Source organism: Bradyrhizobium sp. SZCCHNR1002, assembly GCF_032381435.1.
GTDB lineage: Bacteria > Pseudomonadota > Alphaproteobacteria > Rhizobiales > Xanthobacteraceae > Bradyrhizobium > Bradyrhizobium aeschynomenes.
The window spans coordinates 230,687-346,029 of sequence record NZ_JAUHIS010000005.1; the positions used below are offsets into that span (position 1 = coordinate 230,687).

At 63.2% G+C, this 115,343-nt stretch carries 94 protein-coding genes, 1 tRNA gene, 2 pseudogenes and 3 CRISPR repeat arrays (2 of these 100 running past the window's edge); of the genes and pseudogenes, 81 read left to right on the forward strand and 16 right to left on the reverse strand.

The genetic code is table 11. The features are described from left to right. The 6 genes from QX108_RS23690 to QX108_RS23715 all read left to right on the forward strand — a co-directional run. A protein-coding gene (locus QX108_RS23690; RefSeq protein ID WP_015663966.1) for a UPF0262 family protein crosses the window boundary here: on the forward strand, positions 1-366 show its 3' portion. The gene continues 141 nt to the left of window position 1, outside the view; the window shows 366 of its 507 coding nt (coding positions 142-507); its start codon lies beyond the left edge, outside the window; its stop codon occupies positions 364-366. A 54-nt stretch (positions 367-420) separates the two neighbouring features. Continuing rightward, the gene (locus QX108_RS23695) at positions 421-891 is read left to right on the forward strand and encodes a low molecular weight phosphatase family protein (RefSeq protein WP_172110186.1); all 471 of its coding nucleotides are present in this window, start codon (positions 421-423) and stop codon (positions 889-891) included. Positions 892-1,072: 181 nt separating this feature from the next. After that, positions 1,073-1,702, forward strand: coding sequence for a Maf-like protein (locus QX108_RS23700; RefSeq protein ID WP_008962300.1), 630 nt, complete (start codon positions 1,073-1,075; stop codon positions 1,700-1,702). Positions 1,703-1,753: 51 nt separating this feature from the next. Further along, the gene (gene yacG, locus QX108_RS23705; RefSeq protein WP_315783195.1) at positions 1,754-1,951 is read left to right on the forward strand and encodes a DNA gyrase inhibitor YacG; all 198 of its coding nucleotides are present in this window, start codon (positions 1,754-1,756) and stop codon (positions 1,949-1,951) included. A gap of 174 nt (positions 1,952-2,125) precedes the next feature. After that, positions 2,126-2,201: transfer RNA gene (locus QX108_RS23710), tRNA-Phe, on the forward strand. A 202-nt stretch (positions 2,202-2,403) separates the two neighbouring features. Beyond that, positions 2,404-3,693: a tyrosine-type recombinase/integrase gene (locus QX108_RS23715; protein ID WP_315783197.1), complete on the forward strand. Its 1,290-nt coding sequence runs from the start codon at positions 2,404-2,406 to the stop codon at positions 3,691-3,693. Here the strand turns inward: QX108_RS23715 and QX108_RS23720 are convergent. Beyond that, the gene (locus QX108_RS23720; RefSeq protein WP_315783199.1) at positions 3,690-3,908 is read right to left on the reverse strand and encodes a hypothetical protein; all 219 of its coding nucleotides are present in this window, start codon (positions 3,906-3,908) and stop codon (positions 3,690-3,692) included. The genes QX108_RS23715 and QX108_RS23720 overlap by 4 nt on opposite strands. 315 nt (positions 3,909-4,223) lie before the next feature. Here QX108_RS23720 and QX108_RS23725 point away from each other — a divergent pair, with 315 nt between their 5' ends. The 11 genes from QX108_RS23725 (at position 4,224) to QX108_RS23775 (ending at position 22,652) form a co-directional block, all read left to right on the forward strand. Next, positions 4,224-4,577, forward strand: coding sequence for a hypothetical protein (locus QX108_RS23725; RefSeq protein ID WP_315783201.1), 354 nt, complete (start codon positions 4,224-4,226; stop codon positions 4,575-4,577). A gap of 1,049 nt (positions 4,578-5,626) precedes the next feature. Further along, complete coding sequence (locus tag QX108_RS23730) at positions 5,627-5,803, forward strand: hypothetical protein (protein ID WP_315799608.1); 177 nt, start codon at positions 5,627-5,629, stop codon at positions 5,801-5,803. A 498-nt stretch (positions 5,804-6,301) separates the two neighbouring features. Next, a complete protein-coding gene (locus QX108_RS23735) occupies positions 6,302-9,133 on the forward strand; it encodes a DEAD/DEAH box helicase (protein ID WP_315783565.1) in 2,832 nt (943 codons plus the stop codon). A 248-nt stretch (positions 9,134-9,381) separates the two neighbouring features. Next, positions 9,382-9,582, forward strand: a complete 201-nt coding sequence (locus tag QX108_RS23740; protein WP_315783203.1) for a hypothetical protein — start codon at positions 9,382-9,384, stop codon at positions 9,580-9,582. 322 nt (positions 9,583-9,904) lie between these two features. After that, on the forward strand, positions 9,905-11,584 hold the full coding sequence (locus QX108_RS23745) for a recombinase family protein (protein WP_315783205.1): 1,680 nt from the start codon (positions 9,905-9,907) through the stop codon (positions 11,582-11,584). A 395-nt stretch (positions 11,585-11,979) separates the two neighbouring features. Beyond that, positions 11,980-12,936 carry an ArdC family protein gene (locus QX108_RS23750; RefSeq protein ID WP_315783207.1) on the forward strand — a complete coding sequence of 319 codons (957 nt, stop codon included), beginning with the start codon at positions 11,980-11,982 and terminating at the stop codon, positions 12,934-12,936. A gap of 110 nt (positions 12,937-13,046) precedes the next feature. Further along, positions 13,047-15,173: a ParB/RepB/Spo0J family partition protein gene (locus tag QX108_RS23755; RefSeq protein WP_315783208.1), complete on the forward strand. Its 2,127-nt coding sequence runs from the start codon at positions 13,047-13,049 to the stop codon at positions 15,171-15,173. A 206-nt stretch (positions 15,174-15,379) separates the two neighbouring features. Continuing rightward, a complete protein-coding gene (locus QX108_RS23760) occupies positions 15,380-19,693 on the forward strand; it encodes a strawberry notch family protein (RefSeq protein ID WP_315783209.1) in 4,314 nt (1,437 codons plus the stop codon). After that, entirely contained in the window at positions 19,690-20,745 is a 1,056-nt protein-coding gene (locus tag QX108_RS23765; RefSeq protein WP_315783210.1) for a toprim domain-containing protein, read from the forward strand. The genes QX108_RS23760 and QX108_RS23765 overlap by 4 nt, the downstream gene beginning before the upstream one ends. Before the next feature lie 336 nt (positions 20,746-21,081). Then, on the forward strand, positions 21,082-22,017 hold the full coding sequence (locus QX108_RS23770; RefSeq protein WP_315783211.1) for a DUF2493 domain-containing protein: 936 nt from the start codon (positions 21,082-21,084) through the stop codon (positions 22,015-22,017). A 170-nt stretch (positions 22,018-22,187) separates the two neighbouring features. Beyond that, on the forward strand, positions 22,188-22,652 hold the full coding sequence (locus QX108_RS23775; RefSeq protein WP_315783213.1) for a hypothetical protein: 465 nt from the start codon (positions 22,188-22,190) through the stop codon (positions 22,650-22,652). Positions 22,653-22,868: 216 nt separating this feature from the next. On the opposite strand, the gene QX108_RS23780 is transcribed toward QX108_RS23775, so the two are convergent. Continuing rightward, positions 22,869-23,828: a LysR substrate-binding domain-containing protein gene (locus QX108_RS23780; protein WP_315783215.1), complete on the reverse strand. Its 960-nt coding sequence runs from the start codon at positions 23,826-23,828 to the stop codon at positions 22,869-22,871. A gap of 194 nt (positions 23,829-24,022) precedes the next feature. Between QX108_RS23780 and QX108_RS23785 the strand changes: the two genes are divergently transcribed. The 9 genes from QX108_RS23785 (at position 24,023) to QX108_RS23825 (ending at position 33,670) form a co-directional block, all read left to right on the forward strand. Then, positions 24,023-25,387 (forward strand): aromatic ring-hydroxylating dioxygenase subunit alpha, encoded by a 1,365-nt coding sequence (locus tag QX108_RS23785; protein WP_315783217.1) that lies wholly within the window; start codon positions 24,023-24,025, stop codon positions 25,385-25,387. A 20-nt stretch (positions 25,388-25,407) separates the two neighbouring features. Further along, positions 25,408-26,022 (forward strand): hypothetical protein, encoded by a 615-nt coding sequence (locus tag QX108_RS23790; protein WP_315783218.1) that lies wholly within the window; start codon positions 25,408-25,410, stop codon positions 26,020-26,022. Between the two features lie 17 nt (positions 26,023-26,039). Beyond that, on the forward strand, positions 26,040-26,909 hold the full coding sequence (locus QX108_RS23795) for a branched-chain amino acid ABC transporter permease (protein ID WP_284417321.1): 870 nt from the start codon (positions 26,040-26,042) through the stop codon (positions 26,907-26,909). Further along, entirely contained in the window at positions 26,906-27,856 is a 951-nt protein-coding gene (locus QX108_RS23800) for a branched-chain amino acid ABC transporter permease (protein WP_315783221.1), read from the forward strand. The genes QX108_RS23795 and QX108_RS23800 overlap by 4 nt, the downstream gene beginning before the upstream one ends. Next, positions 27,853-29,469 carry an ATP-binding cassette domain-containing protein gene (locus QX108_RS23805; protein ID WP_315783222.1) on the forward strand — a complete coding sequence of 539 codons (1,617 nt, stop codon included), beginning with the start codon at positions 27,853-27,855 and terminating at the stop codon, positions 29,467-29,469. Before QX108_RS23800 ends, QX108_RS23805 begins: the two co-directional genes overlap by 4 nt. A gap of 1 nt (position 29,470) precedes the next feature. Beyond that, positions 29,471-30,688: a DUF1116 domain-containing protein gene (locus tag QX108_RS23810; protein WP_315783224.1), complete on the forward strand. Its 1,218-nt coding sequence runs from the start codon at positions 29,471-29,473 to the stop codon at positions 30,686-30,688. Between the two features lie 2 nt (positions 30,689-30,690). Further along, on the forward strand, positions 30,691-31,830 hold the full coding sequence (locus QX108_RS23815; RefSeq protein WP_315783226.1) for an ABC transporter substrate-binding protein: 1,140 nt from the start codon (positions 30,691-30,693) through the stop codon (positions 31,828-31,830). Positions 31,831-31,857: 27 nt separating this feature from the next. Then, positions 31,858-32,877 carry a 2Fe-2S iron-sulfur cluster binding domain-containing protein gene (locus QX108_RS23820; protein WP_315783228.1) on the forward strand — a complete coding sequence of 340 codons (1,020 nt, stop codon included), beginning with the start codon at positions 31,858-31,860 and terminating at the stop codon, positions 32,875-32,877. A 472-nt stretch (positions 32,878-33,349) separates the two neighbouring features. Then, positions 33,350-33,670, forward strand: a complete 321-nt coding sequence (locus QX108_RS23825) for a DUF736 domain-containing protein (protein ID WP_006611602.1) — start codon at positions 33,350-33,352, stop codon at positions 33,668-33,670. Positions 33,671-33,780: 110 nt separating this feature from the next. On the opposite strand, the gene QX108_RS23830 is transcribed toward QX108_RS23825, so the two are convergent. The 7 genes from QX108_RS23830 to badH all read right to left on the reverse strand — a co-directional run bounded on the left by QX108_RS23830 (position 33,781) and on the right by badH (position 41,645). Continuing rightward, positions 33,781-34,989 (reverse strand): ABC transporter substrate-binding protein, encoded by a 1,209-nt coding sequence (locus QX108_RS23830; protein ID WP_315783231.1) that lies wholly within the window; start codon positions 34,987-34,989, stop codon positions 33,781-33,783. A 56-nt stretch (positions 34,990-35,045) separates the two neighbouring features. Continuing rightward, entirely contained in the window at positions 35,046-36,227 is a 1,182-nt protein-coding gene (locus QX108_RS23835) for an acyl-CoA dehydrogenase (protein WP_409998553.1), read from the reverse strand. Positions 36,228-36,279: 52 nt separating this feature from the next. Continuing rightward, on the reverse strand, positions 36,280-37,056 hold the full coding sequence (locus QX108_RS23840) for an enoyl-CoA hydratase (protein WP_315783235.1): 777 nt from the start codon (positions 37,054-37,056) through the stop codon (positions 36,280-36,282). A gap of 83 nt (positions 37,057-37,139) precedes the next feature. Next, a complete protein-coding gene (aliA, locus tag QX108_RS23845) occupies positions 37,140-38,783 on the reverse strand; it encodes a cyclohexanecarboxylate-CoA ligase (protein WP_315783237.1) in 1,644 nt (547 codons plus the stop codon). 33 nt (positions 38,784-38,816) lie between these two features. Next, on the reverse strand, positions 38,817-39,968 hold the full coding sequence (gene aliB, locus QX108_RS23850; RefSeq protein WP_315783239.1) for a cyclohexanecarboxyl-CoA dehydrogenase: 1,152 nt from the start codon (positions 39,966-39,968) through the stop codon (positions 38,817-38,819). 102 nt (positions 39,969-40,070) lie between these two features. After that, positions 40,071-40,853 (reverse strand): 2-ketocyclohexanecarboxyl-CoA hydrolase, encoded by a 783-nt coding sequence (gene badI, locus QX108_RS23855; protein WP_315783241.1) that lies wholly within the window; start codon positions 40,851-40,853, stop codon positions 40,071-40,073. A 24-nt stretch (positions 40,854-40,877) separates the two neighbouring features. Continuing rightward, the gene (gene badH, locus QX108_RS23860; protein WP_315783243.1) at positions 40,878-41,645 is read right to left on the reverse strand and encodes a 2-hydroxycyclohexanecarboxyl-CoA dehydrogenase; all 768 of its coding nucleotides are present in this window, start codon (positions 41,643-41,645) and stop codon (positions 40,878-40,880) included. A 128-nt stretch (positions 41,646-41,773) separates the two neighbouring features. On the opposite strand from badH, the gene QX108_RS23865 reads away from it, so the two are divergent. Beyond that, positions 41,774-42,286 carry a MarR family transcriptional regulator gene (locus QX108_RS23865; protein ID WP_315783245.1) on the forward strand — a complete coding sequence of 171 codons (513 nt, stop codon included), beginning with the start codon at positions 41,774-41,776 and terminating at the stop codon, positions 42,284-42,286. A gap of 169 nt (positions 42,287-42,455) precedes the next feature. Here the strand turns inward: QX108_RS23865 and QX108_RS23870 are convergent, their stop codons facing one another. The 3 genes from QX108_RS23870 to QX108_RS23880 form a co-directional block, all read right to left on the reverse strand. Beyond that, positions 42,456-43,118 (reverse strand): SOS response-associated peptidase, encoded by a 663-nt coding sequence (locus QX108_RS23870; RefSeq protein ID WP_315783247.1) that lies wholly within the window; start codon positions 43,116-43,118, stop codon positions 42,456-42,458. Beyond that, positions 43,118-43,582 (reverse strand): hypothetical protein, encoded by a 465-nt coding sequence (locus QX108_RS23875; protein ID WP_315783249.1) that lies wholly within the window; start codon positions 43,580-43,582, stop codon positions 43,118-43,120. The genes QX108_RS23870 and QX108_RS23875 overlap by 1 nt, the downstream gene beginning before the upstream one ends. A 168-nt stretch (positions 43,583-43,750) precedes the next feature. Further along, positions 43,751-44,008: a helix-turn-helix transcriptional regulator gene (locus QX108_RS23880; RefSeq protein ID WP_315783251.1), complete on the reverse strand. Its 258-nt coding sequence runs from the start codon at positions 44,006-44,008 to the stop codon at positions 43,751-43,753. A gap of 171 nt (positions 44,009-44,179) precedes the next feature. Here QX108_RS23880 and QX108_RS23885 point away from each other — a divergent pair, with 171 nt between their 5' ends. From QX108_RS23885 to QX108_RS23995, 24 genes are all read left to right on the forward strand, one after another. Beyond that, on the forward strand, positions 44,180-44,458 hold the full coding sequence (locus QX108_RS23885) for a DNA -binding domain-containing protein (protein ID WP_315783253.1): 279 nt from the start codon (positions 44,180-44,182) through the stop codon (positions 44,456-44,458). 167 nt (positions 44,459-44,625) lie between these two features. Then, positions 44,626-44,814, forward strand: a complete 189-nt coding sequence (locus tag QX108_RS23890; protein WP_315783255.1) for a transcriptional regulator domain-containing protein — start codon at positions 44,626-44,628, stop codon at positions 44,812-44,814. A 61-nt stretch (positions 44,815-44,875) separates the two neighbouring features. Continuing rightward, the gene (locus tag QX108_RS23895; RefSeq protein WP_315783257.1) at positions 44,876-45,394 is read left to right on the forward strand and encodes a DUF2285 domain-containing protein; all 519 of its coding nucleotides are present in this window, start codon (positions 44,876-44,878) and stop codon (positions 45,392-45,394) included. A gap of 139 nt (positions 45,395-45,533) precedes the next feature. Beyond that, the gene (locus QX108_RS23900) at positions 45,534-45,836 is read left to right on the forward strand and encodes a helix-turn-helix domain-containing protein (protein ID WP_315783259.1); all 303 of its coding nucleotides are present in this window, start codon (positions 45,534-45,536) and stop codon (positions 45,834-45,836) included. Between the two features lie 2 nt (positions 45,837-45,838). Beyond that, positions 45,839-46,720, forward strand: a complete 882-nt coding sequence (locus QX108_RS23905; RefSeq protein ID WP_315783261.1) for a replication initiator protein A — start codon at positions 45,839-45,841, stop codon at positions 46,718-46,720. Between the two features lie 313 nt (positions 46,721-47,033). After that, on the forward strand, positions 47,034-47,498 hold the full coding sequence (locus tag QX108_RS23910; RefSeq protein WP_315783263.1) for a DUF2840 domain-containing protein: 465 nt from the start codon (positions 47,034-47,036) through the stop codon (positions 47,496-47,498). Next, positions 47,495-48,010, forward strand: a complete 516-nt coding sequence (locus QX108_RS23915; protein ID WP_315783265.1) for a S26 family signal peptidase — start codon at positions 47,495-47,497, stop codon at positions 48,008-48,010. Before QX108_RS23910 ends, QX108_RS23915 begins: the two co-directional genes overlap by 4 nt. Positions 48,011-48,012: 2 nt before the next feature. Then, a complete protein-coding gene (locus tag QX108_RS23920) occupies positions 48,013-48,831 on the forward strand; it encodes a lytic transglycosylase domain-containing protein (protein ID WP_315783267.1) in 819 nt (272 codons plus the stop codon). Positions 48,832-49,077: 246 nt separating this feature from the next. After that, a complete protein-coding gene (locus QX108_RS23925) occupies positions 49,078-50,829 on the forward strand; it encodes a relaxase/mobilization nuclease domain-containing protein (RefSeq protein WP_315783269.1) in 1,752 nt (583 codons plus the stop codon). Positions 50,830-51,005: 176 nt separating this feature from the next. Then, on the forward strand, positions 51,006-51,923 hold the full coding sequence (locus QX108_RS23930; RefSeq protein ID WP_315783271.1) for an alpha/beta hydrolase: 918 nt from the start codon (positions 51,006-51,008) through the stop codon (positions 51,921-51,923). 85 nt (positions 51,924-52,008) lie between these two features. Next, positions 52,009-53,820, forward strand: a complete 1,812-nt coding sequence (locus tag QX108_RS23935; RefSeq protein ID WP_315783273.1) for an MFS transporter — start codon at positions 52,009-52,011, stop codon at positions 53,818-53,820. A 157-nt stretch (positions 53,821-53,977) separates the two neighbouring features. Next, positions 53,978-55,978, forward strand: a complete 2,001-nt coding sequence (locus QX108_RS23940) for a conjugal transfer protein TraG (protein ID WP_315783275.1) — start codon at positions 53,978-53,980, stop codon at positions 55,976-55,978. 12 nt (positions 55,979-55,990) lie between these two features. After that, entirely contained in the window at positions 55,991-56,431 is a 441-nt protein-coding gene (locus QX108_RS23945; RefSeq protein WP_315783277.1) for a CopG family transcriptional regulator, read from the forward strand. A gap of 140 nt (positions 56,432-56,571) precedes the next feature. Then, positions 56,572-57,552: a P-type conjugative transfer ATPase TrbB gene (trbB, locus tag QX108_RS23950; RefSeq protein ID WP_315783279.1), complete on the forward strand. Its 981-nt coding sequence runs from the start codon at positions 56,572-56,574 to the stop codon at positions 57,550-57,552. After that, the gene (locus QX108_RS23955; protein ID WP_315783281.1) at positions 57,549-57,878 is read left to right on the forward strand and encodes a TrbC/VirB2 family protein; all 330 of its coding nucleotides are present in this window, start codon (positions 57,549-57,551) and stop codon (positions 57,876-57,878) included. The genes trbB and QX108_RS23955 overlap by 4 nt, the downstream gene beginning before the upstream one ends. Continuing rightward, positions 57,878-58,159: a VirB3 family type IV secretion system protein gene (locus QX108_RS23960; RefSeq protein WP_315783283.1), complete on the forward strand. Its 282-nt coding sequence runs from the start codon at positions 57,878-57,880 to the stop codon at positions 58,157-58,159. Before QX108_RS23955 ends, QX108_RS23960 begins: the two co-directional genes overlap by 1 nt. Positions 58,160-58,169: 10 nt before the next feature. After that, positions 58,170-60,614, forward strand: a complete 2,445-nt coding sequence (trbE, locus tag QX108_RS23965) for a conjugal transfer protein TrbE (RefSeq protein ID WP_315783285.1) — start codon at positions 58,170-58,172, stop codon at positions 60,612-60,614. After that, positions 60,611-61,348, forward strand: a complete 738-nt coding sequence (trbJ, locus tag QX108_RS23970; protein ID WP_315783287.1) for a P-type conjugative transfer protein TrbJ — start codon at positions 60,611-60,613, stop codon at positions 61,346-61,348. Before trbE ends, trbJ begins: the two co-directional genes overlap by 4 nt. A gap of 14 nt (positions 61,349-61,362) precedes the next feature. Then, the gene (gene trbK-alt / locus QX108_RS33530) at positions 61,363-61,662 is read left to right on the forward strand and encodes a putative entry exclusion protein TrbK-alt (RefSeq protein ID WP_409998549.1); all 300 of its coding nucleotides are present in this window, start codon (positions 61,363-61,365) and stop codon (positions 61,660-61,662) included. Next, the gene (gene trbL, locus QX108_RS23975) at positions 61,659-62,882 is read left to right on the forward strand and encodes a P-type conjugative transfer protein TrbL (protein WP_315783289.1); all 1,224 of its coding nucleotides are present in this window, start codon (positions 61,659-61,661) and stop codon (positions 62,880-62,882) included. Before trbK-alt ends, trbL begins: the two co-directional genes overlap by 4 nt. Positions 62,883-62,884: 2 nt before the next feature. Then, positions 62,885-63,568 carry a conjugal transfer protein TrbF gene (gene trbF / locus QX108_RS23980; RefSeq protein WP_315783567.1) on the forward strand — a complete coding sequence of 228 codons (684 nt, stop codon included), beginning with the start codon at positions 62,885-62,887 and terminating at the stop codon, positions 63,566-63,568. After that, positions 63,565-64,512: a P-type conjugative transfer protein TrbG gene (gene trbG, locus QX108_RS23985; protein WP_315783291.1), complete on the forward strand. Its 948-nt coding sequence runs from the start codon at positions 63,565-63,567 to the stop codon at positions 64,510-64,512. The genes trbF and trbG overlap by 4 nt, the downstream gene beginning before the upstream one ends. Next, entirely contained in the window at positions 64,509-65,711 is a 1,203-nt protein-coding gene (locus QX108_RS23990) for a TrbI/VirB10 family protein (protein ID WP_315783293.1), read from the forward strand. Before trbG ends, QX108_RS23990 begins: the two co-directional genes overlap by 4 nt. Before the next feature lie 4 nt (positions 65,712-65,715). Next, positions 65,716-65,937, forward strand: coding sequence for a DUF2274 domain-containing protein (locus QX108_RS23995; protein ID WP_315783295.1), 222 nt, complete (start codon positions 65,716-65,718; stop codon positions 65,935-65,937). 165 nt (positions 65,938-66,102) lie between these two features. On the opposite strand, the gene QX108_RS24000 is transcribed toward QX108_RS23995, so the two are convergent. Continuing rightward, a complete protein-coding gene (locus QX108_RS24000) occupies positions 66,103-66,531 on the reverse strand; it encodes a hypothetical protein (protein ID WP_315783297.1) in 429 nt (142 codons plus the stop codon). On the opposite strand from QX108_RS24000, the gene QX108_RS24005 reads away from it, so the two are divergent. The 17 genes from QX108_RS24005 (at position 66,494) to cas6 (ending at position 89,279) form a co-directional block, all read left to right on the forward strand. Beyond that, positions 66,494-67,285: a TM1812 family CRISPR-associated protein gene (locus QX108_RS24005; protein WP_315783299.1), complete on the forward strand. Its 792-nt coding sequence runs from the start codon at positions 66,494-66,496 to the stop codon at positions 67,283-67,285. The two genes, QX108_RS24000 and QX108_RS24005, sit on opposite strands and share 38 nt — an antisense overlap. A 148-nt stretch (positions 67,286-67,433) precedes the next feature. Beyond that, positions 67,434-67,815: a CRISPR direct-repeat array (repeat unit 37 nt; unit sequence GTCTTCGACAGAGCCCCGATCTCATGGGGAATGAAAC). A gap of 253 nt (positions 67,816-68,068) precedes the next feature. Next, a complete protein-coding gene (gene cas2, locus QX108_RS24010) occupies positions 68,069-68,353 on the forward strand; it encodes a CRISPR-associated endonuclease Cas2 (protein ID WP_315783301.1) in 285 nt (94 codons plus the stop codon). A gap of 5 nt (positions 68,354-68,358) precedes the next feature. Further along, a complete protein-coding gene (cas1, locus tag QX108_RS24015) occupies positions 68,359-69,372 on the forward strand; it encodes a CRISPR-associated endonuclease Cas1 (RefSeq protein WP_315783303.1) in 1,014 nt (337 codons plus the stop codon). Next, complete coding sequence (gene cas2, locus QX108_RS24020) at positions 69,369-69,698, forward strand: CRISPR-associated endonuclease Cas2 (protein WP_315783305.1); 330 nt, start codon at positions 69,369-69,371, stop codon at positions 69,696-69,698. Before cas1 ends, cas2 (QX108_RS24020) begins: the two co-directional genes overlap by 4 nt. Positions 69,699-69,813: 115 nt before the next feature. Then, positions 69,814-70,737: a CRISPR direct-repeat array (repeat unit 37 nt; unit sequence GTCTTGGACTGAGCCCCGATCTCATGGGGAATGAAAC). A gap of 667 nt (positions 70,738-71,404) precedes the next feature. Continuing rightward, on the forward strand, positions 71,405-71,572 hold the full coding sequence (locus tag QX108_RS24025) for a hypothetical protein (RefSeq protein WP_315783307.1): 168 nt from the start codon (positions 71,405-71,407) through the stop codon (positions 71,570-71,572). 614 nt (positions 71,573-72,186) lie between these two features. Next, positions 72,187-73,977, forward strand: coding sequence for an SIR2 family NAD-dependent protein deacylase (locus tag QX108_RS24030; protein ID WP_315783309.1), 1,791 nt, complete (start codon positions 72,187-72,189; stop codon positions 73,975-73,977). Continuing rightward, the gene (locus QX108_RS24035; RefSeq protein WP_315783310.1) at positions 73,974-74,681 is read left to right on the forward strand and encodes a hypothetical protein; all 708 of its coding nucleotides are present in this window, start codon (positions 73,974-73,976) and stop codon (positions 74,679-74,681) included. Before QX108_RS24030 ends, QX108_RS24035 begins: the two co-directional genes overlap by 4 nt. After that, positions 74,678-76,771 (forward strand): AAA family ATPase, encoded by a 2,094-nt coding sequence (locus tag QX108_RS24040; RefSeq protein WP_315783312.1) that lies wholly within the window; start codon positions 74,678-74,680, stop codon positions 76,769-76,771. Before QX108_RS24035 ends, QX108_RS24040 begins: the two co-directional genes overlap by 4 nt. Before the next feature lie 8 nt (positions 76,772-76,779). Continuing rightward, positions 76,780-77,973: an RAMP superfamily CRISPR-associated protein gene (locus QX108_RS24045; RefSeq protein ID WP_315783314.1), complete on the forward strand. Its 1,194-nt coding sequence runs from the start codon at positions 76,780-76,782 to the stop codon at positions 77,971-77,973. Between the two features lie 5 nt (positions 77,974-77,978). After that, positions 77,979-81,266, forward strand: coding sequence for a type III-B CRISPR-associated protein Cas10/Cmr2 (cas10, locus tag QX108_RS24050; RefSeq protein ID WP_315783316.1), 3,288 nt, complete (start codon positions 77,979-77,981; stop codon positions 81,264-81,266). Continuing rightward, a complete protein-coding gene (locus QX108_RS24055) occupies positions 81,263-82,480 on the forward strand; it encodes a type III-B CRISPR module-associated Cmr3 family protein (RefSeq protein ID WP_315783318.1) in 1,218 nt (405 codons plus the stop codon). Before cas10 ends, QX108_RS24055 begins: the two co-directional genes overlap by 4 nt. After that, positions 82,477-83,385 (forward strand): type III-B CRISPR module RAMP protein Cmr4, encoded by a 909-nt coding sequence (gene cmr4, locus QX108_RS24060; protein ID WP_315783320.1) that lies wholly within the window; start codon positions 82,477-82,479, stop codon positions 83,383-83,385. Before QX108_RS24055 ends, cmr4 begins: the two co-directional genes overlap by 4 nt. Then, positions 83,382-83,795 (forward strand): type III-B CRISPR module-associated protein Cmr5, encoded by a 414-nt coding sequence (locus tag QX108_RS24065; RefSeq protein WP_315783323.1) that lies wholly within the window; start codon positions 83,382-83,384, stop codon positions 83,793-83,795. The genes cmr4 and QX108_RS24065 overlap by 4 nt, the downstream gene beginning before the upstream one ends. Next, entirely contained in the window at positions 83,788-84,609 is an 822-nt protein-coding gene (cmr6, locus tag QX108_RS24070; RefSeq protein WP_315783325.1) for a type III-B CRISPR module RAMP protein Cmr6, read from the forward strand. Before QX108_RS24065 ends, cmr6 begins: the two co-directional genes overlap by 8 nt. Before the next feature lie 155 nt (positions 84,610-84,764). Continuing rightward, complete coding sequence (locus tag QX108_RS24075) at positions 84,765-86,234, forward strand: SAVED domain-containing protein (protein ID WP_315783327.1); 1,470 nt, start codon at positions 84,765-84,767, stop codon at positions 86,232-86,234. A 312-nt stretch (positions 86,235-86,546) separates the two neighbouring features. Then, positions 86,547-87,251 carry a hypothetical protein gene (locus QX108_RS24080; RefSeq protein WP_315783329.1) on the forward strand — a complete coding sequence of 235 codons (705 nt, stop codon included), beginning with the start codon at positions 86,547-86,549 and terminating at the stop codon, positions 87,249-87,251. 221 nt (positions 87,252-87,472) lie between these two features. Beyond that, a CRISPR array of direct repeats spans positions 87,473-88,134; the repeat unit is 37 nt; unit sequence GTCTTCGACTGAGCCCCGATCTCAAGGGGAATGAAAC. A 248-nt stretch (positions 88,135-88,382) separates the two neighbouring features. Further along, complete coding sequence (cas6, locus tag QX108_RS24085; RefSeq protein ID WP_315783331.1) at positions 88,383-89,279, forward strand: CRISPR system precrRNA processing endoribonuclease RAMP protein Cas6; 897 nt, start codon at positions 88,383-88,385, stop codon at positions 89,277-89,279. A 233-nt stretch (positions 89,280-89,512) separates the two neighbouring features. On the opposite strand, the gene QX108_RS24090 is transcribed toward cas6, so the two are convergent. Then, the gene (locus QX108_RS24090) at positions 89,513-94,906 is read right to left on the reverse strand and encodes a hypothetical protein (protein ID WP_315783333.1); all 5,394 of its coding nucleotides are present in this window, start codon (positions 94,904-94,906) and stop codon (positions 89,513-89,515) included. A 14-nt stretch (positions 94,907-94,920) separates the two neighbouring features. Beyond that, entirely contained in the window at positions 94,921-103,062 is an 8,142-nt protein-coding gene (locus QX108_RS24095) for a hypothetical protein (RefSeq protein WP_315783336.1), read from the reverse strand. 217 nt (positions 103,063-103,279) lie between these two features. Here QX108_RS24095 and QX108_RS24100 point away from each other — a divergent pair, with 217 nt between their 5' ends. The 12 genes and pseudogenes from QX108_RS24100 to QX108_RS24155 all read left to right on the forward strand — a co-directional run bounded on the left by QX108_RS24100 (position 103,280) and on the right by QX108_RS24155 (position 113,239). Beyond that, positions 103,280-103,738, forward strand: coding sequence for a thiosulfate oxidation carrier protein SoxY (locus QX108_RS24100; protein WP_315783338.1), 459 nt, complete (start codon positions 103,280-103,282; stop codon positions 103,736-103,738). A 3-nt stretch (positions 103,739-103,741) separates the two neighbouring features. After that, positions 103,742-104,044 carry a thiosulfate oxidation carrier complex protein SoxZ gene (locus QX108_RS24105; protein ID WP_315783340.1) on the forward strand — a complete coding sequence of 101 codons (303 nt, stop codon included), beginning with the start codon at positions 103,742-103,744 and terminating at the stop codon, positions 104,042-104,044. A 330-nt stretch (positions 104,045-104,374) separates the two neighbouring features. Continuing rightward, positions 104,375-105,493, forward strand: a complete 1,119-nt coding sequence (locus QX108_RS24110; RefSeq protein WP_315783342.1) for a hypothetical protein — start codon at positions 104,375-104,377, stop codon at positions 105,491-105,493. Between the two features lie 667 nt (positions 105,494-106,160). Continuing rightward, positions 106,161-106,340 (forward strand): transposase, encoded by a 180-nt coding sequence (locus tag QX108_RS24115; RefSeq protein WP_315783344.1) that lies wholly within the window; start codon positions 106,161-106,163, stop codon positions 106,338-106,340. Between the two features lie 251 nt (positions 106,341-106,591). Further along, entirely contained in the window at positions 106,592-106,912 is a 321-nt protein-coding gene (gene tnpB / locus QX108_RS24120) for an IS66 family insertion sequence element accessory protein TnpB (RefSeq protein WP_409998550.1), read from the forward strand. Positions 106,913-106,982: 70 nt separating this feature from the next. Then, a pseudogene (tnpC, locus tag QX108_RS24125) lies at positions 106,983-108,632 on the forward strand (IS66 family transposase). Next, complete coding sequence (locus tag QX108_RS24130; protein ID WP_315783348.1) at positions 108,593-108,880, forward strand: hypothetical protein; 288 nt, start codon at positions 108,593-108,595, stop codon at positions 108,878-108,880. The pseudogene tnpC and the gene QX108_RS24130 overlap by 40 nt, the downstream one beginning before the upstream one ends. Before the next feature lie 564 nt (positions 108,881-109,444). Then, entirely contained in the window at positions 109,445-110,005 is a 561-nt protein-coding gene (locus tag QX108_RS24135; RefSeq protein ID WP_315783350.1) for a tyrosine-type recombinase/integrase, read from the forward strand. 560 nt (positions 110,006-110,565) lie between these two features. After that, positions 110,566-110,646 carry a hypothetical protein gene (locus QX108_RS24140; RefSeq protein ID WP_315783569.1) on the forward strand — a complete coding sequence of 27 codons (81 nt, stop codon included), beginning with the start codon at positions 110,566-110,568 and terminating at the stop codon, positions 110,644-110,646. A 659-nt stretch (positions 110,647-111,305) separates the two neighbouring features. Then, on the forward strand, positions 111,306-111,458 hold the full coding sequence (locus QX108_RS24145; protein ID WP_315783352.1) for a hypothetical protein: 153 nt from the start codon (positions 111,306-111,308) through the stop codon (positions 111,456-111,458). A 231-nt stretch (positions 111,459-111,689) separates the two neighbouring features. Continuing rightward, positions 111,690-112,688: a hypothetical protein gene (locus tag QX108_RS24150; RefSeq protein WP_315783354.1), complete on the forward strand. Its 999-nt coding sequence runs from the start codon at positions 111,690-111,692 to the stop codon at positions 112,686-112,688. Between the two features lie 23 nt (positions 112,689-112,711). Further along, positions 112,712-113,239, forward strand: a complete 528-nt coding sequence (locus QX108_RS24155; protein WP_315783356.1) for a hypothetical protein — start codon at positions 112,712-112,714, stop codon at positions 113,237-113,239. A gap of 266 nt (positions 113,240-113,505) precedes the next feature. Here the strand turns inward: QX108_RS24155 and QX108_RS24160 are convergent, their stop codons facing one another. Further along, a complete protein-coding gene (locus tag QX108_RS24160) occupies positions 113,506-114,957 on the reverse strand; it encodes a tyrosine-type recombinase/integrase (RefSeq protein WP_315783358.1) in 1,452 nt (483 codons plus the stop codon). Between the two features lie 321 nt (positions 114,958-115,278). Here QX108_RS24160 and QX108_RS24165 point away from each other — a divergent pair. Next, positions 115,279-115,343, forward strand: a pseudogene (locus tag QX108_RS24165) (histidinol-phosphate transaminase); its annotated part runs 136 nt beyond the window's last position; the annotation flags it as partial.

A 115,343-nucleotide genomic window follows, 5' to 3' on the forward strand; every position in this document is an offset into this window, starting at 1 on the left:
TTCGCGCCCGAGGGCGCCGACGGCGCCGGTCCGTTCACCCTGCATCTCGGCATCACCGCCAACCGGCTGATGTTCGACATCCGCCGCGAGGACGGCACGCCGGTCGTGACGCACCTGCTGTCGCTGTCGCCGTTCCGGCGGATCGTGAAGGACTATTTCATGATCTGCGACAGCTACTACCAGGCGATCCGCACCGCCACGCCCGACAAGATCGAGGCGATCGACATGGGCCGCCGCGGCATCCATGACGAGGGCTCGCGCACGTTGCAGGAGCGGCTCAAGGGCAAGGTGCGGGTCGATTTCGAGACCTCGCGCCGGCTGTTCACCTTGATCACGGTGCTGCACTGGAAGGGCGAGGGCCAGTGACGCCGCGCGCCCGCCAGCGCGCGTCCCAGCTTCCGGCCAAGGGCGCCTAGCCGCATGGCCGAGGGGCCGCCGCGCGCGCGCCAGCCGCAGGCGGTGCTGTTCGCCTGCGGGCAGAACAGCGTGCGCTCGCCGATGGCCGAGAGTCTGCTGCGCCAGATGTTTCCGCATGCGCTCTACGTCCGCTCCGCCGGCGTCAAGAAGGGCGAGCTCGATCCCTTCGCCGTCTCGGTGATGGCCGAGCTCGGCCAGGACATCTCGCAGCACAAGCCCACCACCTTCGAGGAGCTCGAGGACTGGGAGGGCCTGAACTTCGACCTCATCATCACGCTGTCGCCGGAAGCGCATCACAAAGCCCTCGAGCTGACCCGCACCATCGCCGCCGACGTCGAATATTGGCCGACGCCTGACCCCACCAATACCGACGGCAATCGCGAGCAGAAGCTGTCGGCCTATCGCGAGGTCTGCGACGGCCTGTTCGCGCGGATCCGCAAGCGCTTCGCCAAGCCCGGGCCTGCAGGTCTGTAGTTCCAAGTTCCCCCGCGAGGTGTCATCGAACCGAAATACCAACGTCGTCCGCCGCTCAAACTGAGCCCGTAGAGCAGGCCTGCCGCAGCCTTGTCGCAGTCTCCGGGTTGTGGAATGGCACCCCTTCCGATAGGTTCCGCGCGCCCGCCTTACGCTTTCCGAATCCCCTAGCGAAATCAGCATGCTCGGCCGCCCCAAAATCGTTCTTGCATCCGGTTCGCCCCGGCGTCTGGCGCTGCTCAACCAGGCCGGCATCGAGCCCGACGCGCTGCGCCCCGCTGACGTCGACGAGACGCCGAAGCGCGGCGAGCTGCCGCGCGCCTGCGCCAATCGCCTGGCGCGCGCCAAGGCCGATGCGGCGCTGAAATCCGTCCAGCTCGATGACGAGCTGCGCGGCTCCTTCATCATCTCCGCCGACACCGTCGTCGCCGTCGGCCGCCGCATCCTGCCCAAGGCCAATCTGGTCGACGAGGCCTCGCAGTGCCTCCGGCTGCTGTCGGGTCGCAACCACCGCGTCTACACCGCGATCACCCTGGTCACGCCGAAGGAGGCGTTCCGCCAGCGCCTGGTCGAGACCCGCGTCCGCTTCAAGCGGCTCAGCGAGGACGACATCCAGGCCTATATCGGCTCCGGCGAATGGCGGGGGAAGGCCGGCGGCTACGCCGTCCAGGGCATCGCCGGCTCGTTCGTGGTGAAGATGGTCGGCTCCTACACCAACGTCGTCGGCCTGCCGCTGTACGAGACCACGACCCTGCTCGCCGGCGAGGGCTTTCCGATCCGCTTCGGCTGGCTGAACACCGTCGGCGTCTGACGCCGTCTCCGAGGGGGTGCATCACGCCCCCAGGGCGCCTAGATAGCGGCCATGTCGAACGAATCGCCCACCCCGCCCACCGCCGCCTCGCCCAAGCCCGCCGGCCGCTGTCCGATCTGCCGCCGGCCCGCGGCCGAGGCCGTGCGGCCATTCTGCTCGCCGCGCTGCCGCGACGTCGACCTGCACCGCTGGCTGAGCGGCACCTATGTCATCCCGGCCACCGAAGGTGACGAGGAGGATGTCGAATAAGGCCGTGTTTTCATGACCTTGCCGCAGCGGCGCAGGCCGTCTGGCGGCCGCCTCGGCGCCCTCCGAGCAACTGCAAAAGGAATGTGAAAACTTCGCGCCTGGGCGGTAGACAGCACCGCTTGGTCCCACTATAACCCGCCGGCTCGCCGGGCTTTTCTGTCCCGAACGAGACCTGCCCAGGTAGCTCAGTTGGTAGAGCATGCGACTGAAAATCGCAGTGTCGGTGGTTCGATCCCGCCCCTGGGCACCATCCCATTTCCGGCCTCGTTCTTTTTCGCCCGCGCTGGTTCGCTGGCCTTCGAAAATCGACATAAAATCAGCCTCTTCGTGATATAGTGACGTTCCAGACGGTTCGCGGCCGTTCGGGGGCATCCGGCGTTTTCGGGTACACTGTGGGTACACTGGAAAGGCCGGGTACACTGGCGTGTCGCCCGATCGTGAGGGGCGTGCCCATGGATGAGCTGAGCGACACGAAGATCCGCAATGCTGCTCCGGCGGAGAAGGAATACGCGCTTGCCGACGGCCAGGGCCTCAGCGTGGTGGTCCGGCCCAATGGAACCAAGCTCTGGCTCTACCGCTACCGCTACGCCGGTAGGCGCAAGAACATGTCGTTTGGGACCTTCCCCGGCGTCGGGCTGAAGGCCGCGCGCGACAAGCGCCACGAAGCCGAGAAGCTGCTTGACCAGGGGCAGGACCCAGTCGCTGTGCGAGAGGCGAGGCGCCGCGAAGACGACAAGCTCAAGCACACCTTTCGGGCGGTCGCCGAGGAATGGGCAACCACAAAGCTAGAGAAAGAGAACAAGGCCAAGGCGACGATCAAGCGCGAGCGATGGAATCTCGATCAGCTCAATTGCGAGATTGGCGAGCGGCCGCTCTGTGAGATTGGCCCGCCCGAGCTGCTGACCGCTTTGCGCCGCGTCGAAGCTCGCGGCCGGTTCTACACCGTCGGGCGCCTACGATCGACGGCCTCGCGGGTATTCCAGTTTGGAGTTGGCGCCGCCTATTGTGACAGCGACCCAACCCGCGACTTGAAACACGCTCTGACCAAGGCACCCAAAGGCAACCCGCGCCCCGCTCTGACCGATCCCGAAGACGTCGGCGATCTGATGCGCCGGATCGAGGTCTATGACGCCAAGAGCGGCGGACTCGTCCGCTACGCGCTCAAGCTGATTGCCTTGACCATGGTCCGCCCTGGCGAGCTGCGGCTGGCCGAGTGGGCAGAGTTCGACGAGAAGAATTGCATCTGGGTGATTCCCGCTGAAAAGATGAAGATGCGCGATGATCACGAAGTGCCGCTGTCCCGCCAGGCACTGGCCATTCTGGCCGAGTTGCGTCCTTTGACCGGCCGTGGGCGTTACTTGTTTTCGCACGACGATGATGTGCCAATGTCTGACAACACGATCAACAAGGCATTGCGGATCATGGGCTACGATACCGGCCCCGGTGGCGACCATTGCGCGCACGGCTTCCGCTCCAGCGCCTCAACCTTGCTCAATGAAGAAGGCGCATTCGACGGCGACGTGGTCGAAGCTCAACTCGCCCACGAAACAGATGAGAAGAAGAGGCGGCGCCGCGACGAGGTGGTGCGGCGCCAGCTTGCAAAGGGCGACAAGAACAAAATCCGCGGGATCTACAACCGGGCAGCCTATTGGAGCGAGCGCGTGCGCTTGATGCAGCATTGGGCTGATCGCCTCGACCACTTGCGCAAGAGAGCTACCCAGCCGCTGCGCAAGTCAGCCTAGATCGTTGCGCGCGATTCAACGCGGGGCAGCGAGGCATGATACTCATCGATGCTGTCGAGATCGATGAGTGTCTTGCCTCCCATCTTGTAGGCCCTGATCTGCTCCCTCGCGATCAGCTCATAGGCTTTTGTCTTGCCAAATTTGCCGTAGCGGCACCCGTCTTTGAAATGGACGAGGCGGCGCTGCCTGATATCATCGTTTTCAATCATGCTCATACAGGTGCTTCGATCGCCCGGCTGGCGGTTGGCGAAGGCGACCCTGCAAGCTCGGTTGCTCTGGACTCGCAGGAGGGGACCTTCGCTCAAGGCAGTTAGGATGCCGCAGCGTGTCGATGGAAGGGCTCCAGAGCCTCAGTGCGTGTTTCGGATACAGTTTCGTAGAAGCGAGTTTCAAGCGGACAGGTCGAAAACGGGCTGACTGCCAGATTGCGACGCGTGTTCACCTGTGCCTAGACGGACCAGCAGTTCGACACCTTTCGGACGGAAGGAAAACGCTTAAAAAATGTCGCTCTCTCACGATCGGCAATCAACATGATCGAAGCTGCGCCGGGGCAGACGGAGGCCAACCGACCGCTACCTGCCAGCCACCGGAAGCTCTCCTTCTCAATCGGCGCAGACGGGCCGCCCGCTGGTTTGGCGATCCAGGAAGATGCCATCTATCACCCCAAGGATCGTTCCATCCTACTCATCCAGAGCCATGACAGCGTGCAGATATTCACCCCGACCGCCTTGCGAGCGCAGCCCAGTCGTGTCCTGGATCGCCAGAACATGACGGCCCGGGCAACGTTCGGCCGTCCGTGCGGCTGCCTGCATCTCAGTGCTGCTGACCGCCTCTTTGCGCAGAAGCGGCGTCAGGCGACTCTTTCCAGCCCGCGTGCCGCCTAACCGGCGCACACGCAACCTCCGCCTCCCAAACGCAACGAGACGCTCAGAAGAAAGGCGCCCCTATTCCACGCGACGCTCGTCAAACCGTCCCAGCCGAACTCAATGCTATCCTGCTCCGCAACAAGACGCCACGGAATCAGACGCTTTTCCCTTCTTCAGCATCGATGTGTGAATACGGTAGCCTTCGCCGGTGAGGTGCACCAACAATGGGTGCTTCACAAAACTGCATTTTGGTGCGCCCCTTGGGATCGCGGCGATTACTCCCGCCCGGGAAAATCGGGATACGGGCAGCCCTTGTCGGAGCAGGTGTAGAGGCGCTCCATCGTGAGCACGGCGCCGCACCGCGGGCAGATCTCTCCGATGGTTTGGCGCCTAGGAGGGATATAGTCATCCGGCTTATCGTCGCTGCCGCTTACCCCCTGCTTACCGAAGCGATTTCTAGAGCACTCAATCGTGCACCAAGGTTGCGATATTTCCAGCGCGGTGAGCGCGCCGGGACTCGGAACTCAGGATTCCGCGAGAAAAAATCATGTGCTCAGCTGGATAAAGCATGTCCATGTCGAAACAACCGCGAGTCTGTGCAGATAACAAAAGCTACCTTTACGGTATGATTCGCGGTTTGTCAGTAGTGGTGTTGTGCGCGGGAAAGACGGGGCACCTAGCCGTGTAACGGACTTATGGGGGTCGATCGCCGGAGGCACTCGCGTTCGGGGCTGCCGCTTTCGCTGCACCGCTATCACTGCCCCAAACGCGGGTGCCTTGTTAACCGGTCTCACGACTGCACTCGGCCCCGGGGCCCACCGCTGACGCGATGGCCGCAATGCTGCCCCTCCTGCGGGTGCGTTCTCTGCCTTCGCTCCGCTGCGGTCTCATTGTTCACAACGTGCGAGCTGGCCAGTTATCAGTGAGCAAGGGTCGAACTTGCGCTAGCGGGGACATGATCGAGGGAAACCACGCGCCCTTACACTCAGCGCATCATTTTGCCGGTTAGGGATTGTCTCTGAATTTCTTGGGACGTCACGCAGATCTGGTCCGTCGCGGAGATGCGCTTGGTCGTCGGACCTGAAGCTGGGACAAAGGTCTCCTTTTTCGCCGACGCTGTTGAACAGTTCAGTCTCGTCGATCAGGTGTTCGACCACGATGTGGACGATTCGGCTGGCGGCGATTTATTCTGCAACTGCAGTAAATTGCAGATCTTGGGTGCCTTGTTGACCCGAATCCGCTAGGTGTCGTCAGATGGCTGGGCTCTTTTCCCGGCGCCCTCAGTGATACGCGAGCCGAAATCTTTGCCCTCAGTCCTTCGTATTTCCCGCAGCTCTGTGCAGCGGAAGACGACTGCACCAAAATCCACCACCGCACCAAAGAAGCCGTCTCCACGCAAGAAGATCTTGGGTGCGCCTAAAAAGGCATCGGCTGCGAGGCTTGCCGTATCCTCCGCATCGCCACTGGGACTTTTGGCACTGCACCTCGTAGAACGGTGGCAAGGGGCTGGTCGAAGCGGCCTCGTATATCTCGCCGAGAACGAGCGCAGAGCCGAGCGGTTAGCGTCCATCATTCTGGTTCTCGAGCCGGCGTGTGATGTGCTCGTTTATCCACGACTGAACACCTTGCCATTCGATCTGCTCGAGCCGTCGCGTGACATCGCCGGCAGACGAAGTTCCGTGTTGAGGCGTCTTGCGCGCGCAAAGAGGCCGATCCTGCTGATCACGACCGTGGAGGCGCTGATGGAGCGCCTTCCGCTGCCGGCGGACTGGTCGGGGATCGGCATGCTGCTGCGGGTCGGCGACGCCTATTCTGAGCGGCAGTTCGAATCGCGCTTTGGTGCGCTCGGATATGACCTGGATGACAGCCCGGACTATCCCGGCGGGGTGCTGTTTCACGGAAACACGTTCGAGATTTTTCCTGCCGGCGCGCGCGGCCCGTTCAGGGTCGAGCATTCCGGGGGCAGGATATGGCGGATTGCTGCCTTCAATCCGTTGAATCAGGAGGTGATCTCCGAGCTCAAGCAGCTTCAGATCGATCCGATGTCCGAGCGGCTTGCGTTCAAGGAACGAGCCCGGAACAAAGCCACTCTGTTCGATTACTGCGCGCGAGCCAAGTGGATTGCCGATGCGGAGGTCCCCAAGCACGCGGACACGTGGCTGAGCACGATCGAGGACGCGGCTTCCCGCGCTGAGCGTGATCGTGCGTATGTGAGCCGTCGCGAATGGGACCAAGCGGCGAAGAGGATCGCTCTGCTGTCGACGACAGCGCCATACCGAGCAACGCCGGAGTTCTTCAAGGAAGCCGCGCCCCGAAAGACGCTGCGCGCTTTTGTCGAGGAAGCCCAGCGTCGAGACGCGCGTCTCGTGTTTGCTGCTGCGGTCGAGGCGGATCTGCGGCTGATGGCCGCGATGAGCGGGGTCAAAGCCGAACGTGCCGCTGATTGGGCGCAGGCAACCGCCAGGGGCCGGAGAGAAGCCGCGTTGCTGGCCGGCTTCGACGCCGGCTTTGTCGTTCACGGGCGGAAACCAATTGTCGTCATCACCGCGTCCGACGTTTTCGGGAGCAGGGCGCATCAGCCGCAGCCCACGAATTGGGCCTGGACGCCTGGCTTCGAAGCCGTGGACCTGCCCGAGCTTGGGTCGGTGGTCGTTCATCTGCAACGTGGATTGGCCCGGCTTGGCGGATTGCGGTCGATGGGCAGTGCCGGAGTCTCTGCTCGTGAGATGGCTCGGCTGGTGTTTGCCGAGAACGATGCCATTCTGGTGCCTCTTGGGGAGTTGGCCTTGATCTGGCCCTACGCGGCTGAACTCGGCGACACCTCTCTCGACAAGGCCGATGGCAGCTCATGGCGGCCACGGCGCGCCGCGGCCGAGACCGAGATCCATGTCGTCGCCAAGGAGGTCGCAAAGCAGATGAGCCAGCGCCGGCGGCGGCCGGCCCCGAAGCTTGTGCCGCGGCCTGCGAGCTATGAGAAATTCGTCGCGCGGTTTCCGTATTTCACCACCCCGGACCAGGCCAAGGCCATCCGCGACGTTCTCAATGATCTCGCGTCGGGGCACCCGATGGACCGCATCGTCTGCGGCGATGTCGGCTTCGGCAAGACCGAGGTCGCGTTGCGCGCCGCTGCGGCTGCCGTCCTGGCGGGAAAGCAGGTTGCAATCGTCGTTCCGACCACGGTGTTGGCGCGACAGCATGTCGAGACGTTCCGCAAACGCTTTGCGACGCTCGGCATCGACGTCGGAAACCTGTCACGGATTGCGTCGACGGCCGAGGCGCGCAAGGTGCGCGAAGGATTGAAGAGCGGTGAGCTCAAAGTCGTCGTCGGAACACTGTCGCTGGCCGCCAAGGAGATCAAGTTTGCCGATCTTGGCCTGATCATCATCGACGAAGAGCAGCATTTCGGTGCGGCTGACAAGGCCATGCTGTCCGGTCTCAACAAGAACGGTCACAGGCTCTGGATGAGCGCGACGCCCATCCCACGCACGCTCGCCGCGGGCTTGACCGGCCTGCGGGATCTCAGCGTGATTGCGACGCCGCCGGTTCATCGTGTTCCGGTCGTGACCAAGGTGGCGCCGCTTTCCGACATTGGGATCGCCGCTGCCCTGGTGCGCGAGCAGCGACGCAACGGCCAGAGTTTCGTGATCTGCCCGAGAATTCAGGATCTGGATCCGATGCTGGCCCGGATCCACGCGTTGGCGCCCGAGCTTCGGATCATTGCGATTCACGGCAGGTTGCCTACAGACGAGATCGACGAAAGGCTGATGAAATTCGTCGAAGGCAGTGCGGACGTCTTGCTCGCGACCAATATCGTCGAAAGCGGTCTCGATATCCCGCGGGCCAACACCATCGTCGTATGCTGGCCTGAAAAATTTGGCTTGGCGCAGCTGCATCAGCTCCGCGGTCGGGTAGGGCGGGGCGGCATTCGCGCGTTCGCGCATTTCCTGACGGAGGGCGGTTCCGACCGGTCGGAGAAGCGGCTGTCCGTTATCGAGGAGCTGAACCGCCCAGGCGCCGGCTTTGCGATCAGCGCGCGTGATCTCGACCTGCGCGGCGGCGGCGACATGCTGTCGGATCGGCAGTCCGGCCACGTGCAGGTGTTCGGCCCGACTCTCTATGGCCATCTGCTGACCCTGGCGCTCGAGGGCGACCGCGAAGGGATGTCCGCTCTTTGGGTTCCGGAGCTGAACCTCCCCATCGCCGAGCTGCTTCCGTCGGATTATGTGCAGTCCGAGGCGCTCAGGCTCGAGATCTACGCGCGCGCCGCGCGGTGCCGAACGGATGACGAGCTCGAAGAACTCGAGGATGAAACGCAACGCCGCTTCGGCACTCTGCCACCGGCGGCCTGCGACTTTTTCGCTGTGGCCAGGCTCAGGGTGAATTGCAGGGAGCGCGGGATCATGCGTCTCGATGTCGGGCCGGAGGCGATTGCGGCCATGCTGCTTCCGGGGCGGATTCGAAAATCGTGCTCACGCCTGCTGCAGCGCGATGGCAATCGGCTCATCTATGCCGAGCGCGGCGGCGAGCCTCCCTTGAGAAGGATCGAACGGTTTCTGGACCTCCTGGACGAATAGCGGATGACACGCGAGTCCATTTGTGGCGTTACGTGATAGACTAGGCGCCCTGCGGATCGCAGGGAAGTGTTTGAATGGATGGCCAAGGGAGGCAAACGTCCCCTCGTCTTTGGACAGGAAAGGAGAATGGCTCGGTCTATCCGGTATTCAAACCGGGCGGGGTGCTGATCAATCCAACATAACTGTCGTCGGACGGAAAGCTATGGCTCCAATTTGGGGCCCTTGAGAACAAGCCGATATTCGGATCGATGGATGCTCGACGCAAGCTGCTGGAGCGGTTCAACGCAATCAAGGGGGCGGACCTTCGCGAAGCTGATCTGTCGAAATACCCGTCAATTTCATTGAGGAAGATCGCACAGGACCCTGCGGGCAGAGCCAGCTTGATAGCGGCCTTGAAATGGATGGAGGAACAAATCTACCCATCCAACGAGCTTGCCGAGCTGGGATGACAAGCCTCGCGCTTGGGCGCCGGCAAAGCCGACCTCGTGCTCGAGACGGCATGTCGAGGATGCATTCCGCCAACATGCGGAAGCGGCCTCCGTCGGTCCAGCTTATCATCAACCCAGCGATCCAGGTCTCGGTCTGATTGACCGAGACGAGCGATATCAGGGAGCAACTGCTGAGGAAGGACCGTGCACTCTTCGAGGTCACGGGACATGGCGACAACCGGCGGCCATACCGAGGGGCGCATTCTCACGACGGGCACGCAGACTTGTCAGCGGCCCGGAATTGGCGTCTGCTTGCTTGGACAACCCGTCGGAGGCGTGATCAGTGTCAAACGCACTCGTCGTCCGTGAGACCCATCTCCCCCGATCCCTCGATGGGCGCGCAGCGCAATATGTCCGCATGTCCACGGACTATCAGCGGTACTCAATCCAAAATCAGGCTGCAGCGATCGCGGCTTACGCGCATGCCCAGGGACTTGCGATCGTCAAGACCTATGCTGACCATGGTGAGAGCGGTCTCAAGATCAAGAACAGACCGGGACTTGCCAAGCTGATCGAGGATGTCAGCAATGGACGCGCCGAGTTCAACCACATCCTCGTCTATGACATTAGCCGGTGGGGGCGGTTCCAGGACGCCGACGAAGCTGCACACTACGAGTTTATCTGCAAGCAAGCCGGGATCAGTGTCAACTATTGCGCCGAGCAGTTCGACAACGATGGCAGCATGCTCTCTAACATCGTCAAGAACCTCAAAAGGGTCATGGCCGCCGAATACAGCCGTGAACTGTCGGTCAAGGTGCATACGGGTATTTGCCGCTTTGTTCGACTTGGATTCTTGCCCGGCGGGCCCATTGGCTACGGCCTTGAACGCGTTCTGGTCGACGAGCGCGTTCAGCCGAAGAGGGTCATGGGAAAGGGAGAACGGAAATATCTTCAGACCGATCATATTCGTCTGCGGCCTGGCGATGCACACGAGGTCGCCATTGTGAGGCGGATCTTCGCTCGCTTCCTTCAGGTGAAGTCCGAGAACGCCATCGCAAAGGAATTCAATCGCAACCGGGTATGGTGCCGAGGGAAGCCCTGGAGAGCCCCCACGATCAGCCGCATGCTGCGAAACGAAAGTTACGTCGGCAATCTGGTCTATAACCGGCAGTCAAGCAAGCTGGGCGGTGAGCGTATCAACAATCCCCCGAACCTATGGGTCCGTGCTGAACATTGCTTTGAACCTATCGTTTCGAATGACGTCTTTCTTGCTGTTCAGAAAATCATGAAAGAGAGGCGCGTCGACATCAGTGAAGAGGAGATGCTGCTCCGTCTGAAGAAGACATTGAAGAAGGAGGGGCGTCTCACCCCGACGATCATCAACGCAACGGCCGAGCTACCGTCCGCCCGAACCTTTGTTGATCATTTTGGGACTTTGCGAAACGCCTATAGGCTGATTGGATATCAGTCGCAGCGACGCTGTGAGTACATGGACATCCGTCAGGAGTGGGTTGAGCCACTCTCAGCTCTCGCCATACGCATTTGCCAAAGGATGGAAAAAGAAGGATGCGGCGCAAACCTTCACAGCGTGAAAAGCCGTTGGATCAACGTCGGTGTTCCTGAGCAGCATCTGATTGTTGACAAGAAGTGGCAGATCTATTTTCGGGTGGCTTACTGGACGGCTGGAGCGCGGCCGGGATTTTCTCCCTTTTGGACGGTCTCGTGTCGACGTCTACCGGTCGGGTGGATCGTAGCAATCCGGCTAGATGAACATAATAGGGCCATTCTCGACTACGTCCTGATGCCAACGGTTCCAAACGACAGCAACATGATCAGATTCCGTGAACATGGGCGTGCCGATCATGGCATCGCCTACTTCAAGACGGAAAGTGAACTTACCCGGGCGCTGGTCCGCCTGCTTACCAAGGACAGGCGTGTCGTGCGAACAATGCAGCGACAGCGGTCCCGATCAGTGAAAACATCCCGATCCGCCGGAAAGGGCGCTGGCGCACGGCTTCGATAGAGCGCAAGTAGAGATACGCTCCAAGGAACGGTCCGTAGTTGCGTCGGAAATCGCCGTTCATTTTGGAGATTTGAACAAGGTCGGATGCCGGATCTGATTGTTCGGCCATCACTGTCTCCCGAGTTGAGCCAGCACCTTATTAACCACTGATTTGCCCGACGGCGCAAGGCAAAATTCCGTTTAGGCGAAATTTGGTTCGACGGTTACGGCTGCCCAGGTGAGGCGATCTCCTCCGAACCCGCGCGGGCCGCCTCCTCCGGAGCAAAGCGAATGCGGACGGACCGGTAGACGGTTGGTGCGCTCATGGCCTCCTAGAGGAAGAGTGCAGGCCGAGTTGGCCGTGACGGGTTGGAAGCGGCGAGAGAGTTTTGCCGCGCCCGTCGCGGAGATCCGCGATGCAGGAACGGAGAGTTGGAGCGAGTGCCGGTGAGGGCCGGACGAGCCTCTATGAGGAGATTACGAGCAAGATCATCAGCGAGCTGGAGGCGGGCCGCGTGCCTTGGGTCCAGCCATGGGGGACGGAGGCGACGAAGGCTCAGTTGGCGTTGCCCAGGAATGCGAACACGGGGCGGCCGTACTCGGGAATCAACGTGCTGATCCTCTGGGGGGCCGTGATCGAGCGCGGGTTTACCGGCCAGAGCTGGCTGACGTTTCGGCAGGCGCTGTCGGTGGGGGGCCATGTGCGTAAGGGTGAGCGTGGTGTTACGGTCGTCTATGCCGATCGCTTTGTGCCGTCGGATGAGCGGCAGCGTGCCCGCGAGACCGGTGAAGACGTGCAGGCCATTCCGTTTCTGAAGCGGTTTACGGTCTTCAACACCGATCAATGCGATGGTCTACCAGAGGATATCGCGGCAGCGGCGCCGCTTTCACCGCGAGGAACCATCGAGCCTGTGGTCGAGTCCCTCATCACGACTACTGGCGTCGACTTCCGGATCGGGGGTGATCGTGCGTTTTATGCACCTACGGAAGATTTCGTGCAGGTGCCGCCACCGGCTGCGTTCTTCGAACCGATCAACTGGCACCGCACGGCTTTGCATGAGCTCGCCCATGCGAGTGGCCACCCGGCGCGACTGAACCGCGATCTCTCGGGCCGGTTCGGCAGCGGCAAATACGCCTTCGAAGAACTGATCGCGGAAATCGCAGCCGCCTTCAGCTGCGCTGCGCTCGGCATCGTGCCGACCGTGCGGCACGCCGATTATATCGGCGCCTGGCTCGATGTCCTGCGCGAGGACAATCGCGCCATCGTCCGGGCGGCAAGCCAGGCGAGTCGCGTGGCCGACTATCTCCTCGGCTTTGCGCCGGAGGGGGCTGGCCTCGCTCGGCCGGCCGCACCGGATTGCGTCGCAGCTTGAGCGCGATCGCTTGGACGAACGGAAGAGAGGAAGAGGGCGAGAGGTGCTCTGCGACGGGTTGCAGGCCTGAGAGAGAGGCTCCGGGCCGCCCGTCGCGGAGATACAGGAATATGACCAAGGCTGCTCAGAAGATCACGCTGTCGCCCTCTCGGGACATTCCCTTCAACAAGCTCGTGCTCAGCCAGTCCAACGTCCGTCGGATCAAGGGCGGCGTGTCGATCGAGCAGCTCGCAGAGAGCATCGCCGAGCGGACGCTGTTGCAGAGCCTGAACGTTCGCGCCGTCCTCGATGAGGAGGGCAAAGAAACGGGCATGTACGAGGTGCCGGCCGGAGGCAGGCGCTTTCGGGCGCTCGAGCTACTGGTGAAGCAGAGGCGGATGGCGAAAACGCAGGCTGTGCCTTGCGTGGTGCGCGATGCCGGCTCGGCGCTAGACGACTCGCTCGCTGAAAATGACCAGCGTGTTGGTCTGCATCCCCTGGATCAGTTCCGCGCGTTCCAGTCCCTGCGCGACAGCGGCCTCGGCGAGGAGGAGATCGCGGCGCGGCATTTCGTGACGGTCGCGGTCGTCAAGCAGCGGCTGCGGCTGGCCGCGGTCTCGCCCACGCTGCTCGACGTGTATGCGGCCGATGGCATGACCCTCGAGCAGTTGATGGCGTTTTCGGTGACGACGGATCATGCGCGCCAGCAGGAGGTCTGGGACAAGGTCAGCCGCTCCGGTGGCGATACGCCCTACCAGATCCGCCGGCAGCTCACCGAACAGACGGTGAGGGCGTTCGACCGCAGGGTTCAATTCATTGGGCTCGATGCTTACGAGGCCGCGGGCGGGGTCGTGCTGCGGGATCTGTTCGAGGCCGACGATGGCGGCTGGCTACAGGATGTCGCGCTGCTCGACCGGCTGGTGGCGGAAAAGCTCAAGACGGAAGCGGAACAGATTGGCGCCGAGGGCTGGAAGTGGATCGAGGCCGCGGTGGACTTTCTGTTCGGCCACACCCACGGCTTGCGCGAGCTCCGCGGAGAGCCGGCAGAGCTCACCGCTGACGAGCAGGCGGCTGTGGAAGCGCTGCAGGCGGAGCAGGCCAGACTGGAGGCCGAACACGGACAAGCTGACGAACTGCCCGAGGACGTCGATCGGCGTCTCGGTGAGATCGAGGCGGCGCTACAGTCCTTCGACGAGCGGCCCATGGTCTTCGACGCGGCTGAGATGGCGCGCGCCGGCGCGTTCGTCAGCATCGACTCCCAGGGCCAGTTGCGCGTCGGCCGCGGCTTCGTCCGTCCAGAGGATGAGGTCCCGGCGACCGGCGAGGGACCGGCCAGCGAAGCCGGTGTCGACGGTGATCATGGCGCGGGCAATCCAGATCTGGAGGCTAGGGCGGCGGCGCCGACAATCGTCGTCGGTCGCGGCGAGCACGAGGGCGCGGACGACGACACTGATGATGTCGAGCGGCCGCTACCCGACCGCCTCGTGGGCGAACTCTCGGCCTATCGCACGCTCGCCCTTCGTGAGGCGCTCGGTCGAGAGCCATCCATCGCATTCCAGGCGGTGCTGCACGGTTTCGTGCTCGCGACGTTCTATCCGTTTGGCTCAGCGCTCAACTGCCTGGAGATATCGCTGTGCACCCCGTGCTTCCCGGCGCAGCCGCCGGGCCTGGAGGACAGTGCGCCGGCAAAGGCGATCGCCGCCCGTCACGCGGCGTGGAAGGCGAGACTGCCAAACAGCGACAAGGAACTCTGGGCGGCTCTGACGGCAATGGACGGGACTGCCCAGGCCGAGCTGTTCGCACATTGCGCCGCGCAGGCAGTGAACGCGATTATCGAGCCGGCCAACCGAGTGCATCAAGGCCGCCTGTCAGCCCATGGCGTTCGTGGACGCCTCGATCAGGCCGATCGTCTGTCGCGTGCCGTCGGCCTGGATATGGTCCGCGCCGGCTGGAAGCCCTCGGTCGACAACTATCTCGGTCGTGTCACCAAGCACCGCATCCTGCAAGCGGTTCGCGAAGCGAAGGGCGAGGCTTCGGTGCAGCTGATCGAGCATCTCAAGAAGCCGGACATGGCGCGCGAAGCCGAGCGACTGCTCGAGGGCAGCCGTTGGTTGCCGGAGCCATTGCGCGGCTCGGAGGTCGAGATGACGCAGACGGTCGAGGGGGGCGATGCCGATAGCCTCCCCGCCTTCCTCAGCGAAGATGACGAGGCGACAGAAGGCGCTGACGAGGTCGAGGAGATCGTCGCTACTGAATAATCAGCCTTGCCGATACGGCTGAGCGCCAACCTGAAAAAACCCAAAATGAAGCCCGGCCAGATCGGCCGGGCTTTTGCATTGAGGGTGCCGTCTGGTCGACCGGGTCGAGAGGGAGAGAGGCGGAGCAGCGCGGGTGAGGCCGCCGGATCAGAGAGAGCGTTCGGCGGAACTCCTGCGCATTCCGCTCTCCTTGAAGGTTCCTCGACATGATCACCGAGACGAATTGCACTGCGGCGCCCTTTGCGTTGCTTGCGCGCTCAAAGGCCGTCCTTCGTGCAGCCGAGCTGCTGCTGCCAGGACTTGCCCGCGGCGAGCGTATCGATGCGAGATGCCTGCGTCGTGCCATGCAGACTGCGTTCGGCGGCAGCGATGCCGATGGCAGCTGGGATTGGAAGACAGCGTACGAGGCCTGTGAGATCGCCGCGGTCCTATTCTTGACCAAGTACGGTCCGGCGATGATCAAGGCCAGTAGCGGCATGCCCACCGCGATGCTGCCGATGGTCGCAAAGGTCGCGGCTCTTCTGCCGAGCCATACCAGGCGCTCGCTCGAGAGTCAGAGCTTTCAGCAGTTCTCGACACCGCTGCCATTGGCACTCGCGGCAGTCGCGGCAGCGCAGGTAACAGCGGCCGATCGTGTGCTGGAGCCCTCGGCAGGGACGGGGAGCCTGGCCGTCTTTGCGGAGCTTGCCGACGGTTCGCTCCTGCTCAATGAGCTCGCCGCAAGCCGCGCCGCTTTGCTCGATCTGGTGTTTACGGGTCTGACCGTCACCCGCTTCGATGCCGCACAGATCGATGATCATCTCGATGCGGCCATCGTTCCGAGCGTGGTCTTGATGAACCCGCCGTTCTCGGCGACCGCGAACGTGGATCGTCCCCAGGTCGATACGACGTTGCGCCATGTGTCCTCGGCGCTCGCACGGCTTGGAGAGGGTGGGCGACTGGTCGCGATCACCGCTGCCAGCTTTGCGCAGGACAATCCGACCTGGACGGATACCTTCGTGCATCTGCAGGAGCGCGGCTGTCTGGTGTTTTCAGCTGCGATCGATGGCGCCGTCTATGCGCGGCAGGGGACGACGACGGCCACACGGATGCTCGTGATCGACAAGCAGCGGGCGACGGACCCTCGGGTGTTTCCGCAGTCGGCCGGAATGGCACCTGACGTCAAAACCTTGCTTGGCTGGATCACGGCGCTCGTGCCGCCGCGACTGCCGATGGCTGGCCAGTTCGTGGCTCAGGCGGGCCAGCAAGCTCGTTCTCGTTCGAGAGAGCGACAGGCTCTGAATTCTGCGTGCTCCTCTTCACCGTCCAGCTCGTCCGAGCCTGAGGGCCGCGAGCTTGCCTACGAGCTCGTGGACGCTGTGGCTGATGAAGAACCCCGGCTGACCGATGCGCTTTACGAGACGTATCAGCTGCAGTCGATCCGAATTCCAGGCGCGAGGCCTCATCCCACGAAGCTCGTGCAATCGGCCGCGATGGCCTCCGTCGCGCCGCCTAAGCCGTCCTATGTACCGCATCTGCCAGCCAGGATCGTCGCCGATGGAGTGCTGTCCGACGCGCAGCTCGAGAGCATCATCTATGCAGGCGACGCGCATGGCGGCTTTCTTGCCGGGTTCTGGACCGTCGACGCGACCTTCGATCATGTCCGCGCGGCCAGCGAGGACGCCGAGGGAGCGGTCCGCTTCCGGCGCGGCTGGTTCCTCGGCGATGGCACCGGCGCGGGAAAGGGCCGCCAGGTCGCGGGCATCCTGCTCGATAATTGGCTGAAGGGCCGGCGCCGGGCGATCTGGGTCAGCAAGTCCGACAAGCTGATCGAGGACGCACAGCGCGACTGGGCGGCGCTCGGCATGGAGCGGCTGCAGGTCACGCCGCTGTCGCGCTTCCGCCAGGGCGCGCTGATCCGGCTGGGTGAAGCCATCCTTTTTACCACCTACGCCACGCTACGGACCGACGAGAAGGCCGAGAAGCTTTCGCGCGTCCGTCAGATCGTCGACTGGGTGGGACGGGACTTCGATGGCGTGATCATCTTCGACGAGAGCCATGCGATGCAGAATGCCGCAGGCAACAAGGGCGATCGGGGCGAGCAGGCGGCTTCACAGCAGGGCCGCGCCGGCCTGAGGCTGCAGCACGCGCTGCCCAATGCTCGCGTCGTCTACGTCTCGGCGACTGGTGCGACCACCGTCCATAATCTCGCCTATGCCCAGCGGCTCGGATTGTGGGGCGGCGCGGACTTCCCATTTGCGACGCGGGCGGATTTCGTGGCGGCGATCGAGGAGGGCGGGGTCGCGGCGATGGAGGTGATGGCCAGGGACCTCAAGGCCCTCGGCCTCTATGCAGCGAGGTCGCTGTCCTTCGAGGGCGTCGAATACGAGTTGCTCGAGCATCGACTCACGGACGAGCAGGTCAGGGTCTACGACGCCTACGCCGGGGCATTCGCGGTCATTCACACCAATCTCGAGGCGGCGATGCGCGCGGCCAACATCACCAGAGCAACCGGTACGCTCAATGCCCAAGCCAAGTCGGCGGCTCGTTCGGCCTTCGAATCGGCCAAGCAGCGGTTCTTCGGACACCTGCTAACCTCGATGAAGACGCCGACGCTGATCAATGCGATCAAGCGTGATCTCGACGCCGGCTATGCCGCGGTCATTCAGATCGTTTCCACCGGTGAAGCCTTGATGGAGCGGCGGCTGGCGGAGATCCCGACCGAGGACTGGGGCGATGTCCAGGTCGACATCACGCCGCGCGAATACGTCCTCGACTATCTCGCCCATTCCTTCCCAGTCCAACTCTACGAGCCGTTCACCGATGGCGAGGGCAATCTGCTGTCGCGTCCCGTTACTCGCGACGGTCAGCCGGTCGAGAGCCGCGAGGCCGTCGCGCGGCGAGATGAGATGATCGAGCATCTCGCGTCGCTTCCGCCGGTGCCGGGCACCCTCGACCAGATTGTTCAGCGCTTCGGCACGGACGAGGTCGCTGAGGTCACGGGCCGGTCGCGACGGATCATCCGCATCCGCGACCGGATGGCTGTTGAAACAAGACCGGCATCCAGCAACCTCGCTGAGACCGCAGCCTTCATGGATGACAAGAAGCGCATCCTGGTGTTCTCGGACGCTGGCGGCACCGGCCGTAGCTACCACGCCGAGCTCTCGGCAAAGAACAAGCGGCTTCGGGTGCATTATTTGCTGGAGCCGGGCTGGAAGGCGGATGCCGCGATCCAGGGGCTTGGGCGGACCAACCGCACGAACCAGGCCCAGCCGCCGCTGTTTCGCCCGATCGCAACCGATGTGAAGGCTGAGAAGCGCTTTCTCTCGACGATCGCGCGCCGGCTCGACACGTTGGGCGCCATCACCCGTGGCCAGCGCCAGACCGGCGGACAGGGGCTCTTCCGCCCCGAGGATAATCTCGAAAGCCCGCACGCGCGCGATGCGCTGCGTCAGCTCTACGGCCTCCTGGCCCGCGGCCAGGTCGGCAGCTGCTCACTGCAGCGCTTCGAGCAGGCCACGGGATTGAAGCTGACCGACGAGAATGGTCTGCGTGACGAGCTGCCGCCGATCACGACGTTCCTCAACCGGCTGCTGGCACTGACGATCGAGCTGCAGAACATCCTGTTCACGGTGTTCGAGCAGTTGCTCGCGTCGCGGATCGAGGGCGCGATCGCGTCCGGGACTTACGATGCCGGCTTGGAGACGCTCCGAGCCGAGAGCTTCGTCGTCAAGGAACGGCGCACGATCTACACTCATCCCGCCACTGGCGCTGAAACTCATCTCGTCTCCATCGTCCAGCGCGAGCGTAACCGGCCAATGTCGCTGAACGAAGCCTTGGAGCGGCTGCTGCAGCGCCGATCCGTTCCGCTGCGCAATACCCGCTCCGGGCGGGCGGCGATCCAGGTGCCCGCGCCGAGCTGGCTGCTCGACGACGGCGAGATTGAGCCACGGGTCCATTTGATCGGACCGATGGAACGCCGCACTGTGCCGCTGGCCAAGCTGGTCGAGCATGATTGGGGCGAGACGGACCGTGAGCAGTTCAAGTCCGCCTGGAGCGCGGAGCTCGCGTCCATTCCGGAGTTTGCGACCACCACGATCTACCTGGTCACCGGCCTCCTACTGCCGATCTGGAAGCGGCTCCCTCACGAGTCGACGAGGGTCTACCGTCTCCAGATGGACGCCGGCGAGCGCATCATCGGTCGCAAGGTGCCGCTCGGTTGGGTTACAGCAGTGTCCACTGATGCGCCGGCGCTCGGTCCCGAGTACGCGTTCACGGCTCTGCTGCATGACGGCTGCGTCCTCGATCTCCAGGAGGGGCTGCAGCTACGGAGAGCGCGCGTCATGGGTGTCAATCGGATCGAGCTGTCGGGTTTCTCAGACGGCTTGAGGGATTGTCTCAGGGCCTGCGGACTGTTCGGCGAGATCATCTCGTGGAAGCTGCGGATGTTTGTGCCGACCGATGCAAGTGGCCCGGCGATCCTGGCCAGGGTTCTGGAGCGGTTTCCGATCGCTGACGTTCGTGGACGGGAGCCATCGTGACGGCAGGCGACGCGTCAGAACTGGCGCGCCGCCTCGCGCGTGAGGCCGAGGCGGTGTGCCGACATTATCTATCCAACGGCCGACGTGAGGGACGCTATTGGCTAGTCGGCGATATCAACAACACGCCCGGCCGCTCGCTGTTCGTGCGGCTACATGCCTCATCGAAGGGACCGGCTGGCAAATGGACCGATGCCGCGACCGGAGAACATGGTGATCTGCTCGACGTCATCGGAACGACGTGCGGCCTTCGTAGCTTTCGTGAGATTGCCAAGGAGGCGCGGCGGTTCCTGAAGCTGCCGGCCTTGCAACGTGAACCGCCGATCGATGCTGAGGCAGCCCGGCGTCCGCGCAACTCCACCAGAGCGGTTCGCCGGCTGTTTGGGATGGCGCAACCGCTGCCTGGTACGCTCGGCGAGGCCTATCTTGCTCATCGCGGGATCGATTTGAGCGTCAGCACTGACGCGCTGCGCTTCCATCCTCGCTGCTTTTATCGGCCGGACGGCGCCGCCGATGTCGAGACATGGCCAGCTCTGATTGCCGCCGTGACGGACCTCACGGGCCGCATGACCGGCGTCCATCGCACCTGGCTCGATCCTGAGGGCTTTGACGATCGCAGGCTCGGCAAGGCGCCGATCGATACGCCACGGCGGGCGATGGGCGATCTGCTCGGACATGCCGTTCGCTTCGGGACCGTCGACGATGTGCTCGCGGCTGGGGAGGGCATCGAGACCATGCTGTCGTTGCGCACGGTGCTGCCGACCTTGCCGGTAGCCGCAGCGCTCTCGGCCAACCATCTCGCGACGATGCTCTGGCCGGCCACTGTGCGCCGCCTCTATGTCGCTGTTGACGCTGATGCTGCGGGCAACAACGCGGCGAAAGCGTTGACGGCTCGTGCGCTGGACGCCGGCATCGAGGCGATCGCTTGGTGTCCCCGCCTGGAGGACTTCAACGAAGATCTGCGCGCCTTCGGAGGGACCAAGCTCCGGGACGTCTTGCGCCAACAGCTGCTGCGTGACGACGTCGAGCGTTTCGCGGGCACGATCCCGGAGTAGACCGTCGCTCGACAGTGGAGCGTCGCACGGCACTCACCGCACTGGCAGGGGCAAGAGGATCTCGCCAGAGCTCCGAGAGCGGCGCCGGGGCCTTCTTCAGAAGCGATCGGACGGCAGGCGGTCCGGTCCGGCAATGGCGGTGCGCAGCTATTTTCCGCCGGCCCGAAGGCGGGCCTTTGCATCGCGAAGCAAAATAGCTGCGCACTGCCATCCTCCGCTGTCGCTCCGGCCCGCTGCTCGAAGCGATCAGCGGGTTCTGGTCCGGTCCGCCCGCCGTCTTGGGGATCGCTATGGAAGGCCGCGATCGGCGCGGCACCGAGCACAGACGAGACCCACATGTCCGACCAGCACGACGAGATGCGTGAGCCGCACGACACCCGGTCGACGACCGACGACGCCTTGGCCGAACTCCAACTGTATGGCTACCGGCCCTTTGACGACGAGCCTGATCCGCGGCCGCTGCCGGAGGGCAGGGCCATCACCGGTGCGGTCGCCGACATCTTCGACGCCCTGGTGGCGACGCTCTCCGACACTCGCCTTGAGCCCGAGCTCAAGGATCTGTTGTGGTCGGCGGTCAACCTATTTCACCGTGCGACGATGCGGATCGAGCGCGAGCTCGACGACAACGAGCAGGCGCAGCGCTCGAGTCAGCGTGAGCAGAACGGCTCGGAGGTCCGCTCCGTCGAGCTCGAGCGGCTGACGTCGGAAGGACTGTCGCTGATCGAGCGCCGGAACGTCCTGGAGCTGTTTCGTGATCTCGCCGCGGAGGCCTTCGAGCTGCATACGCGATCGCCCTGGCGCCCGCGATCGGGCTCGCAGGTCAACCACCGCACGCTGACGGCCGCCATGATCGACTCCCGCGACTTCCTCGCCGCCAAGCGCCGCGCCGACACCGAGATCATGCTGCCGCCGGGTCCGAAGATCGCACTCACCGGCGGACCTGACTTCAATGACGTCGCGCTCTTGTGGGACCGGCTCGACAAGGTCCACGCCAAGCATCCCGACATGGTGCTCCTGCACGGTGGCTCGCCAAGAGGCGCCGAACTGATCGCCTCCAAATGGGCCGCGAACCGGAAGGTGCCGCAAGTCGCCTTCAAACCGGACTGGACGAGGCATAACAAGGCCGCCCCCTTCAAGCGCAACGACGCCATGCTGGAGACGCTTCCGATCGGCGTGATGGTCTTCCCCGGCTCCGGGATCCAGGGCAACCTCGCCGACAAGGCCCGTCGCCTCGGTATTCCCGTCTGGACCTTCGGGAAAGGCGGCGCGTGAGCGCCGTCAACTCCTCAACGCTCTGCCGATCTCACAACGCGTCGGACGCCGCTCGAGCGTCGGCATGACTCTCCGTAACTTTGTCCAAATCAGGATTCATATTGTTCGGATCGCGCCGCGGTGGTGGTGGAAGGCGCATCCCGTCATAGCTTTGCAGGGAGGCCACCGCCATGCCCGCGATTGCTCTCATCCTTGGACTGTTCAGCGTCGGACTATTGTGCCGGGCGCTATTCAGGCTGGCTATTCACGCTCTCCCGTTCTTCGTTGCGGTCAGCACCGGCATGGCGGCCCTGAATGCCGGCATCGAAATCGGGTGGGCATTTGGGGCCGGCCTGATTGCGGCAGTTGTTACGCTGGCCGGCGGTCAATTTCTGTTCGCCGCCTCGCGATCCATGCTGGTGCGCGGGATCGTTGCGGCTGCTTTTCTTGTTCCGGCCCTTGTCGCCGGCCATCATGCGGCCAAGGGACTTGCTTTGCTTGCCGGGCCTTCAGAGGTTTTGGGCGAGATCATCGGATGGTCAGGGGCACTCCTCGTCGGTGCGGGCGCATTGCGCCAGTTGCTTGGACCCGATCTGCCTCGCCGGTTTCGGTCCGATCAGGTTGGCGATCAGCCTCACCGTTCATCGCGGCTATGAGCCTGACGGCGCCGCCGGGCCGACCGCTGTTCTGCGTCAGATCGAGGATTGCCCCGCGGTCGAGACTGCGTAGCGCATCCGTCCGCGGAGGTCTGCGGTCTTCTTCCAGGCCAGCGCATCGCCCGACGCCGAGAACGATCCCGCTGCTGCTGTAAAGGTCTTCCTTTTTTAAGACAGAAGGGCCTTTGATCGTTAGCAGCGCCTTCGAGTCGGCTACTAAAGAGTAGATATAGTAAGCTGCTGGGCAGCAGAGCTGACGCTCTTGAATAGTTCGTCAACCAGACGCGGAGCTCGAAATCGATATAATCGGGCCAGGACCAGGTTTTGAGGCCGGTCGACATCCGCGAGCGGTCGCGATGTCAGTGTCCCGTGACCGTGGACGTTGTAGGGTGGCACGAAGTTGAGAAGTGAAAACCCGAAGCCATTCGCAACCAAGCTGCGTACCATCTCGAATGAATCGACACGGTGCGCAACATTCGGACTGAGCCCGCGGTTTCCGAACAACGACAGGAAATAGTCGCGAGTCCGCGGCTGATCGAGCAGCACCATCGGCAGGCCGACCAGATCCGACAGGGAGCAGCTCTGACTGGACGCGAGCGGATGATCGCTCGGCAGCACCACCTGGACCGGCATCGATCGTAGTGGCGAGGGGTGCAGCGTCGTCGGAATATCGTAATCGTAGACGATGATCAGGTCGAAGCTTCCGTTATGCAGGCCGTCGAGCAGCGCTTCGTGCTTGTCGGCGCGCCAGCGCATTTCGATCTCCGGATGCGTCTCCTGCAGGTCGCGCAGCACCGGCGGGATCAGATAGGGCGCGATGGTCGCGAGGCATCCAACGCTGATGCGGCCCGCGGCTCGAAACGGTCCCCGCTGTGCGACGGCTTCGATCTCGCGGGCATGGAGGAGAATGTTCCTGGCGTGTGCGGCGAGATCCTGTCCGGCCGAGGTCAGCACGAGGCCGCGCGCGTGACGCCGGATGAAGAGCTGCGTCTGCAGGAATTCCTCGATCTGGGAGATCGCCGTCGAGATTGAAGCCGACGACACGTTCAGCGTTTCCGAGGCGCGCAACACGCTTTCGCTGTTCGCGGTTGCGAGAAAGTACGTGAGCTGGCGCAGCGAAAGTTTGGGGACGGCCTCTCCGACCTCGATCTGGTCCTTGTATTTATCGCTCGCCAAACCGGCCTCCGTTCCTCAAAGGCGTGGGTTTCGAGCAATCTTTGCCCTATTCGTGAGCGTTGTCGCTGCAAACTTGGGCAGTTCAAGATTTCCAAACTGATCGTGCATGTAACTATTATTGGCAGAACCAGCGCCCCGCACAATACTCGAATGAGACAAATTCCAACGACCCGCGCGAGCGGCACGAGGCGGCGATGGTTGCACAGAAACAGTTTCTCACGACGGCCTATGGCGGCTATCTCAAGCAGGAGACGCCCGGCGAGAACGTCGAACTCACTCATGTGGAGAAGGGGGCACCCGCCGGCGAACTGCTGCGCCGCTATTGGCAGCCGATCGCGTTGACGTCCGAACTTGGTGATGTCCCGCTCGGCTTCCGCATGTTCGGCGAAGACCTGGTGGTATTCCGCACCACCAAGGGAGAGTACGGCATTCTCGACCGCCACTGCAGCCATCGCGGCACGTCGCTCGAATTCGGTCTGCCGACCGAGAACGGATTGCGCTGTTGCTATCACGGCTGGCTGTTCGGTGTGAACGGGCAGGTCCTGGAAACGCCCGGTGATCCGCCCGGGAGCGCGCTCAAGGACCGGCTGTTCCACGGGGCCTACCCCTGCAAGGAGTACAAGGGTCTGATCTTCGGCTACTTCGGGCCGCCCGGCAGCATTCCGGAGTTTCCCATCTTCGACAGCTACGACTATCCGGGCGACAAGCTGGTGCCGTATTGCGTTACCTATCCGTGCAATTGGCTGCAAGTGCAGGAGAACGTCATGGACCCGGCGCACGCCGTGTTCTTGCACACCCGCGTCACCTTCTCGCACTTCTCCGACACCTGGGGCGAATTGCCGGTGATGGAGTTCGTCGAGACGCCGACCGGCATGATCTACGTCACCACCCGGCGCTGGAAGGACAAGGTCTGGGTCCGCTCCAACGACATCATCATGCCGAACCTCGCGCAGGTCGGGCACATCTGGGAGGATGGCCAGGACGCCAAGCAGTTCGGCCGCGTCGGCATCACCCGCTGGACCACGCCGATCGACAACACGACCTGCAAGGTGATCGGGTGGCGGCACTTCCACCCCGAGGTCAATCCACGCGGCATCGGCAAGGAGGAGGATTGCGGCCTGGAGAAGGTCGATTTCTACGGCCAGGGCGCCGGCGGCTCGTTCGAGGAGCGGCAGCGCCTGCCCGGCGACTACGACGCGATCGTCACCCAGCGTCCGATCGCGCTCCACGCGCTGGAGCACCTGACTTACTGCGACAAGGGCGTGGTCATGCTGCGCAAGCTGCTGCGCCGCGACGTCCGCAAGGTCGCTGCCGGCGAGGAGCCGCCGCGCTCCGCGCTCCGCTCCGGCGGGCTGATCCCGACCTACTGCCACGACACCGTGCTGGCGATCCCGCCGATCGCCGGTGTCGACGATATCGAGTTGCAGGAAGAGATCGGGCGCCGTGTCACCGAGATCGTGACCGAGGGCGATCATCACGCCGCCGACGATCGTCATGAAGCCGTGCGCAGGCTTCTGAGCGAATACGAGCGCGCCGCCGCATCGCAGGCCGCGGCCTGAGCTTCAAGGAAAGAGATCACGTGTCGAGCAAAAGTCCTATTCATTCTGGCGCCGTGGCCTGGACCGGTGAAAACCCCGGTATCTATCTGAAGGACACGCAGGATGGTCCTTGGACCGGGCTGATGTGCTTCTTCCGCATCTTCTATTCCGCGTACGGCATGGGCAGCGGCATCGTCGTGCTGGATCAGCCGGGCGTCGCCAAGGGCCGTCCCGAAGTCGACAATTTCTGCATCAGCGACAACGAACCGCTCGCCAAATATCTGATCGCCGAGTTCTTCTCGAAATTTGCGTCTTTCCGGGTGTCACCCGGTATCGGCGCGGTGACGCACCTGCCGATGATCGAGTGCCGCCGCGAAGGCAGCACGCTTTCGACCTATTCGGAGATCGTGCGCAGCGCCGATGTCGAAGTGGTCGCGACCTGGTCGAAGCTCAGCGCTCCCTACGCGGTCGATATGCCTGCGGAAAGCGGCCCGACCAAGATCCACCAGATGTACAGCCTGTTCCTCGACGCGGGCGAGGGCTCGGTGACCGTCAACGGCCGCCCGCTGGCCGGCAGAGTGATGCAGCGCGATTTCGCCGGCACACGCAAGAGCACTGCGTTCCTCGCATTTTCCGAATCCTGGATGCAGGTCTAGCGCGCGAAGGAGGACCGATGTCCGACGCCTTACAGTTTCTCATCAGTGGACTGGTGGTCGGCAGCATCTACGGGCTGATCGGCGTCGGCTTCACCTGCATCTACAACGTCACTGGCATCGTCAACTTCGCGCAGGGCGATTTTGCGATGGTGGGCGCGATGAGCGCGATCGCGCTGAACGTCGCCGGCGCGCCGCTCTGGCTGGCCATCCTGCTCGCCATCGTGATCACCTGCGCGGTTGCGGTGCTCATCGAGCGCATCGCGATCCAGCCCGTTCGGGGCGATGTGATGCGCGGTATCATCGTCACCATCGGGGTCGGTGTCGTGCTGCAAGGGATCGCCGCGATCATCTGGGGCACCGACGCGCAGCCGATGCCGGCGTTCTCCGGCGAGAAGCTGATCCACCTGCTGGGCGCAACCGTGATGCCGCAGTCGCTGTGGGTGATCGGCATCGGCATCGTGGCGATGGGCGGCCTCGATCTGCTGTTTCGCCGCACCTATCTCGGGCAGATGTTCCGCGCCTGCGCCATGAATCCGTTCGCCGCGCGACTGGTCGGCATGAAAGTCGAGACTATGAGCCTGGTCGGCTTCGTCATGTCGGGAGCGCTTGGTGCAATCGCCGGAATCGTGATCGCTCCGATCGCGTTGACCCAGTATGACACCGGCCTTCAACTCGGCATCAAGGGCTTCGTCGCCTGCATCGTCGGCGGCTTCGGCGGCCCGATCGGCGCCGCCGTCGGCGGCCTCGTGCTCGGCGTGCTGGAGGCGTTCTCTGCGGGCTATGTCAGCTCGGGCTACAAGAACGCGATCGCCTTCGCACTGCTGCTCGGCTTCTTGCTGTTCCGTCCCGGCGGCCTGCTTGGCGACTATGATCGGGTGCGCGCATGACATCGTGGCGTATCCTCGCTCTGATCGTCGCTCTGCTGGCCTGCGCTGCGACCGGCAACGGCTATCTGGTGAGCCTGCTGGTGGTGATCGGCCTGCAGGCGCTGCCCGCCATCGGGCTCGCGCTGATCGCTGGCTTCACGGGCCAGATTTCGCTCGGCCACGCCGCCTTCTACGGACTCGGAGCCTATGGCGCTGCGCTAATCGGCAAATGGCTCGACATTCCCGGCTGGCTCGACATCCTGCTATCGACCGCCGTGGTGGCCCTGCTGGCCTGGGGGATCGGCTGGCTCGTATTCCGTCTCAAGGGCCACTATCTGGCGATGGCGACGCTGGCGTTCGGCATCATCGTTCAAATCTGCTTCGTCGAAATGCACGGAGTCACCGGAGGTCCGGATGGGTTGACGGGCATCCCGCCGCTCCGCCTGATCGGGTTCACCCTAGGCAACGATTTCGCCATGCTGCCGGTCGTGTGGCTGGCGACGATCGCCGCAATCCTCGGCGCGCAGAATCTCGTGGCGTCGCCGACCGGCCTCGCGATGCGGGCGATCTCGGAAAACGAAGCCACGGCGCGTTCGGTCGGTAACGACGTGCAGTCGACCAAGCGCTCGATCATGATGGTCAGCGGCCTGTTCTGCGCACTCGGCGGCGGACTCTACGCTCACTACATTGGCTATCTCAGCCCAGGTCCGTTCGACGTCGGCTTCTCAATTAAGCTCCTGCTGATGGTCGCGATCGGCGGTTTCGCCGATGTCTGGGGCGTGCTGATGGGCGTCATCTTCATCACCTTGATTGGCGAACTACTGAAGCCGCTCGGCGCGTACGACATCGTGGCCTATGGCGCATTGCTCGTTGTCAGCGTGATCTACTGTCCCGACGGATTGCTGCGCGGCATCGCGACGCTGGCGTCGCGCGCTCGGCGGACGGGCGCGGCGGGGAGCATGCGATGAGCGGGCCGCTTCTCTCGATCCAGGCCGCATCCGTGCAGTTCGGCGCCTTCCGGGCGCTCACCGACGTCAGCTTCGACGTCGGCGCCGGCGAACGGGTCGCGCTGATCGGCCCCAACGGCGCCGGCAAGACCACGCTGCTCAATGTCCTCTCCGGTGAGATCACCCCGCAGACCGGCTCGGTGCGGTTCGACGGCGAAACGATCACCGGCGAAGCACCGCACGATATCGTCGCGCGGGGACTGGCACGCACGTTCCAGGCTGCCGAACCGTTCCAGCGGCTCTCGGTGCGCGAGAATGTCATGGTGGGCGGTGTCCCGCGTCATCGTCTCGGGTTGCTGCAGTCGATGATTGGCCGCGGTGCGGCGCTTCTCGGCCATGGCAAACTGCGGCGCGAGGCCGATGCGCATCTCGCCGCGGTCGGTCTGTACGAGCTCGCCGACCAGTCCGCATCGATCCTGACCGCCGGGCAGCGCCGGCTGCTCGGCATAGCACGGGTGCTCGCCTCGGGCGCGCGTATGCTGGTGCTCGATGAGCCCGGTGCCGGCCTGAACGATCTCGAAAAGCGCGCGCTCGGCGACATCATCCTGTCGCTCTCGCGTGCCGGCAAGACCATTCTGTTCATCGATCACGACATGCCGCTGGTGAGCCGACTGGCGCGGCGCATCCTGGTACTCGACCAGGGCCGCATCATCGCCGACGGCGAGCCGGCAGCGGTGCGTCGAAATCCGCAGGTGCTCGAGGCGTATCTCGGCCGCCGCGACACTGCGCCTGAGGCGCCGAAAGTGATCCGCGCCGTCGCACCGCCGCTGCTCCAGATCGGCGGCCTCGATGTCAATTATGGCGGCCTGCGAGCGCTCGATCGCGTCTCGCTCGTCGTCGGCCGCGGAGAGATCGTCGCGCTGGTCGGCGCCAACGGCGCAGGCAAGAGCAGCCTGCTGCGGGCGGTCGCTGGCGTGGAGCCCTGCACTGCCGACGGGATGACGTTCGACCATGTCGACCTGCGCGGGGTCGCGGCGGACCGACGTGTCGCGGGCGGCATCAGCCTGGTGCCGGAGGGGCGCGCGCTGTTCGGCTCGCTCACGGTGCTGCAGAACCTCGCTGCGGGCCGCTACGCGCTGCGCCGGACGCGGGGCTTTCACCATGTGATCTGGCGCAGCGCTGCCGAGCGGCGCGGCTTCGAGCAACGGCTGGAAACCGTCTATCAGCTGTTTCCGGTGCTGAAGGAGCGTGCCGATCAACTCGCTGGGACGCTCAGTGGAGGCCAGCAGCAGATGGTGGCGATCGGTCGCGCCTTGATGGGTGAACCCAAACTGCTGATGCTCGACGAGCCGTCGCTCGGGCTGGCGCCGCAGGTGCTCGCCGAGATCCTGCGCTGTGTCGAACGGCTGCGCGATCAGGGTCTGACGATCCTGCTGGTGGAGCAGAACGTGACGGCCGCGCTGTCGATCGCGGATCGCGGCTACGTGCTCGCCAACGGGCGGGTCGTTGCGGAGGGGCCGGGTCGGACGCTGTTGCAGGACCGCCACCTCACCGAGGCCTATCTCGGCTCGAGCCAGGCCGAACCGTACGGCGCGGACGCAGGCCGCAGCGCCGTCGCGATCAACGGAGGCTGATTTGTCCGAGCATGACCCGGCTGCGATCGCGCGCCCAGCCGAGACCAGCCTTCACCCTGCGGACCGCGCCGCACTGGTGCGGATGCACGCGGTGCGTCCGGTCTGGCGCGGTGTCGCATCTGCGCAGGACGTCATCGCGTTTCCGGACCGGACCATTCTTCATGCCGGACCGCCGGTGCGCTCTGGTGCGATCGCAGCGCCGATTCTCAACAGCACCGTGATGGCGATCCTGTTCGAAGGTTGGGCCAAGGACGAGACAGCGGCCCGCGCGATGCTGACGCACGGCGAGGTGCAACTGGCGCCGGCGCAGGATGTCGGCGCAATGGTGCCGCTTGCGGCGGTGCTCTCGCCCAACATGGCGGTGCAGATCGTGGCCGACGCCGCCGATGCGGCGAACACCACATATAGTCCGCTCAATGGCGGGATAGCGCTGGCGCAGCGGCTAGGGCTGTGCAGTCGCGAGGTGCTGACGCATCTGCGCTGGATGAACGGCAATCTCGCCGCGACGCTTGAGATCGTTGTCGACAACGACATTCCGCTGATCGAGATCGCCGACAGCGCGCTGATGGAGGGCGACGATTGCCATTCGCGCACGTCTGCGGCGACGCGCCGGCTGATCGAGCGGATCGCGCCGCGGCTCGGCGGCGACACGCCGGAGCGCCGATTCCTGGACAGGGCTTCTGCGTTCTTCCTCAATCTCTGGATGGCCGCGGTGAAATGCATCGCCAACGCCGGGGTGGGCGAGGGCAGCAGCATCATCACTGCGCTCGGCGGCAACGGCGTCGATTGCGGCATCAAGCTTGGCGGCAGCGGCGAGCATTGGTTCGTCGCACCGGCGGAGCCTCCCGAAGGCAATCTGCTGCCAGGCTTTCAAAGCAGCGATCGCCTCGGCGCGATCGGCGACAGCGCGTTGGTCGATGCCGCGGGTTTCGGCGCCATGACCGCAGTGTCGCTCCCGCAAGCCCGCGGCCCCGCGAGCGATCGCGAAGACATGCTGCCCGCGGTTCATCGCGGATTCAAGCGCAGCGGGATCAAGGTCGGAACGGTCGCCCGCGCCCTCGTGAGAGGCGGTACGCCGCTCGATATCGTGCTCGGCATTCTCGATTGCAACGGACACAACGGCCGCATCGGCGGCGGAATCTACCGGCCGCCGCTGTATCCGTTCACCGCCGCGGTCGCTTCGCTCGCACCCACGACCTTACCAGCCCAGGGGATCTGACGATGAATACCAAAGCCATGCTGGCCGCGCTGATGCTCATGACGGCCGCCACCGCCACCCGCGCGGACGACACCATCAAGATCGGTGGCCTGCTCGAGACTTCCGGGCCGCTCGCCTCGCTCGGCCAGCCGGGACTCGAAGGCGCAATGCTTGCCATCGAGCAGATCAACGCCAGGGGCGGCATCGCCGGCAAGAAACTCGAACTCGACAACGTCAACACGGAGGGCGACAACACCAAGTCGGTCACCGCCGCCAAGCGGCTGCTGGAACAGAGCGGCGTGGTCGCGCTGGTCGGCCCGATGAACAGCGGCTCGTCCTATGCGATCAGCGACACCGTGCAGAATGCGTCGACGCCGATGATTTCCAATGGCGGCTCCCGCGGCATCGTCATGCCTGCGCAGGACAAGAAATGGCTGTTCCTGTCGCCGCTCACCGACGCGTTGGTGCAGAGCGTCATGATGACGGACATGCAGAAGCGCGGGGCCAAGAAGATCGCGCTGCTACACGCCGACTCGCCGTTCGGTACGAGCGGTCGCGACCAACTCGTCAAGAATGCGGAATCATTCGGCCTGACGATGGTCGCGCAAGAATCCTACGCCAATGCCGACAAGGATATGACGCCGCAGCTCACCAAGATCCGCAGCGTGCAGCCGGATGCGGTCGTGATCTGGGCGACCGGTCCGGGGCAGGCGATAGCGGTGAAGAACTACCGCCAGCTCGGTCTCACCGCTCCGTTGTACATGTCTCACGCGGCCAATGACTTCAATTTCCTTAGGCTCGCCGGTGGATCGGCCGATGACGTGCTCATCCCGTCGTCGAAGATCTACGTGATCGATTCGCTCAAGGACTCTGATCCGCAGAAGGCCGCGCTGCAGAGCTTCGTGACCGATTACCAGAAGAAGTATGGCAAGCCGCCGGCGACCTTCGCGGGCAACGCCTATGATGCTGTCAACATGATTGCCGCTGCGATCGGCAAGGCGGGCGCGGACCGCGCCAAGATCCGCGATGCCATCGAAGGCCTGAAGGACTTTGTCGGTGTGACTGCGGTGTATTCTTACGGCCCGGACGACCATTTCGGCGCCAAGGCCGACAGCGTCGTGATGCTGACGGTGAAGGACGGAAAGTTCTCGCTCGCACAGTGAGCGCGTGCAGCCGACTGGAGTGAACCGATGCCCACCGTTTCTCTCATCTTTGTGGATGGCGATCGCGCCCGCGTCGAGGCGAAGCCCGGCGAGACCATTCTCGCCGCCGCGCGCCGCAGTGGAATCGCGCTCAGTTCGGACTGCGAAGTCGGCGACTGTCAGACCTGCCGGGCGACGTGCCTGGGCGGCGATCTGGACTACGAAGAAGGAACCTCGGTGTCGCTGTCGCAGGACGAGATTGACGCCGGCGAGATGCTGCCCTGTGTTGCGCTCGCCCGCAGCGACGTGCAGATCCAGTTGCCCTATGAGCGCGCCAAGCTCATCCCGGCGAAGCCGTTTTCTGCGAAGATCGAAAGCGTCGAACGGCTGAGCGCGTCGGTGGTCCGGGTCGTCTATCGGACGCTCGGACTGTCGCCGGTCAGATTCCTGCCGGGCCAATACGTCAATCTGCAAGTGCCGGGGACGGCGGAATGGCGCTCCTATTCGATGGCGAACTCGCCTCGCGACGACCGCGGCTTGGAGTTTCTTGTCCGTCTGATCGACGACGGTGCAATGTCGTGCTATCTGACCGAGCGGGCCGCATCCGGCGATGTTGTTCAATGCCGTGGCCCGCAGGGTGTTTTCTATCTGAGGTCCAGCGATCGGCCGGTACTGATGGTGGCCGGAGGCACGGGCGTGGCGCCGATGGTGTCAATGCTGCGGCAGATGAAGGCGACCGGCGAAAGCCGCGAGGTCACGCTGTGCTTCGGCGTCAATACCGCCGGTGATCTGTTTTTCCTCGACGAGCTGCGCGAGATCGCGCGTGCCATCTCCAAGTTGGATTTGCGAATCTCGGTTGCTACGGGGCCGTGCCCAGCCGACATCAGCCAGGGGGTGGCACCCGACCTGATCGGGCGACGATCCCTGGATGGCTACGATGTCTATCTATGCGGCCCGCCAGCGATGATCGACAGTGCGCGCCGCGTCGCAATCGAGCTGGGGGCTGCTCCCGACAGCATCATTGCCGAGCGGTTCGTGGCAGCCGGCGTCCCAAAGCGAGCAGCCTAGCTTCCGAGTATGAGCCACGTCGTTCTGGAGATTGCGACCCACCGCGGACGATCTTTTCCAGCCCAAGGCATTGGCTGATAGGCGTGAGGCATGTCTCTGGAAACGGGACTGAAACCGTCACGCCCTTTTCTTGTCGACGCCTTCTGATCGTACGCCTAGCCTGTCCGCCGTCTTGTGCGGCCGCGGCTCACCATGTCTCTCCTGGAAGCTGATCGGGACGGCAACGCACCTTGCCTCGTGATGGCTTGATCTGGCCGAAGGCCGGCTGCGCCTCGATCGCCTGAGCGCAACGCCACCGGCCAACTTTCTTCCCCTGGGCGGAGCGGCCCATTCCTCGCGGGACAAGAAAGTTGTCCGGCGCCGTCCTCCGCTGCCGCTCCAGCCCTGCGGGTGCGCCGTCGATCGCCGTTCGCCCGAGATGCGCCATCGAGGCCGCGGTGGTCGCGGCCCGAACCAGCCAAGGAGAAACAACATGGCTTCCATCGGTTCCTTCAAGAAGGTCGGCGACGACTTCCAGGGCGAGATCATCACCCTGAGCCTCAAGGCCAAGGGCGTGCGCATCGTCCCCGAAGCCAACCGCTCCAGCGAGAACGCGCCCAGCCACCGCGTCTACGCAGGCCGAGTGGAGATCGGAGCCGCCTGGGCGCGCCGATCCGAAGAGGGACGCGACTATCTCTCGCTCAAGCTCGACGATCCCTCGTTCAACGCCCCGATCTACGCCAATCTGTTCGACGACGAGGGCGGCGAGGGCTACACGCTCCTCTGGTCGCGGCCGCGCAAGACGGCCGAGTGAGCCGATCGCGCCCCGTCCGGACCTGCCGGGCGGGGCGCATCGTAGGTGGTTGGCCGTTTCGGCTGCGCGGACTGCTCCTTGCCGGTCTTACCTTTGAAGTAACCGAGAAGTTATTGCCCCAGCGGGCATTTGCCGTCGGCCAGAGAGCGAAATGCGCGATCGGCTGGGATCGTGGAAACCACCTTGTAGTAGTCGAATGGCTTTTTCGATTCTTCCGGCTTCTTGACCTCGACCAGATACATGTCGTGAACGACCCGGCCGTCGACGCGTACGGTCGTCTTGCCAAACAGCGGATCATCGAAGGTGCCGGCGTCGCGCATTGCCGCTACGACAGCGGCGCCGTCCTTGGCGCTCCCGACCTTCTCGACGGCCCGCAGATAGGCCAACGTGGCGGAATAAGTGCCGGCCTGGCTCATCGACGGCACCTTGCCGTTGCTGCGCTTGGCGAAGCGCTCGGCGAAGGCGCGAGTCTTGTCGTTCAGGTCCCAGTAGTAGGCAGTGGTCAGCATCAGGCCGTTCGCTGCCTTCAGGCCGAGCGCATGAATGTCGTTGATGAAGAGCACCAGGCCGACCAGCTTCTGCCCGCCGGCGACGATGCCGAACTCGCCGGCCGTCTTGATGGCGTTGATCGTATCGGTGCCGCCATTGGCGAGGCCGATGATCTCCGCCTTTGAGGCCTGGGCCTGCATTAGGAAGGATGAGAAATCCATGGCGTCGAGCGGATGCCGCACGGAACCGAGAACCTGGCCGCCATTGGCCTTGACGACGTCCCCGGCTTCCTTCTCCATGGTCGTGCCGAAGGTGTAATCGGCCGTGAGGAAGTACCACCTCTTGCCGCCGTTCCTGACGATCGCGTCGGCCGTGCCGTGGGAATTCGACCACGTATCCCAGGTCCAGTGCAGGGTGTTCGGCGTGCAGGATTTTCCGGTCAGCTCGGACGTGCCCGCCGTGGTCGCGATGAGAACCTTGTTTCTCTCCTTCACCAGTCCCGCAAGTCCGAGCGCGATGCCGGAGGTCGGGATGTCGACGATCATGTCGACGCTTTCGGCATCAATCCAGCGGCGCGCAATCGCTCCGGCGATATCGGTCTTGTTCTGCGCGTCTCCCGAGACGAGCTCGACGGACAGCTTCTTCGAGCCCGCGTTGAAGTCCTCGATCGCCAGCTTGGCCGCTTCCAGAGACCCAGGGCCGCTGAAATCGGAATACGGCCCTGACATGTCGCTGAGCACGCCGATCTTGACCGGCGTCTGGGCGGCGGCGCTAGAGGCGCCGAGCATGAGAGCGAATATTGCAGCACTCGCCGTCAGAATGGTCTTCATCTGTTTCCTCCTGTCATTATGATTTTGATTGCCTTGACGGCGCCGCTGCGAGGAGCTCAGTTGAATGCAGCAATGCCCGTGATCGCGCGACCGACGATGAGCGCGTGAATGTCGTGTGTTCCCTCGTAGGTGTTGACGACCTCGAGATTGACGAGATGGCGGGCGACCCCGAACTCGTCGCTGATGCCGTTGCCGCCCATCATGTCTCGTGCGGTCCGGGCGATATCGAGCGCCTTGCCGCAGGAATTGCGCTTCATGATCGACGTGATCTCCACGGGAGCAACGCCCTCGTCCTTGAGACGGCCGAGCCGCAGGCAGCCTTGGAGCCCGAGGGTGATCTCCGTCAGCATGTCCGCGAGCTTCTTCTGCACCAGCTGGTTCGCCGCGATCGGTCGGCCGAACTGCTTGCGGTCCATCACATATTGGCGGGCGCGCAGGTAACAGTCCTCGGCCGCGCCCAGCGCGCCCCAGGCGATGCCGTAGCGCGCGCTGTTCAGGCAGGTGAACGGTCCCTTGAGACCGCGCACCTCGGGAAATGCGTTCTCCTCTGGACAGAACACGTCATCGAGCACGATCTCCCCGGTGATCGAGGCGCGCAGCCCGACCTTGCCGTGGATCGCCGGCGCGCTGAGGCCCTTCCAGCCCTTCTCCAGCACGAAGCCGCGAATGGCGCCTTCATCGTCCTTCGCCCAGACCACGAACACGTCGGCGATCGGACTGTTGGTGATCCACATCTTCGCGCCGGACAGGCTGTAGCCACCGGCAACCTTGCGCGCCCGTGTGATCATGCTGCCCGGATCGGAGCCGTGGTTCGGCTCGGTCAGGCCGAAGCAGCCGATCCATTCACCGGACGCGAGCTTGGGAAGATATTTCTGCCGGGTGGCCTCGTTGCCGAACTCATGGATCGGAACCATGACCAGCGACGATTGCACGCTCATCATCGAGCGATAGCCGGAATCGACCCGCTCGACCTCGCGCGCAATCAGCCCATAGCAGACGTAGTTCAGGCCCGCGCCTCCATACTGCGACGGGATCGTCGGACCGAGCAGCCCGAGCTCGCCCATGCTTCTGAAGAGACGGGGGTCGGTCGTCTCATGGCGGAAGGCGTCCAGCACCTGCGGCAGCAGTTGCTCCTGGCAATAGGCATGCGCGGTGTCGCGGACGGCGCGCTCCTCATCGGTGATCTGCCCGTCGAGGGAAAGAGGATCGTCCCACTGGAAGATCTGGCGGGCCGTCATGGACATCGAGTGCTCCTGTCGAATGGAATGGAAGGGATCACATGGCCCGAAGCTAGCGGTGGACGAAGACGGGCTTGCGCTTGTCCAGGAAAGCCTTCATGCCTTCGCGCGCATCCGCAGTTGCAAAGCGGGCGTGGAGTTCGCGACGTTCGAAGAGCGTCCCTTCCCTCAGCGGCTGCTCGAAGGCGCGGTTCACGCATTCCTTGAGCGCCATCAGCGCTGGCGCGGAGAACGAGGCGATGCTCGACGCGAGCCGCAGGGTCTCCTCGCGAAGTCGTTCGTCGTCGACGACGCGGGCGACCAGGCCGTAGCGATCGGCTTCGTCGGCGTCGAGGGTGCGGGCCGACAGGCACATGTCCATGGCCTTCGCCTTACCGATCGCGCGAGGAAGCCGTTGCGTGCCGCCGGCGCCCGGCAGGAGACCGAGCTTGATCTCCGGCAGGCCGAACTTGGCGCTGCGGCCGGCGACGATGATGTCGCAGGCCAGCGCGAGCTCGCATCCACCGCCCAGCGCCAGCCCGGCGACGGCGGCAATGACGGGCTTGCGCACCCGACGAATGGTTTCCCAGTTGCGCGTGATGAAGTTGGAATTGTAGACGTCGCTGTAGCCCCAGTCCGCCATCGCTGCGACGTCGGCGCCGGCTGCGAATGCCTTTGCCGACCCCGCAATCACGATGACGCCGATCGCATCGTCGGCGTCCAGATCCAGCAAGGCCGCGCCGAGTCTGTCCATCAGCTCGTCGTTCAGCGCGTTCATCACCTTCGGACGGTTGAGCGTGACGATTCCGACGCGTCCGTCTCGTTCGACGAGTATGACTTCCTCTTGCACGCGCGTTCTCCATCGCGCCAAAGGCGCGTCTTGATTGGCAGGTTTGAAACGGGCGACCCGGAGTTCGGGACGCGTGACCGAGCCTAGAACTCGCCGGCTTTCAGCATGTCGCGCAGGCGGAATTTCTGGATCTTGCCGGACGGCGTCGACGGCATCGCGTCGCGCACGATCAGCTTTTCCGGAATGTACTGGATCGCGAGCTTGTGTGACTTGAGAAATTCGACCATCCCGGGGAACTCGATGGTCTGTCCGGCCTTGGGTACGATGACGGCGCATGCCCGCTCGCCGAGGCGCTCGTCGGGATAGGCTACGATCGCGACCTGTGCGACTGCGGGATGTTTGTAGAGCAGCGCCTCGAGCTCGACGACGGGAATGTTTTCTCCGCCACGAATGATGACGTCCTTCGAGCGTCCGCTGATCCGGATGTAGCCGGCGGGCGTGATGTAGGCCAGGTCTCCGGTATCGAACCAGCCTTCGGCGTCGGTGCCGTTCCACTGCGGCCGCTTGAGGTAGCCGCCGAAGTTCGAGCAGGCTCGCACGAGGAGCTTGCCGGACTGTCGCGGCGGCAGCGGCTTGCCGTCGGCGTCCACCACCTTCAGCTCGACGCCGGGGAGAGGGCAGCCATCGGTGGTCGAGGCGAGCTTGTCGTCGTCATCCAGGTTGATCAGCGTGACCGCGCCATTCTCCGTCATGCCCCAGGCCGAGACGATCTTGGCGCCGAGGCCCGCCTGGGCCTGCTCGGCCAGCGGACCTGGGATCGGCGCCCCCGCGCACAGGAAGCTCCTGAGAGAGGGCACCGGCTTGCCGGTCTCGGTCACGGTGCGGGTCAGATCCGTCAGGAACGGCGTGGACGCCATCGTGAAGGTCGCTTTCTCGGCGCGGATCAGGTCCACCGCCCGGTTCGGCTCCCAGACATCCTGCAGGACGGCGCTGGCCTTCAGCATGATCGGCATCATCAGGCCGTACATGAAGCCGGTCTGATGGGCCATCGGGGAGGCCATCAGGACCACGTCGTCGGCGCCGAGCTTCAGGCGCTGGGCATAGGGAATGATGTTGGCCATCAGCGTGTTCGCGCTGTGCATCACGCCTTTCGGCTCGCCCGTCGTTCCCGACGTATAGATGAGCTGCGTGATGTCGTCCGGGCCGGGCCGGGCCGAGCCGAGGATGGCTTTCGCATCGACCGCCGTCTCCCATTCCGGCACCGTCAGCAACGCGTCGAAATCGTCGGCGCCGCCGCCACCGATGACGACGAGCCGCGCAAGCGACGGAAGCTCGGGCATGAGCCCCCTCAGCATCGCCTCATGGTCGAAGTTGCGGAACATCTTAGGGACGATCATCACCTTGGCTTCGCCGTGCCGAAGCATGAAGGAGAGCTCGCGCTCCCGGAAGATCGGCATCAGCGGGTTGATGACGGCGCCGATCCGGCTGCAGGCAAGGTAGAGCAGCGTGAACTGCCACCAGTTGGGAAGCTGCATGGCAACGACGTCGTTGCGGCCGACGCCGAGGCGCGACAACCCGATCGCCATCCGGTCCGCCAGCGCTGCCATCTCGCGATAGGTGAAGCGACGCACGGTGTCGGTGTCGAGGCGGACTGCGGTCAAAGCGATCTTGTCCGGGCACGTCGCCAGACAGGCGTCAAGATCGTCGTTGATGGTTCGGTCGTGCCAGTGGCCATTGGCAATGCTGGCCGCGCGGCGCGGCCCGAGCAAGACGGCGTCGAATTCCATGGCTTCCCCTCCCGTTCGTTCGTTGTTTTGAAATCAAGCAGGCACGGCCGAGCGTCCCGCGCGCGCGCGTGCGATGATCGTCTTCATGATCTGCGCGGTGCCGTCACCGATCTGGAAGCCGAGCACGTCACGCAACCGCTGCTCCATGACGCCGCGGTCATAGCCGCCGTGGCCGTGCATCAGCAGGCATTGATGGATCGCGTCATAGGCGAGCTTCGGCGCCCACCACTTGCACATCGCCGCCTCGGCGCTGTGCGGAAGTCCCTTGTCCTTGAGCCATAGAGCCTGCAGGCAGAGCAGCCGCGCAGCCTCGACCTGCGTATCGAAATCCGCCAGAGGATGCGAGACGCCCTGGAACGCCGACAGGGTTTTGCCGAACGCCTGCCGCTGCGCGACATACTGCCAGGTCTCGTCGAGCGCCGCGCGCGCCACCGCCAGCACCTGCAGCCCGATCAGCGCGCGCGAAAAGTCGAACCCCTGCATCACCTGGACGAAGCCCTTGTTCTCGTCGCCGAGCCGGTGCGAGCCGGGGACGCGTACGTTCTCGAAGAACAGCGACCCGCGTCCAATGGCGCGCTGGCCGTGACAGTCGAACCGCGAGCGCGTGACGCCGGGCAGGTCGAGCGGGATCAGCAACGCGGTTATGCCATGTGCGCCGGTTTCGACCGTACCGGTCCGGCCGAACACGACGGCCGCATCGGCCTGGTCCGCAGCCGAGATCGAGGTCTTCTCGCCATTGACGATGTAGTCGTCGCCATCGCGCTCGATCCGCAGCCGCAGATTGGCCGCGTCGGATCCGCCGCGCGGCTCGGTGAGCGCAATCGCGAACAGGGCCTCGCCGGCGACGAGCCGCGTGAGCCAAGGTGCCACGATCTCGGACTTGCCGTGCTGTGACAGGATCTGCCCGTTCAGCGAGGCCAGCAGGTTGACGTATGACATCGACAGGTCTGCGCCGGCAATCTCCTCATGGATGACGCCGGCTGCGAGGGTCGCCATGCCGAGGCCGCCGAACTGCTCCGGCAGCTCCGGCGCGATGAAACCCATCGCGCCCATCTCCTTCATCAGGCCGCGATCGAGCACGCGGGTGCGGTCGCGCTCCTGAAATCCGGGAGCAAGCCTGTCCGCCGCGAAGCGGCGTGCCTGGTCGCCAAGCGCAACGAGGTCCTCGTCGAGATATGGATTCATCGGCACGTCCTCCAGGATCTGGTCACGTTCACACGCTTCCACCCCGGAGACGTCTCCGGGGCAGATGACACGGCATCGCCAGCGGCGATGCCGCCTGGGCTGCTACTTCACGAACTTCCGGAATTCCGGCTTCCGCTTTTCGGTGAGTGCCTTCACACCTTCGCGGGATTCCTCGGTGTCGTAGTAGAGCTTCAGGGCATACATCCCCATGCCGGCGATGCCGGCCTGGTGGGCCGTGTCCATGTTGAAGGAGCGCTTGGCGATGGCGATCGCGGTCGGGCTGCGTTCGCAGAGCTCCTCGCCCCACGCCTGCACCGTCCGGTCCAGCTCGTCGTGCGGCACGCAGAGGTTTGCCAGGCCCATCGCCTCGGCCTCTTTGCCGGAATAGCGCCGGCACATGTACCAGATCTCGCGCGCCTTCTTCTCCCCGACGACGCGCGCGAGGAAGGCAGTCCCGTAACCGGGGTCCACCGAGCCCATCTTGGGACCGACCTGACCGAAGATGGCCTTCTCAGAGCAGATGGTCATGTCGCAGATCGTCGCCAGCACGTTGCCGCCGCCGATCGCAAAACCCTGGACGCGCGCAATGACGGGCTTGGGAACGTCACGAATGGCCGTGTGCAGCTCCTCCATCGGCAGGCCGATCGTGCCGCGTCCGTCGTAGTTGCCGTCGTGCGCCGATTGGTCTCCGCCGGTGCAGAAGGCACGGTCGCCGGCGCCGGCGAGCACGATACAGCCGACATCCTTGTCGTAGCCCGCCTTGTACAGGGCCTTGATCAGCTCGTCGCAGGTCGTGCCGCGGAAGGCGTTCATCTTGTCGGGCCGGTTGATGGTGATCCAGGCGACGCCGTTGCGGACCTCGTAGATCAGATCCTGAAACTGCATGGTGTTCCTCCCGTCTTTGCTGGTTCAGCCGTTCATTGTCAGTCCGCCGGACACGCTGAGCACCTGTCCGGTCACGAATGCGGCGTCATCGCTGGCGAAGAACAGAATGGCGCCGGGCAAATCATCCGGCTGGCCAATGCGGCCCAGCGGGATCGAGCGCGTGAAGGCCTCGACCAGCTTCTCCGGATTTCCTGCCCCCTGCTTGTAGTCGGCGAACAGGGCCGTATCCGTCGGTCCTGGGCACACCACGTTCACCGTGATGTTGTGGCGGGAGTGCTCGCGCGCGATCGTCTTGGAAAAGGCGACGAGCCCGCCCTTGCAGGCCGCATAGACCGCCTCGCCCGAGGAGCCGACGCGCGCAGCGTCCGATGCGATGTTGACGATCCGGCCGGATCGGCGGGCCGCCATGCCGGGCAGCACGGCGTGGTGCATGTGCAGCGCACCCGTCAGATTGATCGCGATCAGCCGCTCCCAATCCTTCGGCTCGGTCTTGGTGAACGGCTTGAAGATGTCCCAGCCCGCATTGTTGACGAGGACATCGATCGGGCCGAGCTTTGCCTCGGCGGCAGCGAGCGCGGCATCGACGCTCGCGCGGTCGGTGATGTCACAGCGAAAGGCCTCGGCCGTTTGCCCGGCGGCGCGTATGCCGGCCGCGACCGCTTCGGCAGCTTCGGGGTTGAGATCGAAGACAGCGACCTTCGCACCTTCGGCCGCGAACCGGCGGCATGTCGCGCCCCCGATTCCACCGCCGCCGCCGGTCACGATGACGGTCCTGCCGTTGAAACGTGCCATCCTCACATCCTCCCGTATTGAAATTGCCGGAGTCGCCTTTTTGAGCGATCTTCGCTTGAGCAGCGACTAATTATGCAACATATTGTCGTATCTATCATGCGCCTAGGATGGGCGCAAGTGGAGCATTCATGGAAAATCCCGCAGTTTCGACTGAAAGTACTCGAGAGACCAAGATCCAGTTGGCTAACCGATTGTTTTTTCGGCTCTATCAATGCGCTAATATGTTGCATAAAACGGGGTCGCGGGCCGTGCAGGAGGAGGGGCTGACGACCCAGCAATGGGCCGTGCTCGGCGCGCTGTCCCGCCCCAAGGCACAGAACGGGATGAGCATCGGCGACCTTGCCGAATACCTCATGGTCAGCCGGCAGAACCTCGCGGGACTTGTCGGCCGCATGGAGCGCGACGGACACGTGACGATTGCTCAGGACGAGCGCGACCGCAGATCACGGCTCGTCATGATGACGGAGACCGGCCGCCACGTCTGGCAGACATTGGCGCTCCCGAAAATCCATACCTATTACGATCACGTGCTGGCGGATTTCTCCGTCAACGATACGGTGCACGCTCTGCATTATCTGCTGAAAATCCTCGAGAACATGAAGAAGCTCGACGAGGGCGACAATCCATCCGAAGACGAATAGACGTGAGCGCTACAAGAATAGAACCGCTTCACCGGAGTTGAATGCAGAGAAAATCGATAGACCTCGCCGTAGGCTCGGAAGCTCTGAGCTGAGTCGCTACCAGTCATTCGGCTGGCTCGTTGCCCTCAACCAGCTCATCCGCGCTGGCGGCTGCCAAAAGTTGGACGGATCAACTGAGGGAATTGTCTTCCTTGGCGGAGCCGCGTGCGACAATCTGCAGAGCATGATCGGCCAATGGGCGCTGCAGCGCCTTGGCCTCGTCCCACGGCGCCCGCAACCAGACGTCGCGCTCTTCATCCGTCGTCAGGATCACCGGCATCGCCTTGGGGTGGATCGGAGCCACGACCGCGTTGGGTTCTGTCGTAAGAAAACCGTAGACCAGATGAGGGCCGGGGATCGGCTTGGACTTTGTTCCGCGGTCGCCTTTGAACTCGGTCCATATACCGGCGAAGCTGGTCAAGGGGCGATCATCGGACAGCGCAAACCAGACCACATCCTTCTTCTTCGTCTCGGGGTTCGGCTCCGGCGCATATTCGGCAAAGCTGTTGAAGGGCACGAGACATCGTTGCTCTGGCTTCAGCCAGCCGCGCCAGTGGGTCGATGAGGTGTTGCGGATATTGGTCACAGGTGGCCCGCCGGTCCGCGGAGGTGGCGGCATTCCCCAGCGCATCATCACCATCTCGCGGCCGTCTCCGTTGCCGCGGATGACCGGGGCAGGGTAGTCCGGGAACACACCGGCCATTGAGGGGAGATTACCCTCGTATCTGCGGACAACCCGAAACAGTGCTGCGATGGCAGCCTGGTTCGTCGTGATCGAATAGAGATTGCACATCAGTCGCGAGGCCCGGGATCAAAGGTTGTCGCGGACGGCATATGGCTGGCACGGATGTGCACGACTGTCGTCGTCAGGTCGATCACCGCGCCGCAGAAGCAGCGCGAGCGGCCCGATGGGGTCTGCGTCGGCAGTCGGCACCCAGCGTCCCACATCGCGTATTTCCAGGCTGTGAAGGCGTGATCCTTACGCCATTCATCGAAGTCTTGTGGCGAACGGTTGGACAGGAAGACGCGCCATGACGCCTCGAACGCCTCACGCGCCTGGTCATAGCTGCGAGCGCTGCCGACCGTCTGCTCGCCAGGATGGCTGCCCGGATAGAAGCCGCAGAACCATTGCCAGGACGGCGAGCCGGAAGGACCTTCCGTGCGCTTGGCAATCGTGCCGGCCTGGACATCCCCGAAATAGATGCGCCAGGTCTCATTCGGTGCTTGTGGATCGCGGCGGCGGGTCAGGCTGGTCATGCCAGCATTGATTCCAGCGCCGCGGCGGAAAGGAAAGCCGCTAACTCTGGGGGCGCCATGCCTTGTGTCCCCCAGCAATTGGCTGAACGGGCTTTTCGGAACTCGGACGGGACCGCCAGGACGCTGCCGCGGAGGGCCAGACTGCCAAACTTTGAGCATGCTTTGGCATTATCGGTTCTTGATACGTCGCCCCTTCTTGTTGAGATCCACTGCCGGCGGCGTCGGCTTCAACAGGTCTGCCGGTTCGACACCGAGCCCAGCCGCGAGGGCGGCGAGCACGTCGATCGAAACGGCATTGCGGCTTCTCTCAACCAAGCTGATATAGGTCCGATCGATGTCGGCGCGGTGGGCGAGCTCCTCCTGCGAAATGCCTTTGGTTCGGCGCAGGCGCTTCAAGTTGGCGGCCAGGACGTCTCGGATGTTCATCTCCAAGACAGCACAGGCTTGTCGAGTATTTAACCACGGAGTATTTTCTGCAATTCGGGACCAAACGATTGATTACGTTGGCTAATGGCTTGGTCCACATCGGTTGTAGAGCTACTCGCGTTTGCTGTCGGCCAAAGCGAAGTTGTGTTTGCCTTTGTAGGTTTCTGACCGATGTCCTTTCCCCCGCTCGATCCCGATGTCGCTGACGTGGCTCCGTCCGATCCCGTCCTGACGTCCTATGACGAGGAGCACCTCGTCACTTATCTCCGCCTTCTCGATGCGCAGAAGGCAGGTGCGGACTGGGAAGAGGTCGCCCAGATCGTTCTGCACATTGATCCGGTCCGCGAACCCGAACGTGCGCGCCGAGCGTTCGATACGCATCTTGCGCGGGCAAAGTGGTTGTCGGAGGAAGGCTACAAGGGCTTCCTACGTAGTCCTCCAGAGACCTGAAGTTGTGCAACCAGGACGGAACTCGATCGCCTCAAGCAATCGTGTAGTTGGTTGTGGCAGTAGTCCGCATCCATGTACCTGCACGAGTCGAGAATCTCTTCAACAATCTTAAATGGCGCCATTATTGGCCTATTGCGTTGCAGTCCTAACCTGATGAGGACAGCACGATGTCGGAATTCGATTGGCGCGCACCCAAGGCCTACGCGAACATTCATCGCGCGGACCGCCCAGGCTTCGCTTGGGAGAGTGTTCGCCGATCACCGAACTATTGTACGCAGTTCTCGGCGATAGCTCATCCTGATCGCAGCGCGCCTGCGAGCTTCCGGAAGCATTGGGGGTTGATATTTCGCCGCTGATCCCGCGCTGCCGTTCGATGCCCAGCCCGTGTTCTGGGCGCCTGAGGAGTTGTCGACTGTTTTGGCGCTTGTCGAAATCGGCACGCGTGTGCCGGCCGTTGCGCCGACCGTAAAGCTGCCGTCGTTCGCGCCGGACCAACTGCGCCGTGCGAGAGACGGATGGCATGTCGTCGTGCAAATCGGCGCGAGCCAACACCGCGTCTGGCTGCGGAGGAAGCCGTTGAGCACGGTGTCCTACGCGGTGCTGCTGCCCTACGATCGCGACTTCAAGATGCGCAACGAGGCTGCCAACCGTCTCTGGCGTGCCCTGCGTGCGCAGCCGCTTGGACCCGCCTCCGACGGCTTGACGGAGCAGCGCCGCACGCGCCTGGTGCTGATCTTGCGCGCGCTCGACGGCTGGCAGCAGGGTAATAATCATCGAACGATTGCAGAAGTGCTGTTCGGCGCAGCGCGCATTCCTGCGCGCACTTGGAAAACGAGCGAAGTGCGCAGCCTCACCCGACGTTTGGTTGAGGACGGCCTGTCCTTGATCCGCGGAGGATATCGACAGTTCCTGCGGCCGCCGCGCAAGGACGACTAGCTTTCCGCATTCTAAGGGAGGTGGCCGGAAACGGTCCCCTCGACCTGCGGCCTCCCCCTTCGCCGGCCTACGCCTCCATCATGGCCGCCGACACGCAACGTCGCTCGATCGTTGCGCGAGGCTCTCCTGGAGGTGCAAAATGCCCGATCCCGTCGCCGGCCTGCCGCCACGGTTTCTCCGAACGCCCGAAGCTGCGCGCTATCTCGGCCTGTCCGGCCGCACCCTCGAGAAGCACCGGACCTACGGCACCGGTCCGACCTATCGCAAGATCGGCGGTCGCGTTGTCTACGCGCTCGAAGACCTCAAGGCTTGGGCCGACCGCGGCACCAAGACCTCGACCGCCGATCCAGGGCAGGGCACCGTGCTGCCGGCCAAAAAGCATTCAGGCCTCGTGCGATACGCCGGCTACGAACCGCCCGCGCAGCGCTCGAGGGGGGCTTAGCGATGCGCGACAGCTGGCGCGCCGAGCGCGAGCAGCTCGAGCTGTTTCGTGCGCTGCCGGGCGATCTCGCGCCTCGCGACGCGCAGGATCTGATGGCCTATCCGTTCTTCTCGCTTGCCAAGAGCAGGCGCGTCGTCCCGATCGATTTTCGCGCAGGGACAATCACGATCCGCGTCGAGGCGGTCCCGGAGCACGGGATGGCGACGATCTGGGATGCGGACGTGCTGATATGGGCGGCGTCGCAGATCGTCGAAGCGCGCGATGCGGGCCTGAGAACCTCGCGTCTGATGGCGGCGACGCCGCACGAGATCCTGACCTTCGTCGGACGCGGGACCGGCGCACGCGATTACGATCGTCTCAAGGCGGGGCTCGATCGCCTGCAGGCGACGACCGTGCTGACGTCGATCCGCCAGCTCACGGAACGGCGGCGGCATCGTTTCTCCTGGATCAACGAATGGCGGGAGACGGCGGATGCCCATGGCAAGCCCTCCGGTCTGCAGCTGATCCTGCCGGACTGGTTCTATTCGGGCGTTCTCGACAACGCGCTCGTGCTCACGATCGACCGCGCATATTTCGACCTGACGGGCGGGCTGGAGCGATGGCTCTATCGGCTCGTGCGCAAACACGGCGGACGCCAGGAAGGCGGCTGGAGCTTCGACGTCGCGCATCTGCACGCCAAGTCGGGCAGCCTGTCGCCGCTGAAGCATTTTGCCTACGACCTGCGTGACATAGTCCACCGTCAGACGCTGCCCGGCTACCGGCTCGCCATCGAGCCCGGATTGCGAGACCGGGAGCGGCTCTCCTTTGCTCCCGTTCCCGAAGACCGGTTCGCCGCGCGTCTGCGCAAGCGCGGCATCAGCACTGCCTCTGGGGAAAACCTGTGAATCAGCTCGTGCTATCGGGGACCAAAACCCTCGTGCTATCGGGGACCGGATCCTCGTGCTATCGGGGACCGAAATCGGTCAAAACCGGCGTCAGTTCAATTGCTTGGCCGGCCCTTAACTTTACTAACAAGGAATCCTTCGGATTCCTTCTAACGGACAGCGCATGTTGCACGCCTGGTGATGACCAGCGCGCGCAGCCTCGGCGCGGCGTCCCTGGGCTTGATCGGGCCCGGAACCCTGGGGGCGGCTACACGGTCTCGCCGGCCGTCCGGGATTGCGCAGATCAGTCCATCTGCTCTCGCCGGAGGGCGGCATGAGCGACCTCACACAGGTGGAGTTGCTCTGGCTCGAGAAGCGGATCGAGAACTGGATTCGGTTCGGCCATGCGGTCGAAGAGACCATCATCGACAAGCGTCGGCGCGTTCTGTCGTTCGCGCCTGGCAGCATCTTCGCGTTCGTGCGGTGGGCATCGAACGACTTCGGAACCGTTGTCTCGCGTATCGAGATCGTCAGGGCAGTCGCACCGGGACAGGCATACACCACCGTGCCGTTCGTCCGCCCCGGCGGCGAGATCCTATTGCGGCTTGCCGGTTGGCCGAAAGTCGAAGCCGTGTTGCAGCGGATCGACAGGGTAGAGGCGCTCGGTATCGATCCAGCCGAGGCCGCGCCTGACTACTGGCAGCACATTCACAACCGCCTGTCCGCTCACGACGTGCCGCGCGACTACACGCGCGGACGGCATCAGGCGTGGCTGCACCGGCGGAGGTTTGCGCGATGACGACAGATGCTGTGCTCCGCCTTGCGCTCATCGGAGTGGCTGCCATCGCCGTGTCGGCCGTGCCGCAGTCGTCGACCGTCCGCTTTGTCTGGAACCTCTCTGCAAGCGTCCCGACGGGTCTCTACCGTCTGCACTCTAGCGGCGATCGCTCCATCGGCGAGATCGTCGCGGTGCAGCCGCCGCAGCCGCTCGCCAATTTCCTGGCGAGCCGAGGCTACCTGCCGCGCGGCGTACCGATGATGAAGCATCTCGCGGCTCTGCCCGGACAGGTCATCTGCAGGCACGGATTCGCGATTCTCATCGACGCAGTCGAGGTGGGCCAGGCGCAAGAGCGTGACAGTCAGGGGCGGGCACTACCGGTGTGGCAGGGCTGCCGAACTCTTGCCAAAGGCGAAGCCTTCCTGATGAACACGCGGTCGGCCATCTCCCTTGATGGGCGGTATTTCGGCGTACTGCCGGCGTCCGCCATCATCGGCCGCGCCGAGCCGCTGTGGGTGAGTGGGGAGCAGTGACAATGCACCACGGTCGCCGGCCGTTCGATGCTCGTTCGATCGCTCAGACGTCCGCTGGGTCGTTCGTCGCGGTCAGGTCTTGGGTCGTCGTCCGGAGCCACGGGCAGGGCATCATCATCGCTGCAGTCCTCGCATGGTCGGTTGTCTTCGGCGCGACAGCACAAGCCTCGCCGTCGGCCTCCCGTCTGCACGCCGTGAGCAGGTCCTCTGTTGAGGCATTTGCAGGTTCTGTGAGCGAAGCTGCGCATCGGTTCGATATTCCTGAGCGCTGGATCTACGCCGTCATGCGCATCGAAAGCGGCGGTGATCGGTGGGCGCGCTCGTCGAAGGGCGCCATTGGCCTGATGCAGATCATGCCGGAGACCTGGCGCGATTTGCGCGCCCGTTACGGCCTTGGGGCTGATCCCTTCGATCCTCACGACAACATTCTGGCGGGTGCAGCCTATCTTCGTGAGCTGCACGACCGTTATGGATCGCCGGGGTTCCTCGCAGCCTACAATGCGGGTCCAGGGCGGTATGAACGTCATCTGGCGACGGGCCGGCCGCTGCCGGACGAGACGCGAGCCTACGTCGCGAAGCTCTCGTCGGCCGTCGCCGGTGTGCAAGCCCAACGCCCTGTCGATGTTGTCCGAGCGGCAGCTTTCTCGCTTGCGGATTTGTTCGTCCCGCGCGGTTCGCAACGCATGGCCGACGATCAGACTGTAGCCGGCAAGCGCTCGAACAGATCATTGCGTGTCGCCCGCCGCGGCGATCTCTCGTCTCTCCTGCCGCAGTCGCATGCGTTGTTTTCTCGGCATGCCGGCGGAAATCTCTGGCGATGAGCGAACGCACCCCTCTTCGCGGCCTGTCGTAGATCATCGCATGTTGGAGAGGAATCAGGTGAAGGCCGGAAAGCTCGACCACGGATTGCGAGATAAAAGCGCCGACGGCCGTCGGGCGCATGTGGTTGGTTGGACTCGTGTTTCAGGCGTGATCCAGATCAGGCCGGCTGGCGCTTCACGGCGAAAGCATCGGCAAATCAATCAAGCGAGCGCCGTCGGCCAAGCCGGCCTGTCGCCGAGGTCGACATGAGCCGGGACGAGAGCGACTTCCGTGTTCGTCCCGGTCGGATCAGGAACGCCGGCCGTGGCCCAGCCAAACCGAAGAGCTTTGTTGGCCAGGTCATGCGGGCTGCGAGGAAAGCTGGCCACACCGGCAAGGGCTTTGGCCGGGAGGGACGAAGGGCCGGAGCGCGGTTCGGGCGCGGGCGGTCTGCTGCCCTGGCATTGTCACTGCGTTCGCCGACGCGCCGGGTCGTGATCAAGGCGCGCGTGGTCCGGCACAGGGGTACGAAGTTCCGCTTGGCGCCGCTCGCCAAACACATCAGCTATCTCAAACGCGACGGCGTCACGCGCGACGGCGCTGATGCCGCCATGTTCGACGCGCGATCGGACCCGGCCGATGAGCGGGCGTTCGCTGCCAGCGTCGAAAGCGACCGTCATCATTTTCGCTTCATTGTCTCGCCGGAGGATGCCGCGGACATGCAGGATCTGCAGGGCTTCACCCGCGAGCTGATGCGCGATGCCGAGCGCGATCTCGGGACGCGGCTGGAGTGGATCGCGGTCGACCATTGGAACACGGACAATCCGCACGTCCATGTTCTCGTACGCGGCCGGAGCGATGACGGCCAGGATCTCGTCATTAGCCGCGACTATATCAGCCGCGGATTTCGCGAGCGGGCAGCGGAGCGTGTCGGTCTTGAGCTCGGGCCGCGCAGCGAGCACGAGATCAAGTCGGTTCTTGAGCGCGAGGTCGATGCCGAGCGCTGGACCGGGCTCGATCGCACGCTTCGCGCTGTGGCCGACGAAGGAGCTGGCGTGGCCGATCTTCGCCCAGCGGCCCGCGGGGAAGATCCAGAGCTGCGAAGCCTGATGACCGGCAGGGCGGCCCGGCTGGAGCGTCTTGGTCTCGCCGAGCAGATCGCGCCGGGGCGTTGGACGCTGAAGCCGGGTCTCGAGGAGACGTTGCGCGATCTTGCGCTCCGCCGCGATATCATCAAAACCATGCACCGGGCCATCGCCGGCTTCGGCCGGGAGCCCGACGTCGCGGGCTTTGCGCTGCATGGCGATCAGCCGGCCGATCCAGTTCTCGGCCGCCTCGTGGCGCGTGGTCTCCACGACGAGCTCAAGGGCTCGGCCTATGCCATCGTGGACGGCGTCGATGGCCGAACCCATCATCTCAAATTCGCCGATCTCGAGCTGACCGGCGATGCTCAATTGGGAGCGATCGTCGAGGCGCGGGTCTACGACGATGCCCAGGGTCGCAAGCGGCTATCGCTGGCGACACGATCAGATCTCGCGCTCGACGCCCAGGTGAGGGCGGATGGTGCGACATGGCTCGATCGGCAATTGCTGGCGCGCGAGCCTGTTGCTGCTGCCGGGGGCTTCGGGGCGGACGTCCGGGCCGCCATGGAACGCCGGATCGATCATCTGGCCGCTGAGGGTCTCGCTCGCCGGCAAGGGCAGCAGGTCGTGTTCGCGCGCGATCTGCTCACCACCCTGCGCCAGCGCGAGCTGAATGTCGCCGCATCCAGGCTTTCCGCCGAGACGGCGCTGGCCTACCGGCCGATCGGCGAAGGCGATCCCATCGCGGGCATCTACCGTCAGCGCGTGACCTTGGCGTCCGGTCGCTTCGCCATGATCGACGACGGGCTCGGCTTTCAGCTCGTGCCTTGGCGTCCGGCACTTGAACAGCAGCTCGGGCGCGAGGTGCGCGGGATCGCCATCAGCGGCGGCGGCGTAAGCTGGAGCTTTGGACGCAAGCTCGGCCTCGGCCTCTGATCGCCCCTGAGATATCGAAATGGCATGGGGCTGACCACCAGGGAGGCTTGGACGCCCCGGTTATTCCGCGAGATTCTGCGCAAGACTACGACGAGCATCGTTGAGGCATTGCCTCGCTTGTATCTCGTCGGCTCCTTCGTCCCACGAGCGCAGATATGTAACGGGGGACGATCACGATGCCGTATATCGATGCTGGCGGGGTCAAGCTCTATGTCGAGGAAACCGGCCAGGGCCGTCCGATCATTTTTGCTCACGAGTTCGGCTCCGACTTGCGAAGCTGGGATCCGCAGGTCAGTCACTTCGCGAAAAGCCACCGCTGCATCGTCTACAACGCACGGGGCTACCCGCCCAGCGGTGTTCCTGAGGATGCCGCGCTGTACGGCTGGGAGCATGCCGTCGGCGATATCGATGCGGTGATGCGCGGACTTGGGCTCGACCGGGCTCATCTGGTCGGGGCCAGCATGGGCGCCTATGCCGCCCTGCAGTTCGGACTACGATACCCGGGACGGGCCAGTGCCATCGTTGCCGCAGCCGCAGGATCCGGCTGTTCGCCGTCGCAGCGCGAGCAATGGCTGAAGCAGACATCGACACTGGCGCGATCGCTCATCGATCGCGGTCTGGATGTGACGGCGGACAGGATCGCGCACAGTCCGACGCGCATTCAGCTCAAGCACAAAAATCCCCGGGCATGGCGGGAGTTCGCGGACCGGCTTGGGCGGTTGTCCGCACGGGGACTGTCGACGACCATGGTCCGCTATCAGATGTTGCGTCCGTCGCTGCACGACTCCAGGGACAGCTTGGCGACATTGGCGATCCCGGTGTTGCTCGCTGTCGGTGACGAGGACACGCCCTGTCTCGATACCAACCTGATGCTGAAGGCGTGCCTGCCCGACGCCGGCCTTTGGATCTGTCCGAACACCGGCCACACGATCAATCTGGAAGAGCCGGCTGCGTTCAACGCGCAAGTTGAGGGCTTCTTGGATGCCGTCGAGCGTGGCTGCTGGCGTCGTGGCTACTCCCTATCGGTAGAGCGCTACCGAGGTCCCGACGTCAAGCACGCCGGTCCCTCAGTCCCTGTGGCGCAGCGCCGATAGCGCAGAGCCGTCGATCGGCTCGCGGGCAGCGTGCGGACGTAGCTGCCCATCCTTTGATTCCGTTTAGTTGTGCAGGCGTGACGCTATGAAATCCAGGATCGGCGTTTATCTCTCCCAGGACGTCGCAGCACGCTTGGCAGTCGCCGTCGCGGTTCAACGTCCGGGCCAGTCGAGGTCCGCGCTCGTGGAAGCCGCGCTTGATCGCTATCTGGGCCCCGACGAAGACGACGGAGAGTCCGTGCGCGATCGTATCGGCCTCATGAACCGGCAGCTGGAGCAGCTGGCGGCTGATGTCAGGCTCGTCAGCGAGGCTGTTGCGCTCCAGGCGCGTTTTCAGTTTGCCATGGCTCCACGCCTCCCGGCTGCTGCGTTGCACGAAGCCTGCCAGCGGGGGGCCGAGCGCTTCGACGAATTTGCGGCGCAGGTCTCCGCCCGCGTTCATCAGGGTCGCTCGTTGGTCCGGGAGACGCTGGACCGGCTCAGCGCGGCGGTCCAGAGCGTGCCGGAAGACGATTCTGAGGAGACCGTGCGCTCGCAAAGCAGTGCCGGGTCCGCTGCCGATGATTGCGATGTCACGCGTTCCATAGACGATTTGCAGGCTCATGCGAAGCCGCGCCAGGGAGGCACAGGCCAATTGTCCATGTGGCAGCTGACCCTCAGGGTGTTTCTGCCATTCGTTGGAGCCTACTACCTGTCGTTTCTGTTCCGAACTATCAATGCGACGATCGCAGGGTCGCTCGCCACCGAATTCGGCCTCAGCGCCGGCAATCTCGGTCTGTTGACGTCGGTGTACTTCCTGACCTTCGCTGTAGCCCAGATCCCGATTGGCATTCTCCTGGATCGATATGGTCCTCGGCTCGTTCAGAGTGCGGTGCTGTTGGCCGCGGCCGCCGGCGCGGCGCTGTTTGCGGTCTCGGATCACTTCCTGCTCCTCCTTGCCGGCCGCGCCCTGATCGGCCTCGGCGTTGCTGCCGCAATGACGTCCGGCCTGAAGGCGCTGCTGCTCTGGTTTCCGGGCGAGCGGGTGCCGTTGCTCAATGGCCTGATGATCATGATGGCAGCATCGGGAGCGGTCACTGCGACGCTGCCGGCGGACTGGCTGGTCGCCTCGATCGGCTGGCGTGGATTGTTCAATCTTCTCGCGCTCGGATCCCTTGGCTGCTCGCTGCTGATCTTTCTGATCGTGCCCAAGGTCGTGCCGGTCTCGCCATCTGCTTCAGGTGCGGCCAAGATCGGCCTGAAGACCATTTACGCCGACCCCCGCTTCTGGCGGCTGGCGCCGCTTTCGGCCACCTGCATCGGGACGGCCTGGTCGCTCCAGGGGCTTTGGGCTGCATCATGGTTCAGCGATGTCGACAGCCTCGGCCGGCCGGCCTTGCTGCAAAACCTTTTGATGATGGCGATTGCCTTGAGTCTCGGCGCGCTCGTGCTTGGCGTCGTCGCCGATCGATTGCGTCGGCGCGGCATCGGGCCTGGTCAGTTGCTGTCGTCCGTTGCGATCCTGTTCATCGCCGCGCAATCGGCGCTGATCGTGCGCCTGCCGCTGCCATCGTGCATTTCCTGGGTCTTCATTGCCGCCGTTGGGGCGGCGACCGTGCTGAGCTACGCTGTACTGGCTGAGTACTTCCCGAAGGAGATCGCTGGACGAGCCAATGCGGCACTCAACGTGTTCCACATCGGAGGCGCGTTCGCCTTGCAATGCTTGACGGGGCTCGTGGTTCAGCTCTGGCCGGCGGTGGGCGGTCACTATCCAGCAATCGCGTACCAGGCAGCTTTCGGCGTGAATGTCGCTCTGCAGATCGCGGCTGCGATCTGGTTCTTGCTTCCGTCCCGGACCAGCGAACAGAGCGGGGAGGAATACCAACGGTTCGTTGAGCGGGATCTGCGGCGTGCTTGACAGCATTGGGAGGGACTTTGTGCACGAGGTCTTGCCAAGGGCCGGTCTGCTGCAGTCATCGCCTGCCGAGCATCGAGTCATGCGTCGAACGAGGCGGCCGTTCGCCGACTGTTCGCAGCCGCCTTCGCCCGGCGTTCTCGGTGTCTGACCCGCCCTGATGCCTGGCACGAGAATCCTCTGGGGGCAGATCACGGCGGTCGTCGCGATCGTACTCGTCACGATGTGGGCCGCGACGCAGTGGACGGCGTGGCGGCTAGGGTATCAACCGCAGCTTGGGCCGCCCTGGTTCGAGCTGGCGCGGGGCATGCCTGTCTATCTCCCGCCTGCGTTCCTCTGGTGGTGGTTTGCATATGATGCCTATGCGCCCGAGGTGTTCGCCGAGGGCGGTTTGATTGCGGCGTTCGGCGGCGTGGCCTCGATCGTGGTCGCGTTCAGCATGTCGGTGTGGCGGGCGCGAGAGCCGGCGGATGTCTTCACTTACGGGTCTGCGCGATGGGCCACGCTGAAGGAGATCTCCGCGGCCGGCCTGCTGGGAGCGGACGGCGTGGTGCTGGGACGGCACGCGGATCGCTATCTTCGTCATGACGGTCCGGAGCATGTGCTGTGCTTCGCGCCGACCCGCTCGGGCAAGGGCGTTGGCTTGGTGGTGCCGACCTTGCTGACGTGGTCGGGCAGCTGCATCGTCCACGACATCAAGGGCGAGAACTGGCAGCTAACGGCAGGCTTTCGCGCGCGGCATGGCCGGGTGCTGCTGTTCGATCCGACCAATGCGCGATCGGCGGCTTACAATCCGCTGCTCGAGGTGAGGCGAGGGGAGTGGGAGGTTCGCGACGTCCAGAACGTCGCCGACGTCCTGGTCGATCCTGAAGGCTCGCTGGAGCGGCGCAATCATTGGGAGAAGACGAGCCACGCGCTGCTTGTCGGCGCCATCCTCCACGTGCTCTACGCAGAGCCGGACAAGACTCTGGCGGGGGTGGCCAACTTCTTGTCGGATCCCAAGCGGCCGATCGATGTCACTCTGCGCGCGATGATGACAACGGCGCATCTGGGGGACGCCGGGCCGCATCCGGTGATCGCATCCGCCGCCCGCGAGCTCCTGAACAAGAGCGAGAACGAGCGTTCGGGCGTGCTCTCGACTGCGATGTCGTTTCTCGGATTGTACCGCGATCCTGTCGTGGCGCAGGTGACGCGCCGTTGCGACTGGCGGATCCGTGATCTCGTGGCAGGCGAGCAGCCGACCACGCTCTATCTCGTGGTGCCGCCCTCCGACATCAGCCGGACCAAGCCGCTGGTACGGCTCATTCTGAACCAGATCGGCCGCCGCCTGACCGAGGATCTGCAGGCCCGCGAGCGGCGCCACCGGCTGCTTCTGATGCTCGACGAATTCCCGGCACTCGGGCGGCTCGATTTCTTCGAGTCCGCGCTCGCCTTCATGGCCGGCTACGGTCTGAAGAGCTTTCTGATCGCCCAGTCGCTCAATCAGATCGAAAAGGCATATGGCGCCAATAACGCCATCCTCGATAATTGTCATGTGCGGGTGTCGTTTGCGACCAATGACGAGCGTACCGCCAAGCGTGTGTCGGACGCGTTGGGCACCGCGACCGAGATGCGGGCAATGAAGAACTATGCGGGCCATAGACTGAGCCCCTGGCTGGGACATCTCATGGTCTCACGCCAGGAGACGGCGCGTCCTTTGCTCACGCCGGGAGAGGTGATGCAGCTGCCCAGTGATGATGAGCTGGTGCTGGTCTCCGGCGTTCCGCCGATCCGCGGCAAGAAGGCCCGGTATTTCGCAGATCCGCGGCTGGTCGATCGGGTGTTGCCACCTCCCGATCCGGTTTTGACGGACCAAGACGACGGCATGTTGGCGGACGACTGGAGCAGGCTGCCGCCGATCGCTCGGACGATCGCAGCAAAAGAGCAGGTGAGGCCGCCTGCGCCGGATGCAGCCGGTGACGCCGAGAATGCCGGGGTCCGGAGGGAGCCGGAGCTTCCCGAGCATGAGGAGATCGTGCCGGAGCAAGCGCGGCCTGCGCAGGAGTTCAACTTTGACAGAGAAGTGGATGACGAGATGGTGCGCAACAGCGTGCTCCGTGACCAGCTTCGCGGCTTGCCGCGCCAGGCTGCGCTGGACCCGGACGATGGACTTGGGCTGTAGAGGAGGTTCGTGATGCGGACCAAGCACACCTTTCGGCTGCCCCCAGACCTCGCAGGTCAGCTCGCTGATTACGCCGGCTGCAAGCGCGTGCCGCAGGCGCTCGTCGTTGAGACCGCGCTGACATCCTATCTGTCGCCTGACAATGCCGAGCGGATGGAGGCAGCGCTAGGGCGGCGTCTCGACCGGCTGACCCGGCAGGTGGAGCGGCTCGAGCGTCACGTGACGATCGCCAACGAAGCGCTGGCGCTGTTCGTGCGGTTCTGGCTGACCGTCACCCCGCCGCTGCCGGATACGGCTCAAACCGCCGCGCAGGCCAAAGGCCGCGAGCGCTACGAGGGGTTCGTCGAGGCTCTTGGACGGCGGCTGGCCAAAGGGCAGACACTGGCCGCGGAGATCGCTCAGGATGTCGCGGCCAGAGACGCGCAATCAGACGAGCCCAGCCGCTCGTCCTGACCTCATCCCGCCAATCGTTTCTCTTTCTACGCCAGAACGCGAAGCCTTCGATGAGCACATTGCGGAGCTTTGCCGGTTGCCCCTTCTGATCATCGCTGTGAGCGACGCGCGAGGCGCCGTCGCCGATCACGGGGGTGATCATGACGGTTCATTCATGGCGGACGGAGGCAAGCTCGCGCGGCGCGCGGATGTTGCGCACAGCGCTGGGGCCTGCCATCGCCGGCTGGCTCGATGATCCCGCCGTCGTTGAGGTGATGCTCAACCCGGATGGTCGGCTCTGGGTCGATCGTCTCGCTTCGGGTCTGACTGCAACGGGTGAGACGCTTTCGCCCGCCGACGGCGAGCGCATCGTGCGTCTGGTCGCGCATCACGTCGGCAGCGAGGTGCACGCTGGTGCGCCGCGTGTCTCGGCCGAGCTGCCGGAGACCGGCGAGCGGTTCGAAGGTCTACTGCCGCCGGTCGTGATCGCACCAGCGTTTGCCATTCGAAAGCCCGCGGTCGTCGTGTTCACGCTCGCGGATTACGTCGCAGCCGCGATCATCACGGAAGAGCAGGCCAACCTGTTGCGAACGGCTGTGGCCGCGCGCAGCAACATCCTCGTCGCAGGGGGCACCTCGACCGGCAAGACCACGCTGACGAATGCGCTGTTGGCTGAGGTCGCAAAAACTGATGATCGCGTGGTGCTGATCGAGGATACGCGAGAGCTGCAATGTGCAGCGCCGAACCTCGTATCGCTTCGGACCAAGGACGGCGTGGTCACGCTCGCCGACCTCGTACGTTCCGCGTTGCGGCTGCGGCCTGACCGCATCCCCATTGGCGAGGTCCGAGGCCGGGAAGCGCTTGATCTCCTGAAGGCCTGGGGCACCGGTCATCCCGGCGGCATCGGCACCATCCATGCGGGCTCCGCAATCGGCGCGCTCAGGCGCCTGGAGCAACTGATCCAGGAAGCCGTGGTGACCGTGCCGCGTGCTCTGATCGCCGAGACCATCCAGCTGATCGCCGTGCTCGCCGGCCGCGGCGCCGACCGGCGATTGGTCGAGCTCGCCCGCGTCGATGGGCTGAATGCCCATGGCGACTATCAGCTCACCCAGCTTTCGCTCTCGTCAGGAGAACAGCCATGAAGCAGCTCTCTCGTTCTTCCGCATTTGGGGCGGTCGCGGCTTCGGCTGTGACGTTCGCCAGCTTTACGACAAGCCCAGCCTGGGCGGCTGGCTCCAACATGCCGTGGGAGCAGCCGCTCAATCAGATCCTGCTCTCGGTCCAGGGGCCGGTCGCAAAGATCCTGGCAGTCATCATCATCATAAGCACGGGCCTCACGCTCGCCTTCGGCGACACGTCGGGAGGATTTCGCCGGCTGATCCAGATCGTCTTCGGACTCTCGATCGCGTTTGCGGCCTCGAGCTTCTTCCTGGCGTTCTTCTCGTTCGGTGGCGGGGCAGTGATCTGATGGAGGCTCCGCTCCATGCCGATCAGCCGCTTCCCGGCTTTGCGATCACCGTGCGCCGCTCGTTGACCGAGCCGATCCTGCTCGGCGGTGCGCCGCGCGCGATCGCGATCCTCAACGGTACGCTCGCTGCTGCGCTTGGCTTGGGGCTGCGGCTCTGGATCGCGGGGCTTCTGTTCTGGGCGATCGGCCATGGCGTGGCGGTGTGGGCCGCCAAACGCGATCCAGACTTCGCCGAGGTGGTGCGCCGGCACCTGCGCATTCCCGGTCATCTCAATGTGTGAGGAACAAGCCATGATGAACTTGCGCGAATATCGCAACAGCAATGCGCGCCTGTCCGATTATCTGCCGTGGGCCGCTCTGGTCGATCGTGGCATCGTCCTCAACAAGGATGGCTCGCTGCAGCGGAGCGCGCGATTTCGGGGGCCGGATCTGGATTCGGCTGTGCCGGCCGAGCTCGTGGCTGTGGCCGGTCGGCTCAACAATGCGCTCCGCAGGTTGGGCTCTGGTTGGGCTGTCTTCGTCGAGGCCTTCAGATATCCGTCTCAGCTCTATCCCGCGAGCCAATTCCCGGATCCCGCCTCCGCACTGGTGGAGGCCGAGCGCCGGGCGCAGTTCCAGGCGCAGGGCGCGCATTTCGAGTCGAACTATTTTCTGACCTTCGTCTATCTGCCGCCGTCCGAAGATGCCTCACGCGTCGAGCGCTGGCTGTATGAGGGACGCGCGCAAGGTGAGGGCAGTGATGCCCAAGAAATCCTGCGTGGTTTTGCCGACCGCACGGATCGCATCCTGCAGCTGCTCGATGGCTTCATGCCGGAGTGTCGCTGGCTCGACGACGAGGAGACGCTGACCTACCTGCACGCGACCATCTCGACCAAGCTGCAGCGTGTCCGCGTCCCCGAGATTCCGGTCCATCTCGATGCGCTGCTTGCCGATCAACCTCTGACAGGAGGCCTCGAGCCGCGGCTGGGCGACGCTCACCTGCGGGTGCTGACGATCGTCGGTTTCCCGACCGCCACGACGCCCGGCATTCTCGATGAACTGAATGCGCTGGCGTTTCCCTATCGCTGGTCGACCCGGGCGATCATGCTCGACAAGAGCGATGCGACCAGGCTCCTGACCAGGATCCGGCGGCAGTGGTTCGCCAAGCGCAAGTCGATTGCCGCGCTCCTCAAGGAGGTCGTGACCAACGAGGCCGCCGCACTTGTCGACACCGATGCCCACAACAAGGCGCTCGACGCCGATGCGGCGCTTCAGGATCTTGGCTCCGATCTGATCGGGGAGGCCTTGGTCACCGCGACCATCACGGTCTGGGATGAGGATCCGCGAGTAGCCGACGAGCGATTGCGGCTCGCCGAGAAGGTGATCCAGGGCCGCGACTTCACCTGCATGGTCGAGACGGTCAACGCGGTCGAGGCCTGGCTGGGGTCGCTGCCTGGCCATGTCTACGCCAATGTGCGCCAGCCGCCGGTCTCGACCCTGAACATTGCCCATATGATCCCGTTATCGGCGGTCTGGGCTGGCCCGCAGCGCGATCAGCATCTCGGCGCGCCGCCGCTGTTCGTGGCGCGCACCGAGGGCTCGACGCCGTTCCGGTTCTCGCTGCATGTCGGAGACGTCGGGCATACGCTCGTCGTCGGTCCGACCGGTGCTGGCAAGTCGGTGCTCCTGGCGTTGATGGCCATGCAGTTCCGCCGCTATCCCGGCTCCCAGGTGTTCGCCTTCGATTTCGGCGGCTCGATCCGCGCGGCCGCGCTTGCCATGGGCGGCGACTGGCATGATCTCGGCGGTGCCTTGTCGGACGAGGCATCGGAGCCGGTCGCGCTGCAGCCGCTTGCGGCTATTGAGGACGTGACTGAGCGCGCCTGGGCGACCGACTGGATCGCGGCCATGCTTGCGCGCGAGCAGATCAGCATCACGCCTGAGGTGAGAGACCATCTGTGGTCGGCGCTCACGTCGCTAGCGTCAGCGCCGGTGTCTGAGCGGACACTGACGGGCCTCTCCATCCTGCTGCAGTCCAATGCGCTGAAGCGGGCGTTGCAGCCATTTTGTCTCGGTGGCGGCCCTTATGGCCGGCTACTCGATGCCGACGCCGAGCGGCTCGGTGATGCGTCCGTCCAGGCATTCGAGACCGAAGGAATGATCGGCACGGCGGCAGCGCCTGCCGTGCTCGCCTATCTTTTTCACCGCATCGAAGGCCGGCTCGACGGCCGCCCGACGCTTCTGATCGTCGACGAAGGCTGGCTCGCGCTCGACGATGACGGCTTTGCCGGCCAGCTCCGGGAGTGGCTGAAGACGCTGCGCAAGAAGAACGCGTCCGTCGTCTTCGCCACACAGTCGCTATCCGACATCGATGGATCAAAGATTGCCCCCGCCATCATCGAGAGCTGCCCGACCCGATTGTTGCTGCCGAACGAGCGCGCGCTCGAGCCGCAGATCACAGCCATCTATCGACGGTTCGGCCTAAATGACCGCCAGATCGAGATCCTGGCCCGTGCCACGCCGAAGCGGGACTATTATTGCCAGTCGCGCCGCGGCAACCGGCTGTTCGAGCTCGGTCTCGGCGAGGTCGCGCTGGCGCTGATCGCTTCGTCCTCCAAGACCGACCAGGCCGACATGACGCGCGTCCTTGCCGAGCACGGACAGGATGGCTTCCTCGCGGGCTGGCTCACCCATCGCGGCCTGTCCTGGGCGATCGACCTCATTCCCCATCTGAATGGCCGAGAGGTCCTCGCATGACGGATCCCCGTCGTCTCGCCCGTGGCGCTGCGGCGGCTGTCGTCATCTGGGCAGCGTCGGTTTCCATATCGTCAGCGCAGCTGGTCGTGTTCGATCCAAACAATTACGCCCAGAATGTCCTGACCGCCGCGCGCGAGCTGCAGCAGATCAACAATCAAATCATCTCGCTGCAGAACCAGGCGCAGATGCTGATCAACCAGGCGAAGAACCTTGCGAGTCTGCCGTATTCGTCGCTGGCGCAGCTGCAGCAGTCGATCCAGCGCACTCAGCAGCTGCTTAAGGAGGCCCAGCGCCTCGCCTATGATGTGCAGCAGATCGACAAGGCGTTCGCGACCACCTATGCGCCGGCGAGCAGCAGCCAATCGAGTCAGGCGCTGATGAGCAATGCGCAGGCGCGCTGGCAGACCTCCGTGGCCTCGCTGCAGGATGCCTTGAAGGTGCAGGCCGGCGTCGTCGGCAATCTCGACACTGTGAAAATCCAGTCGTCCGCGCTGATTGCGGCGAGCCAAGGCGCGAGCGGAGCGCTGCAGGTCACCCAGGCCGGCAACCAGATCCTGGCGCTGCAGGCTCAGCAATTGGCCGATCTCACCGCGAGCGTGGCCGCGCAGGGCCGCGCCGTGATGTTGGACGCCGCGCAGCGTGCCGCCGCTCAGGATCAGGGTCGCGAGCAGCTCAAGCGCTTCCTGACGCCAGGTCAAGGCTACCAGCCGTCCAACGTACAGATGTTCCATTGATGCAGAGAAGTCCTATGAAATGGCCACGGCTGATCGCTGTGGCAGTTGCCACGCTCGCTGTTCTCTCCGCCTGCACGATCCCGCTGCGGAGCGGGCAGGATGCGGAGACGCGGCAGCCAGCGCCAAAGTCCAACACGCTCGATGAGACGCTTACGCGCTGCCGCACGGTGCGTCCCGAGCAGGCTGACGCCTTCGCGGAATGCCGTCGGTTGTGGTCGGAGGGCCGCCGCCGCTTCTTCGGGACGATCTTGCCGGCCACACCGAGCAGTGGCTCGCCTTCGCCGGCGCCCGAACCTGTGGAGCGGACGCGGTGACCGGGACAGGAATCATCGACCAGTTCCTGGAGACGTTCACCCGCACCATCGACTCCGGCTTCGGTCTCGTCAGCGGCGATGTCGGCACGCTGGCGACGACGCTGGCTGCGATCGATCTCACCCTCGCTGCTTTGTTTTGGGTCTGGGGCCGCGACGACGATGTCATCGCACGCCTTGTGAAGAAAACGTTGTTCGTCGGCGTCTTCGCCTATTTGATCGGCAACTGGAACAGCCTCGCCCGGATCGTCTTCGAGAGCTTCGCTGGCCTCGGTCTGAAGGCGTCGGGCTCCGCGCTCTCGGTTGCCGACTTCCTGCGCCCGGGCAAGATCGCGCAAGTCGGGCTCGATGCCGGGCGACCGATGCTGCAGGCCACCGCCAATCTCATGGGCTATGTGAGCTTCTTCGAGAATTTCGTCCAGATCGCGGTCTTGCTGTTCGCCTGGATCGTGGTGCTGCTCGCCTTCTTCATCCTGGCAATCCAGCTCTTCGTCACCCTGATCGAGTTCAAGCTGACGACACTTGCGGGCTTCGTGCTGATTCCGTTCGGACTGTTCGGAAAGACGGCCTTTGCCGCCGAGCGCGTGCTCGGCAATGTCATATCCTCCGGCATCAAGGTCCTGGTGCTCGCCGTGATCGTCGGCATCGGCTCGACCCAGTTCTCGCAGCTGATCTTGGCCGGCAACGGTGATCCGCCGACCATCGAAAGCGCGATGACCTTGGTGCTTGGTGCACTGGCGCTGCTCGGCCTCGGCATCTTCGGTCCTGGGATCGCAAATGGACTCGTCTCCGGCGGACCGCAGCTCGGCGCCGCATCAGCGGCAGGCTCGGGGCTCGCGGCAGGCGGTCTCGCTGTTGCCGGCTCAGGGCTCATTGCGGGCGGTGCCGGTCTTGCCAGCGCGGCGGCGGCCGGTGCGGGTCGTGGCGCGTCGACGCTGAGCGGCGGAGTTGTCCGAGCGCTGCGTGGTGGCGGAGAGCCATCCCCGTCGGAGGCTTCCGTCGCCAGTCCGTTGCGACAGGCCGCTGCGGCCAGCGCGGGCGGCCCTTCGTCCGCAGGTTCGGCGGATGGCGGAGGGGCCCAATCGGGCTCGCCGCGATGGGCCGAACAGCTGAAGGCTGGGCGGACCATCGGTCAGGGCACCTCAGCGGCGATGCAGGCCGTGCGCGGCGCCGGACAAGGCGGGCAGGGCAGCTCCGTCGATCTCTCGGAGGACAAATCATGACGATGTTCAAACGTCCCGCTGTCCATTATGGCCGCACGCCGCAACCGGTCACGCCGTATCAGAAGGCTGCGCAGGTCTGGGATGAGCGCATCGGCTCGGCGCGTATGCAAGCCAGGAACTGGCGGCTGATGGCGTTCGGGTGCCTGATGCTGGCGAGCGGCCTGGCCGCGGCCCTCGTCTGGCAATCGGCACGGGGCAGTGTGACGCCCTGGGTGGTGGAGGTCGGCCATCTCGGCGACGTCCAGCGGGTGGCCCCCGCGATTGCGGAGTATCAACCGACCGATCCGCAGATCGCCTATCATCTCGCGCGCTTCATCGAGGACGTGAGAAGCCTCCCCGCCGATCCCATCGTGCTCCGCCAGAGCTGGCTGCGCGCCTACGACTTCACGAGCGATCGCGGAGCAGCCGCGCTCAATGACTACGCCCGGACGAATGATCCGTTCGCGAGGCTCGGCAAAGCACAGGTCTCGGTGGAGGTTTCCAGCGTCATCCGGGCCTCGTCCGAGAGCTTTCGCGTGGCCTGGATCGAGCGGCACTACGACAATGGCGCGCTGAGTGCGACCGAACGCTGGACCGCCATTCTCACCATCGTGCTCGCGATGCCTGACGACGCCGACCGGCTACGCAAGAACCCTCTCGGCGTTTATGTCTACGCCATCAGCTGGTCGAAGGAGCTGTCGCAATGAATGGCCGCATCCTCACTGTGACGGCGCTTTCGCTCTTGCTGAGCGGCTGCGCCACGTCGAAGCCGCCGGAGATCCGCTATGACGCCGAGGTGCCACCATTGCCTGCCGCGCCGGTGGCCGTTGATGACACGCCGCGGGCACTCCATGTGCCGCCGCCATGGAAGGTGGCCTTTGGTGGCAAGGCTGGAGCGAAGGAGGAGGGAGATCCTGTCGATCGGATCGAAGCGGCCAATGGTGCGGCCCGCGTCGAGCCGCGCAAGAGGGGCTATTACAACGCGGCGCAGATCTATGCCTACAGTCCAGGCGCGATCTATCAGGTCTACGCAGCGCCAGGACAAATTACCGATATCGCGCTCGAGCAGGGTGAACAGCTCACGGGATCAGGCCCGATCGCGGCCGGCGACACCGTGCGGTGGGTGGTCGGCGATACCGAGAGCGGCGCGGGCGACACGCGTCGCGTGCACATTCTGGTCAAGCCGACGCGCGCAGGTATCGAGACCAATCTCGTCGTCAACACCGACCGCCGCACCTATCTGATCGAGCTGCGCGCTCGCGAGAAGCCTTATATGCCGGCCGTGGCTTGGTACTATCCGGAGACGCCTGCTGCGCGGGCGGCGCTCGTGACCCTGAAGCCCGTCCTGCCAGACCCCGCGCAGCGCCGCTTCCGCTATCGCATCGAGGGCGATGATCCGCCGTGGCGGCCAGTGACCGCCTATGACGACGGCCGCAAGGTCTATGTCGAATTCTCTCCCGGCATCGTTCAAGGCGAGATGCCGCCGTTGTTCGTGACCGGCTCCGACGGCAAGCCGGAGATCGTCAACTATCGAGCTTATGGCAACGTCTTGATCGTGGACCGGCTGTTCGCGGCAGCCGAGCTGCGCCTGGGCGGCGAGCCGCAGCAGACCGTGCGGATCATTCGCACCGACGGACAGGTCCGGCCATGAGCGCGGAGGACAAAGGCACGAGCGCACGGCCGAACGATCCGAAGCGGGATGCCGATCCTACGGCGCCCTTCCGCCTCGGCGGTGAGCCGCCACGGATCACCCGGTTGTCGCGCAAGATGCTGGCTAGCGGCAGCGCCGTGGCGCTCTCGCTGATAGCAGGCGCAGTCCTGTGGGCGCTGCAAAGCCCTGGCGCGCGCAAGCCGGCGGCCCAATCCGAGCTCGCCAGTTCGGGGCATCGCGAGGTCGCGGACGGCGTCTCCAGCCTGCCGCGTGACTACACGCAGGTTGCCAAAGATGTTCCGGTGCTCGGGCCGCCGTTGCCCGGCGATCTCGGACGGCCAATCCTTGCCGCCCAAGGCCAAATGCCTGGTTCAAGTCAAGACCAGGACCAGCAGCGCCGCGAACAGGAGCAGGAGGCCGCGCGCGTCAGCCGGTTGTTTGCGACGACCACGACGACGGCAACGCAGCCTTCACCAAATGTGGCTCAGGGCGGCGGGCTTGGAGGGGTGCCGCCGGCCACGGACGACGCCTTCGCGCAGAACGGCCAGGACCGAAAGCTCGCCTTCGTGAATGGACCGGTGGATCGGCGCACCACGAGCCCTGATCGCATCACGCGGCCGGCGTCACCTTACGTCGTGCAGGCTGGCACGGTCATTCCGGGCGCCCTTATCACGGGAATCCGCTCGGATCTGCCCGGTCAAATCACGGCCCAGGTGACAGAGAATGTGTTCGATACGCCGACAGGTCGGTTACTGCTCATTCCTCAAGGAGCTCGGCTGATCGGAGCGTATGACAGCCAGGTGGCGACCGGCCAGTCGCGTGTGCTTCTGGTCTGGACACGGCTGATCCTGCCGAATGGCCGCTCGATCGTCCTGGAGCGGCAGCAAGGAGCGGATTCCGGTGGCTATTCCGGCCTCGAGGATGAGGTCGACAATCATTGGAAACAGCTGATCGGGTCCGCTCTGCTGTCGACACTGCTGTCCGTTGGCAGCGAGGTGAATGCGGGAGCCAATGGCAATGCCAACAATGGGGCCCTCGTTCAGGCGCTGCGGCAAGGTTTTGGCAACGCGATGAGCCAGACAGGGCAGCAGCTCGTGCGCCAGCAGATGAACATCGAGCCGACATTGACGATCCGGCCGGGATTTCCGGTGCGGGTGATGGTCAATCGCGATCTCGTGCTCGAGCCTTATCGGGGATAATGCAATGGCGACGAAGCTGAAGATATCAGCGGTTCCAGACGACAAGCTTGTCAAGCTGACGGTGGAGCTACCCGCGAGCGTCCATCGTGACCTGCAGGCCTACGCGGCGATCTTGTCGAAAGGAGCAGATCAACCCGGTCCCGATCTGCCGCGCCTGATCGTGGTGATGGTGAAACAATTCATGGCCTCGGATCGCGTCTTCGCGAAGTCGAAGCGACAGATTTAGCCCTCCGCCCAAAACCGTGTGCGATCGAAGGCGAGCTTCTTCGAACCGAAGCCCTGCATCAGCCGAACAGGTCATCTTCCGGCGCCGACTTCGCGAGCTGTACGACCGCGTCGTAGACCTTCACGTCGCCCTGGTTGGTGACGTAGAGCGCCATGACGTCCTCGTTCAATGTCTTGACCGCGGCGGCGACAGAAAGCGGCTTTCGTCCAGGGGGGACATCGATCCAGATATTGCGCAGCTCGATCTTCGGGAATGCGGCGCGAGTCGCCTCGATTGCGCGCTCGATGCTCCGGCTACGTAGTCGTAGTCTTCGTAATCGCGGCTTTCGGGAGTATCTTTGGGCCGGACGCTATGCTGATAAAGCTCGCCGCTCTTGTCCGGGACCGGCTCGATCGACAGCCCAGGGAGCAACACCTGCATGAACTCCTTGAACTGCGCGAGCTGATCCTTGGTGTCGTGTGACGGCAGCACATACACCCGCCGCAGCGAGTGGCGCTGCGACCAGCAGGCGCGGAAGCCCTGTTGCCAGGGACCGAGATTGGAGCGCTCGCCGCTGATGGCGCTGTTCGCCGCCCTCGTCGTCGAGGCGATCAAGGAGGCCAGGATCGAGGGGATCTGGTACGGCGCCCGTGAGCTCGGCCGCAACCGCGCCGCCGCGCCGGTGATCCGGCTCGATGGCCTGATCGCGATCTCCCGCTGGATCCGCGGGCTGGCGGCGTTCGATGCGTCGGGAGACTTGCGCAGCCTGGCCGACCTGCTGGCGCCCGGTGATCGCGCGGGCGCCGAACGCATCGATCGCGCGGCCTATCGCGAGCGCATCCTGCGTCTCGACGGCATCGAGATGCAGATTCGCGACGTGCTGAGGACGGTGGGAGAGCGGCCGGATCCGGTGATAGGACTGTTTCAGCCGCATCTGCGCCGCCGGCTGAGCTGGGTCAGGGGACCGACCCTGGCCGCCCGGCAGCATCGCCTCGCCCGTATCTATCTCGATGCGGGGGATTACGTGCGCGCCGCCATTCTCGGCCTGGAGGCCGTGGTCAGCCAGGAGATGGCGAAGGATGGCCGCTATTCGGAGCAGGATCTGGTCGATGACGACAAGCGTTCGTCGTTTCAGTCCAGGCTCGGCAAGGCATCGTCGGAATGGCGGACCCGGGCCGCGCGCCGCGGAGATGCCGAGGTCGTCGCCTGGGTCACGGCCTTTCATGACCTCAAGGAGATCCGCAATGCCTTCGCCCACGCGTCAGCCGAACAGGACGCTGCAATCCGCGCCGCGATGGCTGATGAGGCGCATATGCGCGGCTTTCTGGTCAGCCTGTTCGAGACGTTGTTTGACGACGTGCCGGAATGAAGGGCAGTGGGCCGTCACCAGCGACGCAAAAATAGAGAACAAAAAATGAACAAAAGGGATCTTTTTCGTGTCAAGCCCATGGCGAAACTATTTCTTGGAATCGGCCCTTGCAACAGATTGGAAGTGCGGCACAATTTGAGGGTGAGGAGTCTTCGACAGAGCCCCGATCTCATGGGGAATGAAACGTACCGCACCTGCACGGTCACAGGCTGTCCGCGTCTTCGACAGAGCCCCGATCTCATGGGGAATGAAACCGGTAGCCGTGGCGGATGAACAGGGCGAGGTAGGTCTTCGACAGAGCCCCGATCTCATGGGGAATGAAACTTGCGTTCCGCGATCATCTGCTGAAGTTGGTTCGTCTTCGACAGAGGCCCGATCTCATGGGGAATGAAACTCTTGCGTTAATCTTGCCCTAGCGCTGGATTGGTCTTCGACAGAGCCCCGATCTCATGGGGAATGAAACCTGACTTTCGACGCTCAATGCTGCCTCCTGGTGTTCGACTGAACCCCGGTCTCAAGGGGAATGAACCAGCTGCGCCTTGAGGCTGGCGATCTCGTCGGCGGTTTCGGACCAAACCCCGAGCTTGAGGGGATTGAGCGGGCGCAAGGCGCCGCCCCGGTTTTGACAGCGTCTGCGCGGATCGGTGAAGGCGTTGTCGATACGCAAGGGGCGGCTTCGGCTTGCGATCAGCGTACGTCGTGCACGCCCCCGCTGCGCCGGCCGCTCTGTCTCACAACGTTGTCGTGCTGGCGGCGCGGCTGGCCTGACGCCAGATTGGCGGCATGCCCCAGCGTGATCTCGTCCTGCTCGCCTATGACATCGTCTGCGACCGGCGCCGGGCGCGTGCGCTCGAGGCGGTGCGCGGCTTCGGTGTCGACGCCCAGCTCTCGTTTCACGAATGCCGCTTCACGCCGGCCGAGCGGCGCGAGATGTGGCGGCGGCTGACGGCGCTGCTCGACGCCGACGAGGACCGGCTGCTGCTGCTGGTGCTCGATCCGCGCGCGCGGATCGAATCGCTGGGCACGCCGCGCGTCACGCTCGATCCGCAGCTGCACTATATCGGGTGATCGCCATGACCACTGTGCACATCGATCAGCGTGGCGCGGAAGTGGATGTCGACGGCGACCGCCTGGTGGTGCGGGTCGGCGGCGAGCGCAAGGGCACCTTGCCGCTCCAGCTCGTGGAGCGGCTGGTCGTCTCCGGCGTGGCGCATCTGACGACGCGTCTGCTGACCAGGCTCGCGGAGCGCGGCATCGGCCTCGTGCTCGATCGCATCGGCAAGGGCGGCAGCGCCACCGCGCTGCTGTCGACGCGCCCCGACCGCGCGACCCGGCTCGCTCAATACGATCTGCTGCTCGATGCCGCCGGACGGCTCGAGCTGGCGCGTCCCCTGGTGCGCGACAAGATCGAGGGCGGCATGCGGCTGCTGGCCGAGCTCGAGTCGGCCGGCGCCGGCGCGGCGCGCGAGCTTGCCGGAGCGCGCCAGCGCATGGCGGAGGCCGCAGCGCTCGCCACCGACCCCGCCGCGACGCCCGCGATCGACGTGCTGCGCGGACGCGAGGGCGCCGCGGCGCGCAGCTTCTTCGCAGCCTTCGCAACCGCCTTCGCTCCCGCGCTCGATTTCAGCGGCCGCAACCGCAGACCGCCCCGCGATCCGGTGAATGTCTGTCTCTCGCTCGGCTATGCGCTGGCCCATGGCGAAGCGCTGCGCATCGCGGCCCGTCACGGCTTCGATCCGATGCTCGGCATCTATCACGACCTCGCCGGCGAGCGCGAAAGCCTCGCCTGCGATCTTGTCGAGCCGGCCCGTCCCGTGGTCGACCGTTTCGTTCACCGCCTGTTTGCCGAAGCCGCGTTGCGGCCGGAGGATTTTTCCGGTCGCGGCGCCGCCGGCTGCATGCTCGGAAAGAGCGGCCGCCGGACCTACTACACCGCGTTCGAGGAAAGCTGCGCTGCGGCCGTGCGCGAGACCCTCGACCGCACCGCCGCCGATCTGTCGGCGCGCTTGCTGGCGCGGCTCGCCACGCGCCCAGTCGCCGGCCTGCTGCCGCAACCGGGTGCGGCCGCATCCGAGCCGCCGTTTTGAACGGCCGCCGGACGCATCTCATCGCCTATGACGTGCGCAGCCCGCGGCGCCTTGCCCGCGTCGCGCGGGCATTGACCGAATGCGGCCATCGCCAGCAATATTCGGTGTTCGCGGCCGACCTGACCGAGCCGGCGCGCGCGCAGCTCATGGCGCGATTGCGCAAGCTGATCGATCCGGCCGCCGACGATCTGCGGATCTACCTGATCCCCGATGCGCCCAGGGGTGGCTGGTTCGGCCGGCTCCCGCAGGATGACGCGGCGGCCGTGCTCGGCGCCGCCGCGGCCAATCTCGCCGCTCGCCTCAAGATGTCGGGTGGTCAAGTCTGAAGGGTTCAAAACCAGAACGAAGTCAGGCTTTTTCATGTCAAGTCCGCGGCGAAATTATTTCTTGGAATCGACCCTTGCAACAGCTTGGGAATGCGGCAGAATTCGAGGGTGAGGAGTCTTGGACTGAGCCCCGATCTCATGGGGAATGAAACGCGATGTTGCGCATCGACTGGCGCACGACCGTCTTGGACTGAGCCCCGATCTCATGGGGAATGAAACGTGGTTTCGATCCTCACCATCGCCGCCGTGACGTCTTGGACTGAGCCCCGATCTCATGGGGAATGAAACAATAACAGCAATCGTGATGTTCTTGATCATAGGTCTTGGACTGAGCCCCGATCTCATGGGGAATGAAACACCACGGCGGGGACCTCAGCGACGATCCCGAAGTCTTGGACTGAGCCCCGATCTCATGGGGAATGAAACGAAAACCCTTGATCTCTTCGGCTAGTTTGGTCTTGGACTGAGCCCCGATCTCATGGGGAATGAAACACTGAAGCTGACGCTCCTGCACCCAATTGGCGTCTTGGACTGAGCCCCGATCTCATGGGGAATGAAACGTTGGCCTTGGCCTAGCCCTTGATGAGGATCGGTCTTGGACTGAGCCCCGATCTCATGGGGAATGAAACCCTCGGCCGTCTGGGCCGACGGGGCCCGCTGGGTCTTGGACTGAGCCCCGATCTCATGGGGAATGAAACCACCCTGGTATACGAAGAGTTTGCTCCCTCCGGTCTTGGACTGAGCCTCGATCTCATGGGGAATGAAACAAGAAGTCCCACGCGGACATCTCGGGATGGTGTCTTGGACTGAGCCCCGATCTTATGGGGAATGAAACCGGACATAGTCCGCATGGTAGTTGACCGACCTGGTCTTGGAGTGAGCCTCGATCTCATGGGGAATGAAACGCAGCGGTGAATGCTTCTCGGTCATGGCGTCTTGGATTGAGCCCCGATCTCATGGGAAATGAAACCACCGGCTCCGCGCTGGCAGCGGCGGCGCTAGGTCTTGGACTGAGCCCCGGTCTAATGGGGAATGAAACCTCCAGCGCCTTCCTCGCGCTCGCGAGCTTGACTGACCCCGATCTGATGAGAACCAACGCACCGTTAGCGGCGGCAGTAGCGTTCGCGGCTAGGATAGGTGCTGCGTTCTGGCAAGACCTCGACCGGTCACTCGGCCGGCCGACGGTTTGCTCGTCCTCGTTTGCCTGAAAATCGTCTGTGAGTGGCTATGCTGCCTCTTGCAGCCGCGCCGGAACTCTGCACAATCAGAACGAGCAAGGGGCTGCCTCGCTCATTCGGTCGCGTTCGATTGCAGGAGTGTTAGTCCCTGCGTGGGCGCGGCCGGCAGGGAGGCAGATGCGTTGTCGTGGCGCGGGCCGGGCGACCGGCGTCGCTCCAGCTCATTTTTCCGAGACTGTTTTCTGCGGCGGCCACGCCGCTGCCTGATGTCGTGACGTTCTGCGTAGCTTCGTAACTGCAATATTAGCATTGAATCGATTGTGATGACGTCGATCGCTTTCCTATCCAGGCCGCCGGTGCGACCGGTCTACTCGCATATCATCTGCGCGCCAACGCAGCCGTTCATCGTGCGGCCTCCCCCGATGCATGGCAGCGGCTGCGCGCGACAACCTTGTCGTCGTTGAGCCGCGCACCGCAGGGCTCGATCATCTGAACTGACGGTAAGTTGAGGAGACGTGGGGCGCGGAGATGGCACGGCTGGTCTTGATCGAAACCGGGGGCAACCAGGACTTCGTGTTCGCCACCAACAAGCTGCGGCAGAACATCGGCGCCTCCGAGCTGATCCACCGGATCGGGACGACCTTCGTGCTTGCAGCGGTGGCCCGGCACGCCGAGCCCTATCGCAAGGGGCAATGAAGCGATCTGAATTTCGCCGTTCATCATCCTCGCTCTCGGTCTCGGACTGAGCCCCGATCTCAAGGGGAATGAGACGAAAGGGGAATGAGACAAAGCCCTTCGCGGTCCGGAGGTGATGCTCCGTCTCCGGCATAGCCAAATGTAAAGAGGATCAAGTCGGCTGCGACTGGCGAGCTGTTCGCGATCTTTATCTTAGACTACGTGCTGGCGGCCCTACTGATTCCTTCGCACTCCCCCCGCCTCGAAAATCGTTCCGAATAGTCAACGCAGCCTCTTGCGGCGACGCTGGAACTCTGCACAATCAGAGCGGGCAAGGTGCTGTCTCGCTCTTTCCGTCGCGGCGCTGCCGGTCGTACGAACTGGGTGCCGGTCGTGAGTGCGGGGACGTATCTGTCGTCGCGGCGAGACGTAGAACGCCGGGCATTTTTTCAAGCGTTCGCTGCGGCAACGCCGCTGCGTTGATCTAGTTGTTGTGAACTCGCCACCGCAATATTGGCATCGAAGCTGATTGTGATGACGTCCGTCGCTTATTTCACTCGGTTGCCGGCGTGCCCGTCACCGTTTTCATCCGGACATAGCTTTGGTCTTGCACAGCGGAGGCAAGAAGCTGAGGCATGCGAGGCGCCGCGGTGACAAGAGCTGCAGTTGCAAAAGTTGGCTCGACCCCGATCGACCGATTGGCCGTGCGCATCGTTGACCGTTGCGTCGTGCCGTTCGTCGGCGCGGGGTTCACTTACGGTGCCTGTCATCCGAATGGCTGGACCTCGACTCCGGATCTGATGCCCGAGCAACTGACCGAATTGAAGCGTTCTCTATCGGAGAGCGCTCCTGCCGAGGGGCTCGCCCGGCTTGCCGAACAATGCAGCGCGCTGGCAGGGCTTCGCAAGGTGTGCGAGGCCATACGGATCCACCAATACGCCGAGTTGATGCCGGAGCCACAGCACCGTTACCTCGTCTACCTGGCGCGAGAAGGCCTGATCGGAGAGGTCGTTACGACGAACTACGACTGCTGCATCGAAAACGCCTTCAGCCAAAGCCTCGCGCTCGACAAAGGCGATAAAGAGCCCTGGGCGGTGGTCCGTGGCCTCGACGAATACCGGTACAATGCGCGCCGGCATGCCATTCCAGGCCATCTTCTCATCTACAAGATCAATGGATGTGCTGCGGCCTATGCGGGGGCGCGTACGCTGGCCGAGATGAATCGTTCTCCGTCGACGCATTCGGCGTGGGAAGCCGCTGCGGATCGGATCGTGCTGACCGAGCGCCAACTCCAGACTTTCCGTCGAGAGGGATGGGCTCGCGACCTGTTGCAGGACAGGTTGCGCACCCGAAACCTGTTCTTTTCCGGCTTCGGAAGCGAGGAGCCTCAGGTTCGGCACACAGCGCTGGCGTTGATCGATGAATTCTCCACCGCGACAGCGAGCGTGCGCTCCGAAGAGATCATGGAGCACACCAATGCTCCCTTTATTCATGTGTACGGTCCGCTGACCTTCTATCAGGAGCAGATCATGCGCGCCTTCGTGGACGCGCACATCCCGAATGCGACCCCTTTCGATCATGCCACGCACATCCGTGAGAACACCATCACGCCGGCAGAAGGAAAGTCGCTTCCGGCTGGCAGCATGATGCACGCTCTGTTCTGTCGCGTGTTCGAGATGCTGATGTCGAAGGAGCTCTCGCCAGACCAGGCGCTCGCCCAATGGCTGCGGGAGAATACGCCGCATTTTCGGCTCTGGCTCGATCATTTGAAGCGCCACCTATCGACTGCCTCCGAGCCATCCGACATCGGCGCGGATCAGCCACCGTCGTCGCAACAGGGGCGTTCCGGTTTCATCGCCCTGCGTCCGCTTTTGACACCGACCGTGGAAGACGGTGGCTTTCCTCTTCCTCTTTACCGCAACCTCTGGGCGATCTGTCATCCGTCGCAGCCGCTGCCGAACGACTGGTATCTTCCTCTGCGCGAAGATTCACTCCTGATCGGCGTCGTGCTCTTGATGCTGTCAACGATCGGGCTGCAACACAACGCCCCGTCTCCGTTCGGCTTGAAGGGCTTCGTCGGAGACGATGATGGCTGTGTCGTTCACCTGATTTCCGAGAACGGGATGCACGAGTTGATCTCGAAGAGGGACGACGAGACTGCGACCCGACTGTTGCGTTTGATCGTCATCCCATCCGCAAGAGGATTCTCAACGCGAGGAGCTTGGCGCCGGTTGAACCCTGGGCGGGGTGGTCGACTGCCGGTGTTGCGGGTTGGGACCTGGGTCGCCATTGCGGCAAATGACCTCGTGCGCTCCGCGGTGCGACCTGAACACACGCAAGCCGTTTTGAAGAATTGCTTCGCCGAGGTACGGCCCGATCGCAAAGCCCGCCTCAGGGTGCTCTACAGATCGGGGGCAGCCGCGTGACAGGATCCGCTGCCCAGTCGAATGAAAGGCTTGCGAAGTTTTGCCGCGTCGGGGCGGAGCCGAACGACAGCATACCGGTGTCGCGCCGTCCTTGGCGTCGTTTCGGTGTCTATCTCAGCAACGTCGCAATTGCCGTCCATCTGACGCCGGTCACGGGCGCTCACTGGAGCATCGCCGAGCAATTCTCGGCAAAGACAGCGCTGTATCGCTATCTGAGCCGTCTCCGCCAAACCATCCAGGAGTTCGGGATGGTCTATCCAGTGATGTGCGTCCTTTCGAACGACGATCATCATGACAAGCTCATTCGCGATGTGGGAAGCTGGTCCAGCGATCAGGATTGGCACCGCGGCGATTTCATTCTCTACGTCGAAGAAACGCGAAAGTCGGCCGAGGATCTTCTGGTCGAATTGCTCGATCCTGATCTGGAAGAGCTGCCGCAAGCGGAGGAGGCTCGCAGCCTTTCGTCGTATCTCGCAGAGCTTGAGGCCTGGGCCCTGGACCAGCGGAATTCTGCCGGCGAACATCGATCGTTGGCAGCCGAGTTTGCATCGCTGTGCGCCCAATTCATCAGGGCTTCGAGCGATCGCTACGACCGTTCTCCTGAACAATTATCGGAATTGGAGAAGCAAAACGTTCTCACGGAGTGGACTGACAGGATCGTGAGCGATGCGCGCGCTTTGGCCGTCGGGGGACGAGGAAATTGAGCGCGACTGGACCAGGGAATGCCGTTGTTTCGCGTGTCCGGTCGCTGGCCATTGAGAATTTTCGCGGTTTCAAGTCTCGGCATGTGATCGACACCGACGCGGATGTGGTGCTGATTTCTGGTCCGAATGGATACGGCAAGACGAGCTTCCTGGAGGCCCTCCTGCTTCTTCTGAGCGGCTGGCACCAGCCTGAGATCGATCCCGTCTCAGCGCTTCTTTCACAGCCGACGAACGCTGACGGTGTGAGCTCACCGGGCGCCTGTCGTCTGTCTTGCGATATCGCCATGTCGGACGAAAGCAAAAAGGTGCTCGATCTCGGTTGGGGACACGATCACCAGGGGGCGCTGCCGCTCCCCGGGCTCGCCGAGCGCGACCAAATGGGGGGCCTCACGAGGTCCGGCGGCGCGCTGGCGTCGCGTCTGAGGAACGAGGCGGACGGTCTTTCCGGCCGCGAGCTAGAAGCGCGCCTGACCGCCTTCTTCCAGGACCGGGTCGCGGGTCTGTTTGACCAGGCCGCGAGCGGACGGACGATTCGCGACGTGCTGGAGCCGTTTCCCGTCGAGATCATGATCGCGCAGGACCGCATACTCCCGTCGCTCAAGCGCCGTCTGGACGACGAGTTGCAATCCGAGATCTATGGCGATGACTGGAAGGGAAGACCGATCGAGGACATCGATCGGGAACTCGCCGCCGCTTGGCGCGAACTCGGGGCGTTGTTGCGCAAAGCAGAGAACCTGCGGATCCAGGATTGGCCGACGGTTCCTGATGCGCCGGATTTCACGATCGACGATCGTTGGCTCCACGAGTTTGCACGCAACGTCGTCGCAAAGGTCCGTGGGCAGATGAATGCGGCGGATCACGGCCGCCTGCAGGACGAATTTGCATCTCTCATAAGAGACAGCCTGCAGAAAGCGATTGTGACAGCAGAGCGCGAAGCCAGGGGTTCGACCGAGGAGACGGAGCAACTGCTGGCCGAGCTTGAGGGTGTCCAAGCCCGGCTTGAATCCATCCGCAGCAGATTTCCAACTCTCGATGAAGACGTCAGGCGGTTCGCATCCGATGACCCGGCTCTTCCCGATGCGCTCGGCATTTTCCGCTCTCTGGTGCTGAATGCGCAAGGGTGGGGCCGAGCGCTGGCGGCAGACATCTCCGAGATGCAGGATGTTCGGACGCAGTTTGCCAGCGTGTCGATCGACGAGGCCGCCAAGTGTGTTGAGCTGCTGGATGCGTTCTTGCGCAATCGAATTGCTGTACTTCGCGAGCGAGCGGATCTGCAGAAGGAAGAAGCTGTTCTTACTGCGCGGATCGACCGCAGTCGCATGTCCGACAGACTCGCCCGCCTGCGCGACCTGGAACGCCAGATTGAACAGCCGCTTCGGAGGTTCATCTCTGCTTGGGAAACTCGCCGCCGCTATAGTGACCACTTAGAACTGGCGGGCCACAGGCAGCGCGCGCGGGACTCCGTCAGTGCCGCGGGTGATGCCATCGACAGATGTGCGGCGGTGCTGACTCGCTTGACCGGCCCCAGTCAGTCGATCATGGAGGGTCTCCGGGTTCGCTTCCATCAGATCCTCAGACGTTTCTGTCTGGTCGACGGTATCTTGCCGATTGGACTGGTTGCCGACGAAAGGGATCTGGGCGGTCAGCTTCGCCGTGCCTATCGCATCCGGACCGCGGATGGGCGAGGGTTGGAGCATCTTTCGACCGGCCAGCGCGCGCAAGCCGCAGTGTCGTTGCTCGTTGCCCAGAATCTCGCAGTGTCCACATTGCTCCCCTATCGCGTCATTCTGCTCGATGACGTGACCACGGCCTATGATCTTTCCAACCTGACGCGTGAAGCTCTGCTGTGGCGACAGTTGGCCTACGGAGAGGGTGAGCGGAACAAGCGCCAGGTTTTCATCTCGAGCCATCACGAGGATCTCTCCAATCATCTGCTCGATCTGCTGGCGCCGCCACACGGCTGCAGCATGCGGCTCGTTCGGTTTTCCGGCTGGTCGCAACAAACGGGGCCGACCTACGAGGTTTGCGAGGTCGAGGCCAACGCGCGGCCGCCGATCGATGACATTCGTAACGCATTGGCAGAATTGTGAGGCGGGGCATGCCGGCAGCTCGGTCATTGACTGCGGAGTTCGAGGTTCTGACGCCGTTGTTTCTCGGCGGAGCCGATCAATCGCGCGCCGAGCTCAGGCCGCCCTCGTTTCGCGGTCTGCTGCGCTTCTGGTATCGGGCCGCCGATCCCGCTTTCCGGAGCTGGGAGCCTCGGCTGTTCGGCGGTATCGGCGAGGGAGAAGGCCAGGGCGCAGTCCTGCTGCGGATCACGTCCAGGAGGCCTCCACAACTGGTCGAATGGGGCAGTTTCCGGGCGGATCGTTTCAAGCAGGGGCAGGGGCGGGACACGCGCAACGGTCTCGTCTATCTCGGTTTCCCCTTCCAGATGAAGGACGGCGGACGCAGGGCCATAGCGACGGGGCATCGGTTCGAGCTCCGCTGCCTGTTGCGGCACGCGCAGGGCGCGAGCGACAACGAACACGTGCAGATGCAGCGGCGGCTTGCCGCGGCGGTCTGGCTGCTGGCGCATTTCGGCGGCGCCGGCAGCCGGTCGCGACGCGGCTTCGGCAGCCTCGCCTTGCGGAACTGGTCCGATGCAGGAGGCGACTGGCTGGAGCTAGATCGATTGCCGCTGGTGTCCGAGGCGGCGAGCGTGCAGGACGCGCGTGCGAGGTTGGATCGCGGGCTTGCGACCATCAGGGAGTGGTTCGGTCCGTGGGAGCAGCCTGACCACGCCGGTCAGTCTCCGCAACATCCCCATTTGGGCCCGAGCTTTCGCCATGCTCTGCTCGACATCTCGCAGACGGATTGGGCGCAAGCTCTCGCGGGCATTGGCGGCTTCATGCAGAAATTCCGGCTGCGACGCGCGCCGGACTACCAGAGTGTGAAGGATCATCTGTTGGCGAAGACGGGACAGGGGGGAAGCCTGCTGTCCGCCGCTCCCGAGCGTGCAACGTTCGGTTTGCCGCTCACTTTTCGATACTCGTCGATTCCGCGGGAAACGGCTCAGCTGCTCCCGCAGGGCGGCGAGGGGCAGATGCCGCTGGAACGGCACGGCAGTTTGCTGCTGCTGCGGCTCGCAGCGATCGGCAAGCAGCTTCATCCGCACTACGTCCGCATGGACGGCGCCGTGCCCGGCGTGACACCGCGCGCAATCGTGCGCGGAACCCGTCGTGCACTGCTGGAGCCGTCCCGGAACGCGATGGACGCCTTCTTCGATTCCCTTCCTTCCGTGAGGCGGTGAGCGCGATGGACGATTTCGCCTTCTGGCAGCAGAAATTGATCCAGTTCTTTCACGATCCGCCGGCCAAGCCGTTTGCAGGCACGCCCAGGACGGGACGGCATACCAAGGTCGCGCAGAACCTGTTCGATGCCTTTCAGCGCCATAACGAAGGCCGCAAATGGCGTCCCTATTTCAGGGCAGCGGATTGGGCCGCCGCGGGGGCCGACCGCCCCTTGCTCTATGTCCCTCGCCAGCCCGGCGTCGGTGGGCTCGGCGCGGTGCGGTGGCCGAAGGCTCCTGTCATCACTCACCCATTGTCCCCAAACTTTCGCATGGAGCTGCCTCTGGACAGGGCGTCTGCCGAGTCGGCAGATCCGTTCGAGGACGAAGACGGACAGCCGCGCGATCTGTTCGAGGAAGAGACCGCCGTCGTGGAACAGCTTGCTGCCACCATTCCCGATTGGACCCGGACTGACATGTTGCAGCGTGGGTTCGTGACTCTCTGGCGCCGTTTCCGCGATGAGCTGGCCCGGCCGGAGCAGGACAGGCCAAGCGATCCACTCTGGCTGGAAATGCCCGCCGATAGCCGATGTCCCGATCACTCGATCTGGGATCATCTGAAGATCACGACGGCGCTTGCCTTCCTGCGACATCACAAGCTCGATGAAGCCGTCGGAGACGAAGGCGAGCGCGCGCCCTGGATGCTGCGGATCGCACTTGGACCCGTCAGCCAGTTCATCGGCCAGTCGCGCACCTCGCGCGATCTGTGGATCTCGTCCTACATTCTGTCCGATCTCGTTTGGCACGCGATGCAGACCGTCGTCACGCGGTATGGACCCGACTGCATCGTCTACCCCGATCTATGCGCCAATCCCCGTGCAGATAGCTGGCTGTTCGATGCCTTTCCCGAAGCGCTGCCCCGCGATCTGAATCCCGCAACCTTTGCTGCGGTCTTGCCGCAGGCCTTCGTGGCCCTGGTGCCGCGCGGAGGCGCAGGGCACCTGATCACGATCGAGGCGCTTGCCGAAGAGGCAAAGGCCGCAGTCGCGAACCGCTGGCGCCAACTGGCCGATGTGGTGGAGGAATGGCTCGCCTCGACGGTCAGACTCCCCGGTATGTCCTGGCGCAGGATCTGGAAACGTCAGCACGCACGCTGTCCGATCCATGTCACCTGGGTCGCAGTTCCCTGGTCCCCGATGGAGCGCATCGATGATCCGGCGTCGCTGAGCGACCGTGCTCTGCCGGCGAGCAGCAAGCCGGCGCCGACCTCGTCAGACGATCAGAGGGCGATCGAGCAGCGGCGACGTCGGCTTGCTCCATGGATGCCGGTGGAGACATGGGCTCACTACGAGCTTGCTCGCACCGTCTTTGCGAGAAGTCGTCTCGACTTTCTGCAAATGGAGCGCGGCTTCGACTATGCGTTGACGCACCACCAGCTCCGCATCCGTCACGCGTTGCGACTGGCGAGCGATCCGACGCCCTTTGTCGATGACGAACCCGGCGAGAAATGCACCTTGTGCGGCATGCGCGAGGCCTTGCACGACGACGACGGCGCGGGCGACAGGCTCGGGTCACGCCGGCATGGGACCCGAAAATTGTGGAGCAATCCCAAGCTCGATCCGGACGAGACCGGCTCCGAGCGCCTGTGTGCGGTGTGCTCCGTCAAGCGTTTCCTTGTCAAAGCGGACGACGAGGCCTTGTTCAACCGGTTGTGGTCGGGACCCACCAATCCAGGGGAGGCCCGCGACCGCGACAACGCATTTCGTGTTCCGTTTCCGTCGACGGCGACGATCGCGGCACAGCGCTATATCGCCGATATCGTGACGAGTGGCCGCTATGAGGCCGAGATCGGCAATGTGGTGCGCGCCTGCCGCGCGGCGGGCCTGCCACAGACCAGCTTTCCCCGCGCCTTGCCGCAACTCGCGGCCCTCATCAATGGTCGCGGTGCCATCATCCGGGAGTTCCTGGAGTACGAAGCCCAGGACGTGCTGTTTCCGGAAACGGCAGATGCCAAGAAGCGCGCGCGCGAGGCGCGCAAGCTGGCTACGAGCGGCTATCGCGAATTGAAGGCGGCGGTCGAGCGGTTGCGCAAGGCCACGAGCGACGCGAATGAGGGCAAGCCCAACAAGCGCATCGCGGTCATCCGCCTCGATGGCGACAACATGGGCGAGCTGCTGCTCGGCTCCGCCGACAGCATCGCGGCCAGATGGCGCGACGTCCTGCATCCAGAAGTGATCCGGCGCTTGATGGATCCGGCAAAGAACGCCTATCTGCGCGGCGCAGGCTGGACCGACCTGCTGGATTGCAAGCGCCTCACCGGACCGGCTCTGCATGCCTTCATCAGCCGCGCGCTCGGCCATTTCAGTCATCGGATCGTACCATGGGTCGTCGAACGCGAATTCTCGGGCCGGCTGGTCTACGCCGGCGGTGATGATGTGCTCTGCATTGCACCTGCGGATGAGGCCGTCGATCTGGCCGCGCGACTTCAGCAGTTGTTCAGCGCCGCCTGGATCGTCGATACCGACCCGCATGAAGATCCCTGGACTTGGCGACGCCGGGACTGGGATGGACACTACGATCAGGACAAGGCCCGAACGCGCTTCCGAATTCCGATGCCCGGGGAAAGCGGCGAGGATGGCTCGATTCGCCTCGGCTGGAGCGAGCAGCGTGTTGAACCGCATGTCTGCGATCCGCATCGGGGCGACGTGGCCAAGCCCAAGATGGAGCTCACGGGAGACCTCTTGCCGATGCTCGGAAGCGGCGTCAGCCTTTCGGCCGGCATCTCGATTGGCCATTACAAGACGCCGCTTTCAGTCCAACTCCAGCGTTCGCACAGTCTGTTGAAGTTCGCCAAATCGTCAGGCCGGTCCCGGGTCGGGATCGGTCATGGTTCGCGCGGCGGCGAGAAGACGCTGTTCGCGCTCCGGTGGACCCCAGCCGATCGGCCACCCGCGCATGATCTGATCGGTACGGTCACGCGGGGTTTTCGCGATGGGACGCTCCCGGGGCGCCTGCCCTATAAGCTCAGGCTCGTCGCGGAGTCACTGCGCTGCGGGCTGGAGCGGATCGTGGAAGCTGGCGGTGACGCCGCGCATCAGGCCGAGCGGCGGACACGGCTGATCGAAGGGCTGTTTCGCGCGTCGATCGACGAGGGTCCGAAAGACGTTCAAGAGGCTGCGCTTGCACTCTGGCGAGAGGGCATCGAACTGCATGGGCGCGACAGCGAAGGGGACGCCGAGGAGCGCTACACCGACGGTCTTCTGCTGTGTCGCGAACTGGCACGCGATGCCGCCGAGGAGGAGCAGGAGGCATGAGCGACTTTCTCATCGAGCCGGCGGAGCCGCTGGTGTTCGCGCCGCCTCGCTCCTTCGTGGCCGGCGAGGCGCATCGCGTGCGATCGCAGTTTCCGCCGTCGCCCTTCGCTTTCCAGGCGATGATCCGGACGCGTCTTCTGCACGCGGCCGAGCCGCCGCTCGACCTCGGCGCACCGGTCAGGTCCGAGATCGAAGCGCTGGTGGGGACCTCGTCGGAGCTTCCTCCCGGATGGCAGATCAAGGGGCCGTATCCGGCGCGACGCGTGCCGGGCAGGGAGCGCCGGGATGACGTCATCGAGCCGTGGATTCCCGCGCCCCGCTTCCTCTTGCGCCGGAACGCCCGGGTGCTGCCGATGCGCTGCATCGAGTCGGATCATGCCGCGCTGAGCGATCTCGGTGAAGAGGCGACGTGGCTCGGCAGGCCGGAGCAGGCGGGAGGCGAGATCCTCGACGGATGGGTAGGGCCAGCCAATCTTCGTGCAGCTCTGTCGACTTCAGACGACGAGGGCCTCAAGACATGGGACGACGACCAATGGCGGCCCGCAAAGCCGCCGTTCGTACGCGACGAATTCCAGCCTGGTCTCGCCATCGACACCGGCAGGTCGACGGCCCGCCATGGGCTGCTGTACTTCGCCGAAGCGCTGAGGTTCGAAGCGGGCGGCGGTCTGTACGGACATCTCGCCGGGACTCTTCCGGCCCGCATCGATCCCCGCGCCTTGAGACACGGCATCGGACATGTCGGACGCCGTGGCCGGTTGGCGACCTTCCGGCCGGTCGAGCGGCTGCATCCGGACTGGGTCCACGTCATGCGTGGCGACCACCTGCCGACAGCGATCGAGGATGGCGCCAGCTTCTGGCTGATCGCCGCGACGCCGGTGGCGCTGAAGGACAACCACAGGCCTGAAGCGCGCGATCCCCTGCCGGGCGGTGTGACGATGACGGTCATCGCGGCATTCACCGGCCGGCCCTTTCCACTTGGCGGACTTGAATACGTGACCGGTCGCGCACGGCCAAATCGGCTCTATGTGCCAGCCGGCAGCGCATGGGCCATTCGTCTTCGGGGCGGCACGCCAGAGGCGCGGCGCGCGGCTCTCTTTGCTTTGCATGATTGTCACCCGTTCGGGCCGGACAATGAGGCGGCAATGGGCTTTGGGCATATCCTCGCCGGGCTCGGTCCCCGGCCGGCTTCGACTATTGGGAGGGAGCCACGATGACGGTCTGGAGCGACTGCGCCCTGTTAGGCGTCTACACACTTTCCCCCACTCATTACGGCACCGGCCAGACCACGGGCGCAGTGGATCTGCCCATCGCGCGCGACGTCGTGACCGGTTTTCCGGTGCTGCCGGCCACGGGCATCAAAGGCGTCCTGCGCGACCATTGCGACAAGGCGCTCGGCAAGGATACAGACGTGCTGTTCGGTTCGGCGATTGGCGCGACCGACGCCGACGAGACGCAGGCTGGACGTCTGGCGCTGACCGAGGCGCGGCTGCTGGCATGGCCGGCGCGCTCGCTGAGCCGCCCATTTCTACACGTCACCTGCCCGTTGATCATCGAGCGCCTCGCGCGCGATCTCCGCGCCATGGGAGGTGAGAACCTGTTGGCCGTTCCCGAACTGCCCTTGCATCAGGTGAAGCGGGCGCTGGTCGCAGACCAGAGCTTGGAAGGCGGCATCCTGGTGCTCGATGATCTCATCTATGAGGCCGCGGAAGTGGTGCATTCGCCGGAGGCCAAGACCCTCGCTGCCGCGCTTGCGTCGCTTCTGCCGACCGCAGAAGCTTTGACGGCGCAGCGGCTCCAGAACGGGCTCGTGGTTATTCCTGACGAAGACTTCACTGCGTTGATGACGACCGCCGTTCCCGTACAGGCGCGGATCAGCTTGAACGAAAAAAAGACGACGACGGGCGGCGTCGGCAATCTTTGGTACGAAGAGTATCTGCCCTCTGACTGCCTGTTTGTCTCGTTCATTGGCGAGAAACGCAATGCCAACTCGGATGTCCGCCTATCGCGCCTCGACAGCGCGGCAGAGGCATTCAATGTCATCCAGATCGGTGGCAACGAAACGGTCGGACACGGCCTGTGCCTGTGTACGATGCGCCGTGGCGGCGGAGGCGCGTCATGAGCATCGCAGACAACCGCAGCATGTCTGCGCTACGGGCGCGCTTCTGCTTCGATGACGTGCAGCAATGGTCGCCAAGGTGGCGCGGCGAAGCAACCACGCGAGTGAAGTCGCTTCCGGTGCAGATCCGAAGCCAGGGCCTTCTGGTGACGCTGGCGACGCTGATGAACGAGGGCCGGGACCACAGCATGCCGTTGGTGGACGTTCTCGCAAGGTGGCTGCTGGAAGCGGCGCCAAAGAGAACGCTCCGCGCGCCGACGGGCCAGACAGATCGGACCAGACTGCTCGGTGCATGTTCGACAGCATCCCGGGCGGAATACGCGGCGGCGCAGCATGAGGCGATCCTGCTGTTCGATCAGATCAAGCTCTATGCCGTCGCGCTCCATGGCGAAAAGCGAGAGCATCATGGCTGAACGACTGCTGGCCTACGTTCCCGGCGGCGAAGCAACCCGCACGCAGGTGATGCGGCAGGCTGCGGGCCCTGCGGACTCGTCTCCGCCCAATGCCGGGCTCATATGGGATCGCTACCTTCCGATCTGGACGCCCTCGGGCGAGCGGAGCGAATTGCGTAAGCCGCTCGAAGCGTTCGTCAAGATGTTCAACGATCGTGTCAAAGCGCAACCGGAATACCTGAACGAACAACTCGCGCGCCACATTCGTGCTCTGGAGCAGCTTGCCAAGCAACCGGAGATCAGGCTCGGAACCGTCGAGTGTCAATTCAGCTGGCGTTTCGTGACCGGGACGGGAGCCGACCATCCCACCGAGAACGGCTTCACCTTCCACCGGACCACGGGGCTGCCCGTCATTCCCGGCTCGAGCATCAAGGGTCTCTGTCGCGCGGCGGCGGGGCTCGAAGGGATGTCCGAGAGCGAGACCGAGCGCCTGTTTGGTCCTGCAGAGATCAGCTCCTCACGGCCCGGCTTCCGGGGCGCGCTCTCGTTTTTCGAGGCCATCCCGAAGCGCCCGCCGGGTCTGTGCGTCGACGTCATCAACTGCCATCATCCCCGTTACTATCAGCAGGGCGGCAGTGAGCCGACGGAGACCGAAAGCCCGGTCCCCGTCTTCTTCGTTGCAGTCGATGAAGGGGCGCGTTTCGTATTCTCCTATCTGGCGCGGCAGCAGGCCGATCTGGAGACGGCGGAGCGTTTGCTGCGTCTCGGCCTCGAATGGATCGGGATCGGCGCCAAGACGGCGGCTGGCTACGGAGCGGGAGTGATCGGGGGATGACTGCGTTTGGTAGGGTGACGGACGGGCAAAAGCGGGCCGATGGGGCTCGTGTGGCGCAGTCTCTCGTGACCAGCGCGCGATAGGAGCGGTGAAGCCGTGGACCGCCGGCGTTTGCAGAAGCATTTTGAAGGACCGCGACGCACAGGAGAAATGACATGGCCAAGACCACGCCCGGTTCGGCCAATGGTGGCGGCTCGCTTCTCTCACCCGATGCGATGGGCGGTATCAACGCCAGCAAAGGCTTCGATTTCCAGCTCCGCTACACTGTGTGTCACCTGCCGATCTGGTTGCAGGATGGCTCGTTTCATCAGCTCTTCACGGAGGGCACCGGCGACATCGACATTCGTTATCTCGTGAACGGCACGTCCCGCCGCAAGCACATCCAGACGAAAGACCACGACGTCACGCCTGCGGAATTCAAGGATGTCATCGCGGCATTTCGTGCATGTGAGGCGGGCATGCCCGGCATCTATCAGGAGTTTCGGCTGGCTTGCCCTGGACTGTCGCAGCAGATGCGGCCGATCGAAGCCGGCCTGGCACGCTTCCGCAATGCCAAGCCCTTTTATGACGATGTCAATTCGGCCCTGGCTCGAACCGAATCCGACGTGGACGAGCGCTTGCGAAGCATAGGCCTCAGTGACGAGGACATCGCCTTCATCCACGAGAAGGTCTTTCTTGAGCTCGGGCTTGGCCTGTTGGCTCATGACGACGGCGCGCTGGATCTCTTCATCGCCAGAATGCTCGATCATCCTGAATATGCGACCAGGATACGAGCGATGGTCCAGCCCGCTTACGCTGAGCTTCTGCACAAGGTCGGCGCGAGCAAGGGTGTCGTTCTCGACCGATCGCTTATCGAGACTCTATTGCGTTCTGCGGTTCTCATCGACTTGTCGGCGGAGGCCAGTGTGACGGTCTGGATCCACAATTGGACGAAGGAGGCATTCGCGCCGCCTGCGGATTACGAGCTGGACTGGACGCACCTGTTTGATCGCGGATCGCGACAGGTTCCTTCAGCGGACGCCTGGACGAATTATATTGTCCCGCGACTTGATGCCTTGCGGAAGCAGATCATGGCGGCGGGCACCGTCCGGACAATTCGGCTACGCGGAAAATGTGCCCTCTCGACCGGTATTGCGCTTGGCGCAACATTCCCTGCGGTCGGCAGCTGGAATTTCGAAATCCCGCAGCCGCCCGCAAAGGATCTCTGGCGTTCGGACGCAACGCCGACACCTGGCTACGCGTTGCAGACGGACCTCGCAGAGGCCGACCCAAATGGCACCGACCTCGTTGTCGGCTTGAATATCCGTGGCGATGGCCGCGGCGATGTCCTGCGCTACGTTGCTTCCACCGGTCAGGCGCCCAATGCGTTTGTATTCATGTCGCCACCGAGCCAGGGGGCACAATCCATCGGCGGCGATGGCGACGCCGTCGCCATGGCGATCGCCGTCCGGGAGGAACTCGGCAGGTTGCTGAAGGAGCGTCAGCTACGCCTGACAAGGCTGTTCTTCTATGGCCCGCTCGCGCTCTCGGTTTTCCTCGGGCAGCAGCTCACATCGATCGGCCGAGTTCAGCTGTTTGAGTATCAGGACCCTGGCTATGCACCGAGCTGCCTTTTGAAGACCTGACCTTTCGATCGCTCCCGAGGTCGCGTGAGAGGCTGGCGATATTGCGGTCGAGTTGCCTGTTGAATTGCCATGGCGTCTGCCCGTCACCACCGGCACCGCCGCCATTGCGGCGGACACGGCGCCAGCCGGCCCGCAGGCTCGCCTCGGCCGTGATCGCAGCAAACAAAGCGGGAGCGTGTGCCGGCGTGACGATCATGATCATCTGATAGCGCATGCCGTGGCTCTGCACGCCCTCGACAACCTTGCCGCCGATGCGTCCACGATCGGCCGCAGGTAAGCTCGCATCGTTGATTTCAGATCGAGGAGGCCGTCATGACGATCTTGGATTTAGCGCGCACCACATTCGAGGCGCGCCGCAAGCGAACCGAACCCGAACTGGTCGTGCCTTACGACGCCGCGCTCGAACGGGCGGTGACGCTCGCGCCGGCGTTTCGTGCCGACCGCGAGGCGCTGGAGGCGATCGCACCATGTCTGGAGACGCCGGCCTTGCCGCCGCGCGTCCGGGGAATGGCCCTTGTCGTCATCACCGGACTCTGCGCGATCAGTCCGGTCCTGGTCGCATCGGCCTCCGTTTTGTCGATGCTGCTCGGCGCTCTGTTTGGACTCGCCATCTCATTCTCCGGCGATCGGATCGGGGCGGCAGTCCGACTTCTCTCAGGTTCGGTCGGTCTGGATCGGTCGGGACTGCTCGGCCTCTCGCTCGCCGTTGCTGAACTCGCGGCGGTCGTCAGCGGCGCCGCCGTCGCAAGCGGCTCGGCGTGGTCCGCTACGGGCTTGCTCACATTGGCTGCGGCCGCGGCTGCTCTCGGTTACCTGACACGTACGGCCGACGTCCACGCCGAACAGCGCGAGCTTGCGCGGCTGATCGCCCGCCGCAAGCTGGACCACAGCGAGCAGGCCATCCGGCAGGCGATCGACGCATTGCGGTCGGCTCATGCGGCCGATCTCAGTCGGCTCGCGGCTCAAATGGGACATGCTCCTTCAACGAGAGACGTCGAGGCTGTCGTTGCTCGCTGAGACCGCCTCTGGAACGAATCGTGGCAATCGTTGCCGGGCGTGCAGCCCGGCACTTTGCATTTGGACAGCAGCATTGCCAGGAAGCGGGTCCGCCGAATGGGGAGCGATAGAACTTATGAAGAACAAAATACGGCAAATTCACGTCAAGTCCGCGGCGGAAAAAATACTTGGAATCGCCCCTTGCAAGATTTTGAAAAAGCGGGAGAATTTTGGGGTGAAGAGTCTTCGACTGAGCCCCGATCTCAAGGGGAATGAAACGCCCTGGTCGACGAGGGGCTGGAGCAAGTCGCGTCTTCGACTGAGCCCCGATCTCAAGGGGAATGAAACAAATAAAGTCTTCCACCCGCCAGGTGGTGTAGTCTTCGACTGAGCCCCGATCTCAAGGGGAATGAAACTCTTATCCAACCTGCGCCAGCAGATTGGGTCGGTCTTCGACTGAGCCCCGATCTCAAGGGGAATGAAACCCATGATTCACCACGATGGTTTCAGGCTGACGAAGTCTTCGACTGAGCCCCGATCTCAAGGGGAATGAAACCTGCTGGGCCTTGAGGTTGGCCATGCAGGCTTTGTCTTCGACTGAGCCCCGATCTCAAGGGGAATGAAACGCAGAGGCCCCAACTGGGCATCAAGATACGTCGTCGTCTTCGACTGAGCCCCGATCTCAAGGGGAATGAAACGGTCGCGATCTGCTTGTACCAGTCGTTGAGCGTCTTCGACTGAGCCCCGATCTCAAGGGGAATGAAACTGAGACGCCGACGGTGAGGCCGAGAAAGATGCGTCTTCGACTGAGCCCCGATCTCAAGGGGAATGAAACACAATCACCTTGCGGTTACTATGCTCAGTATTGTCTTCGACTGAGCCCCGATCTCAAGGGGCATTTCAGTCGGGTCGAATGGCCGACGACGCGGTGGTGGCGGCTATCAGCATGACGCGCTAGGATGATTGTCATCGTTCGCAACCGTCCTGCCACTGGCCTGTATTGCGATGTTTCGCGTTCTCTCAGATCACACCCGGCTTGAGCCCGAGCTCGCGCAAGGACATTCGCCGGACGCTGATCGTCCGTCGAGCGATGTTCCGCGTCTCGCTGTGTTGCGTCTTCAACTGTCCTTCATGATGGAGGAGGCCGTCGTCATGCCCGCCAATCGGGGCAGCTTGTGGCGCGGCGTGCTCGGATCGGCGTTGAAGCGGCTCGACGAGGGCATTCTGCCGGGGATTTCGACCGGCCACGTTGCGCCGGGATCGCTCTACGATACCTTCTTTGCGTCGAGAGCCGCGGCAAGGGACGGCTCCGACATGCCGGGGGATTCCGCGCCGCGCCCCTATGTCGTCGATGCGCCGCCGGCCGGCGGCGTCCAGTCGCTGGCGCGAGGCACGGTCGAGACGATCGGCTTGACCCTCATCGGCCGCCCGGCAAGCGCGGTGGAGGCCGTGCTGGCGGCCTTCGACTTTGCAGCGCGCCGGGGTCTCGGCCCAAGGCAGGGCGCAGACCGCCTGCGTGGCCACGCCTATCTGTGCCAGGCAAAAGCGGTGTGGCGCAATGCTCAGGACGATGCCGTCGTGTTCGATCCGGCGCAGGGCTTCCGGCCCGTCGCAGCCGAGGTCCCGGTTGTGCCGCCCTGTCCGCCGCGTGTGAGGGTCATCCTTGCGACGCCCCTCCGTCTGGTGCGGTCCGGCATCGGTGTCGGTCCGAGGGAGTTCACGCCAGCCCTTTTGATCGGCGGCCTCATCCAGCGCGTGACCGCGCTGTCATCGCTCTATGGTGACATCCGTCTCGTCCCGGATCATGCAGTGCTCAAGCCGCTGGTGTCGCGGCTGATTGCGCGCGAGGCCGAATTCGTCTTCGCCGACCAGTTTCGCTGGTCTGGCAATCACCACCAGGAGATCGCCGCCGGCGGAATCGTCGGCAGCTTCACGCTCGACCTCGATGGAGCCGAGGCCCTGTTTCCGTATCTCTGGCTGGCGCAATGGCTGCACGCCGGCAAGGGCGTCGTTTCCGGGCTGGGGGCGATCAGGCTTCGGCCCGTGTAGCCGGCGCAGAACAAGGTTGTCGCGCTGGAAGATGCCAGCGGCGCCGTTACACTATGGCCTGCTTCAACCTTCCTCATATCGCGATGACACCTACTGAGCCAGATCGCAGATCTCCGCCGGATTACCCGCGGCGCATCCTGCTCGCGTCGCTCGGGGTGGCGCCGCAACAACTCCAGGCAAAATTTCGCGACCCACTAACGGACCGAAACACCTCCAAATCCTCAAGCGGCGGCCTATCGAAGCTCCGAATAGGCCTGAATCGGCGGACGCAGATTGCTGTCTTCGCTGGGCGTGAACAGGCCGCGATCGAGGTCGATCGTCAGCGAGAAGCGACTCGGCCGATCCACCATGCCCGAGCCCACGACGGCGCCTTTCTCATACGCCTCATCGGCAAAGTGCACATCGATCTCGTCGAACTGGAGCCCGTAGCGATACCGGTTCGTCCCCTTGGGAAGCTCGAACTCCGATATCCAGATCATTTCTGGATGGAAGAATTGCGGCGTCACGCGCTTGCTCTCCACGGCCTTTCCCCGCTCATTGTAGACTTGGATGCCGGAGGTGGGCTTGGAGTTGTCGAGCACAATCAGATGCACGTTCTGCAGCGGATAGCGGATGAGGCTGGCATATTCCGGCGGCAGCTTCCTCTCCTTGCCGAAGCTTTCCGGCACTTCTGGATTGCGGTTGGTGTAGCCGACCCCCTGGACGATCGTCCTAATATGCTTGTCCTCATGCATGATGACTTCGACGGTCCGCTTCGGCGTCACCTGGAATGGCTTCAAGTTCGTGATAGATGACAGGTGCAGGTGCGGATGGATGGTCTGGGGCTGATATCGCGCAACGGCGAGCTGGATCATCGGAGCATGGGCAGGGCCCGGGTCTACGCCGATATCGACGTAGAATTCACCGCACTCATCGTCGAATTCTGGCTTGTAGAGCAGCACCGAGACTTTCTGCGTGTTGTCATTCGGAAGAGGAACATTGCTGAGCGTGGAAACAAATCCCGAGAAGCGTTCTCTAGTGATCGTACCCGTCAGCGGAGTCGAGCGGACGGTGGAATCCGATCCCCATCGCGTTACGAGATCCGCGATCGGGCTGAGATATCCCGGCTTTCCGTCTGCACCCAGGTCCTTGCTCAGGGCCGAGGCGGGAATGTCCCGCAGCCGCGGCGCATTCAACGCTTCGGTCGCGCTCAGCGGCACGGGCTCGAGCACCGGCGGGGGCTCGGACTTCCGCGAATAGGGCCGGTCGCTTACGAGGTCGCCCGGCGCACATACGACGGCGAACAATTCGTCCGGGCCGGAAGCGTACCAATCCCGTCCAAGGTACAATCGCGGATAGCAGTGCTTCTCGATGCAAATCCGCCGACCAGGTTCGAAATTCGTGAGCCGCTCCGGCGTGATCCACTGCAGGCGCGTCACGCTCGGTAGCGGCGGTGCTGCGGAAGCGGGCATCATGACTTTGAAGAACCGGACGTTCTTCTTCTCCTCCTCGTTCATCTCCGTCATTCGTTTCGAATCAGTCGGAGGCCGTGTCTCCACATCGAAGCGACCGAGCGCGTCCTTTTCCGGATTGGCCGTTTCGATCGCGGGGAAATCGTTGACGAAGCGGGACGTCGCGACGACGCGCAAGCACAGTTCGCGGGCCGCGGTGTCGCTGAACGGAAAATTCAACCCCCGCAACGATCCGGTTTCGTCAAAGGTGAGGTCGAGACGGCCCTCCGGGTTGGTTCCTCTGTCCCGCGGAATCCTGATCGCGTCATGGAACAGCGGCCGGTCTCGCGTCGGAGGATTAAATCTGAACCGCGGCCCATCTTTGGTCGCTCCGGTCGGGTTGGCGGGTTGGATCGCCACCGCTGGATCGAAATCCGGCCAGCTTGCTTCGATTCGCAGTTCACCGGTCGAGGCGCGGTCGATCTCGATCTGGCCGACGAAATAGGCCGTGGCGCCTTCCTCTTCGCTCGGCAGATCGAGCGCCGACAGCAGGTCGGTCGGATCGAGCGTTTCGGCATATTTCTCCCACGAAGTGTTTCGCTTCACGCGCACGGGCTGGATGGCGAGAAGCGGAACGTCGCGCCCGACGGGGCGCGGGCGCATGGGAATCACCGGCACCATAAGCGGCTTTTCCACCGCATGGACGACGCTAAGCGTCATCCATGCGTTGATGCCGTTGTCCGGCGTCTGCAACAGGAGTGCCGCGAATGCCTGCGAGAATGCCTCGGTCACGGCCTGGCGTTCAGCGTTCCGCCCGTCCTTTTGTTTCTTGAGTGCCTTTTCGGGCGGCAATCCGTCCGCCAAGTCCTCGATGTATTGTTCGAGCGCTGAATCGAAGGTGAGGCCGCGAACCGTTGTCTGCGCGGCGGCGCGGATCACGGACATGAAGGATGCTTTCAGATCGCTCCGTCGGCGCAGGAGCTCGTAGCCGTCGGGTACGCTCCAGATCCGCAGATTGACCTCTTCCGCCGGCGCGATCTCAAGCGCCAGCCGCTCGATCTGCCGCGTTATGCCGCCGCCCTTGATTCTTCCCTTGGCATCGCCGAAGTTGACACGACCCCCGTTACGGCCCTCGGACCAGCGCCGGATCAGAAGCTCGATCGGCTGCGCGGTAACCGGAGAGGCGCCTTCTTTCCAGAACGCATGCAGGGGAAGATCGTCCGGAAACCCGGCAGGAACCGCGCCCGACCGCTCGAATCGGACCCGCAAATTCCGCGCCAGCGGATCGGGATAGTACGGGGCTCGCGGCTGGTACGCCGAGGTGCGCGGAAGCAATACGGCTGGCCGGCTCTGCTCCTGCTGAGGCTTCTTCTCCGTGAGCTTCGTCGGCATCGGCTCGCGCGTCGATTCACCGTCGGTGATGAAGTTGCCGTTTTCCTCATGCAGGGAATAACCGGAAAATGCGCCGGGCGGCTTGGCGTCGAATACGGAGTCGAACATTCCTGCCTGTTCGGCGCGCTCGAATGTCGTGCGCGGCGGCACTAGATAACGCCGCGCCACGTCCTTGTCGTCCGCGGGCTTGCTGGCGGTGCGCAGCACGATGCGCTCGACCTGCTCGCCGGCTCCCCGGTTGGTCGGGTCGGCGTTTTTCGATTTTGAGGGCAGGTTTTCGTGCTTGCGCCACAGGAGCGCCTCTTCCTGCGAGACCAGGATGCCGGGCGCCGGCGTATCGTGCGGGGGACCGAATTTGTAAGGGGTGACGGTAGAGCCGGTAGCAGAGGCGCCGAGTACGACGGTTTGATCCTTTCCGCGTGCATTGAACACACGTGTGATATCGGCCAGCGACGGGCTGCCGCCGTTGGGATAGACCGGCGCCAGGCCGAGCAAGTAACTGTCGCCGGTACGCAACGCCGGCTGCTTGTCGACATCCTCGTGCGAAAAACGGTAGGTCATCGCGAGCGCGAGATCAGTCTTTGGATCCTGCCCCGGCCAGTGCGTTTCTTCCGTCGGGTTTTCTCCCGGTGCGGCATCCGTACCTTCGCTCGCGCCGGCGCTAGTGCGCACATCTGTCGACAGCGCTAGGCTCGCACCCATCCAGGCAAACATCTGCTGATCGGCCGACGCCGTGGCCGGGGGATTGCCGGTGCCGGCGCCAACCAGCTTATGTGCCACGCGCACAAGACCATGATCGCGCCGCCGGACCTCGCGATATTCCTCTTGCTGGTCGACAGCGCGTAGCGCCTCGATACTGACGGTTCGCGCGACCAGTGAGCGCCATTCCTTCCCGTTCGTAACCTGTCCAGCATTGTCGACCGGCTGTTCTCCGTGTTTCCAGCGTTGGACAAAGGGACGGTAGCCGATCGCCAGATCCTCGGCAAAAAACGGATTCGCCGCGGTGCCTTTTGGATTGGGATTTCCCTCCGCGGCCACTCTTCCCATTGCGAGACCGGACACCATGTGCCCCATGACGCCGCGATCGATCAATTGCAGGCCTCTGGCCTGCCGTTCGGGCAGCTTGGTGGAAACGGTGTCCAGGAGGGTGCCGTCGCGCTGGGCCCCCTCGTTTTGCTCGGCCTGCATGCGCAGCGCGCCGATACTGTTAGAGATATTCAGCGTGACAAGTTCGAAGCGGTCGTCGGCGTAAAGATCGACCACGCCGTTCTTCATCGGAGGCAGTAGCGAAGGGGGCAGGCTGTTCTTTAGGCGGTGATTCCGTTGACCGCAGGGCCGGAAGTAGCGGCCACTCTTGGTATCGCATTGATAAGCGACGTAGTGTGGGCTGACCATACTCTCAGCCAGCTCGGCCTCCAGAGCTTGCGGACTTTTGTCGAGCTTGGACGTGAACCAGGCTACAATCAAGTCACAGCCGTCAAGCGGATTATTGAGCGGATCAGTGACCTCAAGCTCTACATCGATGATCAGCCGCAGATATTTGGCCAGCGTCGGTTGCGATCGAATTCCGAAGAATTTGCGCCGGACGATATCGTCCATCTGGTGGGCAGCCGACTTGGTCGCATGGCGCAGTCGTTCGACATCCTTGGCTCCGATGGGAGTACTTTGCCAATGGCGGTGATAAGCTTGAAAATTCTGTGCCGCCTGCATCCGATAGTTCGATATCGTGTCAAGCATCGCCCTCGTTGCGGGTTTGCCGGATTGCCGCCGGATGACGTCGCGGATCAAAGCCCGCATCATGTTTCGTCCCATTCCGGGGGGTTGAATGAAGCCGTCAGGCGCCGGAGTTTGCCGACTACTCTGCGCCCCAGGCCGTCCGATGATGCCGAGCAATGCCTGCTGGACCGCGTCCAGTTGCTGGCTTGAGAGCTTTTCCTTTGCGGTGACATTCGCCGCCTCGGGCGAAAGACGCTGCAAGGCGCCGAAGGCGTCGCCCGGAGGCGCGCCGATGCCCATGCGGGCCAGCTCATCAAGGATATTGCGGCGAAAGCTGGCGAGCAGCGTCTGCCGGAACGGGCGATCGAGATACATGGACGCAAGCGAATTTATCCAGGTCGAGTCCACAAGGCCGAGTGCCTCGCCGGCTCCAGTTTTCGAGACGCTGTCAGCCAGCCGGTCCGGGTCGAGCTTGTTCGAGCCGGTCGCAGCCATTCGCGTCTCATTTGCCACGAGCAGGCTTGCCAGTTTGAGAAACTGGGTTTCGCCGTAGAGCGATTGAAGCAATTCGGCCAGATAGTGCGTCTGCACCCAGTTCGATCTCGGCAGATTCACCTGATTACGGTGAATATCGACGATAAACTTGTCCTGGTTGTCTCGGAACGCCTTGGCGATGTCATCTGTGGGCTTCAATTGCGCCGTGAACGCCGGGGCGATATTGGGAGGTTGGTGATTTTCGGCGAGAATGTCTTTCAGCGTGGGGAACCCATCGGAGGGCTCGCGAAAAATTTCGCCCCAAAGCCCGTTGGCGCGGGCAGCAACAGGCTTGTCCGAAAGCGCGGCACCGGCACCAATCACGACTTTGGGGTATTCGCGTGAGCCATCGGCGCGCTGGATCGCGACAACGAGCTTGTTGGCGCCATCGGTAATCGCTTTCGGCCAATTCCGCAGGTCGACCGATCTCCCGAGTGTGTCGCCGCGGGTATCCGGCGTCAACACAATGCTGAGTCGGGCGTTGCCAGATGCGGAAAAGCCCTCTGGAATCGCGGTGCAGTGAATTCCGACCCGCACTGGCACTGGATCAGGCATGTAACCTCACAAACTTAGATATCGAAATTTTTCCGGTATTCTTTCCAATTGTCCTGCATAGCCGGCACCTCGGTGCGCACCTTGCGCCGCGCGACGGCAGCCGGTCTCGATTTTCTCCCCCGCCGCGCGGGCGGTAGCGCCGTCTGGCCGTAGGCATCTGCTGTGTCTTGCGGCAGAATCTGGGCCTGGGCGGAGCCGCCGCTTCCTTTGGTGCGATATCCGGCGGTCACCGAGTAGGTCACCTCGAAGAAGCCGACCTTGAAGCTGAACGCATAGGTCGAGCTGCCGGCCATCGACGAGTCGCTTTGCTGCGACGTCTTGATCTGGATCAGCACCGAGACCGAGAAGCAGGCGATGTTGCCTTCGCCGACCGCCTCCACGAAACCTTCGAGAATGCGGCGGCCGCCGGCTTCGGAAAGCAGGTAAATGCCCGCAGATATTCTTACGAAAGCCAGAAGTGGGCCGAACTCGATGGCGAAAGCGGCCCCGAACTGCAGCTGAATCTCGAAGGCGACGACGCCCCGGGCATTGGCACGCAGCCCAACGAAGCCTCCCCCACCGTAGGGCGTGGGAGGCGGCGCGCTTATGAAAAATGGCTTTTCACGGCTGGCGAAATTAAAGCGGAACTCGGCTTGCCGCCCGTCGAGCGGCAGGATCGCGCCGATGCCGAAGCCGATGTTCTGGAAGATCAGGCCGCCGACGATGAGAACGTCCTTGTTGAAGCGGTAGCCGACCTCGATCTGCGGCGGAATCAGCTGGATGCCGCGGTAGAAGCCGTTGCCACCCGAGGGGCTCATGAAGCTCTGGAGGGCCTGAAGGAACGACAACATCGAGCCGATCTCGGCTTCGCCGATGTCGGCTGTGAATTTCGTGTCTCCTCCCGGCGTCGTCTCGAACCGCGCGCCCTTGAAGTGGACTGTGGCGAGATCGAGCGAGTTTCCAAGCAGGTGGATCCGGAACGGCTTGATATATCCGACCGCTGAGACCTGGCGGTTGCCGCTGAGCAGATCGACCGTGATTTGCGTGCGCAAATCAAGGTCGTTGCGCGCGGGATCGGGGCCGTAGCTCCCGTACTTTTCCTTATCCATCGCGAAGATCGGATCGCTGGACGGGAAATCGCCGACTTCAGTGTCGAAATCGTAGTTGAGCGTCACGCGGGTCGGGATCAGGCCGGCTACGGCCTCGATCAACTGGTGTTCGAGCTCGGCCAGATCGAACAGCGCAGCAAAGTGGCCGGAGGCGACGGCATCGACGATGTTCCGCGCGACTTGCAGAGTCTGGATTAGGCCGGGCTGATTTTTCGCCCAATTGCCTTTCAGCTCGGTCAGCGCTTTGGCGATGGTCTGGGCGTCGAGAGGGGTCGCCGCACAGAGTTTCACGATGGCATCAAGGCTGTTCTTGTCGGCCGTAACCCGTGCCAGCGCGTTTTCCAGGGCCGCGCGCGTGTCGCGCGACACGATGTTCGACAGCAGCGATGGTGCGCCGCCTGCTCCCGGCTGGAACAGACCGACTACGGCCGTGAGCGTGGTCTCGACCGTACCGTTGATCACATTGAGGGCCTTGGCGACCTCGCCGAGTGATTTGGCTGTCTTCGCGAGAATGTCCGTCCAGAGCTTCAAAAGGGGCTGGGCGGCCTGGAGCACCACGCCGGCCAGCCGCCGGTCGTTCAATACGGTGAATTGCAGGACATCCTGGGCAAGCTTCAAGGCCTCGTGCGGTTGGTAGCTTGCCTTGATCTGCAGCCGGATCGGACTGTTGGGATCGGTAAGATCGGTGAACGGCTTCAGCGCAGCTTCGACGCCGGCTACTGCTTCCTTGGCGGACGCGGCGGCGTTCTTGAGATCCGTCACCTTGGCGTTGACGCTGGACCAGCTCGACGCATTGTTGGCGACGCTGCCCACCACGGTGATTTGAAGAACCATCTTCCCAAGGGCATCGGCGAGGGCCTTAAGGCTCGCATCGAGATCCGTCGCAGTTGCCGGAACGGATTTCAGGACGACAGAAGCGCCCGCGGGCGCAGGGGGAGCAGGCGGGGTCGCATTGACCAAGCGCGGCAGTACATCGACAGCCGTCTCGACGTGCGACAAGGCATCGACGATCGCCTGCGCGGAGCGCCGGCGCAGGTCGACCGAGCGCGCCGTGAGATCGAGCAGTTCCTTAGGTTTTTGGCAGAAATAGCCAACTGCATCCAGTTTGGGCTCGCCGGGCTTCTTGGGACCCGTGTCCGGGTCTTGCAGTTTCTTCCGTATCTTTTCGAATTCGAGGACGGCGCCCGCAAATTGTTGTAGGCTCCGTGTCAGGGAGGCATGCAATCCAAGAATGACATCGCGCGCGTCCTGCGGCGCATTGGCGGGTATTTGCAACTGGCCAAGCTGATTGTTGATGTTGGTGAGCAGATCGGTGATTTGCTTCGCATCGATCTTATCGGTCAGCCCGACGGCAAGGTTGTTGACGAAGGCGTAAGCGTCCTTGGCTGCGGCGCCGCAAAGATCGGTCAACGACTTGCCGGCGTTCGCCACGCTGACCGCGAAGGCGGAACGCAGCGCGGTATCGATGACGCCGTTGGCAAAGGCGAAGACGCGCTGTGCCAAGCCTTCCGCCGCAGCTTTCGCTTGCTCGCGCAATTTCGCTTCGAGTTCGGCTACGGCCGAGCGAATCTCCTCCTCGGCAACCTTACGAATTTCGTTGACGATATTCTTCAGTTCATCTGGAGGCGCAATCTCAACCGTAATCGTTTCGTTGTCGGTATCGATCTTGACGATCTTCAAGCCATATTTTGCCGCCAGCTTGGCATAGGCATCAGCCAGCTTTTTCTTCGAAGCCCAATATGCAAATGCTTTCTGATACTCGGCCTCGGTGGCCTCATCGATTTGCTTGAGAGCACGTTCTTTGACATCCTTCAGGGCAAGGTCGACGTCCTTCTTGGCTTTCTCGCGCCACAGCTTGATATCGTGTTGCAGCTTCTTGATCTGGCTATCCAGGGACTGCTTCGCCGCCGCCTCCAGTTTCGGCCCAATCTGATCGAGCGGCTCGTTGACGACGATGAGCGGGATCGCCGTTTCCATGTCGGCGAGGATCTGACATGCATAGTCGGGAAGCCCCTGCGCCTGCGCTTCGCCGATGCCTCTGCGCAGCACGGCGGCGATGCGGTCGGCGACCACGGCGCGCCCCCAGGCAACGCTGCCGGTTGCTTGCTGCTGCAACTGCTGGACGCCGGCGAGCAATCGGGAGAACGGTTCGGCAAAAACTTCGTAGAACAGCGCCTGCTGAAGCCGGGGCAGTACGGCTGCCGGATTTTTCACGAGCCGGACGCATTGCGCACGCACCTGCTCCGCGGTAGGCGGCGTACGCTGCGCCGGCTCCGGGAACGCGGTGAAGGCGCTGGCCGGATCGTCCAGCACGCCGAACACGAGTTGGAACGTGTCCGGGTCGAATTGCCCGCATAGCTGGTCGAACAATGTGCCGGGATCGAACACCGTCTTGAGCAGTTTCTCGATCGTCTCTTTGGGGTTATCGGCGAAGTTACGCAGCTGCTTCCATTGTTCCTGAAGAAGTGCCAGCTGCTCGCGGACGATCGTCGGCATGGGATCGCTCGCCAGCCGGCGCAACTCCGTGATGACAGTTTCGACGTCAGATTTGAACGCGCTCGCCAGACCGAAGAGCTTGTCGGCGTTTTCCGCCTTGGCATCGGTGTCCTCGAGGGCGGCGATCTTGGCCGCCGTGATCCTGGTCTGGTCGAGGGCCAAGGTGAATTTCGGATAGAGAGCCGACAGGCTCATCTGAGGGGTGCCCACGTCCTTGAGCTTGGCGTCGGCCTCCCGCTCGATCTTGTTGATGCTCTCGACAACCGTCTCGGCGGCGGGCTTTGCCACCTTGATAATCGCCTTGAGAGTCTCCTCAATCGCTTCCGTAGCCTTTGCCGCGCCATATTGCGCGGTCTCCACCAGCTTCGGCGCCGCGGCAATCAGCACCGCGCGCAGGATGTCCTTCAACGGCACGATGCCCAGCAGCTTGGCGTCCTTCAGCGCGCCGCCGAAAAACTCGATCGGATCGAAGCGGCCGGCCAGCGCCGAAGCCATGTTGTAGGGGCTGACGGGTTGCGACCCGGCGGGAGCCGGATTGGTGGCGGCGGCCGGAGCAAGCGGCGGTGCCACGACGACAGCCGCCGCCGGCCCAGCCATCGGCGCCGGTGTGGCCGGTGCGCAGGCGGGCGGACCATCGGTGCGCGGCTGGCAGGATGGTAACGCCAAAGGTGCCGCCCCGGTGCCGCCGATCAGGCCGGAGCGACGCGCAAGGCCTGCCAGCAGTGAATTCGTCGTTGCAACACCGCCGGTCTGGGAGGTGTTGCCGGCCGGGTCGAACTGAATATCCGGCCGCAGCACGTCGAGGAAAATTTCCGAGGGATTGTTGGTCGGATCGAAACCGTTCTTGACGTAAGTGGGATCGAACGTGACCTCGATCGCCGTGTTGGGCGCGCCGGTGAGGCGGTCGACCTTGTCGACGGTGATTCGCCCCTTGGTCATGATCGGATAGAAGGGCGGCTGGTCGCGTCCTTCCATGAACGCGTCCATCGTGAAATCGTCGCCTACCTCACCGATAGTGCCGCCGGAGATGTACTTTTTGGAGAAGGTTGAACCGACGAGGTCGACATGCTTGTCGTCGACGACCTCGACGCCGTTGACGACCTTAACGACGACCTTTTTGAATTCGAACACGTCGTTGGCCTCGTCGGTACCGAGCACGCCGGCAACGCGATACTTGGTTTTCGTCCTGAGGTCGGTGAATCCCGCCGAAAGGCTGCTCACGGTCAGCCGGATCAAGGCGCTGTCCGGCGCCTTCTCAGCGTTGGTGACGGTGATGACCGATGTGCTCAAGCGGCCGCGCGCGCCCAGAACCCATGCGGCGCTCTTGAACGAGCACTCGCCCTTGTTGATTTCGTCCGCGTAGCGTCGGGGCGTCTCGAACAGCTTGGCAACGCGCAGGAAGCAATCCTTGTTTTTGTCGGCATCGCCCGTCAGCAGATTCTGCTGCGGCAGCGCATTGTAATACTCCGTCACCACCTTCATCGACGGAGCGTCGTGCACTACCGCGTTGTCGATGAAGAGCAGCGGGGAACGCACCACGGGGCCGTCATCGATGGTGTACTCGAACAGCGCGTCGAGCCGGTCGGCGGATGTGCTGGCCGCCAGCTGCGGCCAGAACACCGAGCCGCCGGCGTCAAGCGGCCGGCACACGTCCGTCGGTAGGCGGCCGAGTGCCGCGATCGGTTCCGGGTCCGCGAGATCAGGCGTTCGAATGGTCTTGATCGTGACCTTCTTGGCCGGGAAGTCCCGGGACGCATAAGGCTGCGCGTAAGCCGGGAACGCCTTCTCCGGCTTGCGGACGACGATGTAGCGACGCTGGATGAGATAGGCGATAGGCGCGCCGTTGGGATCCCTTTTCTCGGGCCAGAATTCGCGCTTGGTGACTTTCAGAAGTGCGGCCCGATGACCGATCGGGAAGAGAAATCCCTTGTAGGTGACTTCGACGAAGGTATCGCGGCCATCCTGCGTCTGGTGGATATATTTTTCGATCGTGAATGCGGGCTTGAAGAACTGCTGGTATTTGTCGGGCCTCTTGCTGGGATGGGGTGCCGGCGGCTCGCCGATCCAGCGCGCGTCCATCGTGGCGGCACGGGCAAGCTGGAGGCGGAATGAATCGTCGAACGGACGCGCCAGCACGAAGCCCTCCTGGCGGGCCGTGATCGGCGGCGAGTCCACCGAATCTTCTTCTTTGGGGTCTAGCGCGCAATAATTCTCCTGCGGCAGGAACACCATCCCGTTCGGATCGTCCGATCCGGAGAGCGTTATTCGCCGCAGCGCGGCGATGCCGTAGACCGACATCATCTGCGCCAGCTGGCGCCGATCTTCCCGGTTCACGGAAGCTGCAAAGACCGGGTCGGATTTGAATTGACGCTCCGGTACATCCAGTTTATCGACGCCGGCCTCGAGGAACGATAGGTCCATGTCGCGCGACCACAACACGCGCACGGCGGTCGACTTCGGATTGGCCAGCTCCGCTGACCACATGGAGGGGGCTGCCGGCGTAGGGAGGCGGCGCGGTGTCGTCCAGCGCGCCTTGGCGTCTGGAGAGATGATCATCCGGTAGACCGGCTCGATTGCCGTTTCCTCCGGGCCGGGCGGCTCGGTGTTGGCGATGATCATTTCCTTGGCGTCGGTGCGGCTGGTGAGACGATTGATGCCAACCAGATCGAGCTGGTCGGCCAGCGTGGCATCCCGCGGCAACGCTCGCTTGTTGACGACGGTCGCAAGGTGAGACCATTCGGTGAGATAGCTCACGCTGAGCCGATCGCCTTTGGGCGAGCGATTAGTCTTGTCTGTCTCCGAGAACACGATCCGTGACGGACCGGACAGCCGGGTTTGCGCCAAACCGGGTGGCCTGATGTCCCTGAGATTGTCGCGGCCTGGCTCTGTGTAACAAATACTGTTGGGGGGCCTGTCCTGCTCTTTCGGCAGTTTCGCTGCGCACCCCGATCCGCCGTCCTCGGCGAAGGCTTGCTCAAGCAAATATTGCGGATGGAATTTGACGATTAGCAGCGGTTGATCGGGATCGACCGGAAGCGGCGGCTTTGCCCTTGCCCTTGGATTGCTGGCAGTTGCAAGCTGGGGACGGCGGAACAGAAGCGCGACGCCGTCCTCGACGCTCAGTTCGTATCGCTTGAATCCGAACGACAGATCGAGCAGATCCGTGCTGCGCTTGACGCGGAGATCGGCGTTGTCCAGCACCGTCTTGAAATAAGCGCGCCCATCGGCAATCTGGTAGCGTGCATCCCGTGGCACGCTGTCTGGCGCGATATTGTCCCGCTCCGGCTTGCCCAGGACGATCCGGACAATGCTGCGGCGGAAGTCGAGGTCCGCTGTGGACGCTCCGAGGATCGGAACGTGCGCCGCCAGCAAATGACTGTTGAAAGCGATCCTCTCGCTCGCCTTCGATCCGATGTCGAGCTCGATATCTTGTCGCGTCGTGCTGTAGCCGTCGCCCTGGACGACGATGGAAACGCGATCGCCTTCGATCGCGTGCGCAAAGCGCGCGACCCAGCCTGCCAACTTGGCGTCATGGTCGAGGCCATTGGCGCGCGCGACGACGCGCCAGTGCTCAAGCTGCAGGCGCGTTCCGATCGGTCCAGTGCCGGGCCCCGACAGAACCAACGCACCGTCGCCGTTGAGGCGCAACAATGCGTCCGCTAGCGCCGGGCGCGTGCCGGACAGATGGAAACCCACCATCACGGCTTCACAATGGTCGTAATCGATGTGCGCCTTGAGAGTTCGGCCGATCGGCCCCAGGTCGGCCTTGCCATGGCGAAAGCGCGCATCCTCGAACGCCAGGCTGGCATGCGGGCCTATCGCATGATTTGGCAGCGGAACACCGGCACGATTGTCCAGGAAAAGCCTGATGCCGGTGGCGCCAAACCGGAACCGCTTCGACGCGAAACGGAGGGCGCCCCGATTGGGCTCCATTGCAATTCTGGCTGCGAAATTCGCGGCGATCTCGAACTGCGCCGGGCGGCCTTCCGGATCGATCTTGTTTTCGCGGTTGTTGACGTTGCCGACAACGATGGCAGCGCCACGATACGCACTTCGGTAGTTGGTCCGCGTGTTTGCGTCCGGATCGATCCAGCCGGCGAATGCAATCTCGATCTGTTTCCAGTTCGCTTCGGCAAAACCGATCCTCAGATACCACTCTCCCGCGCGAGAATAGAGCTGGGCCTTGAAATCGGCGCGCAGCGAAAAGCCAGGAAAAACAGCGTTCTTGAGTTCTATCTCATGGGCGATCAGCGTCGGATCGTCGGCGCTCGTCGGCACGCCCGAACGGTATCGCCCGGTCGCATCGACCCATCGATACTCGGCCGTGGACGCCGGTCCGAACTTTTCGGGATCGACGAGCCAGGTGTTGCTTTGCAGAGTCAGGCGAAAACCTCGCCCGACCTTCTCAATGAGGAGACCATCGGCGAGCGCGGGCGTGACCGAAGCTAGATAGGCCGCGCCCGACCCAATCAGAAAATGTCGCCGATTGACCGGAGGCGACGTGAACTGCGTCGCACCTTTCCCGCCACTTGTTTCGTCGAGCAACAAGTTCGTCAGAACGTATCGATGCATGTGGCTCGCCCCCAGAGCCACACCAGTAAAATGACAACCACCCCCGCCGTCGCGCAGTATTGCGTTGCATACGCAGTTGTCCACAACTTTATAGCGCTATCTAAGGTTGGGCCTCTCGAATTCAAAATATTCAGTGGCATGATGAAATTCGGTCACGCGTTTATTGGGCTGCGATAAAATCGCTCGCCATCTTTGGGGGAGTCGTGTGGCGCTATATTTGACCCGCCGCCAGAAATTGTCGGCCTTCCTTGGCGCGCTCGGCATGGCCGTGTTGGGACGATCGGACGTTGCGCACGCCGATCAAACTGCGGTCGACCTGCTGATCGGGCAATTTGCAGGCGGAAAAAAGCCGATCGAGGATCGGATGACGCTGGATCTGCCGGCCGAGACCGATGATGGCGGCGCCGTGCAGATCACCGTCTCGGTCGACATCCCGACGAGAGAGAACACCCATTTAACGGACTTGCTCGTGGTTACCTCCGGGAACGCGCAGCCAACCATTGTCACGTTCCACTTTTCACCCACGAGCGTGGCTGAGGCGAGCACGCGGATCAGGCTCGCCAAGCCGAGGCCGTCACCGGAAAAGCATAGTGTGACAGCTGTTGCGCGGCTGAGCGACGGCACTTGTTACAAGATCAAAAGGGATGTGACCGTGAAAGAAGCGGGGTGCATCTAACAAATGTCACCTAAACCACGGATAAGGATCGACAAGCGAACGGTGCCGCAAGGCAATGCCGTCGAGGTGCAGACTTTCGTCTCGAATCTCATGGAGGCCGGGTCGCCCTCCATGCTGAAAAAGTTTAGCTGCGAGGGAGGCGGCAAGCATATCTTCTCGGTCGACCTGACAGCAGCGATTTCTGCCAACCCGTACATGCGCTTCAAGTTCAAGCCGCAGGCTCGCGGACCCTTGCATCTCCGCTTCACTTGGATCCGCGAGGATGGAAGCAGCATCGTTGCCGAAGAGCAAATTATGGTGACGTAGCGATCATCAGGAAAGGAAGCATTTGTTAGTACGGTTTAAGAGCTCGGGTTCGTTCTTGTGGAATGAAGTTGGAAAAGTGTATCCGGGATGCCTGGGATATCGTCGCTTCACACCAGTCAGACTCGCCAAGCGAGACCAGTCGCCAAACACCGATCCTCGAGATGAAGCAATCCGCTCGAACACAAAACGGTCAATTCATTGCCCCGACCGCGGAAGCAAAAGTCCCAAAGAATTTGTGACGGAGCAATTTGGCTTGCTGGGCGCGTTGGGCCGCGCCCGGACAGAAGTGATGGAGAGGCCCGTGAGGCTCCCGAACCAAAGGAGGAAAGAATGTCTCAACATTGCAGCCCGATCATGAAGGGACCGGCTGGCGTCTCTAGAAAGGCGCTTGCACTGGCTATCGTGTTCCTGGTCGCGATCGCGGGCGTCGCAAGCGCGGAAACCGTGGCGGAGACTTCGAATTTTACGACTGACACAAACAAGATCCCAGTCAGCGCCTCGACCAAGTTTTTCTTGCCTATTTGGACAGACGGTGACGCAACTCGCACCGCGCATCATGAGCTTCTGCATGCAACGGGTTTCGCAGCAGGCTATAGTAAGTTCAGTGTTCACGTGGATGGCGATCGAAATTTTCGTGAATCGGCAAGTGCGACCGGCACTATTTTCGCAACGCTTACACCTGCAAATCAGGGAACTCATATAGATCCCGGCGCCGGTACGGTTAACGGTCATGATCAATCCACAAGTGTCATGGGACCGAAACGTGTGACGGGACAACGAATGGGCCCTCAGGAGAAGTCTGTATTGAACGCAGCGGTCGATTGGTCCTCAAAGAACATTAATATTGTTGTGTCGTACAAGGGCACTTGGAGCACTGAGCAAAAGAAGCACATTGAAAACGCCGTCAGTTCGGCGAAGACCTTATTTGGAAGCAATGGGAGTGGTCACAAGTTTACCTGGACAGTTGAAATGGCAGAGGCATTTGTACCGCCTGCATTGCAGGCCCTTTCTTCAAGCAAGATTAGTGACTTGGCAGCGCAAATTGACGAGGGTGGAGGCTCACAGCGGGTGCTAGCGGCGTCAGAAGTTCTTAGCCGTGGTGTATCGGCGGTCCCGGAGCTCCGTGCTGCGGGTGCGCGGCCGATGTCCGGGCTATCTCCACGCAGAATCGATGTCCTTTACTCTATTCTAAGTGGCCAACCTGAGGGACGATATCGGACAAATGGATTTGGGCTACATGTCGAACCCGGTACGACCCGAGAGGAAATTGCTGCTCTAGGAGAGCGTCACGGCTTTGTTGTTCCAAGCGATCAGTCTATCGAGACTTCGAATTCACCGTGCTGTTACGTCGTGCTTCGAGAAGGCCGCGACTTGTGGGAAGTGATAGCTAGCTTGCTTTCGAGAGAAGCAAAGGTAGCTACCGTAAATTTGAATTACATCGAGCAATAGCAGTAGGCCTGGAAGCGAGTGGTTCAAATCTTTATATTCGCTGGCTTCAAGCACGCTGAGCGCTTCCATAAAATCCGCTTCGGGTGAAAAGCGGCCATCGCCAGAGAGTTCGTCCCCCGGGCGGCTTGGATCCGCAAGCGGATTTGGTCGGCGCTCATATGCACTCTCACCGAAGCGGACCGACCGACTTCGTCATCCGGGTTCGCCGCCCATTTGGACACGGCGCCGCTGCCAAGGAGCAACAGACGCACTTCAACCCTTTCCTCCATCCGGTATGACGACGCCAAAGGGCGCCCCCGCAGCAAAGTCTCATGGCTAGCACTTTTAGACCCTACGTTAGATCGAATCGATTTGAAGTGCCGCTTTTGTAAATCTGGATCGTCTTAGCTAACCCCGGCCAATGGGGCTTTTCACTACAACCAGAAGATTTCAACGGTTTGCGAATGCGACAGTCGTTGGCAGGCTATCGTGAACGTACCGCGCGAGGTTTAGCAATGGCCAACGCTATGGCACTGATGCTGGCCTCGGGCCCGCCGGCTGACGATGCGTAGCCGTCCCTTCTCCGTTTCATCGACGAAGCGTGGATCCTTCGCGAACTTCGGCGTCTTCGTAACCCTCCGCCGAGGGCCGCCTTGGCAATTTGGTGTTTGTGCTGAGAACTGTCCTTATGGACAGAGATAAGGACAGTGCCCCGATCGGGCGGCTTGAAGTGGTCGAGACGGGTCGGCGGCGGCGCTGGTCTGAGGATGAGAAGCTCCGGATCGTGATGGAGAGCCTGCAGGGGAGCCGGCAGGTTTCGGCAACCGGCCGGCGATACGGCATCTCACGTTCGTTGCTTCTCAAGTAGCGGCGGCTGTTCCGCGCGGAACAGAATGAAGCCGGGCCGCGAGTGGACTTCGTTCCGGCGACTGTGATCGCAGATCCGGTAGCGACACCTGATCCGGTCGTGCCTGCCAGCGGCGGCGCGATTGAGATCGAGCTTGTGGCCGGAGCCAGGATGCGGATCACGGGCGTCGTCGATGAGAGGACGCTGAAGGCTGCTATCGCGGCGTTGGCGGGCGTGCGAACGCGATGATCCCAATTCCGCCAGGGGTACGCGTGTGGATCGCGACCGGCCACACCGACATGCGTCGCGGTATGCAAAGCCTGGCGCTTGGAGTCCAGGAGAGCCTGAAGCGCGATCCGCATGCCGGCGATCTCTACATCTTCCGCGGCCGCCGCGGCGATCTGGTCAAGATTCTCTGGCATGACGGGCTGGGCATGTCGCTGTACGCCAAGCGCCTGGACCGTGGCAGGTTCATCTGGCCTTCGGCGTCGGACGGCGCGGTGTCGATCTCGGCGGCGCAGATGGCTTACATGCTCGAGGGCATCGACTGGAGAAATCCCCAGGCAAGCTGGCGACCGCAAAGCGCGGGCTGAGCCAATAAATCCTTAGGCTCGGGGCGTTTGGGGAGTCACAACACCTCCGATCTGTGATTCACTGCGCTGCATGAACGCTGAGCGCGACGCCGTTCCCGATGACATGGTGGCCTTGAAAGAGGCGCTGGCAGCCGAGCGCGCCAGGGGGGGTGGAGATTGCTGCGGAGCTGGCCGTCGCCCGTGCGAAAGCCTCGGAAGACAGCGCGCTGATCGCCCAGCAGAAGCTGCAGATTGCCAAGCTGAGAAATCAGATCTACGGACAGCGGTCAGAGCGCTCGTCGCGGCTGATTGAGCAATTGGCGCTGACCTTCGAGGAACTGGAGGCCGACGCCACCGAGGACGAGTTGTCCGCCGAGCAGGCCGCGGCCCGAACGACGACCGTGCGCGGATTTACGCGCAAGCGCGCGGAGCGCCAGACCTTCCCGGAGCATCTGCCGCGTGAGCGGGTGGTGATCAATCCGCCGTCCGCGTGCGAGTGCTGCGGCGGCAATCGCCTGCGCAAGATCGGCGAGGACGTGACGCGGACGCTGGAGGCAGTGCCGCGGCAGTGGAAGGTGGTCGAGACGGTGCGGGAGAAGTTCTCCTGCCGTGACTGCGAGAAGATCAGCCAGGCGCCGGCGCCGTTCCATGCCGTGGCGCGGGGATGGGCCGGTCCGAGCTTGTTGGCCATGATCATGTTCGAGAAGTTCGGCCAACATCAGCCATTGAACCGCCAGGCCGAACGTTACGCCTTGGAAGGCGTGCCGATCGCGCTCTCGACCATGGCGGATGCCGTTGGATCGGTCTGTGCGTCGCTGGAACCACTGCTACGTCTGGTCGAAGCCCATGTCATGGCGGCCGAGCGCCTTCATGCTGACGGTACGACCGTGCCGGTGCTGGCCAAGGGCAAGACCGATACGGGGAGATGCTGGATCTACGTTCGGGACGATCGGCCGTTTGGCGGCGCCGACCCGCCGGCAGCGATGTTCTATTACTCCCGCGACCGCAGGGGCGAGCATCCGCAGGCGCATCTGGCAGGCTATGCCGGCATCCTGCAGGCCGATGCCTATGAGGGATACACCAGCTCTATCTGGCCGGGCGCCGCCCTGGACCGATCCGGGAAGCGGCGTGTTGGGTGCACACCCGGCGTCCGTTCTTCATCATGGCCGACATCGAGGAGAACGCGCGACGCAAGGCTTCCGGCAAGAAGGACATCCCGCTCTCGCCCATCGCGATCGAGATGGTGCAACGGATCGATGCGTTGTTCGAGATCGAACGCTCCATCAATGGCACGAGCGCCGAGGAGCGCGTTCGGGTGAGGCAGGCCCTGAGCCTGCCTCTGGTCGAGGACCTGCAAGTCTACATGCGTGAGCAACTCGCCCGACTGTCCCGTGGCCACGACCTCGCCAAGGCGTTCAACTACATCCTCAAGCGCTGGACGAGCTTTACCGCGTTCCTTGATGATGGGCGGATTTGCCTCTCCAACAATGCCGCCGAGCGCGGTCTGAGGGGCATCGCTCTCGGTCGAAAATCCTGGCTGTTCTGCGGCTCCGATCGCGGAGGTCGGCGCGCGGCGGCCATGTACAGCCTGATCGTCACGGCCAAAATGAACGGCATCGATCCGCAGGCCTGGCTCGCCGATGTCCTCGCGCGCATCGCCTCTCATCCAGCTCACCGCCTGGACGAATTGCTGCCCTGGAAATGGACACCGGCATCAACGCTCTCCGCTCGCGCGGCATGACCATGCACGTCAACAAGGTTCATCACGTCACCACCATCACCCAGGTCGCGAAAAACCTCGGGGAAGACGAAGGCTGGCTGACTGACGTGGCCAACGAGATGGAGATCGAGGACGGCGTGATCTGGGTCTATGGCGTTGGAGAAGACGGCGTCCAGGCCTTCACTGACCAAGGGGTCGAAACTCTGATCGAGCTGGTGCGGATGCACAAGGAGAAGCCGGAGCTGCTCTATCGCCAGCGAACCGAGTAATCGACCCAGCCTGCGGCTCACGCCGGATGCTTACTTCGGCATGGCGTGTGGCGTTGCCTCAACGTGGTCAGTGGGCTCCTGAGTTGGATCGCCGGCCGTCTCTACAAGCTGGTCGATCTCGATGAACAGGCCGTTGAGCGGTACCTCCGACATCGAGGCGGGAAGCAGTCTATCCAACCCGGTGACCGAGCCGCGCTCAAGCGATGGCTGTCGGTGCTGCGCGCGGAAGGCGGCGATCGCGCCGTTGGTACTACCGCCTCTCGCCCCGCACGAACGGATCTTCAAGGAGTTCGATGTCTACCTACGATCAGAGCGCGGCTTGGCCCCGAGATCCATCGTCCGCCATCTCCCGGTCATCCGCAGGTTCCTGCACGAGGTGTGCCCCGGTGGCGCCGCCGCCCTGTGCAAGATCAGCCAAGAAGGGTGATCCGCTACGTTGAGCGCCACGCCCAGGATTGGAGCCCGGGAACAGGCAAGGCGATGCGCTGATCGTTGCGCGCCCTTCTTCGTTACCTCCACCATCAGGGGCTGAACGCACGCCCGTTGGCGGATTGCGTTCCATCGATGCGACGATGGAAGCTCGCAACTCTGCCGACCTATCTGCCTGCTGCACAGGTGCGGAAGGCTCTCGACGGTTGCGACCGAGAGACGGTGATGGGACGGCGGGACTACGCCATTCTGTTGTTGCTGGCCAAGCTCGGCCTGCGGGCCGACGAGGTCGTGACGCTAACCCTTGATGATATCGACTGGCGCACCGGCGTAATACTCGTTTGCGTCAAGGGCCGACAGCGGGCACGGATGCCGATGCCGCCAGACGTTGGCGCGGCCATCGTTGCATATCTGCGCAGTGGCCGCCTAAAGTCGGCGTGCCGACAGTTGTTCGTCCGCACACTCGCGCCGCGCATCGGCTTTGCTTTCGGATGTGCGATCACCATGATCGCAAAGGCCGCCCTCGATCGCGTTGGAATCGACGGTTGTGCACACCGCGGCGCCCATAACTTCCGACACAGTCTCGCTACCGAACTTCTCCGATCTGGCGCAACCTTGTCGGGGATCGGACAGTTGCTGCGCACGAGAACCAAGACACTACCCGGATTTACGCGAAGGTTGATATCGATGCGTTGAGAACAGTGAGCCTGCCCTGGCCGGGAGGCGTGCAATGACCAATCTGCGCGCTGAACTCGATAAGTACCTGACATGCGCAAGGGGGTTGGCTACAAGTACGAGCACCAGACCTGTCGGTTCGCCGACTTCGTCGCCTTCATGGAGAAGCGCAAAGCCGGGATCATCACCACGAAGCTGGCAATGGAATGGGCAACGCTGCCGCCCGATCGTCATGCATCCTGGGCGCTGCGATTGAGCGACGTGCGCGGGTTCGCGCGCCATGTCGCCAACTTCGATCCGAGAACGGAGGTACCGCCCGTCGGCATGCTGCCCGGATGGAAGCGCGCCAAACCCTATGTCTACAGCGACGCGGCGATCGATGCGTTGCTGACGGCAGCGCTGGCTCTGCCACCAGCGGGCGGGCTGCGCCGATGGACCTACCATACCCTATTCGGGCTGATCGCGGTGACGAGCATGCGTATATCCGAGGCGATGGGCCTGGAGCGTGATGACGTCGACCTCGACGCCGGCGTACTGACGGTCCGGCTGACCAAGCAGGGCTCGCCGACGTCCTCGCCAGGCTGCCCGATCATCCGGCCAGCAGGATCGCAGACCTGCTGCCCTGGAGCTGGAAACACATTGCCATCCCTGCCGCTGCCTGATCCCTCCGATCAATCGTCCATCCGCACGGGCTACTCCGCCTGTGGTCTTCACCGGATGCGTACACTGAAGAAACGGATACCGTCAGTATCGACTGGAGTTCTTAGAACTTACACTTCAATCAACGTAGAGCTCACATTGTACAACTCAGCCGGCAACATCCTCGCGCTGTGGGCGGCGTTCGGGTCGTGTGCGCGAGCGCAGGTACCGTTGCCATCGAGCTTGGCCTCGGCAGCCGATCTGATCGGCCTTGCGAGTAAGGCAGAAGTCCCCATCGCCGTTATCGAGCGCGAAGTGCTTGGCCATCTTCTTGGCATCTACCGCACTGCCGACGGCGAGGCCGATCTCGGCGGCGGTGCGCGGAGACGATCCCTTGCGTCGCGCCTGGGACTGGCCCCGTGCGAGTTCCTGCTCGGTCGCAACCAGCAGCGCCTCGCGCTTACGGCCGAGCTCCTTGGCCAACTCCGCGATTGCGGCACACGATGAGCCGTTCGCCCGGAAAGGCCGGCGTTGCGACCTCGGCCAAGTCGCGCTCGTAGAACAGCGAGATCTGCAATTGACCGTCGTCTGGCGCCAGAGACTTGATTTGCGGCGCACGCAGGTAAGTGATCCAGTCCAGATCCAAGCGTCAGGATCGTAGCGGATTCTCGCAGCGCTGATCATGCCGCGATCACCTACCAACACCACGCGCTTGATTCCGAATCGCGACTTCACCTTGTCGATCTGGGATTTCAGCGTGGTCGGATCCGCCGTGTTGCCCTCGAACACCTCGATCGCGATCGGCAGCGCCTCGCGCGTGCAGAGCAGTCCGTAGACGATCTGTGGACGTTCGCCCGGTGATTCCGCTTCTGCCTGAATGCAACGATTCTTGAAGCTAAGCTGGATGTTGAAGCGCTCTCCGTCTTTGTGCACCCAGGCTGCGCCGATCTTGGTCCAGATGGCCGTCTCACCTTCGCCTGTTGTGGATAACGCGTACATCGTTAAGGATGGGCCTTGCTTCCGTTCAACTAGAGCGAGACATTTTTACTTTGCTCGGGGGCGCAAAATGCGTTTTTCAGTCTTTTGCATCGCAGCTCTGCTTGCCGGTTGTGGCACCAACGCGGACCTAGGGAATCCTTTCGTTGAGAAAGTCAGCGCTTTCTCGTCAGCCCTGACGGCCCAAGACAACTTGGAGGTCGACCTGATGAAGGACTTTGCCCGCAAGTCCGAACAGCTCAGGTTTATTTCATACGATACCTATTCATGTGGTGATCCGGACGACAAAGTCGTTCAGGACCTCGAAAACTACTACCGCAATGCAAGCGTTCGGTTTCGGAAGACGGACTACGCAGTTCTCCTTGAGGCGCGCATCGATGTGCGATCGAAGGATGCAATCCTCGCTGCTCTCGCGAGCTATGGAGACCTCATTTCAGACATCTCCAGGCATTACAAGGCGATCGACACCACGATCGGTAAGGCAAGTACGGTCCTGACGACATTCAAAAGCTCCGAGCTTATCCCGGAGGCATCGCTCGTCCTCGGTGCCCTGCAGTCAGTTCTCACCATCGCTCAAACCATAGAGAAGTATACAGCTGAGACAGCTATTCGTGCTGCCGCCCTGAACATGAGCGAGCCGCTGTCAAAAACGGTGAAAGCGCTCAGCAAAAAGAAGACGCTGCTTTCGCTTACAGGACCGGAAGCGCTGGCATTCAGTTATTGGGATGCATGCGCGCTAGAGCGTCTGCGGTTCATTCGTGACTATTATCCTTCCATCCACACCAGGACAGAAGCGAGGCGCGACGAAATCCTGAAATCGCATCTGGCCGGCACCACCCGAACAAGCGTGCTGGATTTTGCCCGGGAGTACGCGGTTTATTTGGGCGAGCGCGAGACGTTTGTTGGAAGGCGTCCCGATTATCTGCAGCTATTGAAACATATTGCCGAAGCGAACGCGAAACTCATCACTCTATCTGGTAATGACCTACTCGACGCGGCAAACAATGTCGGTGCCATGACAACCTCAATCGCCAAGGCGTCTAATGATTTGCGCAAAGCGGGCTATTAGAAAATCTTTTGGGAGTGTCAGAGATGGTCTCTAGTCCTTTCCATGTCTACGGACCTTATCCGATAGACCGTGGGAATGTGTTTTCCAGTCGGTGGCAATCGGGTGCCTGGGGATTCGTTGACGAAGAAGTGCAGGGTCTTTCCTATGCTCGCGGCGCTTACTTGTTATCTCTGCGAAACAAGGGAAACTATAAGCCGTTGTATGTCGGCATCACTCACAGGCAGGACTTCCGCAGGGAGGTGTTCAACAAGAATAACCTCCTTAAGATATCGCATGACTGGCGAGCCGCTAGGGGCACCATCTGTCTACACCTGCTTGCGAAGCCGAAAGCCAGCCGCAGCGGCTTCTCGAAGCGGATCACCGCCGAGGAATTGCGATGGCTGGAAGTGATGTTAATGTTTTCTGGGCGGAAGAAGAACCCGGACCTTCTGAACAAGAAGCACATGAAGTTTCTTGATTCTGTTCAGATCCAGGATGTGACGAGCAGTGAAAGGCCGCGAGGAAAGCGGCCGGAGCGGATAAGCAGCTTCTTAAATGCGGTCGACTGGTGACTAAGAGCCCAAACATCCAGGCAGTTAAGCTAAGCGCGCTACTTTTGAGCAATCTTGAGAGCTTCATGACTGCCTGTTACCTCTATACTCGGGTGTATGCCCTGTACGACAAGATTTCCGCGCTCTACGGACCGTGCTCGGAAAATATACACGACTTCGAAGAACGGGGCAGCCTCTCATCTCTCAAGCGCATCACTTCGACGATGGTGCTCTTCGTCGCAGATTCGTGCGGGCTTGAGCCGATCGCGAAGCAGCCTGCTCTAATTTTAGCCGCAACCAATTTCTCTCCCCGACCGAATGGAACATGGCTTCGCGCGTCTAGTAGACGCAACTGAGCGAGTTTCGTCCATTGTGTCTGTTTTCTCGTTTGCGATTGCTGACACTCCTTGTCTTTGCCGACTATCGGCACCGATAACCTCTGCTGTTTGATGGAAAAGCCGCGCGCCGTTGGATTTCAGCCACTGGCGAATATCGGGGCTATTTGTATTCAGCGCCGCAAACACGGCGCTGCTGATCGCCTGTTGTTGGCGCCGGAGATGATCCTCCAGGAGCCGAGGGCGCGTAATGTAACCGGCGTTCACTCCCGGAATAGCATGGTTCATCAGCAGTTTTGCATCGAACTCCGAGACGCCGGCTGCGGCGGCGATGGTGCGGAAGCTTTGTCGCAGATCGTTGCCCCATTTCGACAGCGTTGCTCGATCTTCTTTCTGCTCGGCGATATGCCCCGACACGCTGTCGGCTGGGAATATCCATCGACGCGCGTGCGAGGGATGCATCTGATGTCCAAAGCGAATGACTCGGATCAGGCAGCGGATCATTTCGCGAGATAGGGGAATATCGAAGGCTCGCTTGGACCCGCCTTTAGGCCTGGGGATGTGCAAGATCCGCCTTTTGAAGTCGATATCGCTGGGAGTTGTTTCCTGCAGCGCGGTCGGTCGACATCCTGAAAGCAGCGTGAAGAGATGGAATTCGCGGCGGATTGGATTGTCCAATGCGGACAGTTCGGCAAACCAGGACTTCAGATCACCTGGTCCCATACCGGTGTCGCGTCGCTTCTCTCCATTCCAGTCGATGGCCCCGACAGGATTATCGGGCGGCAAGGCCTTGTTGGCTTTGCGGGCGTGGGAATAGATCGCCCGGAGAGTGCGCATGCTGCCATTCGCGATATAAGGCCCGTTCTCCCGGGTGATCTCGTCATGTCTGTCGACCACCTTTGCAGGATTGCGGCCCAGATCGTCCAACGGCGTGTCGAGCCATTTGACGAAGATGCGCTCGACGTGATCCCGATAGCTCTCGATCGTGCGCTCGCTGCGGCCCTTCCGGACCATGTGGGCGTCGCGATATCGCTCCCAAGCTTGCCTCAGCGTGATGCCGCCCGGATGGTCTGCTGTAGAGCTATCCCCGCTGGCCGCGACGCGGCTCAGTTTCGATCCGGGTTTGGGATGCTGACCCCGGCTTATCTGAGCCAGATATTCCTTGGCAGTTGCGCGGGCCGTCCTTGTTGAGAGTTCTTTGACGTCTCCAATTGCGACCCGGATCGATGTCGCCCGCTTGCCGTCTCCGCGGAGGTCGCCTTGGACGGTGAAGGTTCGTTTCCGCTTTCCGATGACGACGAAGAAGCCCTTCAGTTCGGTGTCGCGCGCCAGGTACCAGCCCTCGCTCGGGGACGGCAGGCGGGCGATTTCCTTGTCGGTCAGCAGGAGGCGGACGTCGGCCATCAGGGCGCTCCAAAACTAAAACGGTTTTTCAAACGGTTTTGGCAGATCGGGGAGTTCGACGGTTCGGCCCCGACGTTGTACGAGGGTGTACGATAAATGTCTCGAAATTAAGGACTTTTTCGTCTATCGTTGCGCTGTGGCGTACAGTCGGATAGCGTGGCGAAGCAATGTTTTTGAACTACGAATCTGAGGGTCGGACGTTCGAATCGTTCCGGGCGCGCCATTCGCCGATGATATCCCACCCATTGAATTGCCGATCCCATCCGCTCCGATCGATGTCCAACGGGTCATGTTATGTGACGGGGCCGCAGGAGGTCCGTCTTGAGCCGTTTCTGGTCAGAGCTCGCGTACGGGCTGTCGCCCTATGTGCCGGGCGAGCAGCCGCA

Bases quoted from the DNA above. Each gene is read 5' to 3' on its own strand.
- QX108_RS24110 (WP_315783342.1), top strand. From the start codon at position 104,375: ATGTCTCAACATTGCAGCCCGATCATGAAGGGACCGGCTGGCGTCTCT.
- QX108_RS24025 (WP_315783307.1), top strand. From the start codon at position 71,405: ATGGCACGGCTGGTCTTGATCGAAACCGGGGGCAACCAGGACTTCGTG.
- trbG (WP_315783291.1), top strand. From the start codon at position 63,565: ATGAATGGCCGCATCCTCACTGTGACGGCGCTTTCGCTCTTGCTGAGC.
- trbE (WP_315783285.1), top strand. From the start codon at position 58,170: ATGATGAACTTGCGCGAATATCGCAACAGCAATGCGCGCCTGTCCGAT.
- QX108_RS23750 (WP_315783207.1), top strand. From the start codon at position 11,980: ATGCAGGAACGGAGAGTTGGAGCGAGTGCCGGTGAGGGCCGGACGAGC.
- QX108_RS23785 (WP_315783217.1), top strand. From the start codon at position 24,023: ATGGTTGCACAGAAACAGTTTCTCACGACGGCCTATGGCGGCTATCTC.
- trbK-alt (WP_409998549.1), top strand. From the start codon at position 61,363: ATGAAATGGCCACGGCTGATCGCTGTGGCAGTTGCCACGCTCGCTGTT.
- QX108_RS23830 (WP_315783231.1), bottom strand. From the start codon at position 34,989: ATGAAGACCATTCTGACGGCGAGTGCTGCAATATTCGCTCTCATGCTC.
- aliA (WP_315783237.1), bottom strand. From the start codon at position 38,783: ATGGAATTCGACGCCGTCTTGCTCGGGCCGCGCCGCGCGGCCAGCATT.
- QX108_RS23720 (WP_315783199.1), bottom strand. From the start codon at position 3,908: ATGAGCATGATTGAAAACGATGATATCAGGCAGCGCCGCCTCGTCCAT.
- QX108_RS23700 (WP_008962300.1), top strand. From the start codon at position 1,073: ATGCTCGGCCGCCCCAAAATCGTTCTTGCATCCGGTTCGCCCCGGCGT.
- QX108_RS24030 (WP_315783309.1), top strand. From the start codon at position 72,187: ATGCGAGGCGCCGCGGTGACAAGAGCTGCAGTTGCAAAAGTTGGCTCG.
- QX108_RS23930 (WP_315783271.1), top strand. From the start codon at position 51,006: ATGCCGTATATCGATGCTGGCGGGGTCAAGCTCTATGTCGAGGAAACC.
- QX108_RS24080 (WP_315783329.1), top strand. From the start codon at position 86,547: ATGACGATCTTGGATTTAGCGCGCACCACATTCGAGGCGCGCCGCAAG.
- QX108_RS23715 (WP_315783197.1), top strand. From the start codon at position 2,404: ATGGATGAGCTGAGCGACACGAAGATCCGCAATGCTGCTCCGGCGGAG.
- QX108_RS23755 (WP_315783208.1), top strand. From the start codon at position 13,047: ATGACCAAGGCTGCTCAGAAGATCACGCTGTCGCCCTCTCGGGACATT.
- QX108_RS23695 (WP_172110186.1), top strand. From the start codon at position 421: ATGGCCGAGGGGCCGCCGCGCGCGCGCCAGCCGCAGGCGGTGCTGTTC.
- QX108_RS23870 (WP_315783247.1), bottom strand. From the start codon at position 43,118: ATGTGCAATCTCTATTCGATCACGACGAACCAGGCTGCCATCGCAGCA.
- QX108_RS23915 (WP_315783265.1), top strand. From the start codon at position 47,495: ATGACGACAGATGCTGTGCTCCGCCTTGCGCTCATCGGAGTGGCTGCC.
- QX108_RS24145 (WP_315783352.1), top strand. From the start codon at position 111,306: ATGCCGCGATCACCTACCAACACCACGCGCTTGATTCCGAATCGCGAC.
- QX108_RS23835 (WP_409998553.1), bottom strand. From the start codon at position 36,227: ATGACGGCCCGCCAGATCTTCCAGTGGGACGATCCTCTTTCCCTCGAC.
- QX108_RS23880 (WP_315783251.1), bottom strand. From the start codon at position 44,008: ATGAACATCCGAGACGTCCTGGCCGCCAACTTGAAGCGCCTGCGCCGA.
- trbB (WP_315783279.1), top strand. From the start codon at position 56,572: ATGACGGTTCATTCATGGCGGACGGAGGCAAGCTCGCGCGGCGCGCGG.
- QX108_RS23910 (WP_315783263.1), top strand. From the start codon at position 47,034: ATGAGCGACCTCACACAGGTGGAGTTGCTCTGGCTCGAGAAGCGGATC.
- QX108_RS23725 (WP_315783201.1), top strand. From the start codon at position 4,224: ATGATCGAAGCTGCGCCGGGGCAGACGGAGGCCAACCGACCGCTACCT.
- QX108_RS24075 (WP_315783327.1), top strand. From the start codon at position 84,765: ATGGCCAAGACCACGCCCGGTTCGGCCAATGGTGGCGGCTCGCTTCTC.
- QX108_RS23800 (WP_315783221.1), top strand. From the start codon at position 26,906: ATGACATCGTGGCGTATCCTCGCTCTGATCGTCGCTCTGCTGGCCTGC.
- trbJ (WP_315783287.1), top strand. From the start codon at position 60,611: ATGACGGATCCCCGTCGTCTCGCCCGTGGCGCTGCGGCGGCTGTCGTC.
- QX108_RS23900 (WP_315783259.1), top strand. From the start codon at position 45,534: ATGCCCGATCCCGTCGCCGGCCTGCCGCCACGGTTTCTCCGAACGCCC.
- QX108_RS23740 (WP_315783203.1), top strand. From the start codon at position 9,382: ATGGATGCTCGACGCAAGCTGCTGGAGCGGTTCAACGCAATCAAGGGG.
- QX108_RS23775 (WP_315783213.1), top strand. From the start codon at position 22,188: ATGCCCGCGATTGCTCTCATCCTTGGACTGTTCAGCGTCGGACTATTG.
- QX108_RS23735 (WP_315783565.1), top strand. From the start codon at position 6,302: ATGGAGCGCCTTCCGCTGCCGGCGGACTGGTCGGGGATCGGCATGCTG.
- QX108_RS23990 (WP_315783293.1), top strand. From the start codon at position 64,509: ATGAGCGCGGAGGACAAAGGCACGAGCGCACGGCCGAACGATCCGAAG.
- cmr4 (WP_315783320.1), top strand. From the start codon at position 82,477: ATGACGGTCTGGAGCGACTGCGCCCTGTTAGGCGTCTACACACTTTCC.
- QX108_RS24045 (WP_315783314.1), top strand. From the start codon at position 76,780: ATGCCGGCAGCTCGGTCATTGACTGCGGAGTTCGAGGTTCTGACGCCG.
- QX108_RS24130 (WP_315783348.1), top strand. From the start codon at position 108,593: ATGGACACCGGCATCAACGCTCTCCGCTCGCGCGGCATGACCATGCAC.
- QX108_RS23865 (WP_315783245.1), top strand. From the start codon at position 41,774: ATGGAAAATCCCGCAGTTTCGACTGAAAGTACTCGAGAGACCAAGATC.
- cas6 (WP_315783331.1), top strand. From the start codon at position 88,383: ATGCCCGCCAATCGGGGCAGCTTGTGGCGCGGCGTGCTCGGATCGGCG.
- QX108_RS24065 (WP_315783323.1), top strand. From the start codon at position 83,382: ATGAGCATCGCAGACAACCGCAGCATGTCTGCGCTACGGGCGCGCTTC.
- QX108_RS23885 (WP_315783253.1), top strand. From the start codon at position 44,180: ATGTCCTTTCCCCCGCTCGATCCCGATGTCGCTGACGTGGCTCCGTCC.
- QX108_RS23955 (WP_315783281.1), top strand. From the start codon at position 57,549: ATGAAGCAGCTCTCTCGTTCTTCCGCATTTGGGGCGGTCGCGGCTTCG.
- badI (WP_315783241.1), bottom strand. From the start codon at position 40,853: ATGCAGTTTCAGGATCTGATCTACGAGGTCCGCAACGGCGTCGCCTGG.
- QX108_RS24150 (WP_315783354.1), top strand. From the start codon at position 111,690: ATGCGTTTTTCAGTCTTTTGCATCGCAGCTCTGCTTGCCGGTTGTGGC.
- QX108_RS24090 (WP_315783333.1), bottom strand. From the start codon at position 94,906: ATGCCTGATCCAGTGCCAGTGCGGGTCGGAATTCACTGCACCGCGATT.
- QX108_RS23795 (WP_284417321.1), top strand. From the start codon at position 26,040: ATGTCCGACGCCTTACAGTTTCTCATCAGTGGACTGGTGGTCGGCAGC.
- QX108_RS24095 (WP_315783336.1), bottom strand. From the start codon at position 103,062: ATGCATCGATACGTTCTGACGAACTTGTTGCTCGACGAAACAAGTGGC.
- QX108_RS23805 (WP_315783222.1), top strand. From the start codon at position 27,853: ATGAGCGGGCCGCTTCTCTCGATCCAGGCCGCATCCGTGCAGTTCGGC.
- QX108_RS24155 (WP_315783356.1), top strand. From the start codon at position 112,712: ATGGTCTCTAGTCCTTTCCATGTCTACGGACCTTATCCGATAGACCGT.
- QX108_RS23945 (WP_315783277.1), top strand. From the start codon at position 55,991: ATGCGGACCAAGCACACCTTTCGGCTGCCCCCAGACCTCGCAGGTCAG.
- QX108_RS23960 (WP_315783283.1), top strand. From the start codon at position 57,878: ATGGAGGCTCCGCTCCATGCCGATCAGCCGCTTCCCGGCTTTGCGATC.
- QX108_RS23890 (WP_315783255.1), top strand. From the start codon at position 44,626: ATGTCGGAATTCGATTGGCGCGCACCCAAGGCCTACGCGAACATTCAT.
- QX108_RS24160 (WP_315783358.1), bottom strand. From the start codon at position 114,957: ATGGCCGACGTCCGCCTCCTGCTGACCGACAAGGAAATCGCCCGCCTG.
- QX108_RS23920 (WP_315783267.1), top strand. From the start codon at position 48,013: ATGCACCACGGTCGCCGGCCGTTCGATGCTCGTTCGATCGCTCAGACG.
- QX108_RS23940 (WP_315783275.1), top strand. From the start codon at position 53,978: ATGCCTGGCACGAGAATCCTCTGGGGGCAGATCACGGCGGTCGTCGCG.
- QX108_RS23925 (WP_315783269.1), top strand. From the start codon at position 49,078: ATGAGCCGGGACGAGAGCGACTTCCGTGTTCGTCCCGGTCGGATCAGG.
- QX108_RS24055 (WP_315783318.1), top strand. From the start codon at position 81,263: ATGAGCGACTTTCTCATCGAGCCGGCGGAGCCGCTGGTGTTCGCGCCG.
- QX108_RS23995 (WP_315783295.1), top strand. From the start codon at position 65,716: ATGGCGACGAAGCTGAAGATATCAGCGGTTCCAGACGACAAGCTTGTC.
- QX108_RS24135 (WP_315783350.1), top strand. From the start codon at position 109,445: ATGCGACGATGGAAGCTCGCAACTCTGCCGACCTATCTGCCTGCTGCA.
- QX108_RS23760 (WP_315783209.1), top strand. From the start codon at position 15,380: ATGATCACCGAGACGAATTGCACTGCGGCGCCCTTTGCGTTGCTTGCG.
- trbF (WP_315783567.1), top strand. From the start codon at position 62,885: ATGTTCAAACGTCCCGCTGTCCATTATGGCCGCACGCCGCAACCGGTC.
- QX108_RS24105 (WP_315783340.1), top strand. From the start codon at position 103,742: ATGTCACCTAAACCACGGATAAGGATCGACAAGCGAACGGTGCCGCAA.
- QX108_RS23815 (WP_315783226.1), top strand. From the start codon at position 30,691: ATGAATACCAAAGCCATGCTGGCCGCGCTGATGCTCATGACGGCCGCC.
- cmr6 (WP_315783325.1), top strand. From the start codon at position 83,788: ATGGCTGAACGACTGCTGGCCTACGTTCCCGGCGGCGAAGCAACCCGC.
- QX108_RS23935 (WP_315783273.1), top strand. From the start codon at position 52,009: ATGAAATCCAGGATCGGCGTTTATCTCTCCCAGGACGTCGCAGCACGC.
- aliB (WP_315783239.1), bottom strand. From the start codon at position 39,968: ATGAATCCATATCTCGACGAGGACCTCGTTGCGCTTGGCGACCAGGCA.
- cas10 (WP_315783316.1), top strand. From the start codon at position 77,979: ATGGACGATTTCGCCTTCTGGCAGCAGAAATTGATCCAGTTCTTTCAC.
- QX108_RS23825 (WP_006611602.1), top strand. From the start codon at position 33,350: ATGGCTTCCATCGGTTCCTTCAAGAAGGTCGGCGACGACTTCCAGGGC.
- badH (WP_315783243.1), bottom strand. From the start codon at position 41,645: ATGGCACGTTTCAACGGCAGGACCGTCATCGTGACCGGCGGCGGCGGT.
- QX108_RS24115 (WP_315783344.1), top strand. From the start codon at position 106,161: ATGGACAGAGATAAGGACAGTGCCCCGATCGGGCGGCTTGAAGTGGTC.
- cas2 (WP_315783301.1), top strand. From the start codon at position 68,069: ATGCCCCAGCGTGATCTCGTCCTGCTCGCCTATGACATCGTCTGCGAC.
- cas1 (WP_315783303.1), top strand. From the start codon at position 68,359: ATGACCACTGTGCACATCGATCAGCGTGGCGCGGAAGTGGATGTCGAC.
- QX108_RS23875 (WP_315783249.1), bottom strand. From the start codon at position 43,582: ATGACCAGCCTGACCCGCCGCCGCGATCCACAAGCACCGAATGAGACC.
- QX108_RS23905 (WP_315783261.1), top strand. From the start codon at position 45,839: ATGCGCGACAGCTGGCGCGCCGAGCGCGAGCAGCTCGAGCTGTTTCGT.
- QX108_RS24005 (WP_315783299.1), top strand. From the start codon at position 66,494: ATGGCGCTGTTCGCCGCCCTCGTCGTCGAGGCGATCAAGGAGGCCAGG.
- QX108_RS23820 (WP_315783228.1), top strand. From the start codon at position 31,858: ATGCCCACCGTTTCTCTCATCTTTGTGGATGGCGATCGCGCCCGCGTC.
- yacG (WP_315783195.1), top strand. From the start codon at position 1,754: ATGTCGAACGAATCGCCCACCCCGCCCACCGCCGCCTCGCCCAAGCCC.
- QX108_RS23770 (WP_315783211.1), top strand. From the start codon at position 21,082: ATGTCCGACCAGCACGACGAGATGCGTGAGCCGCACGACACCCGGTCG.